Here is a 112896-nt window from a genome sequence, read left to right as displayed (position 1 = left end):
CTGGATCGCGGAGCAGCCCGAGGACCTTTCCGAGCTCACCGCCTCCCGCCGCCTGCACCTGCACTTCCTGCACAGCCCGGTGGAGATTCACGATTCCCCGGAAACCCCGGGCAAGGTGGCCGGCATCAAGTTCGAGCGCACCGAGCTGGACGGCACCGGCAACGCCCGCGGCACCGGCGAGTTCGTGGACTACCCGGTCCAGGCCGTGTACCGCGCCATCGGTTACTTCGGTTCCGCCCTGCCGGAGATCGAATTCGACCACAAGAAGGGCGTTGTACCGAACGACGGCGGCCGCGTCCTGGATGCCTCCGGCACCCACGTGCCGGGCATCTACGCTACCGGCTGGATCAAGCGCGGACCCGTCGGCCTGATCGGCCACACCAAGGGCGACGCCCTCGAGACCGTGACTTACTTGCTGGAAGACCGCGAAAACCTGCCCGTCGCGCAAGCACCCGGGGAAGACGCCGTCGTCGAACTTCTCGACTCCCGCGGCGTAAAGTTCACGAGCTGGGAGGGCTGGCTGGCGCTGGACGCCCACGAACTCGCCCTTGGGGCGGCAGCCACGGAGGCCGGCGGATCGCACGGTGTTGATGTCAAGCGCGAGCGAATCAAGGTGGTGCCGCGCGAGGACATGGTGGCCATCTCCCGTGACGGAGTCACCGCCGCGGTCTAACTGGCCCGGAGTATTAGCGCGGTGTAATTAGCGCGCTCCACCCGGAAACGAACACAGCAACGAAACGAACACAGCAACGCGGGACCATTGGAATGGTCCCGCGTTGTGTGTTTCGGGGCTTGGTTTCAGCCTGGTTCAGGAACCCGCAGGCACCACAACGCCGAAGGAGCCCTCGTTGAGCGCGCTGGCCGTTGCGGAGGGGGCAACCACACCGAAGTCGTAGCCCTTGGCCCGCAGCGCGTCGATGGTGCTCGCCAGGTAGTTCCACTGCGACGCAGGGCAGGACAGGACGTCGTTACCGTCGTGGAGCAGAATGATCGCGCCGGGCGCTGCCTCGTCCGTCACATACTTCTGGACGCCCGCCGCACCGGGGCACTCAAAGTCGCCCGGCTGGCCAACGTGCCAGCGCCATTGAATGCCGCCGCTCATGCCGATGCTCTTGAGGTAGCTCAGGGAGTAAGGGGTGCTGTTCCCGAACGGGAAGCGCATCAACTGCGGCGCCGTACCCGTGATGGTCTTGATCGCGGCGCTGGTGCGGTCAATTTCCTGCTTCTGATTCGCCTGGGTGATGTCGGGGAAGTTGGCATGATCCCACGAGTGGTTGCCGATGACGTGCCCCTCGGCCTCGATCCGGCGGACAAGATCGGGGTACTGCTGGGCGTGGGAGCCCTGAAGGAAGAACGTCGCATGGACGCCTTTCTGCTTCAGGACGTCGAGGACGAATGCGGTTCGCTCGGGCGAAGGGCCGTCGTCGAAGGTCAGGCCGATCAGCGGTTTGTCCGCGGCCTGGGCCGCCACGGCCGGTCCGCCGGCCAGCAAGGCCAGGACCAGGCTCAGGGCAGCCAGGGCCATGATGGCAATCTTGCTCTTTTTCACAGTGCTCATCTTCCCTTCCATGGGGTGTAACCGTGTTAGAAGAGCACCATAAGGCGGCGCCGGGGCACTGTAAACACCTAATCGGTACCCAAGGATCCGCGGTGATTAGGGGGTGATGGACGGCACCCGGACCACAGTGGGGGCGCCGAGCATCAGATCTTCTGGTCTGCCAGGCACCACATGCAAACCTGCGTCTAACGCCCGGCTCCTCCCGCGGCCATCAGCTCGAGCCGTTTGAGCGTCTCCTCATTCCGCGGGCCGATCAGCGCGTCACGTACCGCCTTGGGCACCAGCTTGCCGGGTCCGCGGATGGCGTCCTCGGCCATGGTGACCCGGCATTGTGTGCCCAGGTCCTCGAGGGTGATCACCACCTTTGCTTCGCCGAGGGGCCACCCGCGTGCCACAAGTTCCAGCGAGCGGGAAGGCTCGACGGCGGTCACGTGGCTGGTGTCGTTAATCAACAGCGGCCAAGCGCCGACGGAGTGGTGCAGCGTGGAGCCGGTTTCGGGCCAGTGGGCGTCAACGGCCCGGATCCTTGACGCACCAACCACCCAGCCGGAATAGAGCCACCCGTTGGCGATCACCTTCCAGACATCATCGGCGGGGGAGCCAAATACGCGGGAAATGGTGGACATAGCTTTCCTTCCTTTCGTTGCTGAAGCGCGTTTACATCCGGCCGAACCGGGCACGGACCAGTGCGAACAACCCGTAGCAGATGAAGCCGACACCGATTGCGACGAGCAGGTACGGGCCAAACGGATGGTCCCGGAGCGCCTTCAGGCTCCCGTCCAGCCCGGTGGACTCTTCGGGGCTGTGCTTCGCGGCCGCGATGACGAAGAGCAGCCCGGCGAGGTTAAGGGCAATGCCCTTAGCCACGTGCCCGGCGATGCCCAGAGAATCGATGAGCCTGCCGCGGCGGGTACCGTCAAAGTGAAAGAGCTCCTGCTTGAAGCCCCGCCGCAGTCCCTTCACGATGAAGTAGACGCCCACCCCCATGATGGTCAGGCCGAGGGCCACCATTACGGGCAGCCCGAACGGGGCGTTCAGCAGGGCGGTACTGAAATCGCGTGTGGTGTCGCCGGAATCTCCACGTCGGCCGACGGCAAACCCGGCGAAGCTGAGCCCCACGCTGCCGTACGCAGCGGCCAGGAAGCCGGAGGACGCCAGCTTTCCGAGCCGCTCCTTGCGGGGCAGGTGCCGGGCTCGGACCGTGGCTTCACTCAACTGCCACAGCGCCAGGCCGGTGCAGGCAACCACGCAGGTCCAGAGTATGGCGGGTCCCCACGGGTTGGCGGCCAGCTGCTCGATGGCCCCGGTGGCTTCCGCTTGGCCCGGCTGCCCGAAGGCCAGGGCGATGGCAATGGCACCAACAATGATGTGGAGTAAGGCCATCACGGCGAATCCCGAGCGCGCCACAACGTCAAGCGCCTTGGTGTCGGACGCTTCCTCGACGGCGTCTGCCGCCTCGCTGACGCTCGAATCCCCATCTGCCATGGCTTAGCCGTTCATGGGCCCCTCTGCGTGCAGTTTGCCGGCACCGGGGCCTTCAACGTGCACAGTGCACCGGACCACGAGCTTCCCCGGCGCGTGATCCAACTCCACCAGGCTGTCATGGGCACTCAGCGAGGTAAAGACTTCCGAGCCGGCCACCACGGTGACGCCCCGGGCCTTCGCGGTCGCCGTGGCATTGTCCAGGGCTTCCCGCTCGAGGCCCGACATGTAGCCACCGTCGTTTTCACGTGATGGGTCGCCGAACGCCCAGCCGAACAAAGTCCCTGTTTCCATGGCCTCGATATTACGCGTACCGGCTGCTGGGAACGGGGTTTCGTAATATTACTAAGTGTGCTTACCATGGCGTTGGCTACCCTCAGGGGTTTAGTAAAGGCCGCACAAGCGGCAGCACAGAACCAGTCCAACGTGAGGAATACACATCATGGCAGGAAATCTTTTGGCCCGCTCCGTTCATGACCTGACAGCCGCTGCATGGTTCGGCGGTTCACTCATGGGTGCCGTTGGGTTGAACGGGGCGGCCGCGGAAGCCAAGGACCCGGCCGAACGGACCCGTCTCTCCAGTGCAGGCTGGATGAGGTGGGCCCCGCTCCAGACGGCGGCGTTCGCCTCGCACCTGCTGGCCGATCTCGCCATCGCTTGGGAGAACAAGGGCCGCATCGCCAAGCAGGACGGCGTTGCACGGGACACCGTGATCAAGACGGCGGTGACGGTGGCAGGCGCCGCCGTGACCCTGTACGCGGGCATCCTCGGCAAGAAGGTGGACCGGCTCGCGGACCAGGGCGCCGAGGGTGCCACCGAGCCCAGGGCAGGGGCCTCCGAGGAGCTGAAGTCGTCACAGCAGCAGCTCAAGATGCTGCAGTGGGCCATTCCCGGCTTCGCTGCCGCGGTGATCATCCTCGGTGCCAAGCACGGCGAAATGCAGCGGCCCAAGAATGTCCTCACAGGCCTTCGGTCCTGACGGGAGCCGTGAGCGCCTAAGCGGGACGAGGGCAAAAGCAGGAAACGCGCGACGGCGGCCCGGCACTTGGGTGCCGGGCCGCCGTCGTGCGCGTCCAGGGGGTGCGCGCGGCGACCGAGTTGGGAGGCCGCGCAGGCCACGCAGGTCTAAGCCCGAAGCCATTCCGCGCAGGAGTCCAGGTTCTGGCTGACGCTGGCCACTGCGGCCGCCGCGTCGTGGGCCTCGATGGCATCAACCAGGGCGCCGTGGCCCTCGTTCGTAAGGCCGTCAAGGCGCCCCTTGCGCTGCTGCTTAAGCAGGTCCTGATGGAAGACGTCACCGAAACTGACGTACAGCTCGTGCAGCAGCGGGTTCCCCGAGGCCTGGGCCACGCGGGCATGGAACGCCCAATCCGCCCGGGCCCACCCCTCAAAGTCGGCGGCATGCCAGGCGGCCTCACGGGTGGCGAGCACGGCACGCAGGGCAGCGACGTCGTCGGCCGTTGCATTCTTTGCAGCGAGCCTGGCGGCCTGTGTGTCCAGCCCGAGCCGCACCTCGAGGATGTGTTCGTCCGTATGGTCCTGGTACATGCGCCGGGCGGCGCCCGAGATTTCGCTGACGGCGCGCACATAGGTGCCGTCGCCACGGCGGACCTCCAGCATCCCGCTGTGCGCCAGGGCCTTGACAGCCTCGCGGAGCGTGCCGCGGGAAACGCCGAGACCGGCCATCAGTTCCGTTTCCGACGGGATGCGCTGCTGCAGCTGCCACTCGCCCGAATGGATCATCTCGCGGAGCTTGGCCGTGACTTCGTCGGCGAGGGGCTGGCGGTGCGACGTGCTCAGGGTCATGGGGTCCTACCTTGTCCGGCGGGTGATCGGGGTGCGCGAGATCAGGTGGGCCACCACAACCTGGACCACCGCGAGGCCCAGCAGCAGCGCCACGGGCAGGGTCCAGCTGCCGGTCACGCCGTACAGCAGGCCGGTGCCGAACGGGCCCGCCGTCGCGAGCAGATAGCCGGTCGATTGCGCCAGCGTGGACAGTGCCGTGGTCTCGGCGGTGCTTGTCCCGCTGCGGCTGATCATCACCATGACCAACGGGAAGATGCCCAGCCCGAACCCCAGCAGGACGGCGGAAATGACCATTAGGCCCACCGGCAGGACCAGCAGCGACGCCAGACCCGCCGCCATGACGATGCTGACCAGATACAGCGCGGGCCTGAGCATGCGCGGCCGCGAGCCGATGGCAATGATCAGCATGCCGGCCGGCACGGAGACCAGCTGCAGCAGCCCGTACAGCAGGCCGCTGTCCGCCGCGGCCACGCCCATGGTGATCAGCATTGAGGGGAACCAGCTGATGAGCGAATAGGCCAGCAGCGCCTGCAGCGTGAAGATCGCGGTAAGCAGCTGGCCCTTGCGGGTGCGGAGCAGGGGCCATGGCGAAATGTGGGTGGTTGTGGCGCGGACCCTGTGCCGATGCGTGTGCAGCACGATGGGCAGGAAGCCCAGGAAGGCCGCCACCGCCAGGAACCCGATGGCACCCACCGAGGAGGACGGCGAGCCCAGGGCGTGCGCCATCGGGATGACCGCGACCGCAGTGACAGTGGCGCCGGTGGTCATGGCTACGGTGTAGAGCATGGTCATCAGTGACGTGCGGTGGGCAAAGTGCTCGCGAATGAAGGCGGGCATGGCCACATTGCAGACCGCCAGGCCGGACATCCCGATCACCGTGCCCGCGAGCAGCATGCCTGTTGCGGGGATCCCGCGCAGCAGCAGCCCGCCGGCCAGGAATGCCAGGGCAAGCAGGATGGCCTTCTCCACGCCCAGCCGGCCGGTCAGCCACGACGTTGCCGCTCCGGCCAGCGCAAAGCACAGCGTGGGTATGGACGGAATGACGGCCGCCAGCAGCGGCCCGTAGCCCAGGACCTGCTGAAGATCGTGCAGGAGTGCGGACGCGCCGGAGATCCCCGCCCGCAGGTTCAGCCCGATGAGCACCAGCGCCAGGACACCGAGCACGACGGCGGAGCGCGGCTTGGGCGGGGCGGCGGACGGTGCGGACAGGGCAGGCGGAGCAGTCATCTCTTTAGGTTAGACGTTAGACGTTTGATGTCTGCGCTTCTGTGGTGAATCTCTCCGAGTGTTAACGTTCCGGGCATAGACTCTGCCCTGCAGGGCCATGCGGCCCGAGCGAAGCTGGAAGGACGGCAGATCATGGCTTCCCACGAAGTTGAGGTCGAAAAGAAGTACGACGTCGGCGCTGATGCGGGGGTGCCGGACCTCACCGCAGTCGCCGGAGTCGCCCGGGTGGGGGAGCCGCGCGTCGACCACCTCGAAGCGGTGTATTTCGACACCGAGGATTCGGCGCTCGCCGTCCGCGGGATCACCCTCCGCCGCCGCACCGGCGGCAGCGACGCCGGGTGGCACGCGAAGCTGCCCCTGCGCAAAGGTGACGGGCCCGAAGACGCGGAACCGGGACCTTCAGAACCGGGGTCCTCAGAACCCCGGCGGCGCCGCGAGCTTCGGGCGCCCCTGGGCCAGCCCGGCGTCGTACCTGACAGCCTGCTGGCTCATGTGCTGGCCTACCTCCGCGGCAATGATCCGTTGCCCACTGTCCGGCTGGAAACGCAGCGGACCACCTACCCGCTCTACGGTGACGACGGCGTGCACCTCGCGGACCTGGCCGATGACCGCGTGACCGCACAGATCCTGAAGAGCAGCGGCCCGGTGGACGAGGATGCCGGCACCCAGGAATGGCGCGAATGGGAACTGGAACTGGTGCACGGAACCCCGGACCTGTTTCCTGCCGCCGAGGAAGTCCTCACGGGGGCCGGGGCGCGCCCTGCGGAACACGGATCCAAGCTGGCAAAGGCCCTGCGGGGAGGCGGCGGCACATCCCCGGGCCCCGAGTCCCACGCCGCCAAGGTCCAGCGCCCCGCACCCGGCCCGGCTCCTGAACCGCCGGGCAAAAAAGGGCCGGTCTCGGACCTCCTGCTCAGTTACCTGGCCGCGCAGATCGACGAAATCCTGGGCAACGATCCGGGGGTGCGGCTGGAGGAACCGGAGGCCGTGCATGACCTGCGCTCGGCCACCCGCCGGGCCCGGTCGGCGCTCTCGGCTTATCGGCGGTTCTACAGCGCAGGCACGGTGCGGCGGCTTCGGGACGAGCTGAAGTGGCTCGGCGGGATGCTGGGAGCGCCGCGCGACGCCGACGTGATGCTGGACCGGCTGCGCACACACGTGGCCGAGTTGCCGCCGGGGCCGGCGTCGAAGGCGGCGGCGGACAGGCTGGAGGAAGACCTCGGCAACACCCTGGACACCGCGTACCGGAAACTCCAAAAGACGCTGCTGTCGGAGCGGTATTTCCGGCTCCTGGATGACCTTGAGGACTTCCGGGACCGGCCGCCAACACGGCCGGAGGGGGAAGCGCCGGCCCGGAAGACGGCCGGCAAAGTGGTAGGCAAGGAGGCTAAGAGACTGCGGCGCGCCGCCCGGAACGCCAAGAGCGCCCGCGGCGGAGCCGACCATGAGGAAGCCCTGCACCAGGTCCGCAAGGATGCCAAACGGCTGCGGCACGTGGCGGAATCCATCACGCCCGTCCACGGCAAGCGCGCCGGGAAAGTTGCCAAGGCAGCCCACCTGCAGCAGCAGATCCTGGGCGATTTCCACGACAGCGTGGTGGCCCGTGACTTGCTGTCCATGATGGCCGCCACGCCGGAGCTCCCGGAGGATGTTGTGTCGGTTTACGTCACGCTCCACACCCGGCAGGTCCAGCTGGCGGCCGATGCCGAGGCCAGGTACTGGAAGGCGCGCCGGAAGTCCCGCAAAACCCTCCAACGCGGGGTCACTTAACGTCCTTCCGGGGCGGTTTATTGAGCGTGGGGTGACCCCGCGTTGGGAAAGAGTCAGCCCCGGCGGGCGCCGAGCCGGGCCACGGCCAGTGCGAGCCACAGCTGCACCCGGTCCGCAGTGAGCGCGGGATCGTAGCCGGTCAGTTCGGTGATCTGTCCCAGCCGGTAGCGGACGGTGTTCCGGTGCAGCGTCAGCGACTCGGCGACGGCGGCCACCGAGCCGTTGTGGTTCAGGTAGCTTTCCAGCGTGGTCATGAGTTCCGAACCGTGGGCGGCGTCGAACGCGCGCAGCGGGCTGAGCGATTCGTTGGCCATGTCCGCCAGGGGGACGTCCTCGCTGGCCAACAGGAGCGATGTCAGGCTGAGGCGTTCGGGCTCGTTGACCGGCAGTCCGTGGCTGGCTGCGTCGCGGGCCTCGAAGTAGCTCCAGCGCAGGCCGTTCGGCTTCGTGTACGCGCCCCCGATCCCGATCGTCGCGTGGATCCCCGCCTCGGCCAGGTGGGAGCTGAGCTGCCGGGCCAGCGCTGGTGCCGCGCCGCCGTCGTCGTGCACCACCACTGCCAGGTCCTGACCGACGACGGCGGCCACCGCGTTCTCGAGGACCTGCGGCACCGAGGTGTTCACCAGTGCCTTGTGATGGGCGGCCGACACGGCCAGCAGCACCACGTTCCGGCGGGTGCTGTTCACGCCGACGCCGGCCAGCCGGCGCTGCGCCTCGCTCGTCTCGAGGGCGCCGTGGATGACATCTTCCAGGACCTGGCCGCACAGGGCACGATGGGCCTGGCGCTGCTTGACCATGTTGTTCAGCTCCACGCTGATCAGGTTCTGGGCGTAGCCGATGATGCCTGAATCCTCGAAGGGCAGCCGGACCCACAACGTGCAGGCATCGCGGCGGCCGGTGGGGATCGGGTAGGAGGCCCAGGTCCGTGCGGAGGGAAGTTCGGTGGCACTGTTGTGCAGGAGGGCCGTGAACTGCGTGAGGGCGACGTCGGTGCGGAGCATGCCGCCCAGGTGCTTCAGGAGCTGGGTCAGGCCGCCGCCGGTCAGGAGGGCCCGGGCCAGGATCTGGTGGCCTGCGATGAGGCGCTCCAGCTTGGCGACGTGGTCCGCGGACTGTGCGTCCGCCACTAGTTTTCCGATGGCGATGAAGGGCGTTTCGTACGGGACCCGGACCACCGGAAGCCCCCAGCGGTTGGCCTCGGCGATGAGCGCCGGCGGAACATCCTCGTGCGTCAGCCCGGTGCCGAACCCGATACCCACCGCACCCGCGCGCTGGACCTGCCGAACGAACCGGCGCTGGTCCGGGGCGGAGCGCAGGCGCATCCCCGTGGTCAGGACCAGTTCCCCGCCGTTCAGGAACCGCTGCGGGTCCTCCAGTTCGGTGACCGCCACCCAGTTGATGTCGTGGTGCCAGGTGGTCTCCGCCAGCCCCGCCTTGGACAAATGCAGTGACTGCACACCGAGCAGCATCGCGAGGGAAATGGCCATTCCCCAAGAATAGACGCGCGCTGGGCGGGCGCACTAAACAATGGTCCGAACGGTGTGCAGGTGGCTATTTGCGTCCCCCGGGCGGGGGCATAGGCTCAGAGCAGCCGCAACAGCGCACCGTTCCCCTGAAAGAGGTTGTACATCGTGGTTCAGACCTTGAAGAACTTCATCAACGGCGAGTTTGTCACCCCGGCAGGCACCGCCCTGCTGGACATCGTCAATCCCACCAACGGCGAGGTGGTGGCGAAGGCGCCGGTTTCGGTGCAGTCGGACGTTGACGCCGCCATGACCGCCGCGAAGGATGCCTTCAAGAGCTGGAAGCAGGTCACCCCGAGCCAGCGCCAGCTGATGCTCCTCAGGCTCGCGGACGCCATCGAAGCCAACAGCGACGAACTCGTGGAGGCCCAGCACCGCAACACGGGCCAGGTGCGCTCGCTGATCGCGGCCGAGGAAGTGGCTGCCGGGGCTGACCAGCTGCGCTTCTTCGCCGGCGCTGCCCGCATTCTGGAAGGCAAGTCTGCCGGTGAATATTTCGAAGGCCACACCTCCTTCGTCCGCCGCGAGCCAATTGGGGTGGTGGCGCAGGTGGCGCCGTGGAACTACCCCTTCCTGATGGCCATCTGGAAGATCGGCCCGGCCCTCGCGGCCGGCAACACGGTGGTCCTCAAGCCTTCCGACACCACGCCCGAGTCCACGTTGGTGCTGGCCCGGCTGGCCGGCGGGATCCTGCCCGCCGGCGTCCTCAATGTGGTGCTGGGAACGGGCGCAACCGGCGCGCTGATGGTGGAGCACAGGGTCCCGGGCCTGGTGTCCATCACCGGTTCGGTCCGGGCCGGCATCGCCGTGGCGTCCGGCGCCGCGAAGGGGCTCAAGCGCGCGCACCTGGAGCTTGGCGGCAAGGCCCCGGCCATCGTGTTCAAGGACGCGGACATCAAAAAGAGCGCCGCCGCCATTGCCGAGTTTGCCTTCTTCAACGCCGGCCAGGACTGCACCGCCATCACGCGGGTGCTGGTGGAGGATTCAGTGCATGACGACGTCGTGGCCGCCATGGTGGAGCACACCAAAACCCTGCACACCGGGTCGCAGAACGACGAAGAGAACTACTTCGGCCCGCTGAACAACGTCAACCACTTCAACGCCGTCACCTCCGTGGTGGAGCACCTTCCGGAGAACTGCAGGATTGTCACCGGCGGCCACCGGGCGGGGGAGAAGGGCTTCTTCTTCGAACCGACCATCGTCACCGGCGCCAGGCAGACGGACGACATCGTGCAGAAGGAAACCTTCGGCCCGGTGATTACGGTGCAGAAGTTCACTACCGAGGCTGAGGCGCTCGAGATGGCGAACGACGTCGACTACGCGCTCGCCTCCAGCGTCTGGACCACCGATCACGGCACGGCGATGCGGATGAGCCGCGACCTGGACTTCGGCGCCGTGTGGATCAACACCCACATCCTGCTCACCGCCGAAATGCCCCACGGCGGCTTCAAACAGTCCGGTTACGGCAAGGACCTGTCCATGTACAGCGTGGAGGACTACACGCGCATCAAGCACGTCATGTCCGCTCTCGACTCTTAGGAAAGAAATCCCATGACCACCACCGCACATGACATCGTCTTCCGCCTGGAACAGAAGCGCCGCGTCCAGGCCGACTTCCCGGGCCCCAAGTCCATCGCCCTGACCGAACGCCGCCGGGCCGTGGTGGCCGCAGGCGTCGCCTCGAGCGTCCCCGTCTATGTGGCCGATGCCGACGGCGGGATCATCCACGACGTGGACGGCAACGCCTTCATCGACCTCGGCTCGGGCATCGCCGTGACCAGCGTCGGCGCGTCCGATCCCGCCGTCATCGGCGCCGTGAAGGAAGCCGTGGAGCACTTCACGCACACCTGCTTCATGGTCACCCCGTACGAAAGCTACGTTGCCCTGGCCGAGCAGCTGAACCGGCTGACCCCCGGCGACCACGAAAAGCGCACGGTGCTCTTCAACTCGGGCGCCGAGGCAGTGGAGAACGCTGTGAAGGTGGCCCGCCTCGCCACGGGGCGTGACGCCGTCGTCGCCTTCGACCACGCCTACCACGGCCGCACCAACCTGACCATGGCGCTGACCGCCAAGGCCATGCCGTACAAGTCGGGTCCGGCCGGGAGCTTTGGCCCGTTCGCGCCCGAGGTCTACCGCGTGCCGATGAGTTACCCGTACCGCGAGGAAAACCCGGACCTCACCGGCGCCGAGGCAGCACAGCGGGCCATCACCATGATCGAAAAACAGATCGGTGCCGGCCTGGTGGCTGCGGTCATCATCGAACCGATCCAGGGGGAGGGGGGCTTCATCGTGCCCGCCGAGGGCTTCCTCCCGGCCCTGGCCGCCTGGGCCCGGGACAACGGCATCGTCCTCATCGCCGACGAGGTCCAGTCCGGCTTCTGCCGCACCGGCGAATGGTTCGCCGTGAACCACGAAGGGGTTGTCCCGGACATCATCACCATGGCCAAGGGCATCGCCGGCGGCATGCCGCTTTCAGCCATCACCGGCCGCGCCGACCTGCTCGACGCCGTCCACGCGGGCGGGCTGGGCGGGACGTACGGCGGAAACCCCGTGGCGTGCGCCGCGGCACTGGCCGCGATCGGCTCCATGGAGGAGTACAACCTGGCCGGCCGGGCCCGGCACATCGAGGAACTGGCCACCGGCCGGCTGCACGCACTTCAGAAGGAACTGGCCGGCGCCCGGAAAGCCGTCATGGGCGACGTCCGCGGCCGCGGTGCGATGCTCGCCATTGAACTGGTCCATGCCGGAACCAAGCAACCCAACCCGGAGCTGACCAAGGCTGTGGCGGCCGCCTGCCTCCAGGAAGGCGTCATCATCCTCACCTGCGGCACCTATGGCAACGTCATCCGCCTGCTGCCTCCGCTGGTGATCACGGACGAGTTGCTGAACGACGGCCTGGATGTCCTGGCCGGTGCCATCAGGGCGAACGCGTAGGGCCGCTCCCGGCAGCTTTTCCAGAAAGCTGCTACGCCAGAAGGCCGCTATCCCAGGAAAGCGTCGCTGAACAGCAGCTGAAGTCCCTCGGCCATGGTGGGGTGCGTGATCACGGCGTCGCGCACCTGCTGGTAGCGCATGCCGCCGAGCATCGCCATCTGGACAACGGCGATGACTTCGCTGGCCTCGGCGCTGAGCAGGGCGGCGCCAAGGATCAGATGGGTGTCACGGTCGACGACGGCCCTCCAGACGCCGTCGAGCTGGCCGAGGGTGCGGGCGCGGGGAATGGCGGAGACAGGCATGCGGGCCACGCGGACGTTGTGGCCAGCGGCCCGCGCTTCGGCTTCGCTCAGGCCCACCCGGCCGAGCTCTGGGGTGATGAACACGCAGTAGGGGACCAGGCGGTCCGTCGTGGTGAGGTCACCCCCGGCCAGGTTGGCCTTGAGGATGCGGTAATCGTTCCATGACGCATGGGTGAACTGCGGCGACCCGGCAACGTCCCCGGCCGCCCAGATGCCGCTGGCCGTGGTCCGGAGGTGATCGTCCACCTCCACGAAGCCGCGCGGTGTCAGGTGGACGCCGGTTTTCTCCAGTCCCAGCCCCGCCGTGACCGGCTCGCGGCCCAGTGCCACCAGAATCTGGCCCGCGGAGACGGTGCCGCCGTCGGACAGTTCCACCGTCACGGTGCCGTCGGCGGCACGGGTGACCCGGGTGGCTTCGACGCCCAGACGGACATCCACGCCGTCGCGGCTGAAGACCTCGCCCACCGAGGCGCCCACGTCCGCGTCCTCCCGGCCCAGGAGGTGCGCCCCGCGGTGAATCACCGTGACGCGGACGCCCATGAGATGCAGCATCGACGCATATTCCGCACCGATGTAGCCTCCCCCGAGAACCACGATGCTGGACGGCAGCTCTTCGATCCGGAGGATGCTCTCGCTGGTCAGGACACTGGCGCCGGCAAGTCCGTCGATGGCCGGCAGGGCAGGCACCATGCCGGTGTTGATGACAACATTGGTTCCGCTGATGGTGCGGGTGCCGCCGCCGTCGAGCGCCACTTCCACGGTGCGTTCTGCGACGAACTTGGCTTCGCCGATCACCAGGTCCATCCCGGAACCAAGGAACGACTTCCGCTGCCCGGCCACCATGGTGTCCACAACGTCGTCTTTGCGGTGGCGAAGCCGCACCGCGTCGATGGCGGGAGACTCTGCGCCCGTGATGCCGAATTCAGCGGCCCGGCGCATGGTCTTCAGCAGCCGGGCGCTGTTGACGAGGGTTTTTGTGGGGATACACGCCACATTGATGCAGGTGCCGCCGATCATGCCGCGTTCCACCATTGCAACGCTCTGGCCGGCCGCAGCCAGGTCCATAGCGAGGGACTTCCCCGCTTTGCCTCCTCCGCCACGAGCAGATCCACGTTATGGGGCTTCATTTGCTTGGCCTACTTCCGTGCCGGAGATTTGGTGCCTGCCGCCCTCAGCGTATCTGCAGGACGCCCCGGCGCACCTGGGCGCTGCCCTGCTGGTTGCGTTCCGGCCGGCTTCCAAAGGGGGCTACCTAATATGCCGCTAGGGGCAACTACCTAATACCCTCGGTCCGTGCCTGGTCAACTCCCTAACTCCCGGCCTCTGCCAGGCGCCATTCGTAAGTAGCCCCAAGAATCTTTTAGAGTACCGGCTACTCGTGTTTGGCCCCTCCAAGGATACGTAACTTGGACTTACCAACGGGCCGGGTATGCAGCTCCTGGAAGGCCCACCGCTGAGGAGAATCGGTATGAAACCCCTCCAAAATATTGACACCCGGGAGACGGGAATGGGGAGCGCCGGCGACACGGTCTGCCTCAGCCCCGGCCTGCCTGCCCCGGAAAGCGGACTTCCGTTCCCACCCGTCCCGAACCAGCGGCTGGCCCGGGGCCCTTCGGTCCCACGCCGCCTCATGAGAGTGACTTCAACCAACACAGGCTACTTCGACGCCGGACTGGCTACGCCCCCCGAGCGGGAGCGGTTCCCCGGCGCCAATGACAAGATCTTGCACGAGACAGGGGAAATGCAATGACTCAGCTTTCAGCCGCAAACGAGAGCGTTACCCTGATTGCACAAGCGACCTTTGGCCGCGACAGCGCCATGTTCGAGGGCCTGCTCGGTTTTGTGGCTCAGCTGAGCGTAGTGCTCTGGGCCCTTGTGATCCTCACCGTGATCATGCGTTTCGTAGGCGTCGCGATGTACCGGCGCGGAGCCCGACGCCGCGCTGCGCGCGCGGCCGCTGCCGTGACCCCGGCACCGCTGGCAGCCATTCCGGCCCCTGCGATGCCCGCCAGCGCGGCCGTTATGGCCCTGGTTCCGCCGGCCGCAGTCCAGCTGACCGACGCCGTTGTCCTTCCCGCTGAGTTCGCCGAGGGCGTCCTCGAGGGCGTCCTCGCCGACGCCCTGCCGGCCGACGCCGCTGCGAAGGCGACGTTCGGCGAGGTCCTGCATCCGGCCGCGGCGCCCGCCGTCGCCACGTCCATGAATATCCAGCACCGCGGAACGCATAACTGGCGCTCCGAGCCCAAGTCCGCCTCCCACCTGCCCGCGCTCGCCTCCAACTCCACGGAGGTGTGAGCGTGGACATCCCCCTCGTCATCTTCTGGCTATTCGCCGGGGTCAGCATCCTCTACGTGGTGCACTTCGGCGTCTACCTGGTGGGTGCCAACTTCTATGACGTCTGGCAACAGCGGAGGAGGGGGGGACGGGGCGTTCGGCGCCCCGTCGAGTACGGGCCCGAATGTGCGGCGTCGGCCACGTGGACCCGCCGGGCCATCCCCGAGGTTCCCGGGCTGGTGTCCGTCGTCATCGCGGCCCATAACGAGGAGGCGGTGATCGTCCGGACGCTGGACTCCGTCCGGCGCAGCACCTACCGCCCTTTCCAGGTCATCGTGGCGGACGACGCATCCACTGACCTCACCGGCCGGCTGGTCCGCGACTACCAGGTGCGTCACCCCGAGTTGGACCTGCGCATCGTGCGGATGCGGCAGAACGTCGGCAAGGGCGCGGCGCTCAACGCGGCGCTTCGCCGCCACGTGCGCGGCCAGTTCGTGATGACGCTCGACGCCGACTCGACCATTGAACCTGACGCAATCACGAACGCGCTGACCTACTTCGAGGACCCGTACGTGGCCGGTGTCGCCGCCAACGTGCAGATCCTGGAGGAGGGGACGGTGCTCGGCATCCTGCAGCGGTTCGAGCACATGATCGGCTACCGCTCGAAGAAGCTCTATTCGCTGCTGAACTGCGAGTACGTGGTGGGCGGGGTGGCCTCCACTTATCGGATGCGGGTGCTGCGCAAGGTGGGCTTCTACGACACGGACACCCTCACCGAGGACATTGGCCTCAGCGCCAAGATCACGAACCTGGGCAACCGGCGCTTCCGCATGGTCTACGGCGCGGACGTGGTGGCGCAGACCGAGGGCGTGCTGACCCTCCCGGCCCTGGCGAAGCAGCGCTACCGGTGGAAGTACGGGAGCCTCCAAAACCTCATCAAGTACCGCGGCATGATCTTCAACCCCAGCCGCCGGTACGCCAAGACATTGACCTACTACCGGATGCCCATGGCGCTGCTCAGCGAGTTTACGCTGCTCGTCTCGCCCCTGGCCTGGACGTACGCGCTCTACTGGTCGCTTGTCACGCAGACCCCCGCGCTGGTACTCGGAGCGTACGCGACCATCACCGCCTACACGCTACTGACGGTCTGGTTGGATGAGAATCTGACCACGAAGGAACGTATCCGGCTGTCCATTTATGCGCCAACGGCTTACTTCCTGTACTACATCATGGACCTGGTGCAGCTGACGGCGGCGATCCGGTGCATCGCGCGCTCTCGCGGCCTGTTCCGGCGTCCCAAGGTCAACACGTGGAAGTCGCCGCAGCGGGCCGGCGCCGTGCTGGTGCCAGCCCGTGCGTAAGCGCTCGTGGATTCTCCGTGTGCTGCTGAATCCGCTCGTCGTCATCTCGATGGTGGTCGTCCTGATCACGGCCGGATGGCTGGCGTACACCGGTGGGAAGAGCAGCATCGCCCAGGCACGGCCCGGCGCCAACCTGTTCCCCACGCTGGTTGCCACGGCAACTGCGGCCGGCACTTCGGCGGCACCCGCCGGGACCGTGGGCGGCTGGAATGTCCGCCACAGCGCTGACGCCGCGACCTCGCTGGGACAGGTCAACGGTCAGCTGAGCGGCCAGGCACTGGAGCTCGATATAACCCAATACACGTCGGGCGATGTGACGTTGACCAGCCCGCGGGTCAACGTTGAAGCCGGCAAGACCTACCTGTTCAAGGCGTACGCCACCAGTGACGCGGACTTCATGCTGCTGCGCCGCCAGTACAACTCCGACGGCAGCACCACCCTGGAGCAACTGCGGAACCCCCTCGAGCGGCCTGGCAACAGCCCGTTCACCGTGAGCGACGCCTTCAAGAGCGCAAACCCAACGGCCTCGGTGGAGTATGTCTTCCGGCTTTCCTCGAAGGCCACCTTCCGGGTGGAGGGGGCGTACCTCGAGGCGGCGGACGACGTCCGGCCGCCGGCTGCCGCGGTCACCGGCCCCAACCTCATCCCCAACCCCGCGTTCGCGGGCCCCCAGCCGGGCGCTCCGGACTCCTGGTCCCCGTACTCCTCCGGGGTGTCGACGGTCGAATCCGGGCGCAGCAAGGACGCCGCCGGGAACTTTCTCTGGACCCGCATCTCGAATTACCAGAACGGCGAAGTGAAGTGGCAGTACGAGCCGATCCCGGTGACCAGCGACCGGTATTTTGAGTTTGGCGCGACCTACCAAGCCGACCGCGAACTGGACGTCGTGGCGGAATTCGAGCTCGCAGCGGGTGGCCGCGAGTTCCACAACCTGGAGACGGTGCCGCCCGCCGGGGAGTGGACAGCGATCAGGGAGTCGTTCCAGGTCCCCGAAGGGGCGAAATCCGTCATGGTCACGCTCATCTCGCACGGGGACGGCACCACCAACGTCCGCGACTATTCACTGACTGACGTGACCAAACCTGGCCCGCTCCGCTGGGACAAGCCGCTGGTCTCCATCACGTTCGACGACGGCTGGCAGTCGATGTATGACCGCGCCCTCCCGTTGCTGAACCAGCATGGCTTCAAAACCACCCAGTACGTCAACCCCAGTTCCATCGAGACGCCGAACTTCGTGACAGCCGCCGAGGTGCAGCAGATGCACGACGCCGGACATGAGATCGCTGCACACAGCTACGAACACCTCGACCTCACCTCAATCGGCACCGACCGGTTGGACGAACAGCTGCGCAAGAGCGAGGAAGCCCTGGCAGCAGCCGGACTGTCCACCGACGACCTGGCACCGCCGTACGGACGGTCCGATGCCCAGGTCGACTGGTACGCGAGCAAGTACTTCGACATCATGCGGGGGACGGACGATGGCCTCAACACCCGGCAGAACCTCAACTCGCACGATCTGAAGGTCCTCTACATCACCGATGAGACCACGCCGGAGCAACTGACCCAGGCGCTCGCCGATGCGTCCCGGGCCAACGGCTGGCTCATCCTCGTGTACCACCAGATCGCAACCCCGTCGAACACCGGAACCCAGGAACACACCATCGCCGCGGACCGGAGCACCATCACCAGCGACGTCTTCGCCGCCCAGTTGCAGCTCATCGACCAAAGCGGCATTGACGTCTTGCCGGTCGCGCAGGCGTTCAAGCAGTTGCAGGGCCCGTGACCCTCATTCGGCTGTGTCACCCGGCGCTGTCGGCCCCCCGCAAAGAACGGAGAAACTCATGACCGGAATCAGATCCAGCTTGGCGCGGGGGCGCGCCAGGCTCGTGGCCCTCGGGGCGGTGGGGGCCATGGCCACCGCACTGCTGTCCCCGGCAGCTGCCTACGCCGCCGTGGACAACCCCGCCCCGGCCGCGCTGGTGTCCTTCACCTTCGACGACGGCCAAGCCAGCGCGCTCACCCAGGCGGCGCCCACCCTGCAGAAATACGGGCTGACCGGCACCAACTACGTGATCACGGGCTGCGTCGGTATGACCACCGTGCCAAACACCTGCCGTGCCAACACCGATGTGCCCTACATGACGTGGGCCCAGATCACTCAGCTGCAGAACACCTACGGCTGGGAAATCGGGTCGCATACGGTGGACCATCAGTGCCTTGTAAGTACCGGCAACGACTGCCAGGCCAACAAGCTGACGGCCGCGCAAGTGGACGCCGAGCTGGCCAACAGCAAGGCCACTCTGGTGGCCAACGGCTTCAACCCGACGGCGTTCGCCCCGCCGTACGGGGACTACGACATGTCCGCGGTGGCCCGGGTGGCCAAGTACTACAGCTCGATGCGCGGCTTCGCCGACACCGGCAACAACCCCTGGCCGCTCGGTGACTACCTGCTCCGCGACGTCCCGGTCCAGGAGGTCACCACGCCGGTGGCCAACCTGAAGGCACAGGTTGACGCGGCGATCGCGAACAAGCAGTGGGTCATCTTTACGTTCCACGACATCCGGCCGAATCCGAGCCAGGTCCCGGACGACTACGAATACGGCACCGCCGAGCTCGACCAACTGGCCGCGTACGTCAAGACCAAGGTCACGGCAGGGCAGATCAAGAACGTCAACGTCAGCAAGGGCCTGGTGAACGGCACCCCCAACAAGTTGGCGAACCCCACGTTCAACAACGGACTCGGGGACGGCTGGCGGACCGACGCCCCGGCAACCATCACGGCGGACGCCGCCAACAACGGCAGCTACCCGGACTTCGCCAAGTCGGTGAAGCTGGTCTCAGGCTCCACAGCAGGTCATCTGTTCTCGCCGACGGTCCCGGTAACGCCCACCACGAACTACATGTTCAAGGCCTTCCTCAACGTGGCTTCGATCACCACCGGTGAAGTCGGGTTCTACGTCGACGAGTACAACGCTGCCGGACAGTGGATCTCCGGGCAGTTCCGTAAACGGGAGAACTCACGGTGGGTGGAGTCGATGAACTTCAACTACACGCCAAGTTCCACCAACGTGGCCTCGGCCAGCCTGCAGGTCTGGGTGACCGGAACCGGCATCACGGCCTACCTGGACAACGTGCAGATGCTGGCGCTCGGCGCGGAGACCACCCCGCCGCCCGCGTCCAACCTCGTCGCCAACGGCACGTTCGACGCCGGTATCAGCTCCGGCTGGACAACCGACTCGGCCACCACCATCCTGGCCGACGCCGCCAACCACGGCAGCCCGGCCAACCCGGTGAACTCGGTCAAGCTGACGGCCACCACGGCGAACAAGCACCTGTTCTCCCCGCAGGTCGCGGTGACGGCCGGTTCGTACAAGATCGCCAGCTACCTCAACGTCGCGGCGCGGACCAGCGGTGAGGTGGGCTTCTATATCGACGAGTACAACGCCGCCGGGCAGTGGATCTCCGGGCAGTATAAGCTCGGCGTAACGGCCGCCGGCGTGACCAACGTTGACCTGACATACTCGCCCAGCACCACTGCGGTAGCCAAGGCGAGCCTGCAGGTCATTGTCCAGGGCAACTCGGGGGTCCAGGCGTACTTCGACGACGTCCGCTGGACCAAGCCCTAACGACCAGGAAGAGGGACACAGGATGGCCGGACGCACACACACTCTCATGACGGTGCTGGCGTCCGGCCTCCTCCTTGTCCTGGCGGGCTGCTCCTCACCCACACCGAAGCCGGATGTGAATGTGGACCTGTTGCACGAGAACTGGCAGGACATCCCCGGCGTGACGGCCGGGAGCAACGGCCTGCAGGTCACCGCGACCGACAGGCGCATCGTCGAGCAGAACGGCACGGGAGGCCAGCCGAACCCGCCGCTCAACCTGGCGGGCACACACCTGATGGTCAGCGGAGATTTCACCCTCAGCGCGACGTTCGCCGACGTCACGGGCGATGCGTCCTGGGCGCTGTACGACCGTCCCCCCGTCATCGCGGACGAATTCCGCGTCGAGCCGGCGGGCCTGCGGCTCACCCTCCAGGGCAAGGATCTGGACATCGCCGTGTTCGACGGCACCCAGAAGCGGGACATGACGCAGCCTGTCCCCGTGCATGACGAGCGCGCCACTCTGACCGACCCTGCAGCGACCCTCTCGGTGCACCGGTCCGGGGACAACCTTGAGATCACCAGCGGCGGGGACAAAATCGCCTCGCTTCCCTTCGGCAAGGTGTTTTCCTCCGGAGAGCTGTGGCTCGGACTCTCGAGCGACTCCGGGGCGTTCGACGTCACGTCCCTCAAAGCGGTTGCGCCGGAGAGCGCCGGCCTGCGTACGTCGGGCGTTGCTGTCGCCGACGGCCAGTCCTCCTCGGACGGCCTGCAGGCACTGGCCGCCAAAACCCGGCCGGACTTCAAGATCGGTGCCGCCGTGGCGCTCGGGCCGCTTGCCTCGGACGCCGACTACGCGCGGGAACTCGTGGGCAACTTCGGCTCCATCACGCCGGAAAACGCCATGAAGCCGCAATTCCTCTCGCCGCAGCAGGGCGTCTATACCTTCGAGGAGGCGGACGCGATCGTTGCCATCGCAGAGCGCAAGGGCATGACGGTGCACGGCCACACCATTGCCTTCAGCGAGGCGATGCCGCGCTGGATGCAGGATCTCCCCAGCGGAACGGACTCGGAGCGCAAGTCCAGCGCCACCGCGCTGCTCGACTATGTGAAAACCGTGGTGACGCACTTCAAGGGGCACTTGGCCTCGCTCGACGTCGTCAATGAACCGTTCGACGTCGACCAGGGGACCAGCATGCAGCAGAACATCTGGTACCGCGTCTTCGGGCCCGGCTACCCGGCGGTCGTGTCCAAGGCCGTGTACGACGCCGATCCGGGGGTCAAACAGTTCATCAACGAGAACGGGGCCGACGTGCCAGGGCCGCGCCAGGGCGCCCTTCTCAAGCTGACCCGCGACACGAACGCCCAGGGCGGCCACATCTACGGCGTGGGCCTCCAGGCTCACATTTACGACCTCGACACCGATGCCATTCCGCAGGAACAGCTTTCCAGGACGCTCGCCACTTTCCAGGCGGCCGGCCTCTACGTGCGCATTTCGGAGAATGACGTCACGGATGACCACGGGAAGGATGCCCAGGCCAAGCAGTACGCCTCGGTGCTGGCCACCTGCCTGGGCTCGCGTGCGTGCGTCTCGTACACGACGTGGGGTGTGGACAACCGCTACAACTGGTCCATCGACGACTCCGGCAACCTGCAGCAGGGCCACGATTTCCTGTTCGATGACGGGCAAGCCAGGCCCGCATACGACGCCATGAAGAGCGCGCTGGGCGGCTGACCGTCAGCGGCGGGCAAGCCGCCTGGCGGCCGAGTTCTTCCCCGCCGTCCGCAGCATATCCACCGTCAGGACCAGCAGCGCCAGCCACACCACCCCGAAACCGATCCAGCGGTCCGGCGTCATGGCCTCTTTGAAGACCAGCAGGGCCACGACAAACTGCAGCAGCGGAGCCACATACTGCAGCAGCCCGATGGTGGTCAGCGGCAGCCGGCGGGCCGACGCGCCGAAGAAGAGCAGCGGCACTGCCGTGAGCACGCCGGAAGCCGCCAGCAGCCAGAAATGGCCGGGCCCCTGACTGGCTAGGGTGGCGGAGCCGCTCAGGGCGAGGAAGATCATGGCGGCCCCGGCCAGCGGTGCCAGCACCATGGTTTCGACGCTGAGGCTTGTCACCGCATCCACTTTGCGGCCCACCCGGTTCTTCACGAACCCGTACAGGCCGAAACTAAAGGCCAACGTCAGAGCGATCCACGGCAGTTTGCCGTAGCTCACCGTGAGCACGCCCACCGCGACGAAACCGATTCCGACGGCGGCCCACTGCAGGGCGCGCAGCTTCTCCTTGAGCACAATCACGCCGAGGAGGACGGAGACGAGTGGGTTGATGAAGTAGCCCAGCGAGGCTTCTACGGCCTGGCCGGTGGTCACGCCATAAGTGTAAGTCAGCCAGTTCACGGCGATGAGGGCGCCGGCGATGGCCAGGGCGCCGAAGACGGACCGGTCGCGGAAGGCGTTGGCCAGGGCGCGCCACGACCGTGTGAACGTGATCAGCAGTGCGCAGAAAAGCAGCGACCACACCACCCGGTTGGCCACGATTTCCACCGGCGAGGCGGGCAGGAGCGCAATGAAGTAGAGGGGAAGCAGCCCCCACAGCCCGTAGGCGCCGAAGCCGAACAGGATTCCCGCCGTCGTCTCCTTGTCCACTGCCTTAGGGGCCGGAGCCCCGGCTCCGCCGGCAGGCTTTCCCGCAGGCTGTACAGCGGTGGCTTTGGCGGCGGGGGTGGGACCGTTGGGAGTAGGCACGTCTCCCATAACATCATGCTCCCGGCGGGTATTCCGCCAAATCATCAGTAGGCTTGCCTTTATGGGATGGACGAACGGGCAGGGTGCCTCGTCATGAGGCTCCGCCGCAGTAACGCGAACGGCCGCGGCTACCGGCGGGTGGCCGCGGGGACGGGTTTCAGTTACCGGGACCTGGACGGCTCCACCCTGCCTCCGGGGCCCGTCCGGGACCGGCTGGAGAGCATCGGGATCCCGCCGGCCTGGAAGGACGTGTGGATCGCGCCGTTCGAGAACGGGCACATCCAGGCGACGGGACTGGATGCCGTGGGCCGGCGGCAGTACATCTACCATCCGGAATGGCGTGAGCGGAAAGACCGGCTGAAGTTTGATCGCGCCCTGCAGCTGGCCGAGTCGTTGCCCGCCGCGCGCCGGCTGGTCACCCTTGACCTGCGCAGCGACGGCCTCAGCCGCGAACGTGTCCTGGCGGCCGCGTTCAGGATGCTGGACAGCGGGTCCCTGCGGGTGGGCTCGGAGCGGTACACCAACGAGAACGGCAGCCGCGGCCTGGCCACTCTGCTGTGCGCGCACGTCCGCGTCCGCAAGGAAACACTGGAGCTGAGGTTCCCCGCGAAGAGCGGCAAGGACTGGGAATCCGAAATTCACGACGCCGACCTTGCCGCCCTGGTGCGGACCCTCAAGCGCCGCGGTGGCAACGCCCGTCTGCTGGCGTATAAGGACGGGCGGAGCTGGCACCCCGTGACCAGCGCGGAGATCAACGCCTACGTCAAGGAGCGGACCGGCCTGGACTTCACCGCCAAGGATTTCAGGACCCTGCGCGGGACGGTGGCGGCTGCCCTCAGCCTGGCGCGCAGCGGGCCGCAGGCAAAGGTGGCGGCGCGGAAGCGGGCCATCAGCATGGCGATGGAGGAGGCGGCGGCCGTACTGGGGAACACCCCGTCCATCGCCCGCAAGAGCTACGTTGATCCCCGGCTGCTGGACCATTTTGCCGCGGGGGAGACCATCGATCCCCACCGCGCACAGTCTGCGGAGTCCGAGCTCCGTGCGCTGCTCTACCGGGAAGGGGACGTGGTACCGCTCCCGAGGGGCAGCTGAGCCTGCCGCACGTCCTTGCCGGACCTGGCGCCGCCTAGCCCGTCCGCTCCCTAGCCCGTCCGCTCCGCATAGACGATGTAGTTCTCGGTGGCGCCGGCATCGTTGAGTTGGAAGCAGGTCATCAGGACCAGCCGCCCGGGCACCGCCTGCCACAGCTCCTCCCGGCCGCCCAGGGTGGTCTTCACGTAACCGGCCGTCCCGGTGACAGAATAGGTGGCCACTCCTTCGGGCGTGGTCACCAGCACGGCGTCGCCTTGGTTGACCCGGCCCGCGCCGGCCTTGATGTCCATCAGCCCGTTGAAGGCCGAGTAGCCCAGGTTCCACGAGTGCGCAGCCACGTACGTGGTGTTGGTTGCCTTGGCGCCTGCCGGGCCAAAGTCGCTGATCCAGTACGCGAATCCGTTGGACGGCGGATTGACGCGGCGGTCCGCCGGCAGCGCCATGGGCAGCACCGGAATGTCCATGCCCAGCCGGGGCATCTGCACCCGCACGGGCTGACCGGCGCGTGCCGGAGCGCGCTCCAGTTCCCGGCCCGCCACCACTTCGGCCTCCTCGGGCGTCCCGATCATTAGTGGAGCATCACCGGCCGCCGGTCCGCCGTCCTGCTGCTGCAAGGCGTGTTGTGGCATGCCTTCAGCGGCCTGACCGGGGACGGCCAGCAGCGGCGGGGTGCCGGCCAGCAGCGGAACTCCGTAGAGGAGCACCACGGTCAGGCCTGCCACAGTCATGCCTGCAGCGGCGAGGTTCCGGAATCGACGGCGCCTGCGTTCGGCGGCTGCGGTGGCTCGCCGCACTATCCGAAGCGTCCGTTCACGTAGTCGCTGGTCCGCTGGTCCTGGGGGTAGTGGAACATGGCGTCCGTGGGGCCATGCTCCACGATCGCTCCCGGTGCGTTGTGCGCGGCAAGGAAGAAGGCGCAGGTGTCCGAAACCCGTGCCGCCTGTTGCATGTTGTGCGTCACGATGACTATGGTCACCAGCCCCCGCAGCGAAGCGATGGTTTCCTCGACGCGCCGGGTGGAGGTGGGGTCCAGCGCTGAGCACGGTTCGTCCATCAGCAGCACCCGCGGGGACACTGCCAGGGACCGGGCGATGCACAGCCGCTGCTGCTGTCCGCCCGACAATCCGCCGCCGGGCTGGTGCAGGCGGTCTTTGACCTCATCCCACAGCGAAGCCTTGCGCAGTGAATCCTCCACCAGGAAGTCCTTTTCCGCCTTGCCCGCTTTCATTCCGGCGAGCTTCATGCCGGCAATGGTGTTTTCGTAGATCGACATGGCGGGGAAAGGGTTGGCCTTCTGGAAGACCATGCCGATATTGCGGCGGGCCAGCGTGACGCGGCGTCCCTGGTCGTAGATGTCCGCGCCGTCGAGCAGCACCTGCCCGGCCAGCGAGGCCGTGGGCACCATTTCATGCATCCGGTTGAGGATCCGCAGGAAGGTGGACTTGCCGCAACCCGAGGGCCCGATCAGGGCCGTGACCTGTCCCGCGGCCATGGTCAGGGAGACCCGGTCAAGCACCTTGCGCTCGCCGAACCAGGCGCTGACTGACCGGGCATCGAGCTCAGCCGCTTCGCTCCCGGCGAAGGGGTCCGGGAGGCCATCGCCCTCGGGCGGATCGAACACTGCCAGCGCGTGGCCGGAGGGTGATTGCATGGTCATGAATGTTCTTTCTTTGGCGTTATTCACTAGATCAGGTTGGGCAGCAGGAGACTGATCTGCTGCCCTGTCAGGACGGACAAGACCCCGAGGACCGGCAGGAAGACCAGCCAGGTCTCACGTTGGCCCCAGCGGTACCAGGACCACACGGCGCCCAGGGCGGCGAGAACCAGGAGCTCCAGGCACACCAGGAGCCCCACCAGGTCCGAAGTGTCGGAGCCCAGGGGCAGCTCGGAAGCCTGCAGGGAAGCGGCGTGAAGGACGGGCGCGGCTTTGGGAAGCGCTTTGGATACCAGCTTGGCGTCCAAGCGCAGCACCTCGTCCGGCAGGAAAGCGTGGCCGGCGGCTGTGGTCAGCGTCAGCCGGCCTTCGTATCCGGCAAGCAGGGGCGGTCCGGGATCGCCGGCGCGGCGCTGGCCGGTCACCTCGTATTCGGCCTCGCCCAACCCCGTGGTCACGGTGAAGCGTTCGCCCGTCGCAAGCCGGGACAGCTGGCCAAAGACGCCGCCGTACGCTGCCGCACGGCCCATCAGGACACTGGTGCCGCTCTGGCCCGGAAGCGGGGTGTCCCGCCGGTGCCCCACGCCGTCCATGAGTTCGCGCGAGGTGGTTCCTTCCACCACAGTCTCGTTCAGGCCGAGGGCAGGAATGGCGAGGAATGCCAGCGGCGTGCCGGGGGACACCAACGCACCCTCGTGGTCCGTCTGGCCCAGGGGAGCTGAACCTTCCGCGAGGCTGGTCCGAAACTCTTCAAACAGCCGGGCCTGGGTAGTGGCATGCTGCACCTGGGAGATGATCACCACGTTTATGAGCTGGCCGAAAAGCATTACCGAAATCATCGCCAGCGCCAGCGAAAGCGCTTTCTGGCGGGGCGAGGGCGGAATCCGGACGGGTGTGGCCCGTCGTCGGGCAGTCCGCCGCAGCCAGGCGACCGCGCCGCGGTAGGCGGAGCGGGGATCGGATCCGCGCTCGGGTCGGGGGTCGGTGTGGCGCCGGCCGGTCACTGTGGCGGTCATGCTTTGGTGCCGCGCTTGATGCCCGCACGCCTGGACAGGACTCCGGCCGCCAGCGGCGGGACCAGGACCAGCAGGCCAATGAGTCCGCCGATGATCAGGAGGAGGTTCTGCGGTTGCCCCCAGCCACGGTTGGACGCCAGCGTGGTGGTGACCGGCGTCAGCTGCTGGGCGATGCCACCCCCTCCAGCGGCAGCGGCCACGGCGCAGCTGCCGCTGTCCGGATCGCAGGCTGCAACCGTGGCCGCCGGATCGGCGACGGGAGCGCCGCCGTCGGCCTCCGGCGTGACGTCGGTGGCGGCAGCGGCGGCCGGTCCCGTGCCCGCGGCCGGAGCGCCCGGTCCCTGGTTGACGGCCGCATCGGCGCCGCGCCACGGCACCTGGCAGGCAGCGTCGCAGGCCTTGTCGAACGGTGCCGTCCTGACCAGCTGGTTGGCGGAAGGTGAATCGCCGGGCTTGAAGGTGGGGTTGTTGCAGGCAGGTGCCGACCCGCCGGAGACGCTGTCCCGGGTCTGGTCCATCTTGCGGATGGTTTCCTGGTCCACGCCGGGGATCTTGCGGATCTGTTCCATCCCGGCCAGGACCAGGTTCATGGGCAGCGGCGAATAGCCGAGCTGGCCCATCGGGCGCTGCCCCTCACACAACGCGTAGTTGGCGAAGAATCCGAGGGTGGCGCCCTGGGCCGGGTTCAGCGCATTTGTGGCCTGCGTCGGCACCACCATGTAGGAGTACGCGGACATGGGGTAGGTGCGGGGATCCTTGTAGCCGTATACCTTCGACAGGTCCTGGGAGAGGTAGTTGGCCGACCCCTTGTCCTGGTTGATGCTCGCCTGGGTCAGTGCCACCGCCACCGCATGCTCGGTGGGGAGCGTGTAGAAACCGGCAGCGTTCTTCACCTGCGCCACGGGGAAGCCGATGCCCTGGGCGTAGGAGTATTCGTCATAGTTGATGGTGAACTGGTTGTTCGCCGAGTACGTGGTGACGCCCTGCGAGCCGTTCTGCGCCACGAAGTTCTTCAATCCCTGGGTGGGGAAGAAGGACGTGGCGTGCTGGGGGTCGCAGCCCGTCACGGCGCACAGCTTCGCGTAGTCTGCAGGGTACTGGCGCAGCAGCCACAGCGTGAACTGCGCTGTGGCGCCCGAACCGTCCGATCGGACCACAACGTTAATGGTGGCGTCCGGCAGGGCCACGCCCGGGTTGTCGGCGCCGATGATCGGATCATTCCAGCGGGTGACCTGGCCGGTGAAGATCTTGGCAATGGCCGGCTGGGACAGTTTGAGGCTGGTCATCCGTGAGCTGCCGGCCTTGAGGTTGTACATAAAGGCGGTGCCTCCGGCCACCACGGGCAGCATGCCGTAGGAGAAGCCGGGCATGCTGTTATCCCGCGGGTCCGCGGTGTCGCCGGTGTACGGGATTTCGGAGACGGCGAACTGCTTCATCTGGTCGGCGAATTCCTTGCGGCCCGTGGAGGAGCCCTTGTTTTCGTAATCCACGGTCACGCCCTGGGCGCCCACCCGGGCGATCCAGTCCTGCAGGGCGTTGCCCGCCCACGAAGACCCGGAACCGCCGATGCGCAGGTAGTTGGCGGCCTGGGCCGGGGCCAAGCCGCCGAAAAACATGCCCAGGGACAAGAGGATTCCCAGCACCGCCGGGAGCGTCCGTCGCTTGGAAAGGGGGCCGATCATGGTTTCTCCTGCAGGTTGTCGGTGGGGGCGGCAGTCATGCCGGCCAGCATCCGGGCGTGGTTGTGTTCAATGCGCGGCAGGTCGCGCCTGGACCTGGCGGCCGCGCGGCGCGCCTGGCCCGGCGTCTGCTTGCCGGCGTCCTGTCCGCCGATGATGCGGGCGATGATGAACAGCACCAGCACCACGAACAGGAGGAACGCCGCGGTGGCGAAGCCGCGCGCCACCATCCCGGGGACGGGGGAGCGGACGTAGTCCAGCGCGGCCAACGGCAGTGGCGTCTGCGGCCCGGAAAACGGGTTGACGTTCATGACGCCGGTGAAGCCGGACGTCAGCAGGACCGGGGCAGTCTCCCCGATGCCGTGGGCGGTGGCCAGGATGATTCCGGTGGTCAGGCCCGACCGGACGGTGGGCAGGACGATGTGCCACACGACGCGCCATTGGCCGGCTCCGAGGGCCAGTCCGGCCTCCCGCAGGTTGCCTGGCACCAGGCGGAGGACCACGTCCGACGAGCGGATCATGATGGGCAGCATCAGCACGGTGATGGCCAGGGAGGCGGCAAAACCGTTGGTCTGGTGGGTGACGGACATGACTACGGCGGCGTAGATGAACAGGCCGGCGACGACGGACGGAAGGGCCGTCATCGCCTCCACCACGGTGCGCACAACCCGGGCGAAGCGCCCGCCCACCTCGTTGAGGAATACCGCCGTCGTCATTCCCAGCGGAATGGTGATGGCCAGGGCGATGCCGATCTGTTCGAGCGTCCCTACGAGTGCATGCAGCACGCCGCCCTGGTCCAGCCCGGACAAGGGGCCGGCGCCTGTCATGTCCGTGGTGAAGAAGTTGAGGTGGAACAGCGCCTCCTGGCCGCGGGCAAACGTGAACATCACCACGAGGCCCAGGGTGCCCGCGACGGCGGCGCCCGCCGAGCTGAGCAGTACCGTTACCAGGCCGTTGCGTACCGCCGAAAGTGGTTGCCTGAGGTGCACCAGTGCCGTGTAGAGCAGCAGGAACCACAGGTAGGACACGATGAACAGCCAGCCCGGGGGAATCAGCCCGAGCGCCACGGTCAGCAGCAGTCCCATGCACAAACCGCCGGCGGCAGCTCCTGCCAGACTCAGGACGTGGGTCCGGCCGGCGCCCAGCCGTACCCGGACTTCCTCCGGTGCCGGCGGTTTGGCCAGCAGCGGCAGGTGTGTTGCAGGCGCAAGCCGGCCGGGGTCGCCCGGCAGTGGTGCCACTTCGATGGTGGCCGGGGCGTCGTCAACTGTTGTCATGGTCAGCCCTCGCTTTCTGCGCCGGACCGGGACTTCGCCATGATGGCAGAGGCGGTGATGTTGACCAGCATGGTGATCACGAAGAGCGTCAGGCCGGCGGCCATGAGGGCGCTCATCGCGGATTCGTTGGATTCGGAGTACTTCAGCGCGATCATGGCGGCGATGGAGTTGGCGCCCTTTTCCAGGACATGGAAATTGATGGCGTAGACGGGGCTGATGATCAGGTAGATGGCGATGGTCTCGCCCAGGGCCCGTCCCAGCCCGAGCATGGTGCCGCCGATGATCCCGCCCCGGCCGAAGGGCAGGACCACCGTGCGGATCATGCCCAGCCGGGTGGCGCCCAGGGCGTAGGCGCCTTCGCGTTCGCCCGTGGGTGCCCGCCGGAACGATTCGGTCATGATGGAGGTCTGGATGGGGACGATCATCATGGCCACCACCAGGCCGGCGATGAACGCGGAGGCAGTGAACGGTACGGTGTCCCGCAGCGGGCTGGCGGGGTCCACGCCGTCCACCTGGAGGAACGGGATCCAGCCGAACCAGGTGGACAGCCACTTGCTGAAGTCCACGACGCCGGGCTGGAGCATGTAGGCACCCCATAGGCCGAAGACCACAGACGGGACGGCCGCCAGCAGGTCGATGAGGCTGGTCAGGGCTTTCTGCAGCCACCCCGTGGCGACTTCCGTGATGAACAGTGCGGACCCGAGCGCCAGCGGCATGGCGACGGCCAGCGCCACGGTGGCGATCTGGACGGTGCCCCACAGGACGGCGGCGATGCCGAAGTCGTTTGTCTCCGGCGCCCAGTTCTGGGTGGTCAGGAACGTTCCGAGCCCCACTTCGTTGATGGCGCCGATGCCGTTGCCGGCCAGGAAGAGACCCACCAGGGCCATGATGGCCAGGACAACGCCGCCGCCTGCGCGGGTGATGGTGCGGAAAGCGTAGTCCTGCTGTTCAAGCACCTGGTGCAGCACACGGGGAGTGTCCTGTGCTTCGGTGGCCCGGGTACCGGGCAAGACGGTGCTCATTTGCGCCGTCCCCGGGCGAGGAGTGGAGCAGCGGCCGCGCTGGCGACGGCAGCCGCCAGCCCGATCACGATGGTGTACTGCGGCCAGGCGCTAGTGGTGGCCGCCGTCCGGCCGGGCTCGGCGGCCGCGGCCAGGGGAACAGCAGCCGGGGCGGCCGGCGGCGCGGCGGGGCCTGCTCCCGCTGGGGGCTCCCCTGGAGAAGCCGGGGCAAGACCGGCAGGAATCGCGGCTCCGGCCACGGATTCCATCGGCAGGATCGCACCGGAGGCAGCCTGTTGCGGCCCCTGGACGCCTTGCAGCGCCTGGATGCCGGCAGCGGCCGATTGCAGTAGGGCCGGCGTGAGCGGTGCATAGCCGGGCGGGAGCATGCCGCTGCGGAAACCGGACTTCTGGCCCTCGGTGCTGATGTAGGAGAACAGCTGGGCGAAGGTCGCTGCCTGCGGCTTGCTGACCGAGGCAAGGTTCACCGCACCGTAGATGGGAAGCGTGAGCGGATAGGCCTTGGCGTAGTCCGGGACGCTGGCCGGCTTCAGCACACCGGCGGTTCCGGTGGGTTCGAACTGCCCGGCCGCCGCCTGGAGGCTGCTGGTAGTGGCGCCGATGCATTGTGACCCGGTGGCGTTGCACAGCTGGGCGGTGGGCAGCTGGAACTTCGCGGCCGACGCGGCATCGGTAATGGACAGGATGCTGCGGCTGCCGTAGCCCTGCCGGGCCACCGATTTGTAGGCCGGCGGGCTGCAGTCCGCGCACCAGGACGTGGTGGCCGCCGGCTGGGCGCGCACCGTGTACTGGGCCGCCGTCGCCATGTCGTGGACCCGGGCGTACTGGTCGCCAACGGTCAGGGCCGGCTGGTCGATGCCGCCGTCCCCGTTCCGGATGGCCTGGTTCTGCGCCCAGTAGATCTGGGGGTACGAGGCTCCCTCGGAAGGGTAGGACTGGCGGGCGTAGGTGAAACCCTCGGGTGTTTTTGTTTCGGCGATTTTCTTCGCTGCCTGCCGGTCCAGCTCGGCCGCCTGGTCCTGGCATTCGCTGTACGTGCGGGTCGAGTAGAACGGGTTGATGGTCATGCCGGCAGGATCAGGGCAGCCGTTCAGGAAGGCGCTGGCCTCCTTGTCGCTTAGCAGCCAGTCCCAGACAGCGGAGGCGGCGTCGGAGCGCAGGCCTTCGACGACGGGAGGGTTGAGGTTTCCGGACGAGCCCAGGCCCTTCGGGTTCAGAGACGTGAACTCGGGGTCGTTCTGGATGGAATACGTCATCGCCCGCCCGTACGCCGTGGTGCCGGGTTTGGTGAAGGGGGCGTCCGCTGCGGACGCGGGTGCGGTGTGCTGGACGTAGCTCTGGGTCAGCAGCTTGGCGAGGAGCCGGGCATTGAGCTTCAGATCGCGGACCAGGCCGGCGCTGCGGGCCTTGTCCGCCTCCCACTCGGCCTTGTCCCGGTAGCCGCAGTCGGCCAGCGTGTAGGGCGTAAACCCTGCCGTGCAGGCGTTGTCAATGGTCATGGCCACCACCACGCCGGCCAGTGCCGTGGGCACATACAGCGCTTGGGGATCTGCGGCTGCGGGACGGGTGACAAAGGCCAGGGTGTCCGGCTGCTGCAGCTGGGTGCGGGCCTGCAGGTCCGCCAGCGGGGAGAACCCCAGGGTGAATTTCTTGGTGTCGCAGACGGCGGGGATCCACGACTTCATGGCCGCGCTCAAGGCTTCCGAGCCCACGCTCAGGGTTGCCGCCTGATCGGTGGGACATACTGCGGCGACATCCTGGAAGTGAAGGGGAACCTGCAGGCGCATCGCCCACAGGCTGGGCGCCAGGGGCCCCGCCGGCAGAATGGCGTCCATCGCCGCGGTTCGGGGCACAGCCACCAGCCAGCACTTGGCCACGCTGGGGGCATCCGGACGGTAGCCGCAGCCCAAACCGGAGGCTTCCATGCCGGTCTGCACTTCAAAGGTGCGCGATCCGGCTCCCTGCTCGGATGACATGAACCGGGAGAATTCGTTGGTGCTGGTGCGGCTGAAGAACGGGTTGCGGTACTCGCTGAGGTTAAAGCCGTCCGTGATCCGCGTTTCCTCGCCGATGACGGTCCTAAAGGGAGCCGGGAGGTTCATGGTGGGGGAGGACGGGTCGGCGGACTCCCAGTCTCCCCCGCGGACCAGTGGATCGTTGAGCAGGGAACGCTGGTGGGCCGTGTTGGAGATGTCCCCGTCGAGGCCGGTGGCGCCGAACTGGCAGGTGGCCGGGTCGGGTTCTGTGGCGGCAGGGTCGGGCTTGTTGTCCGCACCCGGTTTGCCCCAGCACTGGAACACCTGAAGGTAGGAGGTGCTGGCGCCGTTGCTGCTGGCTGCCGGGTCCGCGCCGGTAAAGCTGACCGTCACCGACTGGTTCTGCAGGTTCCGGGTCTGGGAAACCTCCAGCGTGAGCCCGCCGCGGCCGTTGTCGGGCCCGAAGGCCTTGGCGGCTGCGTCGCGCAGGCGCTGATCGACGTCGTCGTAGGATTTTCCGGCGGTGTGGGGGAGTTTCTGCTGGCCGCTGCGGGGCACCTTGCTCTCGGCGGCGTTGCTCGTGTTGGTCCAGGTGACGGTCGCGGCGGTGTCGCTGACCATGGAACCCCGTGGCCCCCAATCGGTGCCCGGCACGGTGGTGTCAGCCGTGACGGGTGGCAGGGAAACCAGCAAAAGTGCGCCTGCCGCGGCGATGGCGGCCGCAGGGGTCGTCCACCGCAGGCCGGAGTGCTGGCGGGTCCCGGGGTGGCCCCGTCGGGTATTCCATGGAGGCAGCATGAATTCTTTCTTTCCATTTATTCCGGGTCGGCAGCCACAACCGGAGCGGTTCATCTGCTGCGGGGTGGAATTAATCCGGCCGGCAGTCAGCGGAAGCTGCTGGACTATTATTTCCCGGCACTGCACCGGACCTTCTGTGCCCTGGGAAAGAAAGGATTTCGCGCAGGTGAACAAAAGGAAATTAGGGGGAAAAGGAATTGCCCGGATCCCAAGCAGGATCCGGGCAATTTACCGGTAAAATCAGGCCCTGCTGCCCCTGCGGCGGCGGAGGTAGACGCCTGCGCCCACAATCATGAGCGTCAGGCCGCCAACCACCATGGCAGCCATCCCGGCAGTGCCGGCCGGGCCGGAGGCGGCGAGCCAGTTGGTGTCGGCGAGGAACGGCGCGTTGGACGCGGCGGCCACGGTCAGGCCGGTCACCTCGAAGGTGGCGCCGGCGGCACCGGTCAGGACGAGGGTGTGCGTCCCGGCGGGAAGCCCGGCGGGAACGGTGAACACGTACGTGACCGACCCGTCGGTGTTGGCTACGGCCGTTTCGGTCAGGGCGATCGGATCGGAGTGAATCGCACCGGTGACCGTTTCGCCGGCGACGAACGTCCCGGCAGGTGCGGCCACTGCGTGCACAGTACCTTCCACCAGTGCGGTGCCGGCGGCCAGCGGCACAATGTCAGAACCGCCGGCGGCTGCACCCTTTCCGGTGGTGGCCACCGGTGCGGGCGTGGTGGCGGTGGCCGATGCCGACGGCGTCTCCGTGGCCGTGGCGCTCGGGGACGGCTCGACGGTTTCCGTGGCCGTGGGGGAGGCGCTCGGAGACGGCTCAGCGGTCTCTGTGGGGGAGGCGCTCGGCGACGGCGTGTTCACGACGGGCTGGCTGATGGTCCATTTCTTCGAAGCATCCGTGGTGAGCGTGGCCCAGGAAGCTACGCTCTTGCCGCCGACAGGGTTGATCTTGGCGGTTGTGACACTGTCGTTCACCACAGCGCAGACGTATCCGATGCTGTAGGTGTGGTTTGCCTCGACGACCGCTGCCATGTCGGCGATGGGCGCCTTGCTGCCGTTGACAAAGCCGGATTCCAGGGTGTTGTCGTCGGCAATGGTGCCGTTGGGGTTCAGCGACATCGTGTACTGGGGGTCCTGCGTGAAGGGGTAGACCGTCTGCGCTTCGACCGTGTTGCTGGCCGCCGATTGGATCTCCTGCCCGGGCTCGGACATGAAGATCAGGGCGCCTTCCAGGATGTTGCCCGTGGTGGGGCACACCATGTCGCTGTGCAGCTTCATCACGGACAGGCTCACCGTGCTCCAGTCGCCGCTGGTCGGGTTGGCCGTGACGGTTCCTGCTGAACCGGCGGGCAGCGTGGCGTTTGCCACTGCAATGCCACCGCCCAGCAGGAGCGCGGTACCGGCTACTGCCGCCGTCGCGTTCAGGCCCAGGCGTGATTTCTTTGATGTGGCGTCAGCCATAATCTTTTCTCTTTCTCAGGTGATTGTCTCAGAGCGTTTTTAGGCCGGGAGGCCGCAAGGAAGTGTCCCGGCCGATATCGTGGAATTCCGCCGAGAATTACTGAACAGTCTCGCTCAGCAACGGCATTCTTCCGGCGGGGAAAAGTAAAGCAATCCACTATCCGGGGTAAATTCTTGGTAAACGGGAATTTGGACTTTCCGGAATGCAACGCCTAGTTCGTGTACCCGGATTTTTTGCCCTGCGTCCAGTCACCGACGTAGGAGAGGGTCTTGAACCCGAACTTGTTGATGACCGTCCGGCTGCCAATCGTTTTCAGGTTGGTGGACACGGCATTGCCGAGCATCGTGCTGTAGATCAGCTTGCTGGTCTGCGTGGTGCTTGCGACCACGTTGTAGGTATCCCGGGAAAAGGTGCCCTTGCCGCTTGCAGGGGCCACCGTGGCGTCGCCGTAGAGGTCGCCGGGGGCCAGGGCCGGGGCCGAGGTGGCCGGATCAACGGCCTTCAGCCCGTCGATGTCGGCCAGCAGCTGGCCGGCTGCCGTGGTGTCGGTCATGGCGCCGTTCTTCTGGGCGATCCACTGGGCGGCCGAGAAGGGGATGATGTCGCCGTTGCTGACCAGTGCCGCTCCGCTGTTTTCTGCGTAGGTCTGCTCGGCGTCGGGGATGCAGGTGGTGTTCGGCGTGACGCCGATGGCTTTGAGGAAGAAGCCACGTGTACCGGAGGCGGCCTGGGGCAGCTTGGGCGTGAATGCCATCCCTCCGAACACCGGCTTTCCGGTGGCGCCGTCAATGGTGACGCCGTCGCCGGCGGTGCAGCTGAAGATGTTGGCGATCTGCTGGGTGGTCAGGCTCAGCGGCTTGTTGGCGGAGTCCCTGACAGCCACGGTCACGGCGTCGCGGGCGAACGGCAGGAACGTGAGGTCGGTGCCGGTCACGCTCGGTGAGGAGGAGGAGCGGGCAATGTCGACGTCGTTCCGCTTCAGCGTGAAGGAGTTGTTGGCCGAATCCTTGTAGACGTGGTTGAGCGGGTTCAAGCTGGCGCTGAGGGCCTTGACGCCGGCACCGGAACCGTTCGGCCTGGTGATGGGGGTGGCACCTGACTTTGTCACAATGGCTGCGGGGACGCCAAAAGCATCGTAGGAGGCCACTGACTTGACCGGGCCGCTGTTTGTCAGCCCGTTCCAGACGTCCTGGATGGTGTCGGAGCCTACTGCGGCGAAGGCGCGGTCCGGCGTGTTCGGCTCTGCGGACGCGCTGGAGGTGCTGATCAGGCCGAGTGCCAGGGCCGTGATGCAGACGGCGCCGACTGCCTGGAAGGACTTCAATTTCATGTCAGGATTCCCCATCTTAGGTTCGGGTGGATGTGGTGCGCGTTGGACCGGCGCCGTGGGTGGACTGTGCGGCGCTCTTGGGCTTCCGGGAGTGGTCCGGGCAGGTCCGGCCGGTATGAGTCTGCGGCGGGACGGCCCGGTACCTTGTATTCCTTGGCTAAGAACAAACTGCCGGCAGGTGAACTTATGGTGAAAGCGCCGGCACGGAATCACGGGGCGAGCGTTCCGGGCCTTCGGCCGTTGCGGGCTGCGGGTTGGCGGTCAGCTCAACCGGAAGATGGCGGTGCCCGTGGCGGATAACGGATTCAAGGAGCCGCGCGCCGCCGAGCAGGTCGAGCGCAGCGTGGGCGCTGCGGTCCCGGTCGCGGATGGTGGGGTACCAGGCACTCGCCATTAGGACGGGGCGTTCCCGGAAGGTGGCGTACCACGCGAACCCCCGGGCCGGCTGGCTCTGAACGAAGGTGATCAGCAGTTCTTCGGAGGCACCCTGCGCAGCGGAGGCGTGGGCGGCGGCTGCCGCGTGGCTGGGGAACAGTCCGACTCCGCGCCCGAGTTCCCGGTGGTTGCCGGAGATCAGGCGCCAGACCACGAGCGGCTGGTTGAAGTGGTCCATGCGGCGGACCAGCTGATGGGCGGCCGGCACGCGCGGCGCCTGCGCCGGCAGGCCACCCGGCAGGCCGACGGGTTGGCTGAGCCGTTGCCTGGTGCTGAGCGACGCCAGCGCGGAAACGTGCGACTGTTGCACTGTCCCGCCGAAGATGCCCAATTCGCGTTCCTTCCAGCGGGTCGCCGCGGGATGGGCCTGGCTTACAAAAGACGTGAAGGAAATACGTTCATTGGAAATGGTGGCTCCCCAGAATCCTGTGACTGGACGCCGCGCACGCGGTCGTGATAACGCTCAGGCCGCACCGTTAACGGTCGGGGTGGTGAAGGTTAAGGAAAGCTGGACGAAAGCTGAATGTCTGCTGTGAATTCCTGCCGTGCCGCACGCGCCGGACATTTAGACTGGGGACACTCTGCATTGTGCGCTGTGGCGCATACTCCGTATTTCAGTACTCCGTATTCCAGAAGGGCTCCCGGTGTCCAACCCAGGCGAAACCACCTCCAAGCGTCCACTCCGCGTTGCCATTGTGGGTGCCGGGCCGGCAGGGGTGTATGCGGCGGACATCCTGACCAAGTCCAACGGCGTCAAGGACGGCGACTTCGAGGTGAGCATCGACCTGTTCGAGGCCTACCCGGCGCCGTACGGCCTGATCCGCTACGGCGTGGCGCCTGACCATCCCCGCATCAAGGGCATCGTGAACGCCCTGCACAAGGTCCTGGACCGCGGCGACATCCGCTTCCTGGGCAACGTCACCTATGGCCGGGACCTGACTTTGCATGACTTCCGGGCCTTCTATGACGCCGTGATTTTCTCCACGGGCGCCATCAAGGACGCGGACCTGCCCATCCCCGGGATCGACCTGGCCGGCTCATTCGGCGGTGCTGACTTTGTGTCCTGGTACGACGGTCATCCCGATGTTCCCCGCGAATGGCCCCTGGACGCCAAGGAAATTGCCGTGATCGGCAACGGGAATGTGGCACTGGACGTGGCCCGGATGCTGGTCAAGCACGCCGATGAACTGCTCACCACCGAGATCCCGGACAACGTCTACGCCGGCCTGAAAAACTCGCCCGTCACCGACGTCCACGTCTTCGGCCGCCGCGGTCCGGCGCAGGTGAAGTTCACTCCGCTGGAGTTGCGCGAACTGAGCCACATGAAGGACGTGGACATTGTGCTGTACCCGGAGGACTTCGAATTCGACGAAGCTTCCGATGACGCCATCCGCAGCAACAACCAGATCAAGACCATGGTCAACACCCTCACCAACTGGCTGGTGGAGGAGCACGCCGAGGCGGAAGAACCGTCGTCCCGCCGCCTGCACCTTCACTTCCTGCACAGCCCCATTGAGATATACGGGAGCGAGCGGACCGACGGCGGGTCGGGTCAGGTGGCCGGCATTAAGTTTGAGCGGATGGAGCTTGACGGGACCGGCAACGTCAAGGGGACCAGTGAGTTTGTGGACTACCCGGTCCAGGCCGTGTACCGCGCCATCGGGTACCACGGCTCGCCGCTGGACGAGCTCGAATACGATGCCAAACGCGGTGTGGTCCCCAACGAGGGCGGCCGGGTTCTGGACGCCGACGGCAACCCCGTGCCGGGGATCTACACCACAGGCTGGATCAAGCGCGGACCGGTGGGCCTGATCGGCCACACCAAGGGCGATGCCCTGGAGACCATAGGGTTCCTGCTGGAGGACCGGCTAACCCTGCCCCCGGCCCAGAACCCGGATCCGCAGGCCATCATCGATCTGCTGCACGAGCGCGGCATTGAGTTCACCACGTGGGAGGGCTGGATCAAGCTCGATGCACACGAAGCAGCCCTCGGCGCCGAATGGATCGGCGACGACGGGACTGCCGGCGTCGTACGCGAACGCATCAAAGTAGTCCCGCGCGAGGAAATGGTCAACATTTCCCGCACCTAACCCGAGTTCGAGGGAGTTCAATGAAGAACCTCAACCCGCCGGGCGGCGGCGACGCGTCGGCGCTGGCCCAGCGGTATGCCCTGGCCGGGCACGAGCAGCTCGACGCCCCTGCGGTTCCGGGCGCCCCGGAACTGCCCGGGCTGCGCAACCTCATCCGGGAATCCTGGCAGCGGTCCGCCCGGTTGCAGGCCAACCCGGACAACCCCGAAGCGCCCCTGGCCCTGGACACTGACGAGCTCGAGGATTACCGGCGGCAGCACCCCCTCGCCAGCATCATGCCCGTGATCCACAAGCTCCTGGTCCTGCCCAGCCACGACAGCGGACTGCTCGTTGCGGTGGGGGACGAGGTGGGCCGGCTGCTCTGGGTGGAAGGCGATCCGGCCCTGCAGCGCCGTGCCGAAGGGATGATGTTTGTGCCGGGCGCCGACTGGTCGGAGGCCACAGTGGGCACCAGCGCTCCCGGAACTGCCCTCGCCCTGGGCCGGGGCATCCAGATTTCCGGGGCTGAGCACTACCAGCGGTCCGTGCACGAGTGGAGCTGCACGGCCGTTCCGTTCCATGATCCGGATTCCGGCGCGCTGCTGGGCGTTGTGGACATCACGGGCAAAGCCAGCGCGGTGGCGCCCCATACCCTGTCGCTCGTGGAAGCCACGGTCGCCGCCGCGCAGGCGCAGCTCCGGGTGGAGCGGCTGCAGCTCGCGGCAAACCTCGCCAGCCGGCCTGCACGACGCCGGAACTCCACCACCGCGTCAGGCTCACGGCCGCCGGGGGCAGGTTCGGCGCGGGCCGGGGGAGCGGGCACCGGCGGTGTGAAGGAAGGCAGCCTCTACCGCAACAGCCTCCAGCTGCTGGGCCGCGACCAGGCGTTGCTCAGCATCGAAGGCAAAACGGTGGCGCTGTCCGCCCGGCACAGCGAAATCCTCGCCCTCCTCAGCACCCACCCTGACGGCCTGAGCGCCGAGGAGCTGTGTGTGCTGCTCTACCCGGGCGACGGGTCCGCCATGACACTCCGCGCCGAAATGGTCCGGCTGCGCAAAATCCTGCAGCAGCTCAACCCGGCCGCCGTCCCCGGATCCCGGCCCTACAAACTCAGCATGGACCTGGTCCCGGACAGCGGCCAGGTGTTGAACTGCCTGCAGCGCGGCGCCCACCGCATTGCGCTTGAAATCTACCGGGGCGCAGTGCTGCCGCGCTCCGAGGCGCCGGGCATCATCGACCTGCGCGCCAGGGTCTCGTCACTTATGCGGGAAGCGGTGCTGACCGACGGCAGCGCCGAGACGCTGCTCAAGTATGCGGCGCTTCCGGAGGCAAGGGACGACGTCGACGTCCGGACTGCCGCCCTGAAGCTGCTGCCGCCGCGCTCACCTAAGCGCGCCGCCGTCGTCGCCGATCTTGAGCGGCTGGAAGCTGAGCTTAGCGCCTGACCACGTTCCGCCGGTGGTGGGTGGTTCCCGGTGGTCGGGCTTGTCGAGACGCAGGCCGGGCCCGGCGACAACAAGGCGACGTACAGTTCAGAGCGATATCGTGGAGACGAGCCGACCGAAAGTAGCCACCGCTGTGTTGAACAAACGCCTCGCCATAACCCTGACAGTATCGGCGCTCGTCGCCGGCACCGCCGCCTGCGGGGCGCCTGCCCAAACCCCGCCATCCCAATCGTCATCTTCCCAATCGTCACCTTCCCAATCGTCACCGGCAACGGCCACCGGGGCTGCAGGTTGGGCCCTCGCTCCCGACGCGGGCGGTGCACGGATTAAGGCTGCCGGCCTGGAGATCCTCAACGCTGAAGGCACGGCCGAGCATTATCACGCCCACCTGGACGTGTTTGTTGATGGCAAACCCATCACTGTCCCGGCTGATATCGGCTTCAGTTTTGGCGCGGGCGGGCAGGCCAACGGAATCTCGGCCCTGCACACCCACGACACCACCGGCATCATCCATATCGAAGCACCCACCTCCGGCGCGAAGTACAGCCTCGGCCAGGTTCTTCGAGAATGGGGTGTCCTCGACGGGTCAGACACCTCCGGCGCGCCGCACGGCGGAACCGATGGCTGGAGCGCTTACGTCAACGGCTCAAAGCAGGATGGTCCCGTGACCGACGTGGTGCTCAAAGCGCACGACGAGGTGGTACTTTCCTTCGGTGCGGCGCCCTCACCACTGCCGGGCACTTATACGTTCCCCGCCGGTCTCTAGGCGGTTCCGGGATTTCGAGTGCGCGCTAGTGAGCTGTCTCACATGGTTGCAACCTGACTGCAACCTTCACACTCCTACGCTGAGTCCAACGGCGGCCCCAGTATCAAGGCGCCGCCTCATGCACAGCAAAGGAGCTAGCAATGACTGTTTACGCACAGCCCGGCACCGAGGGTTCGAAGGTCACGTTCAAGGACCGTTACGAGAACTGGATCGGCGGCGAGTGGGTAGCCCCCGTCAAGGGCCAGTACTTCGAGAACATCACCCCGGTCACCGGCAAGGTCTTCTGCGAGGTTGCCCGTGGCACCGCGGAAGACATCGAGCTGGCGCTCGACGCAGCACACAAGGCAGCACCCTCATGGGGCAAGACCTCCGTGGCCGAGCGGGCCGCCATCCTGAACAAGATCGCCGACCGGATCGACGAGAACCTCGAAATGCTGGCCGTTGCCGAGTCCTGGGACAACGGCAAGCCCGTCCGCGAAACCCTGAACGCGGACATGCCGCTCGCCGCGGACCACTTCCGCTACTTCGCCTCCGCCGTCCGCGCCCAGGAAGGCCGGCTGTCCCAGCTCGACGACGACACCACCGCCTACCACTATCACGAACCGCTCGGCGTCGTGGGCCAGATCATCCCGTGGAACTTCCCCATCCTGATGGCCGTCTGGAAGCTGGCCCCCGCGCTCGCCGCCGGCAACGCCGTGGTCCTCAAGCCGGCCGAACAGACGCCGTCGTCCATCCTGGTCCTGATGGAACTCATCGGTGACCTCCTGCCCGCCGGCGTGCTGAACGTGGTCAACGGCTTCGGCGTGGAGGCGGGCAAGCCGCTGGCCTCCAGCCCCCGGATCCGCAAGATCGCCTTCACGGGCGAGACCACCACGGGCCGGCTCATCAGCCAGTACGCCAGCCAGAACCTGATCCCGGTCACCCTGGAACTTGGCGGCAAGAGCCCGAACATCTTCTTCAACGACGTTGCAGCCGACACCAGCGACGCCTTCTACGACAAGGCCCAGGAAGGCTTCGCGCTGTTCGCCTTCAACCAGGGCGAAGTCTGCACCTGCCCGTCCCGCGCCCTGGTCCAGGAGGACATCTACGACTCCTTCATGGCCGACGCCGTGGCCCGGGTGGGGAAGATGATCCAAGGCAACCCGCTCGACACCGAAACCCAGGTGGGCGCCCAGGCCTCCAACGACCAGCTCGAAAAAATCCTCTCCTACATCGACATCGGCAAGCAGGAGGGCGCCAAGGTCCTGATCGGCGGCGGCCGCGCCGAGCTTCCCGGGGACCTGGCCGGCGGCTACTACGTCCAGCCCACCGTCTTCGAAGGCCACAACAAGATGCGGATCTTCCAGGAAGAAATCTTTGGCCCCGTGGTTTCCGTGACAAAGTTCAGCGATTACGACGACGCCATGGGCATCGCCAACGACACCCTCTACGGCCTCGGCGCCGGCGTCTGGTCCCGCAACGGCAACGTGGCCTACCGTGCCGGGCGCGAAATCCAGGCCGGCCGTGTGTGGGTCAACAACTACCACGCCTACCCGGCGGGTGCCGCGTTCGGCGGCTACAAGTCCTCAGGCATCGGGCGTGAAAACCACTCCATGATGCTGGACCACTACCAGCAGACCAAGAACCTCCTGGTCAGCTACAACGAAAACAAGCTCGGCTTCTTCTAGGCCCGGCCGGGGCGGGCAGCCCTCGGGCCGCCCGCCTTCCCCACCCCCACCCTATAAACCGCAAGGATTTCGCCAATGACGAGGACAATGCAGGCTGCAGTAGTAACTGAATTCGGTAAGGACCTCCAAATCAAGGACGTCACCCTTCCCACGCCGGGCCCGGGGGAAGCCTTGGTCAAGGTGCTCACCACCGGGGTCTGCCACACGGACCTCCACGCAGCGGAAGGCGACTGGCCGGTCAAGCCCGTGCCGCCGTTCATTCCCGGCCACGAGGGTGTAGGTGAAGTCGTGGCCCTGGGGGAGGGCGTCACGGACCTCGCCGTCGGCGACCTGGTGGGCAACGCCTGGCTCTGGTCAGCCTGCGGCGACTGCCAGTACTGCCGCACCGGCTGGGAAACCCTGTGTGAAGCGCAGAAGAACGCCGGCTACAGCGTGGACGGCTCCTTCGGCGAATACATGCTGGTGGATTCGCGCTTCGCGGCGCGCATACCGGCGGGATCCGACCCCGTCGAGGTGGCGCCGGTACTCTGTGCCGGCGTCACCGTCTACAAGGGACTCAAAATGACTGAGGCCAGGCCGGGGCAGTGGGTCACCATCTCCGGTATTGGCGGCCTGGGCCACATCGCCGTCCAGTACGCGGTTGCCATGGGCCTGCGGGTGGCCGCGGTGGACATTGCGGACGACAAGCTCGCCCTCGCAAAGGCCCACGGCGCCGAACTGACGGTCAACGCCCTGCACGAAGATCCCGTGGAAGTCATCCAGCGTGATACCGGAGGTTGCCATGGAGTCCTGGTCACCGCAGTGCACCCGTCCGCTTTCGGACAGGCGATCGGCATGACTCGCCGGGGCGGGACGATTGTGTTCAACGGCCTGCCGCCGGGCGACTTTCCGGCACCGATCTTCGAGATTGTGCTCAAGGGCCTGACCGTTCGCGGGTCGATCGTCGGCACGCGGCAGGACCTGGAGGAAGCACTGGATTTCTACGCTCAGGGCAAGATCCGCCCCACCGTTTCGGTGCGGGAGCTCGGGGAGATCAATGCAGTCCTCGACGAAATGAAGCACGCGAAAATCGACGGCCGCGTGGTGTTGAGGTTCTGATGCCCGACAATCGGCTCGACGCCGCGGTGACGCTGCCCGGGGAGGATTTCTCCCGGGTGGCGCTCACCCCGGAGGCGGTGGAACTGCTGCGGAAACTCTGGCGTCGGCACGGGCCGCTGATGTTCCACCAGTCCGGTGGCTGCTGCGACGGCTCCTCACCCATGTGCTTTCCGGCCGGTGAGTTCATCACGGGTGATTCGGACGTGCTGCTGGGGCTCTTCGATATTTCGGAGGGGCTCCAGCCTGAGCCGCTGGAGTTCTGGATGTCCCGGGAGCAGTTCGAATACTGGAGCCATACGCATCTGACGGTGGACGTGGTGGCAGGCCGGGGTAGCGGTTTCTCGGTTGAGTCGCCGGAAGGCAAACGGTTCCTGATCCGGTCCGCCCTGATGGACTGGCCCGTTTAGCCGGTTCGACCAAAATCCCCTCGGGGCCGTCCAATCGGAGGGCCCCGAGGCATTTGCCGCAATTATGTTCGGCACCTAAGCCGTCTCACGATTCGGAACGATTGCGACCGTCCAGTGGATGGACGGTAAAGTTGATAAGTCTGTTTCCTACACTATTCAAGATTGTGGAACCACTTATGAACCTCCTCCGGACCAAATCAATCGAGCAGTCCATCGCTGACGCCGATGAACCCGGACGCAAACTGAAGCGCTCGCTCAGCACCTGGGACCTGATGATCATGGGCGTCGCCGTTGCTGTCGGCGCCGGTATCTTCTCCGTCGGGGCGAAGGCTGCAGCCAACTTCTCCGGACCGGCCGTGACCGTCTCGTTCGCCATCGCCGCTGTCACCTGTGCGCTGGCTATCATGTGCTACGCCGAGTTTGCCACCGCCATTCCCGTTGCCGGCTCGGCGTACGTCTTTACCTACGCCACCATGGGCGAAGTCCTGGCGTGGATCATCGGCTGGAACCTGATTCTGGAACTTTTCACCGCCGCGGCCGTCATCGCCAAATACTGGGGCATCTACCTCAGCAAAGTCTTCGCGCTGATGGGCGCTGACGTCCCGCCCGCCCTCTCGATCGGCGGCGTTGACCTCTACTGGGGCGCCTTCCTGATCGTTGCCATCTTCACGGTGCTGCTGGTGCTGGGCACCAAGCTGTCCGCCCGGGTGGGCAACGTCTTCACGCTGATCAAGATCGCCGTGGTGCTCTTTGTGATCGTGGTGGGCTTCACCTACGTCAAATTCGAGAACTACACCCCGTTCGTCCCGGCCGCCGAGCCCACGGCCGGCGGCAGCGCGGACGTCCTCAAGCAGTCGTTCTTCGGCTTCCTTACCGGCGCTGCCCCGGCACAGTACGGCACGCTGGGCATCTTCGCCGGCGCCGCCCTGGTGTTCTTCGCCTTCATTGGCTTTGACGTCGTGGCCACCTCCGCGGAGGAAGTCAAGAACCCCCAGAAGACCCTGCCGCGCGGCATCTTCGGCGGCCTCGCCGTCGTCACCCTGCTCTACATCCTCGTGTCCCTCGCGCTCACCGGCATGGTGTCCTACACGGACCTCGCCGCTGCCAAGAACCCCACCCTCACAACCGCCTTCGAAGCGGTCGGGGACACCACCGCGGCCAAGGTCATCGCCTTCGGCTCCCTGATCGGCCTCACCACCGTGATCATGGTGCTGCTGATGGGACTGTCCCGCGTGGTGCTGGCCATGAGCCGCGACGGCCTGCTGCCGCGGTCCCTGTCCAAGACCAGCGACAAGCGGTCGACGCCGGTCCGGCTCCAGGTCATCTGCGGGGCTGCCGTGGCGCTGGTCGCCGGGCTGACCAACGTGGACCTGCTCGAAGAAATGATCAACATCGGCACGCTGTCGGCGTTCGTTATGGTCAGCCTGGGTATCCTAGTGCTGCGCAAGAAGCGCCCGGACCTGAAGCCGTCCTTCCGCGTGCCGTTCGGCAAGGTCCTCCCCGTGGTGTCCGCCGTCCTCTGCCTGTACCTGATGACGAACCTTGCCGTGGAGACCTGGATCTTCTTCGCCGGCTGGCTGGTGGTCGGCCTCATCATCTACTTCTCCTACGGGCAGAAGCATTCACGCCTGAATGAGAGGTTCGCCTCAGCCAAGTCCGCCGTGGACGGTACGGACTCCGGTTCGGACACCGCCGCGGACGCCAAGGACGCAGCGCTCTCCCGGTAGTTCGGGCGGCCGCCGGACAGCCGATATCGTTGCTGGCATGAGCCAACTCCAAAGCCCTCCCGTCTCAGCTGTCCTGCAGGCCAACCCGGTGGTGGCGGTCCTACGCGCCCGTCACGCCCGGGAATACGCGCCGGTCATCGAGGCACTGGTCAGTGGCGGCGTGCGGTCCATTGAACTGACGCTCAGCACTGACGGGGTTTTTGATCTCCTGCCGCAGCTTAAGCAGCAGTTCGGAGCGGACGCGGAAATCGGCGTCGGAACCGTCATCTCAGGCGACCAGGCCCGTGAAGCGCTCGACGGCGGCGCGGACTACCTCGTGACGCCCGCCATGGTGACGGACGTCGTGCACGCCGCGGTGGAGGCCGGCGTGCCGGTTTTCCCCGGCGGACTGACGCCCACCGAGCTGTTGACCGGCATGCTGGCGGGGGCAACGGCCGTCAAGCTGTTCCCCGCCTCCACGGTAGGTCCCGGTTACCTCGGCCAGCTTCGCGGGCCCTTCCCGGCGATGCGGGTCATCCCGTCCGGCGGTATCGGCATCGACGATGCCGCGGACTGGATCGCTGCAGGAGCCCTCGCGGTCAGCCTCGGTGGCCCGCTGCTCCGGGACGCGTTCTCCGGTGGGGACCTCGGGGCCCTCACGCGGCGGGCCCGGCAGTTGAGCGGGCTGGTGGCGGAAGCCGTTGAAGCAAGGGGCGTGCGGTGACGTTCACGGACGTGGTCACCCTCGGCGAAACCATGGGCCTGATGAGGGCGGAAACACCGGGTCCGTTGGCGCAGGTTCCCTCGCTCAGCCTCGGCATGGGCGGTTCGGAGAGCAACGTCGCCATTGCCCTCCGCCGGTTGGGTACTTCCGTGACCTGGGTGGGGCGCGTCGGCGACGACAGCCTCGGGGAGCTGGTGCTGCGTGAGCTTGCCGCCGAGGGCATCATGGTTGACCCGCTGCGTGACGGGGCAGCACCCACCGGGCTCATGATCAAAGAACGCCGCACCATGGACCAGATCAAGGTCTGGTATTACCGGGCCGGAAGTGCAGGTTCGCGGCTGTCCCGGGATGACATTCCGGCTGAACGGATTGCCAACGCCAAACTTCTGCACATTACGGGCATCACCCCTGCTTTGTCGCCTTCCGCGGCGGAGGCCGTCCAATATGCGCTCGATGTGGCCCGCGAGGCCGGGGTTATGGTTTCCTTCGATCTCAATTACCGGGCTGCGCTCTGGTCCGCGGAAGAGGCCGGCGGTGTTTTTCGGAGCTTCATCGCCCAGGCGGACGTGGTGTTTGCGGGCGACGATGAAGCCGCCATTGCGGTGGGGCCGTCGGAGGATTCCCTGGAGCTTGCCCGACGCGTTTCGGCCCTGGGACCCGGCCAGGCTGTGATCAAGCGCGGGGCCGCAGGCTGTGCCGCCGTCGTTGATGGTGTGGAATACGTCCAGGATGCCATCCGGGTCAACGCGATAGACACCGTGGGCGCCGGCGACGCGTTTGTGGCCGGCTATATTTCGGACCTGCTGGCCGGAGCCTCCGTGCAGGAGCGGCTGCTCACGGCGGTCCGTACCGGAGCGTTCGCCTGCCTGGTGCCCGGCGACTGGGAAGGAATGCCGCGCCGCCACGAGCTTGCCCTGCTCGACGCCACTGAACCGGTGGCGCGTTAACTGCCGCCGCGGACCCGTCCACAGGTCACGGCGCTGCGGGTCACGGCGCTGCGTGGCGCCCCACCCAGTCCACGAGTGGCCGCAGCTGGTCCCACAACTTGGCGATCTCCTGCGCGGCCCCGGGCGACGAGACCCAGTCCGGCTGGCCCAGTTCGGTGCCGGCCGAGAGTGACTTGTGCTTGAGCAGTTCCGCCCTCGGATGGGCCCGGTCGTAACCGCGGGGGACTGTCTTCAGTTTCTCACCCTCCACCGCAAATCCGGCGGCGGCGATGCTGTCCACGATGTGCCGCAGCGATTCACCGGTGCCTGACGCGTCCACGGAATTGCGGAACCTTGCCAGTTGTGCGGGGGTATGTGAGTGGTAACCCCCTCCCACCAGCAGTCCGTCTGCGCTCACCTGGAGGTAGAACCCAACGCCCTCCTGTGCTGAAGCGAAGGCGCCCTGAGCGGTCTTATAGGGTGACTTGTCCTGGGAGAACCTGACGTCCCTGTTGGGCCGGAAGATCTTCGCGGGACCGAACCGTGGTTCCAGTTCAGCAAGGAGCGTGGTAAGCGGATCCCGGACCAGGTTGGTGTAGCGGTCCTTGTGCGCCAGCCACCACTCCCGGTTGTTGTTGTCCTCAAGCTCGGCGTAGAACTCAAATGCCCCTGCGGGGATCCCCTGAAATGTACTCATGCAGTGATCCTAGGCAGGGGACAGAGCTCCAGCCAGAGCCGGCAGTGCCTATGTGGAAACCGTCATTGTCATCCGCGCTCAACGGAAGATCCGGGACCCTGTCCACCATGCGGTCGCTTACGTATCATGAGGATAACAATGGGCCGATCTGGTTGACCCTTCAACGTCCAGTCACACAGACTTTCCTTGAACGTCTGTTCGGACTGCGAACAGAGTTGGGTTGGGGGCGTCTCACTCCCAATGCACATCACAAAGGAGTGAACATGAAACGTCGTAGCGTTATCGCGGTGCTTGCCGCAGCAACCGTCCTGGGCCTGTCAGCATGCGGGTCCGGTTCACCGAGTTCCCCCGGCGGTGCTGCCTCCTCCGGCGGGGCCGCCGGCGGAACGGATTTAACGAAAGTCAGCGTCGGTGTGATTCCCATCGTCGACTGCGCACCGATCTATCTGGGCGATAAGCAGGGGTTCTTCAAGGACGAGGGCCTGCAACTGGACATCCAGCAGGCCACCGGCGGCGCCGCAATCGTCCCTGGCGTGGTCAGCGGAAGCTTCGACTTTGCGTTTTCGAACCTGATCTCCGTGATGGTGGCCAAGGACAAGGGGCTTGACCTGAAGTTTGTGGCCAACGGCGCGTCCACCACGGGTGAGACCGGCAAGGACGTCGGCGGCGTCGTCGTTCCCGCTGGTTCGAGCATCAAGTCGGCGAAGGACCTTGCCGGCAAGACTGTGTCGGTGAACAACCTGTCCAACATCGGCGACACCACCATTAAGTCGGCCGTCGAAAAGGACGGCGGCGATCCCGCCAGCGTGAAGTTTGTCGAGGTGGCCTTCCCGGATGCACCCGCAGCACTGGCCAACAAGCAGGTGGACGCCGCCTGGATCCTTGAGCCGTTCATGTCCAAGGCGGTGGCCGACGGCGGAACGGTCGTCTCCTGGAACTTCGTGGAGATGAGCCCGAAGCTGGATATCGCCGGGTACTTCACCAAGTCGGACACGGTCAAGAGCAAGCCTGAACTCACGCAGAAGTTCACCCGGGCCATGAACAAGTCCCTCGAGTACGCCCAGGCCCACCCGCAGGAAGTCCGCGACATCGTGGGTACGTACACCAAGATCGATGAGGCTTCCCGGTCCAAGATGACGCTGACGCACTGGACCGTCAACTTCGACAAGGACGCGTTTAAGACCCTCGGCGACGCCGCGGCCAAGTACGGCACGCTGAGCAAGGCACCGAACGCAGGCGACCTCCTCCCGTGAGTGCAGACGCCCTGGCCTCCGGCGGTCCCGTCTCCACCACGGGACGGGACCGCCGGCGGGTCCGCAAGTCACCGGTGAAACAGCTGCTGGGCCTGGCAGGGATCATAGGATTCCTGGGCACATGGGAGCTCATTCCACGGCTGGGCATCATCAATGAACGCTTCCTCCCGCCGGCCAGCGAAGTTATTGCCGCCCTGGTGCGGGACTTCGGCCTGACAGCCTTTTGGATCTCAGTCGGCGAAACCATGACGGCCTGGTTCCTGGGCCTGGTAATCGCCGTCGTCCTGGCGGTGCTGCTGGGCTTTATCATCGGCTCCAGCGACTTCCTGCGAAAGGCCACGAACTCCACGGTGGAGTTCCTCCGTCCCATCCCCTCGGTGGCGCTGATTCCCCTGGCGGTGCTGCTCTTCGGCATAAAGATTGAATCGTCACTGATGCTGATCACGTATGCCGCCTTCTGGCAGGTCCTGATCCAGGTTCTTTACGGCGTGGCCGACATTGACATGGTGGCCAACAACACCGCCAGGACGTACGGACTGGGCCGGATGGCGCGGATCCGCTATGTCGTTTTCCCCACGGCGCTGCCGTACCTCATGACGGGTGTCCGTCTCGCAGCCACGGTGGCGCTGGTCCTGGCCATCACGGCCGAACTGGTGATCGGCTCCCCGGGCCTCGGCCATGAGATCGCCCTCGCCCAGTCCGGCGGCGCCATCTCGGGCATGTACGCCCTGGTGCTCGCCACCGGTCTGATCGGCGTCCTGATTAATTCCCTGATGCGGCTGATCGAGAAGAAGACGCTGTCCTGGCACTCCTCCGTCCGTTCCGAGGTGATCGTATGAAAATCCTGAAGACCCTCGGCTTTGTCCTGGCGCTGCCGGTCCTGCTGGTGCTGCTCTGGTGGGCCTCCACCCTCGGAGCGGTGAACTTCTTTGTTCCCACCCCGGCAGCCCTGTTCGCCAAGTTCGGTGAGGTCTGGTTCGGCCCCCGTTTCGTCACCGACGTGCTGCCCAGCCTGGGACGTCTCCTGGTGGGCGTCGTCGCGGCGATCATCATCGGCGTCGTCGGCGGCGTCCTCATCGGCTCAGTCAAATGGCTGCGCGCACTGTTGGAACCCACCTTGGAGTTCTTCCGTGCCATTCCGCCGCCTGTCCTGGTCCCCGTCCTGATCCTGCTGATGGGCATCACCGACTCCATGAAGGTGGCAGTGATCATTTCCGGCTGTGTCTGGCCGGTCCTGCTGAACACCATCGAAGGGGTCCGGGCTGTGGACGGCGTTCTCTCCGACTCGGCCCATACCTACGGCATCAACGGCTGGGCCCGGGTCCGGTACCTCGTGCTGCCTTCGGCCAGCCCGCAGATCATGGCCGGAGTGCGCCAGTCCCTGTCCCTTGGGCTGATCCTGATGGTCATCTCCGAAATGTTCGCCTCGTCCTCGGGGCTTGGCTTTACCATCGTCCAGTTCCAGCGGTCTTTCGCCATTCCGGAAATGTGGTCCGGCATCGTGGTGCTCGGTCTGCTGGGTGTGGCGATGTCGTTCATCTTCCAGTGGGCCGAGCGGAACATCCTGCGCTGGTACCACGGCCAGAAAGAGGTAGAAAATGCAGCCTGACCCAACCACGGCGATGCTCTCCGTCCGCGGCCTCAAGAAGGTCTACCAGACCGACGGCGGCGACATCGAGGCGGTCCGCAACCTCACCTTCGACCTGCGCGCCGGCGAACTGGCCTGCCTCGTCGGTCCCTCCGGCTCCGGCAAGACGACGCTCCTGAAATGCATCTCCGGCCTGATGGCCCCTACCGCGGGCGAGGTGCTGCTGGACGGCAAACGCGTCTCGGGCCCGCCGAAGAAGATGGCCGTGGTTTTCCAGGAATACGGCCGGTCCCTCTTCCCGTGGATGCGCGTCCGCGAAAACGTGGAACTCCCGCTGAAGAACCAGGGCGTGCCCAAGGGCGAACGGGACAAGCTGGTGGATGAGGCCCTCGAAGCCGTGGGCCTGGCCCACGTTCCGCGCTCCTACCCGTGGCAGCTCTCCGGCGGCATGCAGCAGCGCGTGGCCATTGCCCGGGCCATCGCCTACCAGCCCGAGGTGCTGCTGATGGACGAGCCGTTCGCTGCTGTGGACGCACAGACCCGTGCGGACCTGGAGGACCTCATCCGCACGGTATGGAAGAAGCTCGGGATCACCGTACTGTTCGTGACCCACGACATCGACGAATCCGTATACCTCGGCGAACGTGTCATCATCCTGTCGTCCTCGCCCACCGTGGTGCAGGAGGACATCGTCATTGACCTCCCGGTTGAGCGCGACCAGTTGGAGACCCGCTCCCTGCCCCGCTTCACCGAACTCCGCCACCACGTCTACGAGCAGATCCAGCTCGCCAAGAAGGGCCACCGCCCCGCGGCGGCAGGGACTGGGCCGGAAACGCTCACCCGCTCCTAGCTCCAACCAACGCGGGGTCACCTTACGCCCAATAAACCCGGGCGGAGCAACCGGAAGTGACCCCGGGTTGCTTTAGACAAAACACCCCGCCACGGACAATCCGTGGCGGGGTGTTTTGGTTCTGCAGAAGGCCGTATTAGCCGATCTTGTTGGCAGCCTCAGCATCGGAGTCAACCGCACCGGCGCCCAGGTTGGCGCGCAGCTTGGCGCCGAGTTCGGCGTCAACGTTGGTCCAGTACTGGATGGCGCGTTCCTTGATCTCGGGGGTCTTGACGCCGCCCACTGCACCGGTGATGGTTTCGAGCAGGCGGGCCTTGGCGCCGTCGTCGAACACTTCGCGGTACAGGGTACCGGCCTGGACGAAGTCGCCGTCCTCGGCACGGAGGGAGTGCGCGGAAAGCGTCAGCTCGCCGTCGTTCTCCCAGCCACCGGCGGGGGATGCCGGCTCAACAGCGGCGGGTCCGCCCAGCGAGTTCGGTGCGTACACCGGAACGGAGGGGGCGTTGAAGCTGAAGCGTCCCTGGCCGTCCTGGCTGTAGTTGTTGACCTGGCTCTTGGGCTGGTTCACCGGGATCTGGGCGTGGTTGGTGCCCACGCGGTAGCGGTGTGCGTCGGCGTAGGAGAAGATGCGGGCCTGCAGCATCTTGTCCGGCGAAGCAGCGATGCCCGGGACGAAGTTCGACGGCGCGAAGGTGGCCTGCTCGATCTGCGCGAAGTAGTTCTCCGGGTTCTTGTTCAGCTCCATGGTGCCCACGTGGATCAGCGGGTAGTCAGCGTGAGGCCACACCTTGGTGAGGTCGAACGGGTTGAAGCGGTAGGTCTTGGCGTCCTCGTACGGCATGACCTGGACGTGCAGTTCCCAGGACGGGAAGTTGCCGGCGGAGATGTTCTCCTGCAGGTCGCGGATGTAGAAGTCAGCGTCCGAGCCGGCAAGTTCCTCGGCCTGGTCGCCGGTCATGGCCTTGACGCCCTGGTTGGACTTGAAGTGGTACTTGACCCAGAAACGCTCGCCCTCGGCGTTGATCCACTGGTAGGTGTGCGAGCCGTAGCCCTGCATTTCACGCCAGGAAGCCGGCAGGCCGCGGTCGCCCATGAGCCAGGTGACCTGGTGTGCGGACTCGGGGGACAGGGTCCAGAAGTCCCACTGCATGTCGGCGTCGCGCAGGTGGGTGCCCGGGAGGCGCTTCTGCGAGTGGATGAAGTCCGGGAACTTGATGCCGTCGCGGATGAAGAAGACGGGGGTGTTGTTGCCCACGAGGTCGTAGTTGCCCTCGGAGGTGTAGAACTTGACGGCGAAGCCGCGGGGATCGCGCCAAGTGTCGGGAGAGCCGCTTTCGCCGGCGACGGACGAGAAACGGATCAGCATGTCCGTCTCAACACCCGGCTGCAGGAACGCTGCCTTGGTGTACTTGGAGACGTCCGAGGTGGTCTTGAAGGTACCGAAAGCGCCGCCGCCCTTGGCGTGCACAACGCGCTCCGGCACGCGCTCACGGTTGAACTGAGCGAGCTTTTCGATCAGGTAGTGGTCAGTCAGGATGATGGCACCGTCGGCACCAACTGACTGGGAGTGCGCGTCGGACGTGACGGGGGCACCTGACTGGGTAGTTGAAATGGCAGTCATTGTTCTCCTATTTCTCGGTTACTTCGGTACGTTCGGAAGGAAGTTGTTGGGACTGCTGGCAGTCCTGGCAGATGCCCTGGTACATCACATCGGCGATCTGGATGGTCATGGGCTTGGCGTTCTCGTCCCAATGCGGGGTGAGGCAGGGCGCATGCCCGACGGCGCATTCCACGTCCTCCACGCGGCCGCAGCTGATGCAGATGGCGTGGTGGTGGTTGTCGCCCACGCGGGTCTCATACAGGGCGGGGGAGTGCGGCGGCTCGAAGCGGCGCAGCATGTGCAGGTCGGTGAGGTCGCCCAGAACTACATAAACCGACTGTGCGGTCAGCTCGGGAAGCTCGGCGCGCGCTGCAGCGAGGATGCTCTCCGCCGGCGAATGCGGGTGGTGTTCGACGGCGGCAAGCACGGCCAGCCGCTGCCTGGTCACGCGGCGGCCGTGGGACCGCAGGGCAGCAGCCCATGCATCATGGCCACCAAACTGTTCCGTCATGACTCCAGTATTGCACTTATTATGAGCACGTCATAATAAGGCTTGGTTAACACTTGGCAACGAAAGGAATTTCCGGAGCGGGTTTTCCGACTCACCCGCCGAGCGGCCCAAGGCGTGGACTTCCAAGGGGCCGGTGCCGGGATCCGGGACCACGCAGCTCAGCCCCGTGACCCCCGGGCGCCCGATCAGTTCCTCCACGGCGGCGGCCAGGGCTAGCAGGAGCCGCGGGGTGAGGGGCCCGGCCATGGCGGGGGAAATGACGCTGTGACGGGTGCCCGCCGTCGCCGTTGGGGAATCCTCCACCAGCTCAGGCAGCGGGGCGGCTTCCAACGGGACGGATGCAAGCGCGGGAGCCTCGCCGAGATGGCAGTTCGTGGCAATGCCGGCGTCCAACACTGCCGCGAAGTGCCACCTGGCGGCAGCGGCGCGCTCCTGAGAAGAGTGCTCCACAGCCGAGCGGCGCAGGGCGGCGCGCAGGCCGTCGTCGTACTTCAGGAGATCCTCCGGTGCCACGGGCACCCGGCGCTGGGTGGGACGCAGCAGCTGATCTCCCGGGGTGACCGTCTCGCCGGTCCAGCGTCCAAACAGGTGGAAGGTGGGCGTGGAGGATTCCGCCTCAGGCTCGCCAATGGCCGCACCGATGGGGTGCCACTGGTGCGCGAACATCACTGTGCAGCGCGTGGCCCCGAGTGTGTCCGCAAGCGCCTGCCGGGCGGCGTTGTGGCACACCAGCCAGTCCGCGGCGGAGCGGACATCGAAGGCGGTGGCGGGGTTGGTGAGGCGGATGAGCAGGTGCCCGGCAGTCAGTGCGGTCCGCGGCCGGGCCACCTCCCAGACCTCCGACGCGTAGAGAAGCCGCCTGGACAGATTCATGGCAAACTCCTTCCCCGCCTGAGGATACCAAGCGTGCGACACGTCCGGACGCGGCCGGCCCCGTTAGGGTTGCGGGGTGGGGAAATTACTGGCAGACATCACTCCGCTGCGCGAGAGTCCCGCTTTCCGCCGGCTGTGGCTCGGTTCCGCGGTGGCAGCTGTCGGCAGCCAGCTGACGCTGGTGGCGGTCAGCCTGGAGGTCTACCGCCTCACCCACGACAGCTTCTATGTGGGCCTGCTCAGCGTCTTCGCGCTGGTGCCGCTGGTGTTCGGCGGGCTGCTGGGCGGCTCCATTGCCGATTCCCACAACCGCCGCACCGTGGTCCTGCTGGCCAGCACGGTCCTGTGGCTGACCACCGGCCTGATCGCACTTCAATCATGGCTGCAGCTTGGCAACGTGTGGATCCTCTACCTCCTGGTGGCGCTGCAGAGCGGCGCCCAGGCCATCAACCAGCCCGCCCGCAGTGCCATCATCCCCACGCTCATCCGCAAGGAGCTGCTGCCGGCAGCCAACGCGCTGAACATGATCACGTTCGGGCTGGCCATGACCATCGGGCCCCTGCTGGCCGGCGTGCTGGTGGCATGGGTGGGTTTCGGCTGGACATACACCATCGACCTCATCTGCTTTGTGTTTGTCCTGTGGGCCGTCTTCCGCCTGCCGTCCATCCCGCCCTCCAGGTCTGCCGGGCGGGCCGGGATCCGGTCCGTGGTTGAAGGGTTCCGTTTCCTGGGCACCCGTCCCAACCTGCGGATGACGTTCATCATCGACCTCATCGCCATGATCCTGGCCCAGCCGCGGGCATTGATGCCGGCCATTGGCGCGCTGATGATCGGCGGCGGCGAGTCCACGGTGGGCATCCTGCTCGCATCTACCGCCGTCGGTGCGTTCCTGGCCGGCCTGTTTTCGGGACCGCTGGGCCGCGTCCGGTGGCAGGGGAGTGCGGTGGTGTGGTCCGTGATGGGCTGGGGTGCTTCGATCGCCGGCTTCGGTGTGGTGGTGGTCCTGGCCGGCCGGACGTCCGACGGCGGCGCCACCCTCTGGCTCCTCCCCGCGGCCTTGTGCTGCGCCCTGGCCGGGATCGCAGACTCGATCAGCGCCGTCTTCCGCAGCACGATCCTGCAGGCGGCCGCGCCGGACCACCTGCGGGGACGGCTCCAGGGGGTCTTCATTGTGGTGGTGGCCGGCGGCCCCCGCGTGGGCGACCTGCTGGCCGGCGGCGGGACTAAAATTTTGAGTGAGGGCTGGGTCCTGCTGCTGGGCGGGGCCTTGTGCGTGGGCATGGCCTGGCTGGCCTCTCAGCTGCAGCCGGGTTTCCGGAAGTACGATGCCCATAGTCCGGTGCCATAGGGCCTGCCTCGTCGGGGCGGTCCGTGTGCCGGCCCTGTTGGTGCGGCGGTGGTGACATGGAGGTATGGACGTGCACAAGCATTACAACGGACTGAAGACTGCAGCGCTCTTCGGGGTGCTGTGGGCCGTACTCCTGGGATTGGGCGGCCTGATCGGGCTCAACACCCGCAGTGCGGCGCCCATCTGGATCATGGCCCTGGTGGGTGTGGCCACCACCGCCTACGGCTACTGGAACAGCGACAAGATCGCCATCCGGTCCATGCAGGCCTACCCCGTGACCGAGGCCCAGGCGCCGCAGCTGTACCAGATCGTCCGGGAGCTCTCCGTCCGGGCCAACCAGCCGATGCCCCGCATCTACCTTTCACCCACCATGAATCCCAACGCCTTCGCCACCGGCCGGAATCCCGGGAACGCGGCTGTGTGCTGCACCGAAGGAATCCTCCAGCTGCTGGATGCGCGGGAGCTGCGCGGGGTCCTGGGGCACGAGCTGATGCACGTCTATAACCGGGACATCCTGACCTCCTCGGTGGCGGCCGCCGTCGCGGGCGTCATCACCTCGGTGGGGCAGATGCTGCTGTTCTTCGGCGGCGGTGACCGGCGGAACGCCAACCCGTTGGCCATGATCGCCATGGCCCTGCTGGCGCCCTTCGCGGCGTCGCTGATCCAGATGGCCATCTCCCGGACCAGGGAGTACGACGCCGACGAGGACGGTTCGCAGCTCACCGGCGATCCGCTGGCCCTCGCCTCAGCCCTGAACAAGATCGAGCAGGGTGTCCGGATTGCCCCGCTCCCGCAAGACCAGAAGCTGGTCAACACGTCGCACCTGATGATCGCCAACCCGTTCCGCGGGGGTGCGATGACCAAGCTGTTCGCCACCCACCCGCCCATGCGTGATCGGATCGCACGGCTGGAGCGGATGGCCGGCCGGCCGCTTAACTGACGCGTACCGATTTAACCCAGGCACCGCCGTCGTACTAGCTGCGGAAGTTGACGAACTGCAGGTCTGCCTCGTCGAAGTCCTTCAGCAGGGCCATGGTGGCCTGCAGGTCATCGCGGGACTTGGACGTGACGCGAAGTTCGTCACCCTGGATCTGGGACTTGACCGACTTGGGGGCTTCGTCGCGGATGATCTTGTTGATCTTCTTCGCCAGGTCCTGGGCGATGCCCTCCTTGATGGTGGCCTCCAGCCGGAATTCCTTGCCGGATGCATAGGGCTCGCCGGTGTCCAGGGACTTCAGCGAAATGCCGCGGCGGATCAGCTTGGACTGGAGGACGTCCAGGACGGCCAGCACGCGCTCCTCCGAGTTCGCCTTCATTAGGATCTTCTCGCCGCTGAAATCGACCTCGGCCCCCACGCCCTTGAAGTCGTAGCGCTGCGTCAGTTCCTTCTGTGCCTGGTTCAGCGCGTTGGCCACTTCCTGCTTGTCCACTTTGCTTACGACGTCGAACGTTGACTCGCCTGCCATGACTCTCCTTGGGGTGATGGGTGCCCTCGCATTGGCTCGGAGGGCGGTGATCTCTGCATTCCAGCCTAATACGGATCGGCTCCGGCGCTACTGAGGAACAGGCGCGGCCGGATTCACAGTTCCCTCATAGCGGACGCACGGCGGGAACGAAGCCGGGTTGGGGAGAGTTGAACGAGTTGGAAGAAGTACGAAAGGGAAGCAATGCAAAACAAAGCCGTCCGTTACGTCACCCGGTCAACCGTCGTCGCCGCCGGAGCAGTTGCCACCGCCGCGACCTCCGTAGCGGCAGCCGCCCTGGCAGGTTCCATCATCTTCAGCCCCGTCCCGGATGCGTCCGCCCGCATGGACGGGATCAGCCAGGATCTCCGGCGCGCAGTCCAGCTGAACCAGATCACCGAGGAACAGGCCGTGAAGTTCGAGGCGAAGCTGGCAGGACGCATTCTCGGCGAAGCCTGATTCTCCCGGTTTTCCCGCGGAGACACGCGGTTTTCAGAGCCGGTTTCGACGATGAAACGGCTCGATTCGATTCTTCGGCAGAAGTTCTGTAAAGTTGTCTTGCCCGCGGTTACTGGAAGCGGAACGGACCGGACTGGAAACGGAAACGGAACGTCCTGCAGACTGCATCCCGGGTACTTCTTTTGAAGTTCGGCAGATTACCCGAGCGGCCAAAGGGGGCTGACTGTAAATCAGCTGGCAACGCCTACGGGGGTTCGAATCCCTCATCTGCCACCCAAGGAAAAGCCTCCGGAACCACCAGGTTCCGGAGGCTTTTTCGTGCCCGCGAATTTGTACCACGGAAGGGGCCGGGCGGCCACGGCACTCCCCGCCTCATGGTCTTTTCCCCGCGGCGTTACTGGGGGAAAAGACCATTAGCCGGGGAAAAGCTGCGACGCAACCTTGCTTAAAACCGTCGTCGACAGGCGCTCCGGGCCGGGCGTAATCTGGCACCATCGGCGCATGTGCCCCGATGCCCTGCGTCGATAATCAATCGATGAAGGAGGACCAATGAGTGCAGTACGTGAATTCATGACGACGGATGCCCGGTGTATCAAGGAAGGCCAGTCGCTCGAAGATGCTGCGCGGCTGATGTTGGACCTGGACTGCGGATCGTTGCCGATCTGCGGCGATGACGGCAGGTTGATGGGGATGATCACTGACCGTGACATTGTGCTCAAGTGCGTCGCCGCCGGCCGCAGCCCCCGCGACATGATGGCCCGCGAGCTCGCCTCGGGCAAACCCCACTGGGTAGATGCTGACGCCAGCGTTGACGCTGCAATCGAGATGATGGAAGCCCACCAGATCCGGCGGCTCCCGGTCATCGCCGACCACAAGCTGGTTGGCATCATCAGCCAGGGCGACATTGCCCGCAACTACGCCGAGGACCGCGTGGGCGCCCTGGTGGAGCACATCTCCGAGCGCCACCACATGCCGGCCTAGCAAATACGCCGGATTAACGAATCCCCTTGTTCGCGGCTCCTTGCCTACCGGGTTCGGAACCGCGAACAAGCTTTGGAACTCAGTTCAGGGCGATCAGCAGCATCTGGTTGGTGCCGGGGATGCATGTCTGCAGAATTGCCCTGGGGAATCCGCCGAACACCCGGATGACGTCGTTCGTGGTGCCGGGGTTGGGCACCTGCCCCCGTGCCGTTGCCTTGAACGTGCCGTAACCGGGAATGCTGACGGTTTCGCCCACACCGATGCCGGAGAAGCGCGCCCAGCCGCCACAGAAATCGTGCTCCGTGATGAAGAGCGAATACCCGTCATTCGGCGTGTAATGGATGGGCCCGATGCAGGCATCAACCATTGACTGACCGCCGGCGCCCGCCACATAAATGGTCCGCACAGCCGGTGCCGCCGGAACGGCGGGAGCCGGGGCTTGTACGGGGGCCGGAGCCGGCGCCGCAGCCTGGACCGCAGCGGCCGGCTGTGCCGGTGCGGGAGCTGAAACTGCGACGGGCGGACCCGTCAGCTTCAGCGACTGGCCCGGAACGATGACGCTGTAGACGCCGAGTCCGTTGGCTGCGAGCATCGCGTTCATGTCCACACCATGCGCGGCCGCGATCCCGCCGACGGTGTCGCCCGGGACCACCGTGTAGAGGTTCGTGTCGGCTGCTGGCGGAGGTTCAGGAGCCGGCGGGGCGGGTGCTTCAGCCGGTGCGGCGGCCGCCGCTGGAACCGCAACGGGGTCAACCGCAGCCGGTTTAGCCGCGGCTGCCGGCGGCTCTCCCACAGTTTCCGGGACAACCGGCGCGCTGGCCTGCCCAACCGCCGCGTCCGCCGTCGTGATTGCGACCGCGGCGGACGGTGCCCCGGGAGCCGTTGTGGCGGGCCCTATCAGTGCGGCAATGCTGACTGTGGCGATGATGGCGGCGCCCGCCATGCCTGCCCTCAGCTTGTTGTTGACGGGTTTGCGGACTGCCAGCAGATCGACCCTGGGGGCGTCTGTATCGAAGTTTCGGCGGGGTATCTCGGAATTGTTTACGGTCGGCTGGTTCATAAGTGGCCCATCGAGGGTCGGCCCGGCAACAGGTCGCGCGGCGATGCGGCAACCCGAAGCAGGACGGAGCAAGGGGTGATGCGCTGTGCGGTCCCGGCGACGCAGGAACCCCTCAGTGCATGACGGGAGCCGCCGCAAAAGACACGGATGCTCCACAATGAAGCGGCATCACCCACCCCAGCATTGGAGGATGCGCCGGCAACTTTGTTCGGCCCTAGGAGTTCCGAGTCTAGGAAGGCCCCACCGGCGGGGCACGAGTAGGGGCTACCCTATTATTTCCGCGGCCTACCTAGCCGGGCCGGACTTTCCTACTCAACGCCCTTCCTGCCGCTACCCGGTCCCGGAGCAGGCAGGCACGCCCGCGAGACCCGCGGCAACCTACCCGGGCAGTGAATTTGCCAACATGTTACCCACGGGTAACATTGGGGCATGCACCTGCTCCTGCGCACCCTCCTGATGCTCTTCACGTCCGCCCGCCGCCCGGCCCTGACCATCTGGGACACGTCGTCCCTGCCGCTACGGGTCCTCCCCACCGACATTGACATCGCCATGCACGTCAACAACGGCATGTACTTTTCCCTGATGGACCTGGGCCGTTTTGACCTCATGGTTCGCAGCGGCGTGTGGAAGCGGATGCGCCGCCGCGGCTGGAGCCCGGTCGCGGCGGGGGAGACCATCGCGTTCCGGAAGTCACTGCAGTTGTGGCAGCAGTACACCATCGAAACGAAGATCATCGGGCTGGATGCCAAAGCAATCTATTTTGAGCAGCGCATGGTGGCCGACGGCGAAATTTACGCGCGTGCCTACATCGCCACCCGATTGGTCAGCAAGGGAAAACCCGTCAGCCAGGACGAGATCCTGCGCGAGTTCGGCCAGCCGCCGGCGGACCTGGTGCTGCCGGAATGGATCCACGACTGGCGCGAGACCAATGCACTGCCCGGCAGCCGTACCCCGGCGCCGCACCTGTGGGACGCCACGGTCTGACTACGTGCCGACGTCCTGGCTACGTGCCGACGTCGCGCCTGCTGACGGCGACGGCTGCCACAGCCACCAGCGCCGCGGAGATTCCCCACAGCCAGCCGGCCGCCGCCCAGTCCGCACCGTTGGTCATCGGGGCGTTCCCGTACGCCCAGTGGTAGGGGCTCAGGCCGAGCAGCCACTCGAGGTCCGGGCTCTGCCTGCCGACGGCGTTGAAGACGTAGCCCAGAACGCCGACGGCGGCCCCCGCGGCGAGCCCGTACGTGCGCCTGCCGGACACGGCACCGGCGCACAAGGCGGCCGTTCCGGTCAGCAGCGCCAGCCCGGCAAACAGGACCGCCGCACCGAAGAGGTGCTCCGGCCGGATGTCCAGCCGGGCAGAATCGTTGAGCAAGCGGACGAGTACAAAGACCAGCGCAGCGAGCAGCAGGACCCGAACCAACAGGGCCATGGCGCGCTCCAGTACCACCTGGGCGCGCGTGACGCCGTGGGCGAGGGTCAGTTCCAGCTGGCCGGATTCCTCGTCGCCGCCCACCGCAGCCGCGCCCCACCCCACCGAGGCGATGGTCATCAGCAGGAACCCGATCAACCCGAAGAGGGTCGCCTGGGTGTAGCCGGGACCGGTGGCGATCTGGTCGTAGTTCAGCGCCTTCATCATTTCGGGCGGCAGGGCGTCGATCATGTCCTGCATCTGGGCGCTTCCGCCTATGGACGGGTAGAGCGGCAGGTACAGCAGCGTGGCCCCGGCCAGTCCGGCCGCCCAGGCGAGGGTGGAGCGCCAGGTATCGAAGAACGCGCGGCGGAACAGCGGCAGGGTGGTGCTCACTTGGCCACCTCCGTGTGGGATGAACCCCGGTGTGCTGAATCCCGGCGGGCTGACCCCGTGTGTGCCGAACCCCTGTGGGGCGCGTCCCCGGGGCTCGTTGCTCCGGGACTGGAATACATCTGAAGTACCGATTCCTCCAGGTCCGGCTCCTCCAGGACCAGGTCCTTCAACTGCAGGGTACCCAGGGCCTTGACGAGGGGTTGGATGGCACCCTCCAGCGTTGCGGACAGGGTGACGGCCCCGTTGGACTCCAGGACCTTCACGTGCCTGACGCCGGGCACCGCACCCAGCAGCGCGCCGGCGTCGTGCGCTGTGATTCCGGTTGCCGAAAACCGGAGGTGCCGGACAGCACCTTCCCGCAACCCGCTGACGGACTCGACGGCGATGATCCGGCCGTCGCGCAGGATGGCTACGGTGTCGGCGGTCTGCTGGACCTCGCTGAGCACGTGGGAGCTCAGGAAGATGGTCTGGCCGTTATTCCGGGCTTCGCGGACCATGGCGTGGAACTCCTGCTGCACCAGCGGGTCCAGGCCGCTGGTGGGCTCATCGAGGACCAGCAGTTCGGGGTTGTGCATAAACGCCTGGACCAGCCCCAGCTTCTGCTTGTTGCCCTTGGACAGCTTGCGGGTGTGCCGGTCCAGGTCCAGCCCCAGCCGCTCAGCCAACTCGTCGATGCGGCCCGGCGCCACCGGGCCGCTGATGGCCTCGTAGTGGGACAGCAGCGTGCGGCCGGTGACGCGGCCCTCGAGGAACAGTTCGCCGGGCAGGTAGCCGATCCTGCGCCTGAGCTCCGGACCGCCCAGCCGGGGATCCTTGCCCAGGACGCGGACCTCGCCCGACGTGGGGCGGATGATGTCCAGCAGGCAGCGCATGGTGGTGGTCTTTCCCGCGCCGTTCGGGCCTATGACCCCGAAAACGGAGCCCGTCGCCACGGCGAAATCCACACCGTGCAGCACCTCGCGGCGGCCGAATTTCTTCGTGAGGGACCGGGTAGAGATTGCGTGGGTCATAACCCCTCCTGTGATCGGCTGTTGGCGCCTGCTGCCCCAACGGTAAGCCCCGAACTGCCTTGTGTACACGGCAGCGTTTGCGGCGGCGTTTGCGGCCGGGTTTGCGGCAGGGCCGCGGATATTCCCGATGACGCGGGCAGCGAACAGGGCGCCCCCGGCCGGGACATCCGTCCGCTGCTCGCGTACCGTGGAACCATGGCAACAGTAGACATCACAGGTGAACAGTTCGCATCGACCATCGAAGGCAACGATATTGTCCTGGTGGATTTCTGGGCTGAATGGTGCGGTCCGTGCAAACAATTCGGGCCTACGTACAGCGCCGTGTCGGAGAAGCATTCCGATGTCCTGTTCACCAAGGTGGACACCGAGGCCGAGCAGCAGCTCGCCGCGGAGGCCGGCATCACGTCCATCCCCACGCTGATGGCCTTCCGTGAAAAGGTCCTGGTCTTCTCCCAGCCCGGTGCGTTGAACGCCCAGCAGCTGGAGCAGGTTGTTGACGCCGTCAAGGCCCTGGACATGGACGAGGTCCACGCCCACGTGGCGCGTTCACAGGCGGAAGCCGCGGCGGCCGCCGCCAGCCCGGGCACCGCGAGCTCCGGCCCGCAGGACGGCACCCAGATCCCGGACCTTTAAACCCGGTTCAACCGCCTACGTTTAACCGCCAACGCGGGGTCACTTCGCGCCCGATAACTTCGGTTTTTTGAGCGTAAAGTGACCCCGCGTTGTGCTTGGCGTGTGGTTTGCCGGGTCTAGGGCCGTTCGATTTTCACCGGCTCGGCCAGCAGCGCGCTCAATGATTCGTTCAGGTCCTGCACGGCGATGCCCTTGGAGTGCTTCGCCAGGTCCTCCTCGGACGCCCACTGCTCCGTCAGGACCAGCTTTTCCTCGGTGGCTTCGGTGAGCTCGTAGCGGATGCAGCCGGGCTCGTTCACCACCTCGTCGATGGCGATTTCCAGGGCGAGCTTCACGCGGAAGAACTCGCCGTCGTTGGGGATGAACGTGGCCTGCAGGTCGATGGGTGCACTCATGGATTTCACAATACCGGCCGGCGCGCGGATGCTTCTCCTCGCGTCCCGATGTTGGTAGCGTGCCACCATGCGCGCCTACACAGCCGGGGACACTGACGTTCCGCTTCTCGAGGAAACCATCGGCCGGAACTTCGAGCGGCTGGTGGCACGGTTTCCGTTCCATGACGCGCTGATCGAGGCGGCCGCCGTGCCCGGCGGTGACGCCCGCCGCTGGAGCTACACCAAAATGAACGACGACGTCGATCGCCTCGCGCGTGCGCTTCTCGCCTCCGGCGTTGCCAAGGGGGAGCGGGTGGGCATCTGGAGCCCGAACTGCGCCGAGTGGACCCTCCTGCAGTACGCCACTGCCAAGGCCGGCGCCATCCTGGTCAACGTCAACCCGGCCTACCGCAGCCACGAACTGGAATTCGTGGTGCGGCAGAACGGGATGCGGATGCTTGTCGCTGCGCCATCGGACCGGAACAGCGACTACGTGGCCATGGCCCGCCAGGCGCTCGCCGGATGCCCGGACCTGCAGGAACTGGTGTTCCTACCGGATTCCGGTGCGGACGGGCTCGACGCCGGCGTCCCCCAAGATGAGGCGGAACTGACCTACGCGGAGCTGCTCAAGCGGGCTGACGCCGTCGGCCATTCCATGCTGAGGGAACGGATGGCGGAGCTGGACGCGCACGATCCCATCAACCTGCAGTACACCTCCGGAACCACGGGCTTCCCCAAGGGCGCCACGCTGACGCACCACAACATCCTCAACAACGGCTTCTCCATCGGGGAACTGCTGGGGTACACGGAGCACGACCGGGTGGTGATTCCCGTGCCCTTTTACCACTGCTTCGGCATGGTGATCGGGAACCTGGCCGCGCTCAGCCATGGATCCGCCACCATCATTCCCGGCCGCGGCTTCACCCCGGCCGCCGCGCTGGAGGCGGTCCAGGACTTCGGCGGAACGTCCCTGTACGGCGTGCCCACCATGTTCATCGCCGAGCTCGCCCTGCCGGACTTTGGCACCTACGACCTGTCGACCCTGCGGACCGGAGTCATGGCCGGATCGGTGTGCCCCATCGACGTCATGAACCGGGTGATCTCGGAAATGAACATGAGGGATGTTGCCATTTGCTACGGCATGACCGAGACCTCGCCCGTCTCCACCATGACCCGCGGCGGAGACACCATGCAGCAGCGGACCGAAACGGTGGGCCGCACCATGCCCCGGCTGGAAAGCCAGATCATCGACCCCGGCTCCAGGGAGGTGGTGGAGCGCGGGGAGATCGGCGAGTTATGCACCCGCGGTTACGCCGTGATGGCGGGCTACTGGGCCCAGCCGGACAAGACCGCGGAGACCATCGACGCCGACGGCTGGATGCACACCGGTGACCTCGCCCGGATGGATGAGGACGGCTACGTGGTGATCGAGGGCCGGATCAAGGACATGGTGATCCGCGGCGGGGAGAACATCTACCCGCGCGAGATCGAGGAGTTCCTCTACACCCACCCGGCCATTCAGGACGTCCAGGTGATCGGCGTCCCGGACGCCACGTACGGTGAGGAACTGATGGCCTGCATCATCCTCAAGCCCGGCGCGGACGGGTTGGACGCCGCCGGCCTGGCCGAGTTCTGCCGCGGCAGGCTGGCGCACTACAAAATCCCGCGGTACGTGGATGTCCGCGAAAGCTTTCCCATGACCGTCTCCGGCAAGATCCGCAAAGTGGAGATGCGCGAGGAAGCAGTGGCCCGCCTCGGCCTCTGAGACCGGGCCCCTCCCACCGGTACCAACCAACGCGGGGCCACTTCTCGCCCGATAATTCGCCTTAATTGAGAGAAAAGTGACCCCGCGTTGCAGGGTGAGCCGGGGGTGTGGATAACTTCAGACGCTGTTCCTTCGGACGGTGCACACTTGTGCCATGGTCACTGCGAAGCCGCTCCCCGAGGAACTCGCCAAACTGCCTTTTACGGTCTACCAATCACGGGCCCTTGGGGTTGCGCCGAACCGTTTGCGGGCCAAGGACCTGGTGGGCGGAGGCCGGCTGATCCGGACGCATGCTGGCCGGGAGCCTTCCATGATCGAGCGGGCACGCGTACTTTGCGCTGCCACCCCCGATGCCTGGGTCTCCCACGAGACGGCGGCCGTGTTCTTCGACTTGGGACTTCCACCCTGGCTGGGCGCCGATCCCCGCATGCACCTCAGCAAGCCGAACGGATTGCCCAGAGTCCGGCGTGCCGGCGTCGTCGGTCACCGAGTCCATGTGATTCCGGGTGAAGTGGTGGAGATTGACGGGATCCGGGTCAGCGGGCCCGCCCGGACATGGCTTGACCTGGCTCATCAGCTGCCGCTGCGCTACGTCATCGCGATGGGAGACCAGCTGATCCGCATGCCACGGCCGGATCTGGAGTTCCGGAGCCTGCCTTTTGCCCATAAAGATGGACTTCGCTTGCTGATCCGTCAGCATCCCAACATGAAAGGCGTTGAAAAGGCGCGGCTTGCCTTGGACGAGATGCGGGTGGGGGCGGATTCGTTCCCGGAAACCTTTCTTCGCCTCGCGCTGCTTGATGCGAACCTACCTGAACCTGAGTTACAGCTCCGCCTGGATCCGCACGATCCGAGGTCGCCCGCTGCCGATCTCGGGTACCGGAAGCACCGGATCGCGGTGCAGTACGACGGCGCGCACCACCGGACAAGGGAACAGCAGTCGCGTGATAACCGGCGTGACGAACTTTTCGTCCACGCAGGTTGGTCCTACTTCAAGCCGAACGCGGACGACCTCGCCGATGACTTCCAGCAGCTCGTGGCCAGAATCAAACGGGCTCGCCGCACTGACTGAAACGCGGGGTCACTTATGGTTCGATAACCGCTGTTTATCCGGCCAGAAGTGACCCCGCGTTGCAGGAGAGGGAGGGGTCAGTGGCGGCGGTGGTCCTGGATGGTCATCCGCGGGCCGAACGTGGGTTTCCGGAAACCGCTCAATCCGATCATCCGGACCACCCGCTGACGGTGCCCGGCCCAAGGCGCCAACAGCTCCAGCATCCCGGCATCGTCCGTCCGCCGGCCGGTCAGCGCGGCGCCCACGTAGGCCGCGAGGTGGTAATCGCCCACGGCGATTGAATCCGGGCAGCCGTGGGTACGCTGCACCACCTCGGCAGCAGTCCACACCCCGATGCCGGCAATAACCCGTAGCTTGGCCGCCGCCTCCAAAGCCGGGAGGGCGGCCAGGCGTTCAAGCGCGACGGCGGATCGCAGCGCGCGCATGACCGTTGCGGACCGCTGCGGGCCCACTCCGGCCTGGTGCCATTCCCAGGAGGGGATGCGCAGCCACTGCTCCTGGGTGGGCTGGACGCGCAGGCCCTCCGGGGCGGCGGATCCGGCCGCCGGGGCGGAGGAGCCAAAGCGGTACATCAGGTAGCGGTAGCCTCGGCGGGCCTCGACGACGGTGACCTTTTGCTCCAGGATGGTGGGCACGAGGCAGTCAACCATGCGCCCGGTGGAGGGGAGCCGCAAAGCCGGGTTCCGGCGTCGTGCCTCACGGACCATCCGGGGGAGCGTGGCGTGGAAGGCCGGCTCATCGAAGGCCGTCCAGTCGTCGTGCGCGCCCAGCATGCGCGGCACGCCGGCGAGCCCCGCAGCGGATCCCGGGCCCCATGCCTGGGCATCAACGGCGCCGCCGGACACTGCGCCGCCGGAGACGCCACCATCCGAGACCGCGCCAGCGCCCGAACCAGCGGCAGCGGTGAGGCGCAGCGTGACCGGCCCGTCCGGCGTCGTAAACGCCATCCACAGCCCGTCCGGCCGGAACGAAAATGAAGGATCCCCGGTGCCGCGCAGGAGAGTGCCCAGCGTCTGCTGCAGGCTGTAGGGGCCGTCCGGATGCCACCGGAGGGACGCGTCCGCGGCGGCGGCCAGCCGGGCGGGAGCGTCAGCAATGGTCATGCCTTCATCGTCCCACGGCGGCCTGACAACGCGGGTTCCCACACCCCCTTACGGACCCCGGACACCGGGACTAGACTCCAACTGGCGCGGGGCGTCCGCGCTTTCCCCCTCGCATCCAAAGGAGCATGCAGTGGCTGGAGTTGTGCATTTCGAGATTCCCACCGGTGACAAAGAACGCGCCAACGCCTTCTACCAAAGGGCGTTCGGCTGGACCATGGTCCCCATGCAGGGGATGGACTACACCAGCGCCATCACCACCCCGTCGGACCAGCAGACGGGCATGCCCAGCGCGCCCGGCGCCATCAACGGGGCCCTGTTCCCGCGCACGGACAGCCTCAAATCGCCCATCATCACCATCGACGTGGATGACGTTGACGCCGCGCTGGCGCAGATCGAGTCCGCCGGCGGGGCCGTTGCCCAGGCCAAGGACGCCGTTCCCGGCATGGGCTGGTACGCCTACTTCACGGACACCGAAGGCAACATCATGGGCCTCTGGCAGACGGATTCCTCGGCGGGCAGCTGAGCCGGGCAGCTGACCCGGGCAGGGCCCGGCAGCGGCAGGCGGTAACTTTGTACCTATGAAGTACGCGCAGTCCGTCCTGGACCTCATCGGAAACACGCCGCTCATCAAGCTCAACCACGTGACGGAAGGCATCAAAGCCACTGTCCTGGTCAAGCTGGAATACATCAATCCGGGCGGCTCCATCAAGGACCGCATCGCGGTGAAGATGATCGAGGAAGCCGAACGGACCGGCAAGCTGCTGCCCGGCGGGACCATAGTTGAGCCGACGTCCGGCAACACCGGTGTGGGTCTGGCGCTGGTGGCCCAGCAAAAGGGCTACAAGTGCATCTTTGTGGTGCCGGACAAGGTGGGCGAGGACAAGCGCGCCGTGCTGCAGGCCTACGGCGCGGAGGTTGTGGTCACGCCTACCTCCGTGGCGCCGGACAGCCCGCAGAGCTATTACAGCGTCTCGGACCGGCTCGTCACCGAAATCCCCGGCGCCTACAAACCGGACCAGTTCTCCAACCCCGCCGCCCCCGGCAGCCACTACGAGACCACCGGCCCGGAAATCTGGCGCGACACCGACGGCCGCGTCACCCACTGCGTGATCGGCGCCGGCACCGGCGGCACCATCACCGGCACCGGGCGCTACCTCAAGGACGTCTCCGCAGACCGGGCCGAGGCCGACGGCGGCCGGGTCAGGATCATCGGCGCCGACCCGGCAGGTTCGGTCTACTCCGGCGGCACCGGGCGCCCGTACTTCGTCGAAGGCGTCGGCGAGGACATGTGGCCGGAGAACTACGACAAGTCCGTGCCGGACGAGGTCATTGCCGTCACCGACGCCGACTCGTTCGAGATGACCCGCAGGCTCGCCCGGGAAGAGGGTCTGCTGGTGGGCGGCTCCTCCGGCATGGCCGTGGTGGCGGCACTGCAGGCCGCCCGCGACCTCCCCGAAAGCGCCGTGATGGTGGTCATCCTCCCCGACTCCGGCCGCGGCTACCTGGCCAAGATCTTCAACGATCACTGGATGCGTTCCTACGGGTTCCTCTCCGGCGGCGAGGAAGCCTCCGTGGGCGAGGTCATCAAGACCAAGAACGGCGAACTGCCTGACCTGGTCCACATCCACCCGAACGAGACCGTCCGCGACGTCATCAACATCATGAACGAGTTCGGCGTCAGCCACATCCCGGTCCTCTCGCAGGAACCGCCGGTGGTGATGGGTGAAGTCCTCGGCGCCGTGGACGAGCGCACCCTGACGTCTAAACTCTTCCGCGGCGAAGCCAAGCTCACGGACAAGATCTCCGAACACATGGGGGAGCGGCTGCCGGTGATCGGCTCACTGGAAACCATCTCGGCCGCCCGCGAGCTGCTCTCCGAAGTGGACACCGTGATGGTGACCTTTGTCGGAGCGCCCGTCGGAATCCTGACCCGCCACGACCTGCTCGCCTACCTCAGCAACTAGCCTCGAAGGAGCACCATGACTGCCTCTGAAAACCAGGGTTTCAACACCCGCGCCGTCCACGCCGGCCAGGCCTTCGAACCCCGGACGGGCGCCGTGGTCCCGCCGGTGCACTTCAGTTCCACCTACGCCCAGGACGGAATCGGCAACCTCCGCGACGGCTACGAATACGGCCGCGGCGGAAACCCCACCCGTGACGCGCTGCAGGAGCAGCTCGCGGCGCTGGAAGGCGGAACCCACGCCTACTCCTTCAGCTCGGGCCTGGCTGCGGAGGATTCCCTCATCCGGGCGCTCACCCGCCCCGGCGACCATATTGTCCTCGGCAACGACGCCTACGGCGGCACCTACCGGCTCATCAGCCGCGTCCTGGGCGACTGGGGAATCGGCAACACCCCCGTGGACATGGCGGACCTGGACGCGGTGGCTAAGGCCGTGGCGGCTGGTGGATCAAACGGCGGCAAGACCCGCTTCGTCTGGGTGGAAACCCCCTCCAACCCGCTGATGAAGATCACCGACATCGAGGCGCTCGCCAAAGTGGCGCACGACGCCGGGGCCCTCCTGGTGGTCGACAACACCTTCGCGTCGCCCTACCTGCAGAACCCGCTCGCCCTGGGTGCCGACGTCGTGGTCCACTCCACCACCAAGTACATCGGCGGCCACTCCGACGTGGTGGGCGGCGCCATAGTGGTCAAGGACGCGGACCTCGCCGAGAAGATCGGCTTTGTGCAGTTCGCAGTGGGCGCCGTGTCCGGGCCCATGGACGCGTTCCTCACCACCCGCGGCCTGAAGACACTGGGCGTGCGCATGGACCGGCACAGCGAAAATGGCCAGGCAGTGGCCGAATGGCTGCTTGAGCGTCCCGAGGTGGAGGCCGTCCTGTACCCGGGCCTGCCCTCCCACCCCGGCCATGAGCTGGCGAAGAAGCAGATGAGGAAGTTCGGCGGCATGGTGTCCGTCCAGTTCAAGGGCGGCGAGGCGGCGGCCCGCACCGTCGCGGAAAACACCTCGGTGTTCACCCTGGCCGAATCCCTGGGCGGCATCGAATCGCTGATGAACTACCCGTCCGAGATGACCCACGCCTCAGTCAAGGGCACCGAGCTGGCCGTTCCGGTCAACCTCATCCGGCTTTCCTGCGGTATCGAGGATGTCGAGGACCTCATCGCGGACCTCGAGCACGCCTTCACGTTCCTGAAGTAAGCCCCCCTGCGCGAGATGGCACTTCGCGGCAGTCCCACCCACCCGGACTGCCGCGAAGTGCCATCTCGCTACAGGTCTAGCTTTCTTCAAGAGAGTCAGCTAGGATGCCTTTATGGCACTCCGATCCGACTGGTCCCAACGCACCTGCAGCATGGCCCGCGGCCTTGACATCCTCGGCGACCCCTGGAGCATGCTGGTGCTCCGCGAGGTCTTCTTTGGCAACGGGCGCTTCGACGCCATGAAGTCACGCCTGGCGGTGGCTGACTCGGTCCTCACCAAACGTCTGGCGGGCCTGGTGGAGTCCGGCCTGCTGACCAAGAGGACTTACGACGACGGCGGCCGCCCGCGTCAGGAATATGTGCTGACGCCCATGGGGGAGGATGCCCTTCCCGTGCTCAACGCCGTGGTCATGTGGGCCGAGAAGCACCTGCCCGCGCCCTCCGAGCAGGCGCACATGTTCGTAATCCACTCCGGTTGCGGCCAAAGGACCAGCTCCGCGGACACCTGCACCGGCTGCGGGGAACGGCTCACCGCCGCCAACACGAGCTGGCACAGCCTCACCCGCACGGACGCTCCCGTGGAACTCGCCACGGCCGCGGCATGAGCGCCGCCCAGACCACCCGCCGGCGCATGCACCCCGCCTGGATCGTCGCGGCGGTAGCCTTCCTGGCGTTGGTGGGTGCTGCGGGTTTCCGGGCGGCCCCCGGTGTACTGATGGTGCCGCTGCAGCAGGAGTTCGGCTGGTCCACCACGGTCCTGTCCGCCGCCGTGAGCATCAACCTTGTCCTGTTCGGCCTGACGGCCCCCTTCGCCGCGGCCCTGATGGAGCGGTTCGGCATCCGCGCCGTCACGGCCACCGCCCTGGTGATGATCGGTGCCGGCAGCGCACTCACGGTCCTGGTCAGCCAGTCCTGGCAGATCCTGCTGACGTGGGGGCTGCTGATCGGCCTGGGCACGGGCTCGATGGCCCTGGTCTTCGCCGCCACCATCGCCAACACCTGGTTCGCCAAAAGCCGCGGGCTGGTCATCGGTATCCTCACAGCGGGCAGTGCCGCGGGCCAGCTGGTCTTCCTGCCGTTCATCGCCATGCTGGCCCAGGATCCGGGCTGGCGGCAAGCGTCCCTACTGATCGCCGCCGGCGCGCTCGCCGTGGTTCCGCTGGTGCTGAAGTTCCTCAAGAACTCACCGGCCGACGTCGGCGCCTTGCCTTACGGTGAAACGGCGCCCGAGGAGGACAGGGGTTCGCCCGCTGCCGCTGGGTCCGTGCCCGCGGCTGCCGCCTCTGTCGCCCACGGCGGGCGCAGCAGCAACGCCGCCGTCCGGGCCCTCCAGGTCCTCAAGCGGGCCAGCCGGGAGCGCACGTTCTGGGCCCTTGTGGCGGGCTTCGCGATCTGCGGCGCCACCACGAACGGCCTGATCGGCACCCACTTCATCCCCTCCGCGCACGACCACGGCATGCCGGAAACCACCGCAGCCGGGCTGCTCGCCGTCGTCGGGATTTTCGACATCCTGGGGACCATCGCTTCCGGCTGGCTGACCGACCGCTACAACCCCAAGGTCCTGCTGGCCGTGTACTACCAGTTCCGCGGGATCGGGCTGCTGGTCCTGCCGCTGCTCCTGAGCGCCACCGTCCAGCCGAGCATGCTGGTGTTTGTGGTGATCTACGGCCTGGACTGGGTGGCCACCGTGCCGCCCACCGCGGCCATCTGCCGCAAGACGTTCGGCGCGGACGGCAGTGTGGTCTTCGGCTGGGTCTTCGCCGCCCACCAGCTCGGCGCAGCCGCCGCGGCTCTGGGTGCCGGCGCCATCCGGGACGCCACCGGCGAATACACCTACGCCTGGTTCGGCGCCGCGGCCATGTGCACCATCGCCGCCGTCATCAGCGCCACCATCCGCAAGGACAAGACGGTTAAGGAACCCGTCCCGGTGGCCGCAGCCTGACCCTCCGCCCGCCCGCTTTGGGCCGGGCGGGCGGGCTGGCCTATTGGAACGCGCCGAGGCCCGTGATGTGCCGGCCCAGAACCAGGGTGTGGACCTCGTCGGTCCCCTCGTAGGTGCGGACCGACTCCAGATTGGCGGCGTGCCGAAGAGGCGAATAGTCCAGGGTGATGCCGTTTCCGCCGAGGATCGAGCGGGCTTCACGCGCGATCTTGATGGCCTCGCGCACGTTGTTCAGCTTGCCGAGCGAGATCTGCTCCGGCCGTAACCGGCCCGCGTCCTTCTGCCGGCCGAGATGCAGGGCCAGCATGGTGCCCTTCTGGATTTCCAGCAGCATGTTGACCAGCTTTTCCTGGGTTAGCTGGTACCCGGCGAGCGGCTTGCCGAACTGGAGGCGCTCCAGGGAATAGGCCAGGGCAGCCTCGTAGGAATCACGCGCCGCGCCCATGGCGCCCCAGGCGATGCCGTAACGTGCCTCGTTCAGGCAGGTAAACGGCCCACGGAGACCGAAGGCGCCCGGCAAGAGGGCTTCCGGTCCCAAGCGGACGCCGTCGAACGTGATGTCGCACTGGATGGAGGCACGCATGGACAGCTTCCGGGCAATTGGTGTGGCGGTGACCCCGGGCGTGCCTGCGGGGACCAGGAAGCCCCGGACGCCGTCGTCGGTTTTGGCCCACACCACCATCACCCCGGCAACGGAGGCCAGCCCGATCCAGCGCTTGGCACCGTCCAGCACCCACCCGGCGTCGTCTCCGAAACCATCGCGCCGGGCAACGGTAGTCATCGATGACGGATCAGAACCCGCGGTCGGTTCAGTCAGGGCGAAGCACCCGATGACCTCGCCGGCGGCCATCCGCGGGAGCCACTCCTGCTTCTGATCCTCCGAACCCCACTTGTGGATCGCTGTCATGGCCAGGGACCCCTGGACTGACACGAACGTGCGGATCCCGGAGTCGCCGGCTTCGAGTTCCATGGCGGCGAGACCGTATTCGACGGCGGACCGGCCGGGGCAGCCGTACCCTTCCAGGTGCATCCCCAGGACGCCCAGTTCGCCGAGCTCCGGGGCCAGTTCCAGGGGGAACACGGCATCGTCATACCAGCCGCCGATGTTGGGCCTGATGCGTTGGTCGGTGAAGTCGCGGATCCGTTGCCTGAGCGCCAGCTCTTCGGGGGTCAGCAGGGAATCGAGGGCCAGCACGTCGGAGGGGTCCGGCATGGTGGCCGGGGCGTCATTGCTCATGGACAAATCCTAGGACGCCGGGGTGGGCGCCGCGGCCGGCCTTCCGGTGAAATACCCCCGGGTGGACGGCAGGAACCGGCAGACGACGGCGAGCACCACTCCCAGGGCGAGGAGCACGACGCCGCTGACAAACGCCCCGCCGACACCGAAGATCCGGGTGTCGCCGTAGGCGGGATCCCACATCTGGACGGCCGAGATGAAGAATGCCGCCGTCAGGATCAACGCTCCGATGAGGGGGAGTACGCCCCGGAACCAGAGGTTGCGTGCCGATCCGCGGAGCGTCCCCCGGAAGTACCAGACGCAGGCGAAACCGGTGAGCGCGTAGTAGAAGGCGATGAAGAGGCTGATGGCGCTGATCGAATCGGCCAGCAGGTTTTCGCTGAGGATGCTCATGGCCACGTAGTAGGCCACAGCGGCGGCACCCATGAGCTGCGTCGAGAATCCAGGGGTCTGGTTGCGGGGGTGGACCTCGCCGAACTTTGGCGGGAGCGCGCCGTGCACGCCCATGGACAGGGTGCCGCGGGCGGTGGGCAGGATGGTGGTCTGCGTAGAGGACAGGACCGAGGCCAGGACGGCCACGATGATCAGCCAGCCCCACGGACCGAGGAGCACGTCCTTCATAGCCAGGAACACGTCGCTGTGGTTCGCCTCGTTACCCAGGCCGATGCCCTCGGTGCCCACCGTCGCATACATCATCACCAGGAGCGCCACGGAGACATAGATGGCGACGAGGACGAAGGCTGATATGACGGCGCCGCGGCCGGGCGTGCTGGACGGGTTTTCGGTTTCCTCATTGACGGCCAGGCAGGTGTCCCAGCCCCAGTAAATGAACAAGGCCAGCAGGGCACCGTGCACCACGGCGCCGGGATCGGCGAAGGCGCCGGCCGGGTTGAACCACTCGAAATCGAACGCCTGGATGGCAGGAGCTCCGCCGGGGGCGTTCCCTGCGATCTGGACGATGATGGCCAGTGCAAAGATCCCCAGCGAGACGTACTGCACGTACGTCAGGGCCCGCTGGACATGCTCGCCGAGCCTGATGCCGCGGTAGTTCACCAGGGTCATAAAGACAATGAACAGCACCCCGGTGACCGTGACCACCAGCTTGTTTCCGGCCAGTGAGCCGTCCCCGACCAGAAGCCACAGGTACTGCCCGGCCACCTGCGCCAGGTTGGCCAGGACCACAACGCCGGCCAGGGCAACGCCCCAGCCGCCCAGCCAGCCGGCCCAGGGCCCGAACGCCCGGCGGGACCAGGTGAAGGTGGTGCCGCAGTCAGGCATGGCACTGTTCAGTTCCCGGAACGCGTAGGCGATGAAGAGGACCGGGATGAAGCCCAGGATCAGGATCAGGGGTGTGTAGTTTCCGTTGACCGCCACAATCAGGCCCAAGGTGGCGGCGAGCGAATACACCGGCGCCGTGGAGGCGAGTCCCAGCATGACCGAATCGCCGAGGTCCAGGATTCCTGCCCGGAGCCCCTTCGCCGGGACGGCACCGCCTGAATCGCCGCCGCTGCCGCCGCCCGCCGTCGTCGTCTCCGCGCTCATGGCGCCACCGGTCGCTGGAGGGTCAGGGGGCTCATAGTGCGATACCTGCCTTGCTCGATGTGTTGGCGTGGGCCTGCGCCGAAAGCGGCGCCGGGGCGTCGATGGTGTTGGGCACAAAACGGCAGAAGTAGTCGGTGATGGGGCCATCCGATTCCCGGATCCCGCAGCCCACGGATTCACCGTCCACCACCCACAGGCCCAGGACAGGACGGTTGCCGTCAAAGTCAGGCAGGGCGTGGAACTGCTGGTAGCACCAGCCCTCACGGCCGTAATCGCCGGGCTGTTCCAGATTGACGCCGTTGGCGTGGATCCTGATGTTGTCCCCTTCGCGGCCGTGCAGGGGCTTCGCCACCCATTCCGTCAGCGGGCCAGGCTCGTTCAGGTAGGCAGGCAGCAGGTTGGGGTGGTCCGGGTAGAGATGCCAGAGTGCGGCCAGCAGTGCCTTGTTGGAGAGCAGCATCTTCCAGGCAGGCTCCACCCAGCGGGGACTGTGGGCCCGCTGCAGCAGCCGGGGCCCGAACGGCTCCTTCATCATCAGCTCCCACGGATACAGCTTGAACATGGTGCTGATCATGTAGTTGTCCAGGTCCACGAAGCGGTTGAGGTTGGGATCCCAGCCGATGTCGGACATGTTGATGCCGATGGTGGTCCAGCCCGCCTGGCTTGCGACATCGCGCATGTACGCGGCCGTCATCCAGTCCTCGCCGGATTCCTCGGCCTCGGAGTGGGCCACATGAAGGGTGCTCATGCCTGTGCGGTACTGCATCTTCTTCCACTGCCGGATGAGGGCCTCATGGATCCCGTTCCACTGGTCTTTCGCCGGGAACACGTCCTGCAGCCAGAACCACTGCGCGACGGCGGCCTCGATCAGGCCCGTAGGCGTGTCGGCGTTGTACTCGAGCATCTTGGCCGGTCCGCCCCGGCCGTCATAGATAAAGTCGAAGCGCCCGTAGATGTCCATGTCTCCGGCCTGCAATGATTCGGCGGCGAGTTCCAAAGCCTGCGGGCCGATGCCGATGCTTCCCATGGCGCCGGTGGCGAGGAACTTCGCCGCCTCCAGGCACATCCTGTGCATCTCCTCGGCCTGGAGCTCGAGAGACTCCACCTCGTCCATGGTGAACTCGTAGTAGGCGGACTCGTTCCAGTATTCGATCTTTTTTCCGTCGGGCATGGTGGTGGTGGAGAAGACCAGGCCCTGCTCTTCGATCTTCTGCTTCCAGCCGGGCCGGGGCTCCGACAACAACCGCTTCACGCCTAACCCCCCGTGCTTCCGCCCTTGGAGCTGCCGCCGAAGCCGCCCCTGCTGACCGTGCCGCCCTTGCTGCTGTAGCCGGTGGAGGCCTTGGCCCCGCTTGGAACCGTCCTGGTGAAGTTGGGCGCAGTTGACCTGTTCTGGCCCACCGCTGGCACACTGGCGCCCCGGGAGTAGAAGTACCAGGCATAGAGCGCGCCGCTGCGCCCTGCCGAACTGTTGCACTGGGCATCGTCCACGCGCTCGCCGGTCTCATCGTTGAAGCAAACCTGCGCGTACTCGGGATCATCCGAGTTGCTGGCCACAATGGCGGTGATGGTGCCGGCGAGGAGCGCCGTGACGCCAAGGCCTACCACGACGGTCCGGCGCTGGGAACGCTTCTTGCGGGTGGCCATGTCCCGCGCCTGGCGTTCGCGGTCCTTGGCGAAGGGATCCACGGTGGGGATCGGTTCGTTCAGGAGTTCAGGGCGCAGCTCCGGTTTGGGGACCTGCCACGGCGGGGGCTTTGGCGCGTCTTTGGCTTTGTCCTTGTCCGCGACGCCGTCCGCACCGCCTTCTGCGCTGACTTCCGCACCGTCTTCCGGGCCGTCTTTGGGGCCGTCGGTGTGGCGGTTGCCTGCGTCCATGACATCCCCCTAGATAGTCGATGTTGAATTCGAGCTGAAATCGGGCGCAACGGCGCGCCGCTCAATCTGAAAAGCCGCTCAATCCTGAAATCAGCCTAACCGCTGGCCCTGGGCCCTGCGACCCTGCGGACGCGCACAGGTCCAAACCCGAATGAACGGCTTTCCCTGGGCCGGCACTGCGGCCATCACGGCGGCCCGAACCTAGACTGGTGCCATGGGATCAGCTTCTTTGCTTGCCGTCTGCCGCGTCCATCAGCTCCTGCCCGATGAGGGGAGCGTTGGTGTCACGGCCATCGACAAGCGGCCGGTGGAGGGGCCTGTCAAAGTCCACAAGCTGGGGCTGCACGGGGACATCCAGGCGAGCCGTGTCCACCATGGCGGCGAAGACCAGGCCCTCTATGCCTATTCCCAGGAGGACGCCGACTACTGGGCGGCCGAGCTTGGCCGGGATGTCCCGCCCGGCCTGTTCGGCGAAAACCTGCGCGTGGCAGGGATCGAAACCACCGGCGCGGTGATCGGGGAACGCTGGAAGATCGGTCTCGACGTCGAAGTGGAGGTCACGTCGCCGCGAACACCCTGTGCTACTTTCCAGCGCAGCATGGGCGAGCCGCAGTGGGTGAAGCGCTTCACCGAGGCAGGCCGCGTGGGCGCGTACCTCCGCGTGGTGCGCACCGGCACCATCGCGGCCGGAGACCACATCCACCGCCTGTTCGTTCCCAAGCACGGCATCACCATCGGGAAATGGTTCAGCGAACCGGACCTTGCGTCGATGGACGCGTTACGGGACGCCGACGCCGACGGCGAGATCCGGTTGCAGCCCGAGTACCAGGATGAATTCGAGCGGCTGCAGCGGCAACTGGCCCGCTGACGGCCCCCGGACCGCACCCGAGTGGCACCCGCTGAGGGCATGTGCGCAAGCTCACCGCCGCCGTCGTGCGTTCAATTAGCCTCCGGGCGGATGCGTACCTTATACTTGAAACATCCCCCACTCCGGAAATCCCTTATTCCTGCCCAATTTTTGAGGCAGGACTGGTAAGTGTTGGGGCCCGCACAAGCGATGCGGGCATTTTCATAGGGAGAGCCGGCTAAAGAAAACGCTGTACAGACTGCTGGGATAGCAGCCAAGAGATGCAGCGGGAAGTCCTGCCACGGGATTGCGAAAGCGCCGGACTTCTACGTGACCGGCCGGTCAATGTATGCCCGGCGCCCACGGCACATGTAAAGCGGCTCCGCTCACCTCGGGTAGTGCCGCATGGCCCCCTATGGATGAGGAAATTTCCCTATGCCCGAAAATCAGAACGACGCCGCTGCCGAAACGGTAAGCGCCGAAACCGCCGCCGTCGAGTTCACTGAGGCCGCTGTTCCCGCAGCAGAGCCCGCCGCTGAAGCCCCGGCCGCCGTCGAAACCCCCGCTGAAGCCCCGGCCGCGCCCGCCAAGGCTGAAGCCCCCGCCAAAGCCGCAGATGACGACGACGAAAACGCCATCAAGTTCGCCGACCTCGGCATCGACGGCCGCGTCCTCGCAGCCCTGCAGGACGTCGGCTACGAGAAGCCCTCACCCATTCAGGCAGCCACCATCCCGCTGCTGCTCGAAGGCCGCGACGTCGTGGGCCTTGCCCAGACCGGTACCGGTAAGACTGCAGCATTCGCAGTACCGGCACTGTCCCGCCTGGCCGAACTCCACGACCTCAACGGCCCGTCCCGCAAAACCCAGGCCCTGGTTCTGGCTCCGACCCGCGAGCTCGCGCTCCAGGTTGCCGAGGCCTTCACCTCGTACGCCAAGCACATCGATGACTTCACCGTCCTCCCCGTCTACGGCGGCTCCGCCTACGGCCCCCAGCTCGCCGGCCTGCGCCGCGGTGCCCAGGTTGTCGTCGGTACTCCGGGCCGTGTGATCGACCACATCTCCAAGGGTTCCCTGGACCTGTCCGAACTCCAGTACCTGGTGCTGGACGAAGCGGACGAAATGCTGCGCATGGGCTTCGCCGAAGACGTGGAGCAGATCTTCCAGCAGACCCCGTCGGACCGCCAGGTTGCCCTGTTCTCCGCCACCATGCCGAGCCAGATCCGCCGCATGTCCAAGCAGTACCTGAACAACCCGGCCGAGATCTCGGTAAAGTCCAAGACCACCACCGGCGCCAATACCCGCCAGCGGTACCTGCAGGTCATGGGCCCGCACAAGCTGGACGCGCTGACCCGCATCCTCGAGGTCGAAGAATTCGACGGCGTCATCGCCTTCGTGCGCACCAAGATGGCTACCGAGGACCTGGCTGACAAGCTGAAGTCCCGCGGTTTCCAGGCCGCCGCCATCAACGGCGACATCCCGCAGCAGCAGCGCGAACGCACCGTTGACGCGCTGAAGGAAGGCCGCATCGACATCCTGGTGGCCACCGACGTCGCCGCCCGAGGCCTCGACGTTGAGCGCATCAGCCACGTGGTCAACTACGACATCCCGCACGACACCGAGTCCTACGTGCACCGCATCGGCCGCACCGGCCGTGCAGGCCGCTCGGGTGACGCCATCCTGTTCATGACGCCGCGCGAGAAGTACCTGCTGCGGTCCATCGAGAAGGCCACCCGCCAGCCGGTGGAGCAGATGCACCTGCCCACCGCCGAGACCGTCAACACGCTGCGCCTGGGCAAGTTCGCGGAGAAGATCACCGAGACGCTCGAATCCGAGGACGTCGCGGCGTTCCGCGACCTGATCGCTTCCTACGAGCAGGAGCACAACGTTCCGGCCGCCGAGATCGCTGCCGCACTGGCCGTCATGGCCCAGGGCGGCCAGCCTCTGCTGGTCAAGGAACTTCCCGCGGCTCCCGAGTTCCAGAAGCGTGAGCGCTCCAAGGACGGCTTCGGCTCCCGCGGCCCGACCCGTGCACTCACCGAGGGCAACGCCACCTACCGGATTGCCGTCGGACGCCGTCAGCGCGTCATGCCGGGCTCCATCGTGGGCGCCATTGCCAACGAAGGCGGCATCTCCTCGGCCCAGATCGGCGGCATCGACATCCGCTCGGACCACTCCCTCGTGGAGCTCCCCGCGGACCTGAGCCCCGAGCAGCTGCGTGCCCTGTCCCGCACCCGGATCGGCGGCGAGCTGATCCACCTCGAGCTGGACAACGGCCGCAAGCCCTCCGGTGACCGTGGCGGCTACCAGGGCAGCCGCGGCGGCGACCGCGGCGGCAACTTCAAGGGCAGCGGCGGGTACAAGAAGGACTTCCGCAAGAACGACGGCGAGCGTTCCTCCGCTGACCGTGGTGGCCGCTCGTACAGCGAGCGTTCCGAGCGCTCCTTCGGTGCCGACAGCGGCGCAAGCCGCGGCCAGGCCAGCGACTCCCGCTTCGGCGGCCACGGTGACGGCTCACGCAAGCCGCGCACCGAAGGCGGCCAGGGCGGTTTCAACCGCAAGGGCAAGTGGTAACCGCCTAGTTTGACGCGATTCCCTGATGGGTCGGCTTTCGAGCCGGCCCATCGGCCTTTAACGCCCATCGGCTTCTGGCGCACGGCCGCTTTAACGCCCGACGGCGGCAGCGCGGTGTTCGCTTCGTCACACCTGTTTCCCGAACGGCCATTAATGTCCCCCGGAAGAGGCCCTGACGGGCAGTTTTTATCCGGAAACAGGCACTTTTTGGGGCTCCGGGACGGGTTCGGCCGCCGATTTGTTGGTGGCCAAATCTTCCGGTAGAGTATTTACTCGTTGCCCCCCTAGCTCAGTGGTAGAGCGCGTTCTTGGTAAGAACGAGGTCACCGGATCGATTCCGGTGGGGGGCTCTGAATGAGGGCCTGTGTCAAGGCGGTTTTGACCGGCTTGATGCAGGTTTTTCTCATTCGTGGCGGTGTAGCTCAGTTGGTTAGAGCGCACGACTCATAATCGTGAGGTCGGGAGATCGAGCCTCCCCACCGCTACAGGCTAAGCCCCCGGAATCCCCCGAGATTCCGGGGGTTTTCCTGTATCCACCCGACGTCACACAGAACCTGGCCTCCCGGGGCTCGGCTGGGGGCGGCCGTGACAAGCGCCCCTTTTCGCCGTAGCTTGGCAGCATTCGGCGAGGGGGATAGCGGTGGACGTCTTTGCGGCAATCATGGCTCCGTTCAAGTGGCTTGTCTCCGCCCTCCTGGTCTGGTTCCACGATGTCCTCAGCGGGGCGGGCATGCCCGGTGCGGACGGCTGGACGTGGACGTTCGCCATTATCGGGCTGGTGCTGGTCATCCGGACGGCATTGATTCCGGTATTCCTCAGGCAAGTCAACGCCCAGCGGCGGATGCGGCAGCTGCAGCCGGACCTGACGGCCTTACAGGACAAATACAAGGGGAAGTCCGATCCGCTGTCCCGGCAGGCCATGGCGCAGGAACAGATGGCGCTGTACAAGGAGCACGGGACCAATCCATTGTCGGCATGCCTGCCCGTGCTCAGCCAGGTGCCGTTCTTCTTCGCCCTCTTCCAGGTCCTCTCCGGCATCACCTCCGCAGCCAGCCAGGACCAGGGCGTCGCCGCGATGAGCCACGAACAGGTGCTCCAGTTCGACGAGTCGAGCATTCTCGGCGCCCCGCTGTCAGCGTCCGTGCTGCACGGCACCTCAGGCGACCCGGCGGCGGTCGCTGTGCTCACTGTGGTGATGATTGTGGCCATGACGGCTGCCCAGTTCATGACCCAGCGACGGATCATGGCCAGAAGCATCACGGCGGAGTCCGCGGACAATCCCTTGCTGCGGCAGCAGAGGATGCTCCTGTACGTCCTGCCGCTGATTTTCGGTGTTGGCGGCATCCTCTTCCCGATCGGCGTCCTGATCTACTGGACCACCACCAACCTCTGGACCCTCACGCAACAGTTCTTCGTCAAGTGAGTGGCGCGGCCTATCCAGCGCCGCACGACGGCGGCACAATGGGCGGATGGGCGAGCTCATCTACACAGGCATCACGTCCCTCGACGGGTATGTGGCGGACCGCGACGGCAATTTCAGCTGGAGCGAACCGGACGAGGAGGTCCACAGGTTCGTCAATGATCTCGAACGCGACGTGGGAAGCTACCTCTTCGGCCGCCGCATGTATGAGGTCATGTCGGTGTGGGAGACGTTCGGCAGCGCGCCGGGCGCACCGGACTATATCCAGGATTTCGGCCGGATCTGGCAGGACGCAGACAAGGTTGTCTACTCCTCGTCCCTCGCGGCGGTCCAGACGGCCCGCACCAGGGTCGAGCGGAGGTTCGACGCCGGCGCAGTCCGGAAACTGAAGGACGGCACCGACGGAAAAATCGGCATCGGCGGCCCCACCCTGGCCGCCGCCGCGCTCCGGGCCGGGCTCGTGGACGAATGCCGGCTGTTCGTCAACCCGGTGGCCGTGGGCGGCGGCCTGCGGTTCCTGCCCGACGGCCTGACCCTGAAACTTGACCTCCTCGAGGAACGCAGGTTCGGCAACGGCGTGGTCTATTTGCGCTACCGCACTCTCGCCTGACGGTGCCTGACTGCGTCTGACGGTGTTGAGGGGCAGAATGGGGTCATGACCCGCATCGCTATCATCGGCGGCCACGGCAAAGTGGCCCTCCACCTGTCCACGCTCCTCGCCACAGAGGGCCACACCGTCACCTCGATCATCCGCAACCCGGATCATGCCGCAGACGTCACGGCAACGGGGGCAACGCCGTCGGTCCTGGATGTTGAAAACTCGACGACGGCGGCCATCGCCGATGCGATTAGCGGCCACGACGCCGTGGTCTGGTCAGCCGGCGCCGGGGGCGGCAACCCGGAACGCACCTACGCGGTGGACCGTGACGCGGCCATCCGGTCCATGGACGCAGCTGCGGAGGCCGGCGTCGGGCGCTATGTCATGGTGTCCTACCTGGGCGCCGGTCCGGACCACGGCGTCCCGGCTGACAATCCCTTCTTCGCTTATGCGGATGCCAAGGCGGCGGCGGATAAGTACCTGCGCGGCACACAGCTGGCCTGGACCATCCTGGGGCCGGGCAGCCTGACTGACCAGCCGGCGAGCGGCCTGATCGAGGTCAATCCGCCGCGGGACGGCAACGGTGCAACGTCCCGCAGCAACACCGCCAGCGTGGCCGCGGCTGTGCTGGACCTGCCGGAAACAGCGGGACGGACCATAGAGTTCCGCGACGGCACCCTGCCCATCGCGGCGGCGTTGGAGCCGCTGCCCTGACGGTGTGCCTCGCGCGGGCGGCCGGGGGAATCGCGACGCCGGACCGCCGTCGCACAGGCACAGCTGCCCGTAAAGTACGGGTGCCGTTGAAGCACCGCCACCGATAAAATGAGACCGGCGCCAGGCGCCTCCCGCCGCGCGGCGGATTGGCCGCCCCGCTGGGGAAGCAGGCACATGGACCAGTTGGCACTCATCGTCGGACTTTTGCTGGCCACTGTGGTGGCCGTCGGCGTGGGGGACAGGCTCCGGCTGCCGTATCCGGTGCTGATGCTCCTGCTGGCCATCGGACTCACCTTCATCCCGGGCTTCCCTGACCTGAACATCGCCCCTGAGCTGATTCTGCCCATCTTCCTGCCGCCGCTGCTCTTTGCCACGGCCCAGCGCAGTTCCTGGGCGGTTTTCCGGGTACGGTGGCGCACTCTGATCATGCTGGCGGTGGCGCTGGTGGTCATCAGCACCGCAGCGGTGGCGGGCGCCGCCTGGCTCATGATTCCGGGCATCGGCATCCCGGCTGCCATAGCGCTGGGGGCCATGGTGGCGCCGCCGGACCCGGTTGCCGTGGAGTCAGTGTCGGGCCGCGTGCACATGCCGCGCCGGCTCACCACCGTGCTGCAAAGCGAGGGACTGTTCAACGACGCCGCGGCCATCGTGATCTTTCAGGCGGCTGTCGCCGCCGCAGTGGGGGGCACAGAGATAGGGCCCGACGTCGTTCTTCGGTTTGTGATCGGCGCCGCGCTTGCCCTGGTGGTGGGCATGGTCATGGGCTGGCTGACAGGGCTCATCACCAGGCTGGTCACCTCGCTGGTGGCGCGGAGCGCCGTGACGCTTGTGGTGCCCTTCGCGGCCTACATCCTGGCGGAAGAGGTGCACGCCTCCGGGGTGATTGCCGTGGTGGTCACTGCCCTGGAGATGCAGCGGCACTCGCGGCCGCAGTACGCGGAGGAGCGGGTCACCCGGGGCGCCTTCTGGGACGTGGTGGAATTGCTGGCTACCGGGCTTGCCTTCGGGCTGGTCGGGCTGGAAATCCGTCACGTTATCCGCGATGAGCGCGCGGACATCCCCGACATGCTGGGCGTTGCCGTTGTGGTCTGCGTGCTGGTGTTCGCCGTCCGGTTCCTGTGGATGTCCGTCCTCGCACTGGGGTCCCGCAACCGCAAGAATGTCCTCCAGCCCACGTCGCCCAAGGAAGTCCTGATTCTCACCTGGTGCGGCATGCGCGGGCTCGCTACCCTGGCTCTTGCCCTTGCGCTGCCCCTCACCCTGGGAGACGGCACGCCGTTCCCCGCCCGGGACTACCTGCTGGTGATCGCTTGCGCCGTGCTGGTGGCCACCTTGGTGCTGCCCGGGCTGACCCTGCCGTGGCTGATGCGGATCCTGAACGCGTCCGGGGACGGGTCAGAGGAACGCGACGCCGCGCGCCTGCTGGCCAAACGGGCGTAGGAGGCGGCTGTGGCCGCACTGAAGCAGCATGACCTGATGAAAGATCTTCCGCCCGAGAAAGTGGCCTTGGTCAAGGCAAAGATGGGCCGGCTGCACGCCGAGCTACTGGACGGCAGTCTGAAGAACGAGAGTGTGGCCGAGCTGCGGTCCCGGGGCCGCGGCCTGGCGATTGCGGTCCAGACCATTGCCTTGGATGCGGCGCGCCAGGAAGTGGTGACGGCCCGGAATGAACCCGACATGGACCCCGAAGTGGCGGACAGGGTGCTGCGCCAGCTCGACCTGCGGACCATGATCATGCCGGAGTGAGCCCTGCCGGTGGAAGTCGCCGGCAGGGCGGACACCTCGGGCCCGTCACCTCAGGTCCGGGCACCTCAGTCCGGCCACCTCAGGCCGGCCGGGGCGGCAGTGTCAGGTCCAGCGCATTGGCCTCCACGAAGTCCAGCGCATGCCGGATTGCCCCCATGGTCACCACCGCATCGCCCAGCGGTGACACCGTGACGCGCGGAACGGTCGCCGTGAAGCGCGGCAGCCACGCCTCGATGCCGGGGACCAGTGCGTGGGCTGAGCCGGCCACTGCACCGCCGATCACCACCTGCTCCGGGTTCAGCAGGACAGCCACGGATGCCACCACCCGTGCCAGCCGTTCGGCCAGCCGCTCCAGGACTGCCGCTGCCGCGGGGTCGCCTTCAGCGGCGGCAGCGAAGACCTCCGGCGCCTCCAGCGGGGAACCCGTTGCTGCCTGGTACCACTCCCTGGCCAGCACTGCGATGCCGGCGGAACTGCCCACGCCTTCCACGAGATCCAGGTAGCCCATCTCTCCGGCGGCCCCGGACAGCCCGTGGAGCAGCCGCCCGGACTCGATGATGCCGGCACCGATCCGTTCACTGGCGAGCAGTACCACCAGGTCGTCGACGCCTGCCCCGGTTCCGCGCCACCGCTCACCTAGGGCCGCGAGATTGGCATCGTTCTCCAGCAGCACCGTCCAGCCGTGGAGGTCCTTCAGGGCGGCCCGGAGGCCGACGTCGAACAGGCGCCAGAAGGGCCGGGTCACCAGGACGTTGCCGGCCCGGTCCACCGGTGCCGCCAGGCCGGCGCTCGCCGCCAGGACGTCCGTGGAGGCGGCACCCGCCGCCGCCAGCGCTGCCCGGCAGGCCTGGTCGACAACCTCGATGCGCTCCGCGGCCGGAATCTCGGGGATCCGGAAGCTGCGGCTGGCCCGGCCGATGATTTTTCCGCGCAGGTCGGCAACGGCGGCGGTGGTGGTCGCGGCGCCGATGTCGATGCCCAGGACCACCCCGGCCCGCGGATCAAGCTCAAAGCGGCGGGCGGGCCGTCCCTTCGCCTGGCCGGATTGGCGGTCTGCCTCCAGCTCCCGGATCCAGCCGCGGTGGAGCAGGTCTTCACAGACGGCGATCACCGAGGCCCGGGTCAGTCCTGTCCACGCCATCAGGTCTGACCCGGTGGCCACTTCCGAGGTGCGCAGGAAGGCCAGGACGGCGTCGGCATTGAGGCGCCGCAGCAGTTGCGGACTGGGTGTCCCGGGGTTCTTCATGTGTCCTTGACCTCCAGATTCCGCGGTCCCATAATTGGTGGGGGAATAGATTTAGTAACTATCTAAAGTGTACCCAGCCTTTCCGGAACGATTCCCCCCACGATGAAAAGGATCACTCCCTTGCCCACCACTGCCACGCTGGCAACCCTGTCCGAAGCTGACCGTCAGGCCGACCCCAACTGGTGGCGCCAGGCTGCCGTGTACCAGATCTATCCGCGCAGTTTCGCCGATTCCAACGGTGACGGGCTGGGGGACATCAAGGGCATTACGGCCAAAGTCCCTTACCTTCAGACGCTGGGGATCGATGCCGTGTGGCTCAGCCCGTTCTACCCGTCAGCGCTCGCCGACGGCGGCTACGACGTCGATGACTACCGCGACGTCGACCCCAAGCTGGGCACCCTGGCCGACTTCGATGAAATGGCCAAGGCCCTGCACGAAGCCGGCATCAAGCTGATCGCGGACATCGTCCCCAACCACTCCTCCAACCGCCACAAATGGTTCCTCGAAGCGCTGGCGTCGCCCAAGGGTTCGCCCGCCCGGGAACGCTACATCTTCCGCGACGGGCTCGGAGAAAACGGCGAACTGCCGCCGTCGGACTGGGATTCCGTCTTCGGCGGCCCCGCCTGGGAACGCATCACCGAACCGGACGGCACCCCCGGCCAGTGGTACATGCACATCTTCGCCAAGGAACAGCCGGACCTGAACTGGTCCAACCGCGAGGTCCGGGATGACTTCCTGAAGACGCTGCGCTTCTGGTCCGACCGCGGGGTGGACGGCTTCCGGGTGGACGTGGCCCACGCCCTCACCAAGGACCTGACCGAGCCGCTGCTGTCCAAGCTGGAACTGACCCGCGAAGGCCAGCTGGAGGACGGCTTCGAAGACGGTTCCCACCCGTTCTGGGACCGCGACGACGTCCACGACATCTACGCCGAATGGCGCGAGGTGTTCAACGAGTACGACCCGCCCCGCACCGCCGTCGCCGAAGCGTGGGTGCACGCCACCCGCCGGGCCCGCTACGCCAGCCCGGAGGGCCTGGGCCAGGCGTTCAACTTTGATCTCCTCCAGGCCAACTTTGACGCCGGCGAATTCCGCGAAATCATCACCCGGAACCTGGCTGAGGCCAAGGAAACCGGTGCGTCGTCCACCTGGGTGTTCTCCAACCACGACGTCGTCCGGCACGCCACCCGCTACGGGCTCCCGCAGGGCACCGGCAAGCACCTGGCGAAGCAGGACGGCAAGGCCTGGCTGCTGGCAGGTGCGCCGGCAGCGGAGCTTGACGTTGAGCTGGGCCTCAGGCGTGCCCGTGCCGCCACCCTGCTGATGCTGGCAGTTCCCGGTTCCGCCTACCTGTACCAGGGCGAGGAGCTGGGGCTGCAGGAAGTGGCGGACATTCCGGACTCCGAGCGCCAGGACCCTGCCTTCTTCCGGAACAAGGGTGTGGAAGTGGGGCGCGACGGATGCCGGGTCCCGCTGCCGTGGAAAGTTGAAGGCACGTCCTTCGGCTTCGGCGACGGCGGCGCGCACCTCCCGCAGCCGGACTGGTTCAGCAAGTATGCAGTCGAGGCCCAGGACGGCACCGACAACTCCACCCTGGAGCTGTACTGCAAGGCCCTGAAGCTCCGCCGTGAACTGCAGTCCGGCGAGGAACTGGAATGGCTGGAGACGGGCAGCCCGGACATCCTGCACTTCAGCCGCCCCGGCGGCTGGCAGTCAGTAACCAACTTCGGGGACTCCGCCGTCGACCTCCCCGCCGGAACCGTGCTGCTCAGCAGCTCGCCGCTGCAGGACGGCAAGCTGCCGGCCAACAGCACCGCCTGGCTGCGCTGATGCAGGAGCTCATCTACGGCTGCATGGGCCTGGGCGGCAGCTGGTCCGACGAGCCGCACGGCGCCGGCCACGTGGATGAGGCCGCTGCCGCCGTCGAGGCTGCACTGTCAGCGGGGATCACCCTGTTCGACCACGCCGACATCTACCGCAGCGGCAAGTCGGAGGCCGTCTTCGGTGAAGTGCTTGCGGCAACCTCCGGGCTCCGGGAGCGGATCCGGCTGCAGACCAAGTGCGGGATCCGGCTCAACGAGCGCGGTCTGGCCACGCATTACGACCTGAGCCGGGACGCCATCCTGGAACGGGTCAACGGCAGCCTCAAGCGGCTGCGGACGGACTTCGTGGACGTCCTCCTGCTGCACCGCCCCGATCCCCTGACGGACCTGGCGGAGGTGGCAGCCGCCGTCGGGCAGTTGCTCGACGAGGGCAAGGTGCGGCAGGTGGGGGTGTCCAACATGTCCGGCGCGCAGATCCAGGCGCTGCAGGACCGGCTGGAAGTGCCTGTGGTGGCCAACCAGCTGGAGATGAGCCTGCTGAAGCGCGCGTGGCTGGAGAGCCAGGTCCTGGTGAACCATCCGGACTCGCTGGACTACAGCTTCCCGTACGGCACCCTGGAGTATTGCACCGGCAACGGCGTCACGCTCCAGGCCTACGGAGCGCTGGCACGCGGGCTCTACACGGGCGCAGCATCGGACGACCCGACGTCGGCAGAGACTTCCACGGCGGTCCTCGTCCGGGAGCTCGCCGGCAAATACGGCACCACGGGCGAGTCGGTTCTCCTGGGCTGGCTGATGAAGCATCCGGCCGGCATCGCGCCTGTAATCGGGACCGTGAATCCCGCGCGGATCGCCGCGTGCGCGGACGCAGCCCGGACGGCGTCCGCCATGACCCCGGCCGACTGGTACGGGCTGTGGATCTCAGCCCGGGGAACCAACCTCCCCTAAACCCAACCAGGTAGCAGCAGGTGTCGTTTCGGACCCGCAAAAGGCACCTGCTGCTACCTGCATGGGGGAGGAGGCCGGCTAACAGCGCGTATTGGTGGTATTGGTCTCAGCTCCGGAGGCCCTTCCGCTTAGCGCTCGCAGGGGCCGGCCAGATACGGTAGAAGCATGACTTCTACCATCGCCGCAGAGACCGTACGGCCCGAACGCAATATCCCTGCTGAGATCGCCCGTTCGTGGCTCCTGGTCAATGCCATGAAGCCTGAACTGTTCGACCAGTCAGCCGTTTCCCGCGCTGACTCGATCATCCTGGACATTGAAGACGCCGTGGACCCGTCGCAGAAGGACCAGGCGCGCGGACACGTCATTGATTGGCTGACCGGCGGCGGGAAGGCGTGGGTCCGCATCAACGATGCCACCAGCCCGTTCTGGGCCGACGACCTCGCCGGACTGCGCGGAACCCCGGGCCTGCTCGGCGTGATGCTTGCCAAGACCGAGTCCGCGGACCAGGTCACCGAGTCCTTCCACCGCATGGATGGCAAGACCCCGGTCATCCCGCTGGTGGAGTCCGCCGTGGGCATCGAGGAAGCCAACCACATCGCCAGGGCCCAGGGCGCCTTCCGCCTGGCCTTCGGTTCCGGCGACTTCCGCCGCGACACCGGCATGGCCGCCACCCCCGAGGCCATGGCCTACCCGCGCGCCAAGCTCGTCGTCGCCAGCCGCGTCGGCAACCTGCCCGGCCCCATCGACGGCCCCACCGTCGGCACCAACCACCCCATCCTCCGCGAACAGACCGGCATCACCGTGATGATGGGCATGACCGGCAAACTGTGCCTGGCCATCGACCAGACCCCGGTCATCAACGAGGTCATCAGCCCCACGCCGTCGGACGTGGCCTGGGCTACCGACTTTATGAACGACTTCGAAGCCAACGGCCGCGTGATCCGTGACGGTTCGGACCTGCCCCGCCTGGGCCGCGCCGAGAAGATCATGAAGCTTGCCATAGCGTTTGGCGTTCAGCCCGCGCTGTAGCCAGGTGCCTGAGGCCCGCGCTACGCCGTTCCGCACCAGCGGGGCACGTGGAGCGGGCCTCAAGTCTGTCCCCTAGCTCGGTAGAATGGCACGGTGCTGAACGAATTCTGGAACACCGCGCCCACCGCCTACAAGGTCACCGTCTTCTGTGCCATGGGGCTGATCGGCGTCGGAATCATCCTGAACCTGATCGGCAACACGTCCGGAAACCAGGGGCTGGCCACCGCCTCGCTGCCGGTCATCGGGCTGGGACTGGTCCTGCACATCGTGGGACTCGTGGTCCGGGGCCAGACCATCCGGAAGAACCTTAAGCGGTAGCCGCGGCCGCGTTCCGGCGCACATGGCTGCGGGCGTGTTCCACGGCGGCCGGGAGGTCCTCGAACAGGTGCTTGTGGTGACGCAGCGAACGGATCACGCCCACATTCGTCACCAAGGCAAGATGGTCCGGCCGGACTCCCTTCAGCAGCACCGTGATCCCGCGCAGTTCCAAGGCGGAGATGACCTCCACAAGGGCGTGCGCACCCGTGGCGTCAAGCATCCGCAACTGGGAGAGCCTGATGATGGCCACCTGGACGTCCTTGACCTGGCTGATCTCCTGGAGAATGCGTTCCGCGGCGCCGAAGAACATGGCCCCGTCCAGCCGGAAGACGGCAATATGTTCATCCCCCGGGGACGGCGTCCCGGCAATCCCTTCACGCTGCACACTGCTCAGGGACGCGAACTTCCGCAGCGTGAAGAGGGCCGCCGCGGCCAGGCCGATCTGGATCGCCACGATCAGGTCAAACGCCACGGTGATGATTGCCGTGAGGACAAAAACTGCCGCATCCGAGCGGGTTGAACGCAGGATCGCGGCCACCGTGCGCCGTGACACCATCCGCGCCGCGGTGACCATGAGCACCCCGCCCAGGGCCGCGAGCGGAATGGTGCCCACCAGCCCCGCAGCCAAATACACAATTCCCAGCAGCACCACGGCATGAACGGCGGCGGACAGCCGGGTTTTCGCGCCCGAACGCACGTTCACGGCGGTCCGCGCGATGGCTCCCGTGGCAGGCATGCCGCCGAACAAACCGGCGGCGATGGACGCCAGGCCCTGTCCCGTCAGTTCCCGGTCCGGGCTGTAGGCCCCGCTGGGGGTCCCGTCCGGGCCAACCATCCCGCCTGCCACGCGGGCCGACAGCAGGGATTCGATAGCCGCCAGGGCTGCGATGGCGACGGCGGGCATCGCCAACGCGCCGATGGACGCCGGGTCCATGGCCGGCAGCGAGGGGGAGGGCAGGGAATGTGGCAGCGCCCCGATCCGGGGCACGTCCAGCCGCAGAAGTTCGGCAGCCGCCGTCGCCACGAGCACCGCGAGCAGGCTCGCCGGCAATGCACGGAAGTACTTCTGGACCACCACCATGACGACGGCGACCACCGCCACGAGTGCCAGAGTCAACAGGACCGTGGGAGACTCCGCTCCGGATGCTGCCTCGATGGCCGCCACCAGTGTGTTGTGGCCCGGTGTCCCCGCCGTACCTGTGGCCAGGGGCACCTGCTGGAGGAAGATGATGGCCGCGATGCCCAGGGTGAAGCCTTCCACCACCGGCCACGGAATGAAGGCCACTGCCTTCCCCAGGCCGCTGAAGCCAAGGACGCAGACCATCAGGCCGGCCATCACGGACACCAGTGCGACGCTTCCCGTGCCGTGCACTGCCACCACCGGAGCCAGGACCACCACCATGGCGCCGGTGGGTCCTGAGACCTGGACATGGGAGCCGCCCATGACGGCGGCAACCAGCCCGGCCACGATCGCCGTGATGAGTCCCGCCTCGGCGCCCACCCCGGAGCTGACCCCGAACGCCAGCGCCAGCGGCAACGCCACGATGCCCACCGTGATCCCGGCCAGCACGTCCGTCCGCCACGACTGCCGGAGACCGGCATAGTCCGCGCGGGACGGCAGGAAGCGTGTGAGACCCGTCGAACCCGGGCGCAGTTGGGTGCTCACGAGGCTGACTCCGCGGACAAGTGCCCTGCCGGGAGTTGCTGTGCCAGCCGGAGCTGTTCGTTGGAGTCGGCGAGGCTGTCCAGCAGGAATGTGCGGGCGATGGCCAGCAGTTGCGAAATACCCGGGTGGGCCAGTCGGTAGGTCACCGCATTGGCGCTCCGCACCGACGTCACCACCTTGTGCCGGCGCAGCGTGGCCAGATGCTGGGAAAGATGCGAGGCCTCCAGCCCGGTTTCGGCCAGCAGGTAGCTCACGGCCGCGGCGTTGTCCGGGGCGGCGGCGAGGAGCTCAAGGATCCGGATCCTGGCAGGGTGGGCCAGCGCCTTGAACAGGTTGGCCTTGATCTCGTACAGCGGAGCCTGGGCGGGAGACAACATGGGACCTCTCCTCCATGACCTTGGAACAGGTCACTTGATGGAATGATGAATTCATCATATCACTGCGGCGCACGACCCCTGCGGGTGCTTCCCGGAACGATAGGCTTGAGGCCATGACTATCAATCCGGACCTGCAGGGCCGCAGCTACCCTGCCGCAGAGGTGTACGACGTCGGCCGCGAGAAAATCCGCGAGTTCGCCCGCGCCGTCAAGGCAACGCACCCAGCCCACTTCGACGTCGAGGCCGCCAAGGCCCTGGGCCACACGGACCTCGTTGCGCCGCCCACGTTCGCCATCATCATCGCCCAGCGTGCCGATGCGCAGCTGATCGAGGACCCGGAGGCCGGCATCGACTTCACACGCGTGGTCCACGCCGACCAGCGGTTCATCCACCACCGCCCGATTTTCGCCGGTGACAGGCTCGTGGCGGAACTGCACGTCGACGGCGTACGTGCCATGGGCGGCGGCGCCATGATCACCACACGCGCCGAGATCTTCGCCCTGGCCGACGGCGGAGCCGATTCGCGCGAGGCCGTCGCCACCACCACCTCATCCATCCTCGTCCGCGGAGAGGGACAGTAACCATGAGCCCCAGCTTTCACGAACTCAGCGCCGGCCAGGACATCGGCAGCCGCACCATCGAGGTCACCCGCACCGACCTGGTCAAGTACGCCGGCGCCTCCGGCGACTTCAACCCCATCCACTGGAACGAAGCCTTCGCCACCGGCGTGGAACTCCCCGGCGTCATCGCCCACGGCATGTTCACCATGGGTGCCGCGGTACAGCTGGTGACCGACTGGGCAGGTGACCCTGCCGCCGTCGTCGACTTCCAGACCCGCTTCACCAAGCCGGTCCTGGTGACGGACACCACCGGAACCGACCAGCCCGGGGCCACCATCGAGGTGAGCGGCGCCATTGGAAAGCTCGACGCCGATGCGGGCACCGCGCGCGTGGACCTCACCGTCGTCGCGGCCGGGCAGAAAGTGCTGATGAAGGCGCAGGCCGTCGTCCGGCTCTCCTGACCGGTTCCCGGTTTACCTGGGTTTACCTATGTTGACCTAGGTTTCCCGCTACTGTGGATGGGTGACTTCCACCCTGCTCTCGCACCTGACCACAGCCGCCGTCGGGGGTCCCGCCGGCAAGTATGTTGAAGCCCGGACCGAGGCGGAGATCATCGACGCCGTCCGCTCGGCCGACGCCGCGGGGGAGCCGCTCCTGATCATCGGGGGCGGCTCCAACCTCCTGATTTCCGACGACGGGTTCCCCGGCACGGTGGTCAGGATTGCCTCGGAGGGGTTCGCCGTCAACGCTGAGGACTCCTGCGGCGGCGTGGCCGTGGTGGTCCAGGCCGGCCACAACTGGGACGCCCTGGTGGAACACGCCGTGCTGCACGCCTGGTCGGGCATTGAGGCGCTCTCCGGCATTCCCGGCGCCACCGGTGCCACTCCCGTGCAGAACGTTGGCGCCTACGGCTCGGACGTTTCACAGACCATCGCTGCGGTCCGCACCTGGGACCGGACCCGGAACGCGGTGCAGACGTTCAGCAGCTCTGAACTGAAGTTCGGGTACCGCGACTCCATCCTGAAGCAGGCCACGGTGGACGGCTCGCCGCGCTACGTGGTGCTGACCGTGGAGTTCCAGCTGCCCATCGGCCGGATGAGTGCACCCATCCGCTACGCCGAACTGGCCCGCGCCTTGGGAGTTGAACCCGGCAAGCGTGCCTATGCCAACGATGTCCGGCGTGAAGTGCTCCGCCTGCGGGCGTCCAAAGGCATGGTGCTGGACCCGGCAGACCGGGACACGTATTCCACCGGCTCCTTCTTCACCAACCCGGTGGTGCCCGTGGACGTGGCAGCCGGCCTGCCGGAGTCGGCACCGCAGTATCCTGCCGGCGTTGACGGGATGGTCAAGCTCTCCGCAGCCTGGCTGATCGACCAGGCCGGGTTCGGCAAGGGCTACGGCCTGGAACCGGACAGCGCCTCCGGCGGGCGGGCGTCCCTGTCCACCAAGCACACGCTGGCCATTACCAACCGCGGCGCAGCCAGTGCCAAGGACATCCTGGCGATCGCACGCGAGGTGCGGGACGGCGTCGTCGAACGCTTTGGCATTGAGCTGCACCCGGAACCGTTGCTGATCGGGCTGACACTTTAGGAGACCTGGGCCGGCATCTAGGATGGGGGCATGGCAGCGAACCGGGTAAGCCGCAGGACCATGGGAAGGCTCCGGCTGGCCGCGCAGGGTCTGCTCGGGCCCGGACGGCCGGGTTCAGTTGCCGGGGCGGTCCGCTGGATGACGGCCACCCAGGCGCAGGACCTGCAGGCGGCACTGCATGCCGTCGGCCTCCGGGTTCCCGGGGCCGGGCTGTCGGACGTCCGGGCGGCGCTGGAAACTGGGGAAATAGTCCGCTCCTGGCCGATGCGCGGAACCCTGCACCTGGTGGCGCCGGAGGACCTGTGGTGGATGCTGGGCCTCACAGCGGAACGTCTTCACCGCGTGGTCGCCGGCAGGCACCGGGAACTGGACATCACGTGGGCGGATATCGAGAAGTGCCGCGACGTGGCGTTGGAACATGTGGCCGGCGGCGGTTCAGTCAGCCGCAACGAACTCTTTGCCATCTTTGAGGCCGCGGGGCAGCCCACCACGGGCCAGCGGGGGATGCACATCCTGGGCTCGCTCTGCCGGCATGCGTGGCTGGTCCAGGGTCCGCTCGCGGGAAACCAGCAACTCCTGGTGGCCTTTGACGAATGGATCACGGAGTCGCGGGCCCTTGAGCGGCAGGAGGCCATCGCGGAGTTTGTGCTGCGCTATTTCCGGAGCCACGGGCCGGCCACGGTCCGCGATTTTGCCTGGTGGACGCAGCTTCCCCTGCCGGAGGTACGGGCCGCCCTGAACCAGGTCAGCGTGCACTTGGTGCAGCTTGAGTTTGGCGGGGATACCTACTGGATGTCGCCGGAGATAGCGGCGCTGCTCGACGACGGCGTGCCCGGCCAGCGGTCCGTGCTCCTGCTGCCCGGCTTCGACGAGTTCCTGCTCGGCTACCAGGACCGGAGCCTTGTCCTGGCGCCGGAGAATGCCAACAAGATCGTCCCGGGCGGCAACGGCGTGTTCAAGAAGACCGTCGTGGCCGGGGGAGAAGTGATCGGCACCTGGGCGCGCGCGGGCACCGGCCCGAGCGCCGCCGTCGTGCCTGAACTCTTCGACGAAGCCAGGCCCCTCGGTGCCGGTGCGCAGGCAGCGTTCGCCAAGGCCACCGGGCAGCACCTCGCGTTCCTCAACACCTGACCATTAACAGCAACGCGGGGTCACTTAAGGTGCCTCCGGAGCGCCGGATTGAGCGCTAAGTGACCCCGCGTTGCTGTTGTACGGGGGAGCGGCTGGGAGTTACAGGTTCCCTGTGGCGATGTTGAGCATTCGGCGCAGCGGCTCGGCGGCACCCCAGAGCAGCTGGTCGCCCACGGTGAACGCGCTGATATACTCCGGACCCATTTCCATCTTCCGGATGCGGCCCACAGGAATCTCCAGCGTGCCGGACGCGGCCACGGGCGTCAGGCCGGCCATGGAGTCTTCCTTGGTGTTGGGGATGACCTTGGCCCACTCGTTGTCAGCGGCCAGGAGGCTCTCGACCTCGGCCACGGACAGGTCTTCGCGCAGCTTGAGCGTCAGCGCCTGGGAGTGGGACCGCATGGCGCCGATCCGGATGCAGAGGCCGTCCATGATGATCCGGTTCTCGTCCGAGGTGCCCAGGATCTTGTTGGTCTCCACCCCGGCCTTCCACTCTTCCTTGGACTGGCCGTTGCCCAGGTCCGCGTCGATCCAGGGAATCAGCGAACCGGCCAGCGGCACGCCGAACTGGGTGGCGTCGATGTCGGTGCGCTGGTGCGCCAGGACCTTGCGGTCGATTTCGAGGATGGCCGACGCCGGGTCGTCCAGTTCCGAGCTGACCTCGGCGTTGAGCGTGCCAAACTGGCTGAGCAGCTCACGCATGTGCCGGGCGCCGCCGCCGGAGGCTGCCTGGTAGGTCATGGACGTGCCCCATTCGACGAGGCCGTTCTTGAACAGGCCGCCCAGGCCCATGAGCATGCAGGACACGGTGCAGTTGCCGCCGATGAAGTCCTTGGTGCCGTTGACCAGGCCCTTGTCGATGACGTCGCGGTTGATCGGGTCCAGCACGATGATGGAGTCGTCGTTCATCCGCAGGGTGGACGCGGCGTCGATCCACAGGCCGTCCCAGCCCCGGCCGCGCAGCTCGGTGTGCACCCGCTTGGTGTAATCCCCGCCCTGCGCGGTGACAATAATGGGCAGCTTCGCCAGGGCGTCGACGTCGAACGCGTCCTCGAGCGTGCCTGCGCCTTCAGCAAAGGAGGGCGCGGCACCTCCCGCGTTGGAAGTGGAGAAGAACACCGGGTTGATGTTGGCGAAGTCGCCTTCGTCCTGCATGCGCTGCATGAGGACGGAGCCGACCATGCCGCGCCATCCGACCAGGCCGACGGAGGGGGTAGCTGCTGTAGTCATTCGTACAGTTTAGACTTCGGAACCGGCACTCCGCAGTCGGTTACGTCACGGCCGGAGCGTGCGACGGCGGACCGGGGACGTCAGCTGCGGTTGTTTTCCTCCAGCACGGCAGCCTTCCGGGCCCGGAGCGCAAAAACGGCGCCGAACGCGAAGACCTGGGTCACGATCACCAGCACGATGGCGCCGGCGATTTTGTTGCCGCCCAGGATCATGGTCAGGCCCACAATGGCGGAGAGCAGTGCGAGCAACGGCAGGAGCATGTAGCCCAGCACAAACAGTGTTTCCGGTTTCTTCAACATCTCAGCCCTGCGTCCTAACCCATTTGGTAAACCTGTAGCGTGTCCCGTTCGCGGCCGTCAGCCACCCGTCCGGCGGGACAGCGGCGGCCGCCTCCCACGTTTCGTCGAGTTCGGGAGCGTAGGTGTCGCCGTCGGCCTCCACATCGATGGTGGTGACCACGGCGACGTTGGCCAGGTCCGTGGACTGGCGGAACACTTCGCCGCCGCCCAGGATCCAGACTGTTTCGCCGCCGTCGACGAACTGGGACTCGAGGAGCGCGTCATCCAGGGAGGGAACCACGACGGCGCCCTCCGCCTCGGGCGAATCCGCCCAGGTCTTCTGCCTGGTCACCACAATATTGGTGCGGCCAGGCAGCGGCCGGTACTTCTCCGGAAAGGACAGCCACGTCTTGCGGCCCATGATCACCGGGTGCCCCACGGTCAGCCGGGTGAAGTGCTTCATGTCTTCGGGCAGGTCCCACGGCATGTCGCCGTCCTTGCCGATCACGCCACCGGAAGTCTGCGCCCAGACGAGGCCGACGCCGGTCACGGTATCGGCAAGCTGCTCAGTGAAGGACTGCGGGTCTGCAGTATTCTCGGTGCTCATACGGCAATCGGGGCCTTAATCGTGGGGTGGTGCTGATAGCCCACCACTTCGAAGTCGTCCAGTGTGTAGTCGAAGATCGACGCCGGCTTCCGGGTGATCTTCAGCTGCGGATACTCATACGGTTCACGGTCCAACTGCTTCAAAACCTGGTCCATGTGGTTCTCATAGATGTGGACGTCGCCGCCGGTCCAGACAAACTCTCCCGGTTCCAAGCCGACCTGCTGCGCGATCATCAAGGTCAGCAGGGCGTAGGAGGCGATGTTGAAGGGCACGCCCAGGAACATGTCGGCGGAGCGCTGGTAGAGCTGGCAGGACAGTTTGCCGTCCGCCACGTAGAACTGGAAGAACGCGTGGCACGGCGGCAGCGCCATGTTCTTGAGTTCGGACACGTTCCAGGCGGACACGATGTGCCGGCGGGAATCCGGGTTGGACTTCAGGTTCTCCACCAGTTCGGCGATCTGGTCGATGTGGCCGCCGTCCGGGGTGGGCCAGCTGCGCCACTGGACGCCGTACACGGGCCCGAGCTCGCCCTCGGCGTCAGCCCATTCGTTCCAGATGGTCACGCCCTGGTCCTGCATCCACTTCGCGTTGGATTCGCCGCGCAGGAACCACAGGAGTTCCACCGCTACGGATTTGAAATGCACACGCTTGGTGGTGATCAGCGGGAAGTTTTCGGCCAGGTCGAAGCGGATCTGGCGGCCGAATACGCTGGTGGTTCCGGTGCCTGTGCGGTCGGATTTGTGGGTGCCATGGTCCAGCACATCACGCAGGAGGTCTTCATAGGGCGTCGGGATGCTCACGGCTAAAGTCTACCTTTGGGCGTTGGGGAGGGCCGTAACGGCGGACACGGCGCGGACGCAAATTATCGTGGTGTAAGCCATAAGCGCCAGCATGGGAACCCAAATTGCGGCGGGTCCGGCGAGCCCCAGCCAGCCCTGTATGGTCAGCCAGCTGACCAGAACGGCCAGGGCCGGGGTTATCGCGGCAAGGATCCGGCGGCCGGCATCGGCGTTGGCAGCGGCCAGTTCAGGATCCGGGTTTCCGGACCGACCTCCCTGCCTCGGCAGGAACCGGGGCTGCGCCGAAGGCTGCCGTAACGGCTAACAGAAGCAGCGACAGGGCGAACCAGAACCTGTTCCGGCGATTCGCGGGCATGGAATCCTGCTCCATCTTTAGCCTTTCCGTAACTGGCCGCGGACCAGGTCGAGCAGCAGTTCATCGGTGAGCCGGGCGTCACGCGCGGCTCTGAGTGTGCTGATCTGTGGGATCCGCTCGTACGGTGGAATTACCGCGCGCAGGTCCACTGAGATGCCGCCGTGCGCCGGGCGGGTCAGTCGTCGAACGGCTTGAACTGTTCCACAGCGACGATGCGGTTTTTGTTGCCCGCGGCGACGTGACACACCACCAGTTCCCCGGGGGAAAGGTACGGGTCGGCTGCCGGGAGGAGGGACCGCAAACGGCCCGGCATGTTCTTGCCCAGCTGCGCCAGGACGGTGGGCAGCGCCGGCCGGTGCGTGCAGACGGCCACCGGCTGCTGCTTGTCCAAAAGGGACTCAATGACGGCGGCCGTCTTCTTGGGGGTGCGGGCGTGCCGGTGTTCCGTCAGCGCGTCCACCAGTTTGACCTTAGCCCCCGACGCCCTCAAATAGGGCGCCACCGTTGACACGCAGCGCCGCCAGGGGCTTGTGACCACCCGCGGCGGCTGCCAGGCCTGCAGCAGCCGGCCGACGGCCTGCGCCTGCCGGATGCCGGTGGCCGCCAGCGGGCGCTCACCTTCGGCCTTGGTCCAGGACGAACGGGGCTTGGCTTTTGCATGGCGCACCACAATGAGCGGCCAGGTGTCCAGCTGGCCGTCTTTGTGGGCAGCGCGCAAATGGTCCAGGGGGACGACGTCGGACGGGTTGGACAGCATCCCGGCGGCGGTTTCGGGGGCGCACCAGACTACGCGGTCCACCTCCTTGCCGTCCGGAACCAGCTTGGCCCCGTTAACTTTGACCGCCCAGTAATGAACCACCTTGAGGCCGGAGGCCACGTGGTAGTGGATCGGCGGCAACGGAATGCCCAGCGGGGCTGACAGCCCGATCTCCTCGCGCACTTCACGCGCGGCGCACTCGGGAATGGTCTCGCCGGCGTCGATTTTGCCTTTGGGCCAGGACCAGTCATCGTACTGGGGCCGGTGGATCAGGAGGACCTCAAGGCCCCTCGAGTTGATCCGCCAGGGAATAGCCCCGGCGGCAACCACAGCAACCGCTTCGCCCGGATGGTCGGTCTGGTCTGCTACAAGGATGTCGCTCGACAACGCCCGGCCCTACCGCCGGCTCAGGCTGCGCTGGCGGTCACGCGATGCCAACAGCCAGGACTGGATGTCTTCAAGGGGCGTGCCGTCGTCGGCGATGTGGTGGCGGTTCCACATGCCCTCGTTGTTGAGGTGCCAACTGGCCGTCTCCGGATCCATGTACCGGCGCAGCAGGTCGAGGACGTAGGTGATGTCGTCCGGGTTGGCCAGTTGCACCAGCGCCTCCACCCTGCGGTCCAGGTTACGGTGCATCATGTCGGCCGAGCCGATGTAGACCACGTGGTCCCCGCCGTTGGCGAAGGCGAACACCCGGGAGTGCTCCAGGAAGCGGCCCAGCACGGAACGCACGGTGATGTTCTCGCTGAGGCCGGGGACGCCGGGACGCAGCGAGCAGATGCCGCGAACAATGACGTCCACCATCACCCCTGCCTGGGAAGCCCGGTAGAGGGAATCGATAATGGCCTCGTCCACCATGGAGTTGACCTTGATCTGCACCCGTGCGGCCAGGCCGGCGCGGGCGTTGCGGATTTCGGTTTCGATCCGGTCGATCAGCCCGGAGCGGACGGAGCGGGGAGCCACGAGCAGTCGCTTGAACGTGGACTTGGGGGCGTAGCCGGACAGCTGGTTGAACAGCTTGGACAGATCCTCGCCCACCTGCTCGTTGGCTGTCAGCAGGCCAAGGTCCTCGTAGTAGCGGGCCGTGCGGGGGTGGTAGTTGCCGGTGCCGATGTGGCAGTATCGGCGAAGCCCGTCCACTTCCTGACGGACCACGAGGGACAACTTGCAGTGCGTCTTCAATCCCACAATGCCGTACACCACGTGGACGCCGGCCTGTTCGAGCTTGCGTGCCCAGGAGATGTTGGCCTGTTCATCGAACCTGGCCTTGATCTCCACCAGGGCCAGGACCTGCTTGCCCGCCTCGGCGGCGTCGATGAGGGCGTCCACGATCGGGGAGTCGCCCGACGTCCGGTACAGGGTCTGCTTGATTGCCTGGACCTTGGGGTCCGCCGCGGCCTGCTCCAGGAATGCCTGCACCGATGTGGAGAAGGAGTCGTAAGGGTGGTGGAGCAGGATGTCGCGGCGCCGCATGGCCGAGAAGACGTTCGCGGCCTTGGATGTCTCGGATTCGTTGAGGAACCGCGACGTGTGCGGCATGTGCTTCGGATAGTGGAGGTCTGCACGGTCGATGCCCGCAATGACGGACAACCCGCGGAGGTCCAGCGGCGCGGGAAGCGAGTATACCTCTGACTCTTCCACTCCGAGCTCGCGGATCAGCAGCGCGCGGATGTTCGGGTTGATGTCGTTGCTGACTTCGAGGCGGACGGGCGGGCCGAACCGGCGGCGCAGCAGTTCCTTCTCGAGCGCCTGGAGCAGGTTCTCGGCGTCGTCCTCTTCAACTTCGAGGTCCTCGTTGCGGGTCACACGGAAGATATGGTGCTCCAGCACCTCCATGCCGGCGAACAGCTTGTCCAGGTGGACGGCGATGACTTCTTCCAGGGCGATGAAGCGTGCCACGCGCCCGGCAATGGCGCCGGCGCGCGGACCGTCGATGGAAATCAGCCGGGGGAGCTGGTCCGGAACCTTGAGGCGCGCGAAGAGCTCCTTGTCGCTGACAGGGTTGCGCACCACGACGGCGAGGTTCAGCGACAGTCCCGAAATGTACGGGAAGGGGTGGGCGGGGTCGACGGCGAGCGGCGTCAGGATGGGGAAGACCTTCTCCGCGAACATCGCGCTGAGCTGCTGCTTGGCGGCGTCATCCAGTTCTTCCCAGTGCATCAGGTGGATGTGCTCGTAGGCCAGGGCCGGCCGGATCTGTTCCGCGTAGACCTGGGCGTGGCGCTGCTGGAGGCGGTGGGCCTCATCGCCGATCTTTTCGAGGACCTCCACGGGGCTGAGGCCGGCGGGGGAGGGCACTGCGAGGCCGGTGGCGATTCGCCGCTTGAGGCCGGCCACGCGGACCATGAAGAATTCGTCCAGGTTGGACGCGAAAATGGAGAGGAAAGCGACCCGTTCCAGCAGGTGGAGGGTGGGGTCCTCGGCCAGCTCCAGGACCCGGGAGTTGAAGGCAAGCCAGCTCAGCTCACGGTCCAGGAAACGGTCGGGCCGGATGTCGCCTTCCGGCACGAGGTTGGGCGCAAACTCCGGAATGTCGATCCGGTCCTGGGTGGCGCGCGATGCCGGAACTTCCGATGAACCAAAACGGGCCCGCGCAGGTTTTGAAGCACTCTTGGACGTGGCTGTTCCCGCGGGTTCCGGTTTCATGGTGTCTCCTCTTACCTGGCGCTTGATGCTGGCCCACGGCCGGCGCGGTTCCCTAACAACCTTACAAGCAATCCGGGCCCGCGGACCCTGTACTTTGGGCAGGCGCGGGCCTTTCATCCGGCGAGTGGGATAACTCACCCACGGGCGCTAAACCGTGGCCAACGGCCCGTACTGCACGTCCATGTCCCAGCGCGTGAAACCCAGGCCGCGGTAGAGGGCCACAGCCGGCGCGTTGTCCGCATCCGTGTAGAGCATGACGGCATTGAGCCCCAAACCCTGCAGGTGCCTGATCCCGGCAACGGTGAGCGCCTTGCCCAAGCCCATGCCCTGTGCGGCGGGGGTGACCCCCACCGCGTACACTTCACCGATTGCCGGGTGGGCGCCGTGCCGTGGGTGGACCTTGGTCCAGTGGAAACCCAGCAGCTTGCCGTCCGCGTCCACGGCCAGCAGGAAGCCTGCGGGATCGAACCAGTCCTCGGCCATCCGGGCGTCCAGGTCCGCGCGGGTCAGCGATCCCTGTTCAGGGTGGTGGGCGAAGGCGGCACGGTTCGCGGCAAGCCAGCCGTCCTCGTCCCGGCCAGGCACAAAGGCGCGGAGCGTGACACCGTCCGGGAGTCCGACGTCGGGCAGTTCAGCGGTGGCGGTGGTCAGCCGCATCTTCCAGAGCTCCCGCACGGGGCCGTAGCCGTACCGGGCGGCCAGGTCCGCCGCCGCCTCATGATTGCCGTGCGACCAGGCCTTCAGGCCATCCAGGCCGCGCTCCGACTTCAGCGCCCCCACCAGGCGGTCCGCCACGCCCTGGTTGCGGTAGCTGGGGTGGACCGCAATCTCCACTACCCCGCTGCCGTCAGCTTCCTCCACCACCACGGCGAAGCCGGCCAGATCCTGGCCGGAGGAGGGGTCAGAGTCCTCGTCCGGGGCGTAGAGGGCGAGGGTCAGGAGGGAATGCTCGGCGGAATCCCCGGCGCGGAGCGTCACCACGGTCTGTTCGGAGAGCGACGGGTTGCCGTCGGATTCTTCCGCGGCTGCCAGGAGCCCCAGGCAGTCCTTCAGCAATTGCTCGTCCACACCGCCGTGGACAACAAGGACGGGCCATTTTTCCGGGTGTGCAGGACTCATGAAGCTAGGCTATACGTCCGGACCGGAACGCGCAGACTTGATGGCGCCCCGGCGGTTACGTATAGTCGTTACCTCACCCGGCAGGAAACTGGCGGGAGCGAGGGGGATCCACCAGTGGGGTGGCCTCGATACGTTCGACCCGTATGTCCTCCACGAACAGGCAAACATAGGGCAGCCCCGGACCATTGGTCCGGGGCTGCCCTATGCTATGGGGGATGCTGGCCCTCAGGCCTCGGTCAGTTCGTCTTCCTGCTGCCGCACCAGGGTGAGGCGGTAGCCCACGTTGCGGACCGTGCTGATCAGGTTTTCGTGGTCCGCGCCGAGTTTGGCCCGGAGGCGGCGGACGTGGACGTCAACGGTGCGCGTGCCGCCGTAATAGTCATAGCCCCACACTTCGGTGAGCAGTTGCTGGCGGGTAAAGACGCGGCCGGGGTGCTGGGCCAGGTACTTGAGGAGTTCGAACTCCTTGAACGTCAGGTTCAGGGGTGCACCGTTGACGCGGGCCGTGTAGCTGGCCTCATCGATGACCACGCCTGCTGCCCGGATCTCCGTCGGAGCATCCTCCTGCTCGGGGACAGCCCGCGCCACGGACAGCCTGATGCGCGCTTCCACTTCGGCCGGACCGGCGGAGTCCAGCACGATGTCGTCCACAGCCCATGCCGACGAAACCGCAGCCATGCCGCCTTCGGTCAGGATCAGGACGAGCGGTGCGCTCAGTCCGGTGGCCTTGAGCAGCTGGGTGAGCGAGCGGGCGCCCACCAGGTCTTTGCGGGCATCCAGCAGCACGATGTCGCAAGGATCCGTCTCCAGCAGGGCGGTGGGCTCGGCGGCGAGGATATGCACGCGATGATTCAGTAATTCGAGGGCAGGCAGGATGTCCACCGATGACCCGGTGCTGTTCGTCAATAGCAGGATGTGCGACATTGTTCCTCCAAGGGGCGTCCGCGCATCTTCGGGCGACTGAACCGGGTTCTCACCGGCTGGAACCATCCCCCTGCCACGATTTGGGCCGGCAAAAAACTGTCCGGCCGGCAACCGTTGCAGGAAGCGTAGCTGAACTCTGAGTATACCGAACGGCGTTCCCGCGAACAGGGGTTCCGTTCCTGCGGAGCTTCGTTTTGCGACATATCCGAGTCACATAAGGCAGGATTGAGCCGTGGGGCAGAATGCCCTCCCGCGGAGCTCAGGGCCGCCGGGCGATAGCCAGAATGGGAATGCAATCAATTGAGTGCAGTGTCGAAGCGGCGGACCGGAAGTGCCGGAAACAGCGTGAGCGGGGACGAGCAGGCTGAGGCGCGGTCCTTGGGCTCCTGGGTCATTGGCCTTGTTGGCGTGGCCGGGCTCGCGGCGATCATCACCGGCGTGTACATATCCCGTGAGACCCTCGTAGGCGTCGCCTGCGTCATCGCCTTGGCCGTGGGAATCGGTTGGCCCCACTTCCTCCGCATTCCGGCGAAGAAGACCCTGGCCGCTGTCATCGCGCTCCCCGGCATCGGATCCGCAATCGCGGCCGGCATGGTCCCGGCCCCGGGGTTCCTGGACTGGACGCCCGCGTTCATGGCGCTGGGGATGATGGCCGTCTTTCTGGTGCAGCTCATCCGCGGCACCGGCCAGGCCCAGCGGCTGGAATCCACCCTGGGCTGCTGCGCCGGGGTACTCCTTTCCTGCCTCGGTGCCGGATGGATTGCCGGTGCCCGGTTCAATGGTGTGCGCGAAATGGTGATCGTGGCGGCCATCAGTGCCGCCGTCGCCCTCTTTGCCGGACTGATCCGCTGGCCGGACAGGGTGGTTGCTCCCTTGGGCATCGTCCTGGCGGGACTTGCGGGCCCGCTCGCGGGCCTGGTCTTCTCCGACCTGGCCGTGCTGCCGGCCGCGATCTTCGGGGTGGTGGTGGGGGCCGTCCTGGTCAGCTTCCGCCGGCTCGTCACACTCCGCGGCGCTCCGCTGAATCTCGCCGCGGCCCTTAGCATGGGTCTGGCGCCCGTTTCCGCTGTGGGCTCCCTTGCGTACTTCATAGACAAACTACTCATCTACTAACGGTTAGGATGGCATCATGTCCGTACTTGCATTTGAAATCTTCTTCCTTGTCCTGCTCGGCGTCGCCAGCCTGTCCATGGCCTGGTTCGCCGGCTTTGTGGTTTACCGCCTGTTCAAAGGCCAGAAGTAAACCCTGTCCCAAAGCCAGCTAGCGATTTCCTGAGGTAATTGTTGTGCCGATAGAGATTCCTACAGACCTGACACCGGAACTGGTCCCGCTTTCATGGCTCATTGGTGAGTGGGAGGGCAGCGGCCGTCTCGGCACCGGCGATGAGGATTCGGAGCATTTTGTCCAGCACGTTTCCTTCACGCACAACGGGCTGCCGTACCTGCAGTACCGTGCGGAGAGCTGGTTGGCAGACGACGACGGAACCCGCCTTCGGCCGCTGACCGTTGAGACCGGTTTCTGGGCACTTGAGCGCAAACAGCTGGATGCCGACGGCGGCCCGGGCCTGATTCCGGCGGATATTGTTCCGGCACTCAAGAGCGCCGACGAGGTCGAAGCCCTGCGCAACCAGGACGGCGGCTTCGACATCTCCGTTTCGATTGCGCATCCCGGGGGTATCTCCGAGCTCTACTACGGGCAGATCAAGGGCCCGCAGATCCAGCTCACCACTGACATGGTGATGCGCGGAAGCCACTCCAAGGATTACAGCGCCGCCACACGGATTTTCGGCCTGGTGGACGGGAACCTGCTCTGGCGCTGGGACGTGGCCGCGGGCGGGGCCGAGAAGCCAGGCAGCGGCCTTGAGGCGCACGCTTCGGCGTTCCTGAAGAAAGTCTCCTGACGCAGCCTCCTGTTTCACCGGCCATCAGTAGACTTGGCTTTTACAGCCTCGTCCGCGCGGGCCGGCCCGTGCCGCTGAACCAGGGAGCATCATGGCTGCATCGCAGAACTCCGCCGATTACTCGGACCTGAAGGCGCTGTACTTCAACGGGACGCTGAAGCGGTCCCCGGAGACCAGCAACACCGGCGGCCTCATCGAGGTCAGCCGCCTCATCATGGAAAAGCAGGGCGTCAGCACGCGGGTGATCCGGACAGTGGATCATGACATCGCCAGTGGCGTGTATCCGGACATGACCGAGCGCGGCTGGGCAACCGACGAGTGGCCCCTGCTGTACCCGGCCGTCCAGGAAGCCGACATTGTGGTGGTGGCCGGCCCCATCTGGCTGGGTGACAACTCGTCGCAGACCAAGAAGCTCATTGAACGCCTCTACGCCCACTCCGGCCAGCTCAACAGCAAAGGCCAGTGGGCGTTCTACCCCAAGGTTGGCGGCTGCCTCATCACCGGCAACGAAGACGGCATCAAGCACTGTTCCATGAATGTCCTCTACAGCCTCCAGCACATCGGCTTCACCATCCCGCCCCAGGCCGACGCCGGCTGGATCGGACCCGTGGGTCCCGGCCCGAGCTACCTGGACGAGGGTTCCGGCGGCCCAGAGTCCGATTTCACGAACCGCAACACCACCTTCATGACCTGGAACCTGCTGCATCTTGCGCGGATCCTCAAGGACGCCGGCGGCATCCCCGCCTACGGCAACCTGCCCGAAGAGTGGAAAGCCGGCACGCGCTTCGATTTCGAAAACCTGGAATACCGCTAGTCCCCACCCGCACCCTGACCTCGCAAGCTCGGCCAGGGAACCCGGCGGCCGTGGCCCCAACCCGGAATACCCACCAACCCAAGGACGTTGCCCCCAGTATGACTACCCCCAGCCCACTCCTGTCGCGCCCTGGCGCCGTCGAGGGCGCCGGCGCGGACGCCGGCGTCGCAGCCCACTACGGTGAGCCGCTGCGCGAGCAGCGTGGCCTCGCGGCCGGAACCGCCGTCGTCGACCTTTCCCACCGCGGCGTGGTGACCGTCAGCGGCCCGGACCGGCTCAGCTGGCTGAACACCCTGTCCTCGCAGCAGGTCACCAACCTGCAGCCGGGCGAATCCAGCGAACTGCTGCTGCTCAGCATCCAGGGGAGGATCGAGTTTGATGCGCGGGTAGTGGACGACGGCGGGACCACCTGGCTGATCGTTGAGGCGGCCGAGGCTGCCCCGCTGGCTGAGTGGTTGAACAAGATGAAGTTCATGCTGCGGGTGGAGGTCAACGACGTTTCCGCCGATTGGGCCGTGCTCGGGTCCACTGCCGCTGTGGAGGAGTGGTCCGGGCTGCTGTCATGGACGGACCCGTGGCCGCACGTGGGTGCCGGCGGCTACTCATATGCCGTGGTTCCCGAGGAAGGACACCCCGGCGCGGACCGGCCCTGGATCGAGTACCTGGTGCCCGCGGCCGACCTGGAACAGACAGTGGGGGACCGCCCGCTGGCCGGGATGCTGGCAGCCGAAGCCCTCCGCGTCGCCGCCTGGCGCCCCCGGCTCGGCGCCGAAACCGACGATAAGACCATTCCGCATGAACTGGATCTCCTCCGCACCGCGGTGCACCTGGCCAAGGGCTGCTACAAGGGCCAGGAAACCATTGCCCGGGTGCACAACCTCGGCCACCCGCCGCGGCGCCTGGTGTTCCTGCAGCTGGACGGGTCCCAGCACACCATGCCGGCACCGGGCAGCCAGGTCCTGCTGGGCGAGCGCAAGGTAGGCACGGTCACCTCCGTGGCGCAGCACTACGAAATGGGCCCGATTGCCTTGGCCGTCATCAAGCGTTCCGTGGCGCCGGATGAAATACTGACCGTGCTGGACGGCGAGGAACCCTACACCGCCGCCCAGGAAGTGATCGTTGCGCCCGACGCCGGCCAGGTAGTCGGGCGCCAGACAGGATTCCTCAGGGGGACCCGCTCATGACCGCTAACTCCGCGCCCGACGAAGAAACCCTCGCGCTGGCAGAGAAACTTTTCCAGGCCGCCCGGGACGGGGACACGGCGCTGCTGGGGGCATACATTGACGCCGGCGCCCCGGCTTCCATGACCAACGCCGCCGGTGATTCACTGCTGATGCTTGCCGCGTATCACGGCCACGCCGAGACGGTGCGGCTGATCCTGCAACACGGCGCCGAGGCCAACCAAGCCAATGACCGCGGCCAGACCCCGCTCGCGGGCGCCGCGTTCAAAGGTTACACAGATGTATCCCGGGTCCTGCTCGAGGCGGGTGCCGACCCCGACGCCGGCACGCCTTCAGCCCGGGACGCTGCTCAGATGTTCGCGAGGACAGAGATCCTCAACCTTTTGGAAAGCTGACCTTTGGAAAATGTAGCAAGGCCGTGGCCCGCCCTCTGGTCTCTCGTGATCGGGTTCTTCATGATCCTGATCGACACCACCATCGTCTCCGTGGCCAACCCCAGGATCATGGAAGGCCTCAATGCGGACATCAATTCCGTTATCTGGGTGACCAGCGCGTACCTCTTGGCGTACGCCGTCCCGCTGCTCATCACCGGCAGGCTGGGCGACCGTTTCGGCCCCAAGAGGCTCTACCTTGCAGGGCTGGTGCTCTTCACCCTCGCCTCGCTGTGGTGCGGCCTGTCTGGTGACATCAGTACCCTGATCATGGCCCGCGTCCTGCAGGGCCTCGGTGCGGCCGTGATGACGCCGCAAACCATGGCAGTCATTACCCGGATTTTTCCGCCCGACCGTCGCGGCGCAGCCATGGGCATCTGGGGGGCAACGGCCGGCGTGGCCACCCTCGTGGGGCCCATCCTGGGCGGTGTCCTGGTGGACGGCCTCGGCTGGGAGTGGATCTTCTTCATCAACATTCCGGTGGGCGTGGTCGGCTTCATCCTGGCGTGGCGGTTCGTCCCGTCCCTCAGCACCCACCCGCACAGGTTCGACATTCCTGGTGTGCTGCTCAGCGCCGTCGGCCTCTTTTTGCTGGTTTTCGGCATTCAGGAGGGCGAGACCTACAACTGGGGGACCATCACCGGGCCCATCACGGTGTGGGGACTCATCATTGCCGGCATCGCCGTCCTGGTGGCGTTCGTCCTGTGGCAGCGGTTCAACAAGGGCGAGCCGCTGCTGCCCCTGGGACTCTTCAAGGACCGCAATTTCTCGCTGGCCAATATCGGCATCACCACCGTCGGGTTCACCGTCACGGCCTTTAGCCTGCCCCTGATCTTCTACTACCAGGTGGTCCGCGGCCTGACGCCCACCCAGTCCGCGCTGATGATGGTTCCCATGGCGCTGATCTCCGGCGGTCTTGCGCCGGTGGTGGGAAAGATCATTGACCGGGTCAATCCGAAATACATCACAGCCACCGGGCTGACGCTTATGGCCGTGGCACTCTTTTGGAACTCAGCCCTCATGCATCCGGATACGCCCATCTGGCTGTTCCTGCTGCCGAGCGCCGTGCTGGGGTTCGCCAACGCCGGCATCTGGGCTCCGCTGAGCACAACGGCCACCCGGAACCTCCCGCCGCGCCAGGCCGGTGCCGGGTCAGGCGTCTACAACACCACCCGGCAGATCGGCGCGGTGCTGGGCAGTGCCGCCATCGCCGTGCTGATCCAGGCGCGGCTTGCAGCCGAGCTGCCGCCGGCCCCCGGCGGCGCAGGCGGTGCGAGCCCCATGTCCTTCGGCGGAACCTTGCCTGAGGCACTGCATGAAGGATTTTCGACGGCGATGGGCCAGTCCATCCTCCTGCCCGCCGCAGTGATCCTGTTGGGCACCGCCGTGGCACTGTTCTTCGCCAAGCCGAAGGCTGTTCACGGCTGGGGTGCGTCCCCGGCCGCCGCGACGGCCGGGGAAGCTCCGGAAGGCGCCACCCGGTCCGCATAGCGCGGGCCACGCAACGACGGACCGCGGGCTCTCTGGGCCCGCGGTCCGTCGCCGCTCGTTGCCGGAGGCGTCAGCCCAGCTGAACGCTCGTTTGGATGCCGCCGGCGGTGAGGCCCAATTTCCGGGCCAGCGCGACGGCGCCGGTATTGCTGACTTCCGCACGCCACTGGACGGTCAGGCCGGCTGCAAGGGCTTCATGAACCGCGATTGACGCCGCCAGGGAGCCAAGCCCCCGGCGCCGCCACTCGGGGTCCACCAGCACGCCAAGGTGGGCCAGCAGGCCCTCCCATTCGGCGTAGGCACCGCACGCCACCGGCACCTGCCGGCCATCCACCTCATGCAGGATGGTGTAGCGGTATTCGAGCTCGGACAGGCCCACTTCGTTGACGTCGTCCGGCGGGCACAGCCCTTCCAGCTCAATTGCCTCAGGGTTGCCGTGGGACACGGTCAGCTCCTCCGACGGCTGGCGCAGCGGCAGGTCGTCGGCGAAGAACAACGCGGCAGCACCCAGGCCGTGGCCCCCGTGAGCCCGTGTCAGCGTCAGGAGGGTCACGTGCTGGGCCATCTCGTCATCCGGGATGTCCGCGGCGGCGTCAATCAGCCACTGCGGACCCACCAGCGCAGAGCTGCCGAACAGCCTGACGAACTCCACTGTCCTGGCCGTTTCGTCGGCCCTGACCACGCGCTCCCCGGAAGACAGGGACGTGCCGAAAGCGTCGTCGTCGAGCCCCAGATGCCGGGCCCAAGCGAGCTGGATAATGGCGGCGGATCCGGGGTCAAGAGTCATATCCCCAGCCTAGGGGGAGTGCGCGGCTCAGCCGAACAGGACGGCGGCCTCGTCGTACCGGTTCTGCGGGACGGTCTTGAGCTGGCCCAGGGCCTTCTCAAAGCCGACGTGCTCGATGTCGGTGCCCTTGAGTGCCACCATGGTCCCCCAGTAACCCTCCACCACCGAGTCGATCGCGGCCATGCCCAGGCGGGTGGCCAGGACACGGTCGAAAGCCGACGGTACGCCGCCGCGCTGGATGTGCCCCAGGATCGTTGCCCGGGTTTCAATTCCGGTGCGGGCCTCAAGTTCGGGGGCAAGCTGGTCCGCGATGCCGCCCAAGCGGGGCCGCCCGAAGGTGTCCAGGCCGCGCTCGGAGTGGGGGGATTCCATGTGCTCCGGAACGAAGCCCTCGGCCACCACCACCAGCGGTGCACGCCCGCGGTCATGGGCTTCCTGGACCCACTCGGTGATCTGTTCGATGCTGACCTTCTGCTCCGGGATGAGGATGGCATGGGCGCCGGCTGCCATCCCGGCGTGCAGGGCGATCCAGCCCACGTGACGGCCCATGACCTCGGCGATCATGCAGCGGTGGTGGGACTCGCCGGTGGTGCGGAGGCGGTCGATGGCCTCGGTGGCGATCTGCACGGCGGTGTCGAACCCGAAGGTGTAGTCGGTGGCGTCGAGGTCGTTGTCCACGGTCTTGGGGACGCCCACGATCTTGAGGCCGGCGTCGGTGAGCCGCTTCGCCGCGGCCAGGGTTCCCTCGCCGCCGATGGCGATGATGGCGTCGATGCCGAGCCGGTCCATGTGGGCCTTGATGACCTCGGGGCCGCCGCCGTTTTCGAAGGGGTTGGTGCGCGAGGTGCCCAGGATGGTGCCGCCCTGCTTGGCGATGCCCCGGACCATGGTGCGGGGGATGTCGATGATGTCGCCTTCAACCACACCGCGCCAGCCGTCCAGGAAACCCACGAATTCGTGGCCGTGGATGGCGATGCCCTTGAGGACCGCGCCGCGGATCACGGCGTTCAGTCCGGGGCAGTCCCCGCCGCTGGTGAGGATTCCAATTTTCATGTCTCTGCTCAAATCCTGGTGTTAAGGGGGTTACGGGCAGAGCGCCACGCTGAGCTCACCTAGATTGTAGTCGGCCGTGTGCGTTACGACACAAGCCGGATACAAAAGGTGCCCGGTCCGAAGGGTTTCTTCGGACCGGGCACCTGCGTTTCAACGGATCTGCGCCTAGGGTTCCGCGTCAGCTGACGGACCGGCGGGCCAGGAATTTCTCCAGGATGATGCTGTTGCCCTGGTCCGGAAGGATCAGCCATGCCGCGATATAGAACACCACGGCCGGCCCTGGCAGGAGACAGAAGACCAGGAAAGCGATCCGCACGAACGCCGCGTCCACGTTCAGCTTGGCCGCAAGGCCGCCGCACACACCTCCCAGCCAGCGTTCGGGCCCGCGCTTCAGGCCGAAGCCCCTGACGATGCTGAAGAACTTGTCCATGGTTCAAGACTTCCCTGTTGTGGAGTGGTTGTCACGTTTCCGGGCTGAAAGGAGGCCGCCGATCACCAGTGCCGCCCCGGCCCCGATCATGAGCCCGATGACCACGTAGGTGCCGTTCAGGGCCACGACGCCCAACTGGGCGACGATGATGAGGGCTGCGAGTGCCATCAC

The 112896-nt window shown here is 66.5% G+C and carries 104 protein-coding genes, 3 tRNA genes and 1 pseudogene (2 of these 108 only partly in view); 60 read left to right on the top strand and 48 right to left on the bottom strand.

Annotation, left to right across the window (positions count from 1 at the left end; genetic code table 11):
- On the top strand, window positions 1-673 hold the end of the coding sequence (locus NQJ30_RS02660) for an FAD-dependent oxidoreductase (RefSeq protein WP_255768177.1). Its footprint begins 794 nt before the window's first position; 673 of the gene's 1467 nt are visible here — the last part of the coding sequence; its start codon lies off the left edge, out of view; its stop codon occupies window positions 671-673.
- A gap of 135 nt (window positions 674-808) precedes the next feature.
- Here the strand turns inward: NQJ30_RS02660 and NQJ30_RS02655 are convergent, their stop codons facing one another.
- The 4 genes from NQJ30_RS02655 to NQJ30_RS02640 form a co-directional block, all read right to left on the bottom strand.
- Window positions 809-1558: a polysaccharide deacetylase family protein gene (locus tag NQJ30_RS02655; protein ID WP_255768176.1), complete on the bottom strand. Its 750-nt coding sequence runs from the start codon at window positions 1556-1558 to the stop codon at window positions 809-811.
- Between the two features lie 185 nt (window positions 1559-1743).
- On the bottom strand, window positions 1744-2184 hold the full coding sequence (locus NQJ30_RS02650; RefSeq protein ID WP_255768175.1) for an SRPBCC family protein: 441 nt from the start codon (window positions 2182-2184) through the stop codon (window positions 1744-1746).
- 31 nt (window positions 2185-2215) lie between these two features.
- Window positions 2216-3043, bottom strand: a complete 828-nt coding sequence (locus tag NQJ30_RS02645; RefSeq protein ID WP_255768174.1) for a DUF1206 domain-containing protein — start codon at window positions 3041-3043, stop codon at window positions 2216-2218.
- A gap of 3 nt (window positions 3044-3046) precedes the next feature.
- Window positions 3047-3334, bottom strand: a complete 288-nt coding sequence (locus NQJ30_RS02640; protein ID WP_255768173.1) for a hypothetical protein — start codon at window positions 3332-3334, stop codon at window positions 3047-3049.
- Window positions 3335-3482: 148 nt separating this feature from the next.
- Here NQJ30_RS02640 and NQJ30_RS02635 point away from each other — a divergent pair, with 148 nt between their 5' ends.
- Window positions 3483-4019, top strand: a complete 537-nt coding sequence (locus NQJ30_RS02635) for a hypothetical protein (protein WP_255768172.1) — start codon at window positions 3483-3485, stop codon at window positions 4017-4019.
- A gap of 146 nt (window positions 4020-4165) precedes the next feature.
- On the opposite strand, the gene NQJ30_RS02630 is transcribed toward NQJ30_RS02635, so the two are convergent.
- Together NQJ30_RS02630 and NQJ30_RS02625 are read right to left on the bottom strand one after the other, a co-directional pair.
- A complete protein-coding gene (locus NQJ30_RS02630) occupies window positions 4166-4846 on the bottom strand; it encodes a FadR/GntR family transcriptional regulator (RefSeq protein ID WP_255768171.1) in 681 nt (226 codons plus the stop codon).
- 6 nt (window positions 4847-4852) lie between these two features.
- The gene (locus tag NQJ30_RS02625; RefSeq protein WP_255768170.1) at window positions 4853-6073 is read right to left on the bottom strand and encodes an MFS transporter; all 1221 of its coding nucleotides are present in this window, start codon (window positions 6071-6073) and stop codon (window positions 4853-4855) included.
- Between the two features lie 132 nt (window positions 6074-6205).
- Between NQJ30_RS02625 and NQJ30_RS02620 the strand changes: the two genes are divergently transcribed.
- Window positions 6206-7843 (top strand): CYTH and CHAD domain-containing protein, encoded by a 1638-nt coding sequence (locus tag NQJ30_RS02620; RefSeq protein WP_255768169.1) that lies wholly within the window; start codon window positions 6206-6208, stop codon window positions 7841-7843.
- 53 nt (window positions 7844-7896) lie between these two features.
- On the opposite strand, the gene NQJ30_RS02615 is transcribed toward NQJ30_RS02620, so the two are convergent.
- On the bottom strand, window positions 7897-9330 hold the full coding sequence (locus NQJ30_RS02615) for a PucR family transcriptional regulator (RefSeq protein WP_255768168.1): 1434 nt from the start codon (window positions 9328-9330) through the stop codon (window positions 7897-7899).
- A 144-nt stretch (window positions 9331-9474) separates the two neighbouring features.
- On the opposite strand from NQJ30_RS02615, the gene NQJ30_RS02610 reads away from it, so the two are divergent.
- Entirely contained in the window at window positions 9475-10905 is a 1431-nt protein-coding gene (locus NQJ30_RS02610) for a gamma-aminobutyraldehyde dehydrogenase (protein WP_255768167.1), read from the top strand.
- 12 nt (window positions 10906-10917) lie between these two features.
- Window positions 10918-12300 carry a 4-aminobutyrate--2-oxoglutarate transaminase gene (gene gabT, locus NQJ30_RS02605; RefSeq protein WP_255768166.1) on the top strand — a complete coding sequence of 461 codons (1383 nt, stop codon included), beginning with the start codon at window positions 10918-10920 and terminating at the stop codon, window positions 12298-12300.
- Window positions 12301-12347: 47 nt separating this feature from the next.
- Here the strand turns inward: gabT and NQJ30_RS02600 are convergent, their stop codons facing one another.
- On the bottom strand, window positions 12348-13667 hold the full coding sequence (locus tag NQJ30_RS02600; RefSeq protein ID WP_255768165.1) for a dihydrolipoyl dehydrogenase family protein: 1320 nt from the start codon (window positions 13665-13667) through the stop codon (window positions 12348-12350).
- A gap of 681 nt (window positions 13668-14348) precedes the next feature.
- Here NQJ30_RS02600 and NQJ30_RS02595 point away from each other — a divergent pair.
- Genes NQJ30_RS02595 through NQJ30_RS02575 form a run of 5 tightly spaced genes read left to right on the top strand, consistent with a single transcriptional unit; the run spans window position 14349 to window position 21574 of the window.
- Entirely contained in the window at window positions 14349-14897 is a 549-nt protein-coding gene (locus NQJ30_RS02595; RefSeq protein ID WP_255768164.1) for a hypothetical protein, read from the top strand.
- 2 nt (window positions 14898-14899) lie between these two features.
- On the top strand, window positions 14900-16237 hold the full coding sequence (locus NQJ30_RS02590) for a glycosyltransferase family 2 protein (RefSeq protein WP_255768163.1): 1338 nt from the start codon (window positions 14900-14902) through the stop codon (window positions 16235-16237).
- Window positions 16238-16256: 19 nt separating this feature from the next.
- Window positions 16257-18020 (top strand): polysaccharide deacetylase family protein, encoded by a 1764-nt coding sequence (locus NQJ30_RS02585; RefSeq protein ID WP_255768162.1) that lies wholly within the window; start codon window positions 16257-16259, stop codon window positions 18018-18020.
- A 58-nt stretch (window positions 18021-18078) separates the two neighbouring features.
- Window positions 18079-19863 carry a polysaccharide deacetylase family protein gene (locus tag NQJ30_RS02580; RefSeq protein ID WP_255768161.1) on the top strand — a complete coding sequence of 595 codons (1785 nt, stop codon included), beginning with the start codon at window positions 18079-18081 and terminating at the stop codon, window positions 19861-19863.
- Between the two features lie 22 nt (window positions 19864-19885).
- Window positions 19886-21574, top strand: a complete 1689-nt coding sequence (locus tag NQJ30_RS02575; RefSeq protein ID WP_255768159.1) for an endo-1,4-beta-xylanase — start codon at window positions 19886-19888, stop codon at window positions 21572-21574.
- A gap of 3 nt (window positions 21575-21577) precedes the next feature.
- Here the strand turns inward: NQJ30_RS02575 and rarD are convergent, their stop codons facing one another.
- Window positions 21578-22600: an EamA family transporter RarD gene (gene rarD, locus NQJ30_RS02570; RefSeq protein WP_255768158.1), complete on the bottom strand. Its 1023-nt coding sequence runs from the start codon at window positions 22598-22600 to the stop codon at window positions 21578-21580.
- 84 nt (window positions 22601-22684) lie between these two features.
- Here rarD and NQJ30_RS02565 point away from each other — a divergent pair, with 84 nt between their 5' ends.
- A complete protein-coding gene (locus NQJ30_RS02565) occupies window positions 22685-23683 on the top strand; it encodes a DNA topoisomerase IB (protein WP_255768198.1) in 999 nt (332 codons plus the stop codon).
- Between the two features lie 50 nt (window positions 23684-23733).
- Here NQJ30_RS02565 and NQJ30_RS02560 read toward each other — a convergent pair whose 3' ends face one another.
- The 10 genes from NQJ30_RS02560 to NQJ30_RS02515 all read right to left on the bottom strand — a co-directional run bounded on the left by NQJ30_RS02560 (window position 23734) and on the right by NQJ30_RS02515 (window position 36663).
- Window positions 23734-24477, bottom strand: a complete 744-nt coding sequence (locus tag NQJ30_RS02560; RefSeq protein ID WP_255768157.1) for a class F sortase — start codon at window positions 24475-24477, stop codon at window positions 23734-23736.
- Complete coding sequence (locus tag NQJ30_RS02555; RefSeq protein ID WP_255768156.1) at window positions 24477-25340, bottom strand: phosphate ABC transporter ATP-binding protein; 864 nt, start codon at window positions 25338-25340, stop codon at window positions 24477-24479. The genes NQJ30_RS02560 and NQJ30_RS02555 overlap by 1 nt, the downstream gene beginning before the upstream one ends.
- A 26-nt stretch (window positions 25341-25366) precedes the next feature.
- On the bottom strand, window positions 25367-26353 hold the full coding sequence (locus tag NQJ30_RS02550; protein WP_255768155.1) for a sortase: 987 nt from the start codon (window positions 26351-26353) through the stop codon (window positions 25367-25369).
- Window positions 26350-28035, bottom strand: a complete 1686-nt coding sequence (locus tag NQJ30_RS02545) for a substrate-binding domain-containing protein (protein WP_255768154.1) — start codon at window positions 28033-28035, stop codon at window positions 26350-26352. Before NQJ30_RS02545 ends, NQJ30_RS02550 begins: the two co-directional genes overlap by 4 nt.
- The gene (locus NQJ30_RS02540) at window positions 28032-29309 is read right to left on the bottom strand and encodes a PstA family ABC transporter permease (protein WP_255768153.1); all 1278 of its coding nucleotides are present in this window, start codon (window positions 29307-29309) and stop codon (window positions 28032-28034) included. The genes NQJ30_RS02545 and NQJ30_RS02540 overlap by 4 nt, the downstream gene beginning before the upstream one ends.
- A 2-nt stretch (window positions 29310-29311) precedes the next feature.
- Window positions 29312-30331, bottom strand: a complete 1020-nt coding sequence (pstC, locus tag NQJ30_RS02535; RefSeq protein WP_255768152.1) for a phosphate ABC transporter permease subunit PstC — start codon at window positions 30329-30331, stop codon at window positions 29312-29314.
- The gene (locus NQJ30_RS02530; RefSeq protein ID WP_255768151.1) at window positions 30328-33105 is read right to left on the bottom strand and encodes a hypothetical protein; all 2778 of its coding nucleotides are present in this window, start codon (window positions 33103-33105) and stop codon (window positions 30328-30330) included. Before NQJ30_RS02530 ends, pstC begins: the two co-directional genes overlap by 4 nt.
- 240 nt (window positions 33106-33345) lie before the next feature.
- Window positions 33346-34566, bottom strand: coding sequence for a hypothetical protein (locus NQJ30_RS02525; protein ID WP_255768150.1), 1221 nt, complete (start codon window positions 34564-34566; stop codon window positions 33346-33348).
- A gap of 212 nt (window positions 34567-34778) precedes the next feature.
- The gene (locus NQJ30_RS02520) at window positions 34779-35897 is read right to left on the bottom strand and encodes a hypothetical protein (RefSeq protein WP_255768149.1); all 1119 of its coding nucleotides are present in this window, start codon (window positions 35895-35897) and stop codon (window positions 34779-34781) included.
- Between the two features lie 184 nt (window positions 35898-36081).
- On the bottom strand, window positions 36082-36663 hold the full coding sequence (locus NQJ30_RS02515) for a hypothetical protein (RefSeq protein WP_255768148.1): 582 nt from the start codon (window positions 36661-36663) through the stop codon (window positions 36082-36084).
- A gap of 313 nt (window positions 36664-36976) precedes the next feature.
- Here NQJ30_RS02515 and NQJ30_RS02510 point away from each other — a divergent pair, with 313 nt between their 5' ends.
- From NQJ30_RS02510 to NQJ30_RS02470, 9 genes are all read left to right on the top strand, one after another.
- The gene (locus NQJ30_RS02510) at window positions 36977-38422 is read left to right on the top strand and encodes an FAD-dependent oxidoreductase (RefSeq protein WP_255768147.1); all 1446 of its coding nucleotides are present in this window, start codon (window positions 36977-36979) and stop codon (window positions 38420-38422) included.
- Window positions 38423-38442: 20 nt separating this feature from the next.
- Window positions 38443-39846 carry a helix-turn-helix domain-containing protein gene (locus tag NQJ30_RS02505; protein WP_255768146.1) on the top strand — a complete coding sequence of 468 codons (1404 nt, stop codon included), beginning with the start codon at window positions 38443-38445 and terminating at the stop codon, window positions 39844-39846.
- Window positions 39847-39979: 133 nt separating this feature from the next.
- Window positions 39980-40612 (top strand): hypothetical protein, encoded by a 633-nt coding sequence (locus NQJ30_RS02500; RefSeq protein ID WP_255768145.1) that lies wholly within the window; start codon window positions 39980-39982, stop codon window positions 40610-40612.
- Window positions 40613-40752: 140 nt separating this feature from the next.
- Window positions 40753-42279 (top strand): acetaldehyde dehydrogenase ExaC, encoded by a 1527-nt coding sequence (gene exaC, locus NQJ30_RS02495; RefSeq protein ID WP_255768144.1) that lies wholly within the window; start codon window positions 40753-40755, stop codon window positions 42277-42279.
- Between the two features lie 75 nt (window positions 42280-42354).
- Window positions 42355-43377, top strand: a complete 1023-nt coding sequence (adhP, locus tag NQJ30_RS02490; RefSeq protein ID WP_255768143.1) for an alcohol dehydrogenase AdhP — start codon at window positions 42355-42357, stop codon at window positions 43375-43377.
- Window positions 43377-43784, top strand: coding sequence for a DUF779 domain-containing protein (locus tag NQJ30_RS02485; RefSeq protein WP_255768141.1), 408 nt, complete (start codon window positions 43377-43379; stop codon window positions 43782-43784). The genes adhP and NQJ30_RS02485 overlap by 1 nt, the downstream gene beginning before the upstream one ends.
- 176 nt (window positions 43785-43960) lie before the next feature.
- Window positions 43961-45511, top strand: coding sequence for an amino acid permease (locus NQJ30_RS02480; protein ID WP_255768140.1), 1551 nt, complete (start codon window positions 43961-43963; stop codon window positions 45509-45511).
- A 37-nt stretch (window positions 45512-45548) separates the two neighbouring features.
- Window positions 45549-46214 (top strand): bifunctional 4-hydroxy-2-oxoglutarate aldolase/2-dehydro-3-deoxy-phosphogluconate aldolase, encoded by a 666-nt coding sequence (locus tag NQJ30_RS02475; protein WP_255768139.1) that lies wholly within the window; start codon window positions 45549-45551, stop codon window positions 46212-46214.
- Window positions 46211-47161: a sugar kinase gene (locus NQJ30_RS02470; RefSeq protein WP_255768138.1), complete on the top strand. Its 951-nt coding sequence runs from the start codon at window positions 46211-46213 to the stop codon at window positions 47159-47161. Before NQJ30_RS02475 ends, NQJ30_RS02470 begins: the two co-directional genes overlap by 4 nt.
- Before the next feature lie 40 nt (window positions 47162-47201).
- On the opposite strand, the gene NQJ30_RS02465 is transcribed toward NQJ30_RS02470, so the two are convergent.
- Complete coding sequence (locus NQJ30_RS02465; protein ID WP_255768137.1) at window positions 47202-47837, bottom strand: DUF2461 domain-containing protein; 636 nt, start codon at window positions 47835-47837, stop codon at window positions 47202-47204.
- A 263-nt stretch (window positions 47838-48100) separates the two neighbouring features.
- On the opposite strand from NQJ30_RS02465, the gene NQJ30_RS02460 reads away from it, so the two are divergent.
- From NQJ30_RS02460 to NQJ30_RS02445, 4 genes are read left to right on the top strand one after another with little or no spacing between them, the layout of a single operon-like run.
- On the top strand, window positions 48101-49090 hold the full coding sequence (locus tag NQJ30_RS02460; protein ID WP_255768136.1) for an ABC transporter substrate-binding protein: 990 nt from the start codon (window positions 48101-48103) through the stop codon (window positions 49088-49090).
- Window positions 49087-49929 carry an ABC transporter permease gene (locus NQJ30_RS02455; protein ID WP_374113206.1) on the top strand — a complete coding sequence of 281 codons (843 nt, stop codon included), beginning with the start codon at window positions 49087-49089 and terminating at the stop codon, window positions 49927-49929. Before NQJ30_RS02460 ends, NQJ30_RS02455 begins: the two co-directional genes overlap by 4 nt.
- A complete protein-coding gene (locus NQJ30_RS02450) occupies window positions 49926-50699 on the top strand; it encodes an ABC transporter permease (RefSeq protein WP_255768135.1) in 774 nt (257 codons plus the stop codon). Before NQJ30_RS02455 ends, NQJ30_RS02450 begins: the two co-directional genes overlap by 4 nt.
- The gene (locus NQJ30_RS02445) at window positions 50689-51528 is read left to right on the top strand and encodes an ABC transporter ATP-binding protein (RefSeq protein ID WP_255768134.1); all 840 of its coding nucleotides are present in this window, start codon (window positions 50689-50691) and stop codon (window positions 51526-51528) included. The genes NQJ30_RS02450 and NQJ30_RS02445 overlap by 11 nt, the downstream gene beginning before the upstream one ends.
- Before the next feature lie 136 nt (window positions 51529-51664).
- On the opposite strand, the gene NQJ30_RS02440 is transcribed toward NQJ30_RS02445, so the two are convergent.
- Genes NQJ30_RS02440 through NQJ30_RS02430 form a run of 3 tightly spaced genes read right to left on the bottom strand, consistent with a single transcriptional unit; the run spans window position 51665 to window position 54512 of the window.
- Window positions 51665-53149 carry a catalase gene (locus tag NQJ30_RS02440; protein WP_255768133.1) on the bottom strand — a complete coding sequence of 495 codons (1485 nt, stop codon included), beginning with the start codon at window positions 53147-53149 and terminating at the stop codon, window positions 51665-51667.
- 7 nt (window positions 53150-53156) lie between these two features.
- A complete protein-coding gene (locus NQJ30_RS02435; RefSeq protein WP_255768132.1) occupies window positions 53157-53639 on the bottom strand; it encodes a Fur family transcriptional regulator in 483 nt (160 codons plus the stop codon).
- A gap of 30 nt (window positions 53640-53669) precedes the next feature.
- The gene (locus NQJ30_RS02430; protein ID WP_255768130.1) at window positions 53670-54512 is read right to left on the bottom strand and encodes a hypothetical protein; all 843 of its coding nucleotides are present in this window, start codon (window positions 54510-54512) and stop codon (window positions 53670-53672) included.
- A gap of 76 nt (window positions 54513-54588) precedes the next feature.
- On the opposite strand from NQJ30_RS02430, the gene NQJ30_RS02425 reads away from it, so the two are divergent.
- Window positions 54589-55860 (top strand): MFS transporter, encoded by a 1272-nt coding sequence (locus tag NQJ30_RS02425; RefSeq protein WP_255768129.1) that lies wholly within the window; start codon window positions 54589-54591, stop codon window positions 55858-55860.
- A 70-nt stretch (window positions 55861-55930) separates the two neighbouring features.
- Window positions 55931-56800: a zinc metalloprotease HtpX gene (gene htpX, locus NQJ30_RS02420; RefSeq protein WP_255768128.1), complete on the top strand. Its 870-nt coding sequence runs from the start codon at window positions 55931-55933 to the stop codon at window positions 56798-56800.
- 34 nt (window positions 56801-56834) lie between these two features.
- On the opposite strand, the gene NQJ30_RS02415 is transcribed toward htpX, so the two are convergent.
- Window positions 56835-57326: a YajQ family cyclic di-GMP-binding protein gene (locus NQJ30_RS02415; RefSeq protein WP_255768127.1), complete on the bottom strand. Its 492-nt coding sequence runs from the start codon at window positions 57324-57326 to the stop codon at window positions 56835-56837.
- Window positions 57327-57527: 201 nt separating this feature from the next.
- On the opposite strand from NQJ30_RS02415, the gene NQJ30_RS02410 reads away from it, so the two are divergent.
- The 3 genes from NQJ30_RS02410 (at window position 57528) to NQJ30_RS02400 (ending at window position 58763) form a co-directional block, all read left to right on the top strand.
- Window positions 57528-57782, top strand: a complete 255-nt coding sequence (locus NQJ30_RS02410) for a hypothetical protein (protein WP_255768126.1) — start codon at window positions 57528-57530, stop codon at window positions 57780-57782.
- A gap of 191 nt (window positions 57783-57973) precedes the next feature.
- Window positions 57974-58055: transfer RNA gene (locus NQJ30_RS02405), tRNA-Tyr, on the top strand.
- Between the two features lie 276 nt (window positions 58056-58331).
- On the top strand, window positions 58332-58763 hold the full coding sequence (locus NQJ30_RS02400) for a CBS domain-containing protein (RefSeq protein ID WP_255768125.1): 432 nt from the start codon (window positions 58332-58334) through the stop codon (window positions 58761-58763).
- A 79-nt stretch (window positions 58764-58842) separates the two neighbouring features.
- Here NQJ30_RS02400 and NQJ30_RS02395 read toward each other — a convergent pair whose 3' ends face one another.
- On the bottom strand, window positions 58843-59823 hold the full coding sequence (locus NQJ30_RS02395; protein ID WP_255768124.1) for a LysM peptidoglycan-binding domain-containing protein: 981 nt from the start codon (window positions 59821-59823) through the stop codon (window positions 58843-58845).
- A gap of 429 nt (window positions 59824-60252) precedes the next feature.
- Between NQJ30_RS02395 and NQJ30_RS02390 the strand changes: the two genes are divergently transcribed.
- On the top strand, window positions 60253-60807 hold the full coding sequence (locus tag NQJ30_RS02390) for an acyl-CoA thioesterase (RefSeq protein WP_255768123.1): 555 nt from the start codon (window positions 60253-60255) through the stop codon (window positions 60805-60807).
- A 19-nt stretch (window positions 60808-60826) separates the two neighbouring features.
- On the opposite strand, the gene NQJ30_RS02385 is transcribed toward NQJ30_RS02390, so the two are convergent.
- Together NQJ30_RS02385 and NQJ30_RS02380 are read right to left on the bottom strand one after the other, a co-directional pair.
- Window positions 60827-61627, bottom strand: coding sequence for an ABC transporter permease subunit (locus NQJ30_RS02385; protein ID WP_255768122.1), 801 nt, complete (start codon window positions 61625-61627; stop codon window positions 60827-60829).
- Window positions 61624-62637 carry an ABC transporter ATP-binding protein gene (locus NQJ30_RS02380; RefSeq protein ID WP_255768121.1) on the bottom strand — a complete coding sequence of 338 codons (1014 nt, stop codon included), beginning with the start codon at window positions 62635-62637 and terminating at the stop codon, window positions 61624-61626. Before NQJ30_RS02380 ends, NQJ30_RS02385 begins: the two co-directional genes overlap by 4 nt.
- A 195-nt stretch (window positions 62638-62832) precedes the next feature.
- Between NQJ30_RS02380 and NQJ30_RS02375 the strand changes: the two genes are divergently transcribed.
- Window positions 62833-63270 carry a thioredoxin family protein gene (locus NQJ30_RS02375; RefSeq protein ID WP_255768120.1) on the top strand — a complete coding sequence of 146 codons (438 nt, stop codon included), beginning with the start codon at window positions 62833-62835 and terminating at the stop codon, window positions 63268-63270.
- Between the two features lie 116 nt (window positions 63271-63386).
- Here NQJ30_RS02375 and NQJ30_RS02370 read toward each other — a convergent pair whose 3' ends face one another.
- The gene (locus NQJ30_RS02370; RefSeq protein ID WP_255768119.1) at window positions 63387-63665 is read right to left on the bottom strand and encodes a putative quinol monooxygenase; all 279 of its coding nucleotides are present in this window, start codon (window positions 63663-63665) and stop codon (window positions 63387-63389) included.
- 67 nt (window positions 63666-63732) lie between these two features.
- On the opposite strand from NQJ30_RS02370, the gene NQJ30_RS02365 reads away from it, so the two are divergent.
- A complete protein-coding gene (locus NQJ30_RS02365) occupies window positions 63733-65409 on the top strand; it encodes an AMP-binding protein (protein ID WP_255768118.1) in 1677 nt (558 codons plus the stop codon).
- Window positions 65410-65563: 154 nt separating this feature from the next.
- Window positions 65564-66481, top strand: coding sequence for a hypothetical protein (locus NQJ30_RS02360; RefSeq protein WP_255768117.1), 918 nt, complete (start codon window positions 65564-65566; stop codon window positions 66479-66481).
- 77 nt (window positions 66482-66558) lie between these two features.
- Here the strand turns inward: NQJ30_RS02360 and NQJ30_RS02355 are convergent, their stop codons facing one another.
- A complete protein-coding gene (locus NQJ30_RS02355) occupies window positions 66559-67584 on the bottom strand; it encodes a DNA-3-methyladenine glycosylase family protein (protein WP_255768116.1) in 1026 nt (341 codons plus the stop codon).
- A gap of 130 nt (window positions 67585-67714) precedes the next feature.
- Here NQJ30_RS02355 and NQJ30_RS02350 point away from each other — a divergent pair, with 130 nt between their 5' ends.
- From NQJ30_RS02350 to NQJ30_RS02330, 5 genes are all read left to right on the top strand, one after another.
- Window positions 67715-68107, top strand: a complete 393-nt coding sequence (locus NQJ30_RS02350; RefSeq protein ID WP_255768115.1) for a VOC family protein — start codon at window positions 67715-67717, stop codon at window positions 68105-68107.
- 55 nt (window positions 68108-68162) lie between these two features.
- Window positions 68163-69548 (top strand): cystathionine beta-synthase, encoded by a 1386-nt coding sequence (locus NQJ30_RS02345; RefSeq protein WP_255768113.1) that lies wholly within the window; start codon window positions 68163-68165, stop codon window positions 69546-69548.
- A gap of 15 nt (window positions 69549-69563) precedes the next feature.
- Window positions 69564-70742: a cystathionine gamma-synthase gene (locus NQJ30_RS02340; protein ID WP_255768112.1), complete on the top strand. Its 1179-nt coding sequence runs from the start codon at window positions 69564-69566 to the stop codon at window positions 70740-70742.
- 112 nt (window positions 70743-70854) lie between these two features.
- A complete protein-coding gene (locus NQJ30_RS02335) occupies window positions 70855-71346 on the top strand; it encodes a winged helix-turn-helix transcriptional regulator (RefSeq protein ID WP_255768111.1) in 492 nt (163 codons plus the stop codon).
- Window positions 71343-72683 (top strand): MFS transporter, encoded by a 1341-nt coding sequence (locus tag NQJ30_RS02330; RefSeq protein ID WP_255768110.1) that lies wholly within the window; start codon window positions 71343-71345, stop codon window positions 72681-72683. The genes NQJ30_RS02335 and NQJ30_RS02330 overlap by 4 nt, the downstream gene beginning before the upstream one ends.
- A gap of 40 nt (window positions 72684-72723) precedes the next feature.
- Here the strand turns inward: NQJ30_RS02330 and NQJ30_RS02325 are convergent, their stop codons facing one another.
- The 4 genes from NQJ30_RS02325 to NQJ30_RS02310 are packed head-to-tail and all read right to left on the bottom strand — an operon-like array spanning window position 72724 to window position 77340.
- A complete protein-coding gene (locus NQJ30_RS02325) occupies window positions 72724-73920 on the bottom strand; it encodes an acyl-CoA dehydrogenase family protein (protein WP_255768109.1) in 1197 nt (398 codons plus the stop codon).
- Between the two features lie 9 nt (window positions 73921-73929).
- The gene (locus NQJ30_RS02320; RefSeq protein ID WP_255768108.1) at window positions 73930-75462 is read right to left on the bottom strand and encodes an APC family permease; all 1533 of its coding nucleotides are present in this window, start codon (window positions 75460-75462) and stop codon (window positions 73930-73932) included.
- Between the two features lie 31 nt (window positions 75463-75493).
- Window positions 75494-76714, bottom strand: coding sequence for a glutathionylspermidine synthase family protein (locus NQJ30_RS02315; protein WP_255768107.1), 1221 nt, complete (start codon window positions 76712-76714; stop codon window positions 75494-75496).
- 2 nt (window positions 76715-76716) lie between these two features.
- Window positions 76717-77340: a Tat pathway signal protein gene (locus tag NQJ30_RS02310; protein ID WP_255768106.1), complete on the bottom strand. Its 624-nt coding sequence runs from the start codon at window positions 77338-77340 to the stop codon at window positions 76717-76719.
- Between the two features lie 214 nt (window positions 77341-77554).
- On the opposite strand from NQJ30_RS02310, the gene NQJ30_RS02305 reads away from it, so the two are divergent.
- The 8 genes and pseudogenes from NQJ30_RS02305 to NQJ30_RS02270 all read left to right on the top strand — a co-directional run bounded on the left by NQJ30_RS02305 (window position 77555) and on the right by NQJ30_RS02270 (window position 85236).
- Window positions 77555-78208 carry an MOSC domain-containing protein gene (locus tag NQJ30_RS02305; protein WP_255768105.1) on the top strand — a complete coding sequence of 218 codons (654 nt, stop codon included), beginning with the start codon at window positions 77555-77557 and terminating at the stop codon, window positions 78206-78208.
- Window positions 78209-78622: 414 nt separating this feature from the next.
- Window positions 78623-80758, top strand: coding sequence for a DEAD/DEAH box helicase (locus NQJ30_RS02300; protein WP_255768104.1), 2136 nt, complete (start codon window positions 78623-78625; stop codon window positions 80756-80758).
- A 278-nt stretch (window positions 80759-81036) separates the two neighbouring features.
- Window positions 81037-81108, top strand: a tRNA-Thr gene (locus NQJ30_RS02295).
- Window positions 81109-81169: 61 nt separating this feature from the next.
- Window positions 81170-81243: transfer RNA gene (locus tag NQJ30_RS02290), tRNA-Met, on the top strand.
- Between the two features lie 155 nt (window positions 81244-81398).
- The gene (gene yidC, locus NQJ30_RS02285; protein WP_255768103.1) at window positions 81399-82181 is read left to right on the top strand and encodes a membrane protein insertase YidC; all 783 of its coding nucleotides are present in this window, start codon (window positions 81399-81401) and stop codon (window positions 82179-82181) included.
- A gap of 46 nt (window positions 82182-82227) precedes the next feature.
- Window positions 82228-82788, top strand: coding sequence for a dihydrofolate reductase family protein (locus tag NQJ30_RS02280; RefSeq protein WP_255768102.1), 561 nt, complete (start codon window positions 82228-82230; stop codon window positions 82786-82788).
- A 45-nt stretch (window positions 82789-82833) separates the two neighbouring features.
- Window positions 82834-83490, top strand: a complete 657-nt coding sequence (locus NQJ30_RS02275; protein ID WP_255768101.1) for an NAD(P)H-binding protein — start codon at window positions 82834-82836, stop codon at window positions 83488-83490.
- A gap of 174 nt (window positions 83491-83664) precedes the next feature.
- Window positions 83665-85236 (top strand): annotated as a pseudogene (locus tag NQJ30_RS02270) (Na+/H+ antiporter).
- 79 nt (window positions 85237-85315) lie between these two features.
- Here the strand turns inward: NQJ30_RS02270 and NQJ30_RS02265 are convergent.
- A complete protein-coding gene (locus tag NQJ30_RS02265) occupies window positions 85316-86482 on the bottom strand; it encodes an ROK family protein (protein WP_255768100.1) in 1167 nt (388 codons plus the stop codon).
- 120 nt (window positions 86483-86602) lie between these two features.
- Here NQJ30_RS02265 and NQJ30_RS02260 point away from each other — a divergent pair, with 120 nt between their 5' ends.
- The 4 genes from NQJ30_RS02260 (at window position 86603) to NQJ30_RS02245 (ending at window position 90597) form a co-directional block, all read left to right on the top strand.
- Window positions 86603-88309: a glycoside hydrolase family 13 protein gene (locus NQJ30_RS02260; protein ID WP_255768099.1), complete on the top strand. Its 1707-nt coding sequence runs from the start codon at window positions 86603-86605 to the stop codon at window positions 88307-88309.
- On the top strand, window positions 88309-89250 hold the full coding sequence (locus tag NQJ30_RS02255) for an aldo/keto reductase (protein WP_255768098.1): 942 nt from the start codon (window positions 88309-88311) through the stop codon (window positions 89248-89250). Before NQJ30_RS02260 ends, NQJ30_RS02255 begins: the two co-directional genes overlap by 1 nt.
- A gap of 165 nt (window positions 89251-89415) precedes the next feature.
- A complete protein-coding gene (locus tag NQJ30_RS02250) occupies window positions 89416-90279 on the top strand; it encodes an HpcH/HpaI aldolase/citrate lyase family protein (protein WP_255768096.1) in 864 nt (287 codons plus the stop codon).
- A 93-nt stretch (window positions 90280-90372) separates the two neighbouring features.
- Window positions 90373-90597 (top strand): DUF3188 domain-containing protein, encoded by a 225-nt coding sequence (locus tag NQJ30_RS02245; protein WP_255768095.1) that lies wholly within the window; start codon window positions 90373-90375, stop codon window positions 90595-90597.
- Here the strand turns inward: NQJ30_RS02245 and NQJ30_RS02240 are convergent.
- Both NQJ30_RS02240 and NQJ30_RS02235 read right to left on the bottom strand, forming a co-directional pair.
- Window positions 90587-92263, bottom strand: a complete 1677-nt coding sequence (locus NQJ30_RS02240; RefSeq protein WP_255768094.1) for a SulP family inorganic anion transporter — start codon at window positions 92261-92263, stop codon at window positions 90587-90589. The genes NQJ30_RS02245 and NQJ30_RS02240 overlap by 11 nt on opposite strands.
- The gene (locus NQJ30_RS02235; RefSeq protein ID WP_255768093.1) at window positions 92260-92640 is read right to left on the bottom strand and encodes an ArsR/SmtB family transcription factor; all 381 of its coding nucleotides are present in this window, start codon (window positions 92638-92640) and stop codon (window positions 92260-92262) included. The genes NQJ30_RS02240 and NQJ30_RS02235 overlap by 4 nt, the downstream gene beginning before the upstream one ends.
- A 113-nt stretch (window positions 92641-92753) precedes the next feature.
- Between NQJ30_RS02235 and NQJ30_RS02230 the strand changes: the two genes are divergently transcribed.
- The 4 genes from NQJ30_RS02230 to NQJ30_RS02215 all read left to right on the top strand — a co-directional run bounded on the left by NQJ30_RS02230 (window position 92754) and on the right by NQJ30_RS02215 (window position 95921).
- Window positions 92754-93221: an FAS1-like dehydratase domain-containing protein gene (locus NQJ30_RS02230; RefSeq protein WP_255768092.1), complete on the top strand. Its 468-nt coding sequence runs from the start codon at window positions 92754-92756 to the stop codon at window positions 93219-93221.
- 2 nt (window positions 93222-93223) lie between these two features.
- Window positions 93224-93661 (top strand): MaoC family dehydratase, encoded by a 438-nt coding sequence (locus NQJ30_RS02225; RefSeq protein ID WP_255768091.1) that lies wholly within the window; start codon window positions 93224-93226, stop codon window positions 93659-93661.
- Window positions 93662-93722: 61 nt separating this feature from the next.
- The gene (locus tag NQJ30_RS02220) at window positions 93723-94790 is read left to right on the top strand and encodes a UDP-N-acetylmuramate dehydrogenase (protein WP_255768090.1); all 1068 of its coding nucleotides are present in this window, start codon (window positions 93723-93725) and stop codon (window positions 94788-94790) included.
- 30 nt (window positions 94791-94820) lie between these two features.
- A complete protein-coding gene (locus NQJ30_RS02215) occupies window positions 94821-95921 on the top strand; it encodes a winged helix DNA-binding domain-containing protein (RefSeq protein WP_255768089.1) in 1101 nt (366 codons plus the stop codon).
- A gap of 99 nt (window positions 95922-96020) precedes the next feature.
- Here NQJ30_RS02215 and asd read toward each other — a convergent pair whose 3' ends face one another.
- From asd to NQJ30_RS02175, 8 genes are all read right to left on the bottom strand, one after another.
- A complete protein-coding gene (asd, locus tag NQJ30_RS02210) occupies window positions 96021-97151 on the bottom strand; it encodes an aspartate-semialdehyde dehydrogenase (protein WP_255768088.1) in 1131 nt (376 codons plus the stop codon).
- 80 nt (window positions 97152-97231) lie between these two features.
- Window positions 97232-97450 (bottom strand): NF038396 family protein, encoded by a 219-nt coding sequence (locus tag NQJ30_RS02205; protein ID WP_255768087.1) that lies wholly within the window; start codon window positions 97448-97450, stop codon window positions 97232-97234.
- Between the two features lies 1 nt (window position 97451).
- Window positions 97452-98036 (bottom strand): dihydrofolate reductase, encoded by a 585-nt coding sequence (locus tag NQJ30_RS02200; RefSeq protein WP_255768086.1) that lies wholly within the window; start codon window positions 98034-98036, stop codon window positions 97452-97454.
- Window positions 98033-98836 (bottom strand): thymidylate synthase, encoded by an 804-nt coding sequence (locus NQJ30_RS02195; RefSeq protein WP_255768085.1) that lies wholly within the window; start codon window positions 98834-98836, stop codon window positions 98033-98035. The genes NQJ30_RS02200 and NQJ30_RS02195 overlap by 4 nt, the downstream gene beginning before the upstream one ends.
- A 530-nt stretch (window positions 98837-99366) precedes the next feature.
- Window positions 99367-100335: an NUDIX hydrolase gene (locus tag NQJ30_RS02190; RefSeq protein ID WP_255768084.1), complete on the bottom strand. Its 969-nt coding sequence runs from the start codon at window positions 100333-100335 to the stop codon at window positions 99367-99369.
- A gap of 9 nt (window positions 100336-100344) precedes the next feature.
- The gene (locus NQJ30_RS02185) at window positions 100345-102594 is read right to left on the bottom strand and encodes an RNA degradosome polyphosphate kinase (RefSeq protein ID WP_255768083.1); all 2250 of its coding nucleotides are present in this window, start codon (window positions 102592-102594) and stop codon (window positions 100345-100347) included.
- A gap of 147 nt (window positions 102595-102741) precedes the next feature.
- Window positions 102742-103713 carry a mycothiol synthase gene (mshD, locus tag NQJ30_RS02180; protein ID WP_255768082.1) on the bottom strand — a complete coding sequence of 324 codons (972 nt, stop codon included), beginning with the start codon at window positions 103711-103713 and terminating at the stop codon, window positions 102742-102744.
- 225 nt (window positions 103714-103938) lie between these two features.
- Window positions 103939-104637 (bottom strand): winged helix-turn-helix transcriptional regulator, encoded by a 699-nt coding sequence (locus tag NQJ30_RS02175; protein ID WP_255768081.1) that lies wholly within the window; start codon window positions 104635-104637, stop codon window positions 103939-103941.
- A 345-nt stretch (window positions 104638-104982) separates the two neighbouring features.
- Here NQJ30_RS02175 and NQJ30_RS02170 point away from each other — a divergent pair, with 345 nt between their 5' ends.
- The 6 genes from NQJ30_RS02170 to NQJ30_RS02145 all read left to right on the top strand — a co-directional run bounded on the left by NQJ30_RS02170 (window position 104983) and on the right by NQJ30_RS02145 (window position 110455).
- Complete coding sequence (locus NQJ30_RS02170) at window positions 104983-105750, top strand: permease (protein WP_255768080.1); 768 nt, start codon at window positions 104983-104985, stop codon at window positions 105748-105750.
- A 173-nt stretch (window positions 105751-105923) separates the two neighbouring features.
- On the top strand, window positions 105924-106538 hold the full coding sequence (locus tag NQJ30_RS02165) for an FABP family protein (RefSeq protein ID WP_255768079.1): 615 nt from the start codon (window positions 105924-105926) through the stop codon (window positions 106536-106538).
- 91 nt (window positions 106539-106629) lie between these two features.
- On the top strand, window positions 106630-107352 hold the full coding sequence (locus NQJ30_RS02160) for a flavodoxin family protein (RefSeq protein ID WP_255768077.1): 723 nt from the start codon (window positions 106630-106632) through the stop codon (window positions 107350-107352).
- A gap of 98 nt (window positions 107353-107450) precedes the next feature.
- Entirely contained in the window at window positions 107451-108536 is a 1086-nt protein-coding gene (gene ygfZ, locus NQJ30_RS02155; protein ID WP_255768076.1) for a CAF17-like 4Fe-4S cluster assembly/insertion protein YgfZ, read from the top strand.
- Entirely contained in the window at window positions 108533-108928 is a 396-nt protein-coding gene (locus NQJ30_RS02150; RefSeq protein ID WP_255768075.1) for an ankyrin repeat domain-containing protein, read from the top strand. Before ygfZ ends, NQJ30_RS02150 begins: the two co-directional genes overlap by 4 nt.
- Before the next feature lie 3 nt (window positions 108929-108931).
- Window positions 108932-110455, top strand: coding sequence for a DHA2 family efflux MFS transporter permease subunit (locus NQJ30_RS02145; RefSeq protein ID WP_255768074.1), 1524 nt, complete (start codon window positions 108932-108934; stop codon window positions 110453-110455).
- Window positions 110456-110525: 70 nt separating this feature from the next.
- Here the strand turns inward: NQJ30_RS02145 and NQJ30_RS02140 are convergent, their stop codons facing one another.
- The 4 genes from NQJ30_RS02140 to NQJ30_RS02125 all read right to left on the bottom strand — a co-directional run.
- A complete protein-coding gene (locus tag NQJ30_RS02140; protein ID WP_255768073.1) occupies window positions 110526-111242 on the bottom strand; it encodes a GNAT family N-acetyltransferase in 717 nt (238 codons plus the stop codon).
- Window positions 111243-111269: 27 nt separating this feature from the next.
- The gene (locus NQJ30_RS02135; RefSeq protein ID WP_255768072.1) at window positions 111270-112295 is read right to left on the bottom strand and encodes an ATP-dependent 6-phosphofructokinase; all 1026 of its coding nucleotides are present in this window, start codon (window positions 112293-112295) and stop codon (window positions 111270-111272) included.
- A 178-nt stretch (window positions 112296-112473) separates the two neighbouring features.
- Complete coding sequence (locus NQJ30_RS02130; RefSeq protein WP_255768071.1) at window positions 112474-112725, bottom strand: PspC domain-containing protein; 252 nt, start codon at window positions 112723-112725, stop codon at window positions 112474-112476.
- Between the two features lie 3 nt (window positions 112726-112728).
- Window positions 112729-112896, bottom strand: partial view of a hypothetical protein gene (locus tag NQJ30_RS02125; RefSeq protein ID WP_255768070.1) — the 3' portion only. Its footprint extends 126 nt past the window's final position; the window shows 168 of its 294 coding nt (coding positions 127-294); its start codon lies beyond the right edge, outside the window — the gene reads right to left on this strand; the stop codon is at window positions 112729-112731.

Origin of the sequence: Pseudarthrobacter sulfonivorans, from assembly GCF_024391045.1 — a bacterium.
Taxonomy (GTDB): Bacteria; Actinomycetota; Actinomycetes; order Actinomycetales; family Micrococcaceae; genus Arthrobacter; species Arthrobacter sulfonivorans_B.
Note: the sequence above shows the minus strand (reverse complement) of the source record. Positions and strands in the feature narration are given on the sequence as shown.

What these genes read in the sequence shown, in the direction of transcription:
- NQJ30_RS02655 (WP_255768176.1), bottom strand. Translation starts at nt 1,558, where the DNA reads ATGAGCACTGTGAAAAAGAGCAAGATTGCCATCATGGCCCTGGCTGCC.
- NQJ30_RS02650 (WP_255768175.1), bottom strand. Translation starts at nt 2,184, where the DNA reads ATGTCCACCATTTCCCGCGTATTTGGCTCCCCCGCCGATGATGTCTGG.
- NQJ30_RS02645 (WP_255768174.1), bottom strand. Translation starts at nt 3,043, where the DNA reads ATGGCAGATGGGGATTCGAGCGTCAGCGAGGCGGCAGACGCCGTCGAG.
- NQJ30_RS02640 (WP_255768173.1), bottom strand. Translation starts at nt 3,334, where the DNA reads ATGGAAACAGGGACTTTGTTCGGCTGGGCGTTCGGCGACCCATCACGT.
- NQJ30_RS02635 (WP_255768172.1), top strand. Translation starts at nt 3,483, where the DNA reads ATGGCAGGAAATCTTTTGGCCCGCTCCGTTCATGACCTGACAGCCGCT.
- NQJ30_RS02630 (WP_255768171.1), bottom strand. Translation starts at nt 4,846, where the DNA reads ATGACCCTGAGCACGTCGCACCGCCAGCCCCTCGCCGACGAAGTCACG.
- NQJ30_RS02625 (WP_255768170.1), bottom strand. Translation starts at nt 6,073, where the DNA reads ATGACTGCTCCGCCTGCCCTGTCCGCACCGTCCGCCGCCCCGCCCAAG.
- NQJ30_RS02620 (WP_255768169.1), top strand. Translation starts at nt 6,206, where the DNA reads ATGGCTTCCCACGAAGTTGAGGTCGAAAAGAAGTACGACGTCGGCGCT.
- NQJ30_RS02615 (WP_255768168.1), bottom strand. Translation starts at nt 9,330, where the DNA reads ATGGCCATTTCCCTCGCGATGCTGCTCGGTGTGCAGTCACTGCATTTG.
- gabT (WP_255768166.1), top strand. Translation starts at nt 10,918, where the DNA reads ATGACCACCACCGCACATGACATCGTCTTCCGCCTGGAACAGAAGCGC.
- NQJ30_RS02600 (WP_255768165.1), bottom strand. Translation starts at nt 13,667, where the DNA reads ATGGACCTGGCTGCGGCCGGCCAGAGCGTTGCAATGGTGGAACGCGGC.
- NQJ30_RS02595 (WP_255768164.1), top strand. Translation starts at nt 14,349, where the DNA reads ATGACTCAGCTTTCAGCCGCAAACGAGAGCGTTACCCTGATTGCACAA.
- NQJ30_RS02580 (WP_255768161.1), top strand. Translation starts at nt 18,079, where the DNA reads ATGACCGGAATCAGATCCAGCTTGGCGCGGGGGCGCGCCAGGCTCGTG.
- NQJ30_RS02575 (WP_255768159.1), top strand. Translation starts at nt 19,886, where the DNA reads ATGGCCGGACGCACACACACTCTCATGACGGTGCTGGCGTCCGGCCTC.
- rarD (WP_255768158.1), bottom strand. Translation starts at nt 22,600, where the DNA reads ATGGGAGACGTGCCTACTCCCAACGGTCCCACCCCCGCCGCCAAAGCC.
- NQJ30_RS02565 (WP_255768198.1), top strand. Translation starts at nt 22,685, where the DNA reads ATGAGGCTCCGCCGCAGTAACGCGAACGGCCGCGGCTACCGGCGGGTG.
- NQJ30_RS02555 (WP_255768156.1), bottom strand. Translation starts at nt 25,340, where the DNA reads ATGACCATGCAATCACCCTCCGGCCACGCGCTGGCAGTGTTCGATCCG.
- NQJ30_RS02550 (WP_255768155.1), bottom strand. Translation starts at nt 26,353, where the DNA reads ATGACCGCCACAGTGACCGGCCGGCGCCACACCGACCCCCGACCCGAG.
- NQJ30_RS02545 (WP_255768154.1), bottom strand. Translation starts at nt 28,035, where the DNA reads ATGATCGGCCCCCTTTCCAAGCGACGGACGCTCCCGGCGGTGCTGGGA.
- NQJ30_RS02540 (WP_255768153.1), bottom strand. Translation starts at nt 29,309, where the DNA reads ATGACAACAGTTGACGACGCCCCGGCCACCATCGAAGTGGCACCACTG.
- pstC (WP_255768152.1), bottom strand. Translation starts at nt 30,331, where the DNA reads ATGAGCACCGTCTTGCCCGGTACCCGGGCCACCGAAGCACAGGACACT.
- NQJ30_RS02530 (WP_255768151.1), bottom strand. Translation starts at nt 33,105, where the DNA reads ATGCTGCCTCCATGGAATACCCGACGGGGCCACCCCGGGACCCGCCAG.
- NQJ30_RS02525 (WP_255768150.1), bottom strand. Translation starts at nt 34,566, where the DNA reads ATGGCTGACGCCACATCAAAGAAATCACGCCTGGGCCTGAACGCGACG.
- NQJ30_RS02520 (WP_255768149.1), bottom strand. Translation starts at nt 35,897, where the DNA reads ATGAAATTGAAGTCCTTCCAGGCAGTCGGCGCCGTCTGCATCACGGCC.
- NQJ30_RS02505 (WP_255768146.1), top strand. Translation starts at nt 38,443, where the DNA reads ATGAAGAACCTCAACCCGCCGGGCGGCGGCGACGCGTCGGCGCTGGCC.
- exaC (WP_255768144.1), top strand. Translation starts at nt 40,753, where the DNA reads ATGACTGTTTACGCACAGCCCGGCACCGAGGGTTCGAAGGTCACGTTC.
- adhP (WP_255768143.1), top strand. Translation starts at nt 42,355, where the DNA reads ATGACGAGGACAATGCAGGCTGCAGTAGTAACTGAATTCGGTAAGGAC.
- NQJ30_RS02485 (WP_255768141.1), top strand. Translation starts at nt 43,377, where the DNA reads ATGCCCGACAATCGGCTCGACGCCGCGGTGACGCTGCCCGGGGAGGAT.
- NQJ30_RS02480 (WP_255768140.1), top strand. Translation starts at nt 43,961, where the DNA reads ATGAACCTCCTCCGGACCAAATCAATCGAGCAGTCCATCGCTGACGCC.
- NQJ30_RS02475 (WP_255768139.1), top strand. Translation starts at nt 45,549, where the DNA reads ATGAGCCAACTCCAAAGCCCTCCCGTCTCAGCTGTCCTGCAGGCCAAC.
- NQJ30_RS02465 (WP_255768137.1), bottom strand. Translation starts at nt 47,837, where the DNA reads ATGAGTACATTTCAGGGGATCCCCGCAGGGGCATTTGAGTTCTACGCC.
- NQJ30_RS02460 (WP_255768136.1), top strand. Translation starts at nt 48,101, where the DNA reads ATGAAACGTCGTAGCGTTATCGCGGTGCTTGCCGCAGCAACCGTCCTG.
- NQJ30_RS02450 (WP_255768135.1), top strand. Translation starts at nt 49,926, where the DNA reads ATGAAAATCCTGAAGACCCTCGGCTTTGTCCTGGCGCTGCCGGTCCTG.
- NQJ30_RS02445 (WP_255768134.1), top strand. Translation starts at nt 50,689, where the DNA reads ATGCAGCCTGACCCAACCACGGCGATGCTCTCCGTCCGCGGCCTCAAG.
- NQJ30_RS02440 (WP_255768133.1), bottom strand. Translation starts at nt 53,149, where the DNA reads ATGACTGCCATTTCAACTACCCAGTCAGGTGCCCCCGTCACGTCCGAC.
- NQJ30_RS02435 (WP_255768132.1), bottom strand. Translation starts at nt 53,639, where the DNA reads ATGACGGAACAGTTTGGTGGCCATGATGCATGGGCTGCTGCCCTGCGG.
- NQJ30_RS02430 (WP_255768130.1), bottom strand. Translation starts at nt 54,512, where the DNA reads ATGAATCTGTCCAGGCGGCTTCTCTACGCGTCGGAGGTCTGGGAGGTG.
- NQJ30_RS02415 (WP_255768127.1), bottom strand. Translation starts at nt 57,326, where the DNA reads ATGGCAGGCGAGTCAACGTTCGACGTCGTAAGCAAAGTGGACAAGCAG.
- NQJ30_RS02410 (WP_255768126.1), top strand. Translation starts at nt 57,528, where the DNA reads ATGCAAAACAAAGCCGTCCGTTACGTCACCCGGTCAACCGTCGTCGCC.
- NQJ30_RS02400 (WP_255768125.1), top strand. Translation starts at nt 58,332, where the DNA reads ATGAGTGCAGTACGTGAATTCATGACGACGGATGCCCGGTGTATCAAG.
- NQJ30_RS02395 (WP_255768124.1), bottom strand. Translation starts at nt 59,823, where the DNA reads ATGAACCAGCCGACCGTAAACAATTCCGAGATACCCCGCCGAAACTTC.
- NQJ30_RS02390 (WP_255768123.1), top strand. Translation starts at nt 60,253, where the DNA reads ATGCACCTGCTCCTGCGCACCCTCCTGATGCTCTTCACGTCCGCCCGC.
- NQJ30_RS02380 (WP_255768121.1), bottom strand. Translation starts at nt 62,637, where the DNA reads ATGACCCACGCAATCTCTACCCGGTCCCTCACGAAGAAATTCGGCCGC.
- NQJ30_RS02375 (WP_255768120.1), top strand. Translation starts at nt 62,833, where the DNA reads ATGGCAACAGTAGACATCACAGGTGAACAGTTCGCATCGACCATCGAA.
- NQJ30_RS02370 (WP_255768119.1), bottom strand. Translation starts at nt 63,665, where the DNA reads ATGAGTGCACCCATCGACCTGCAGGCCACGTTCATCCCCAACGACGGC.
- NQJ30_RS02365 (WP_255768118.1), top strand. Translation starts at nt 63,733, where the DNA reads ATGCGCGCCTACACAGCCGGGGACACTGACGTTCCGCTTCTCGAGGAA.
- NQJ30_RS02360 (WP_255768117.1), top strand. Translation starts at nt 65,564, where the DNA reads ATGGTCACTGCGAAGCCGCTCCCCGAGGAACTCGCCAAACTGCCTTTT.
- NQJ30_RS02355 (WP_255768116.1), bottom strand. Translation starts at nt 67,584, where the DNA reads ATGACCATTGCTGACGCTCCCGCCCGGCTGGCCGCCGCCGCGGACGCG.
- NQJ30_RS02345 (WP_255768113.1), top strand. Translation starts at nt 68,163, where the DNA reads ATGAAGTACGCGCAGTCCGTCCTGGACCTCATCGGAAACACGCCGCTC.
- NQJ30_RS02340 (WP_255768112.1), top strand. Translation starts at nt 69,564, where the DNA reads ATGACTGCCTCTGAAAACCAGGGTTTCAACACCCGCGCCGTCCACGCC.
- NQJ30_RS02335 (WP_255768111.1), top strand. Translation starts at nt 70,855, where the DNA reads ATGGCACTCCGATCCGACTGGTCCCAACGCACCTGCAGCATGGCCCGC.
- NQJ30_RS02330 (WP_255768110.1), top strand. Translation starts at nt 71,343, where the DNA reads ATGAGCGCCGCCCAGACCACCCGCCGGCGCATGCACCCCGCCTGGATC.
- NQJ30_RS02325 (WP_255768109.1), bottom strand. Translation starts at nt 73,920, where the DNA reads ATGAGCAATGACGCCCCGGCCACCATGCCGGACCCCTCCGACGTGCTG.
- NQJ30_RS02320 (WP_255768108.1), bottom strand. Translation starts at nt 75,462, where the DNA reads ATGAGCGCGGAGACGACGACGGCGGGCGGCGGCAGCGGCGGCGATTCA.
- NQJ30_RS02310 (WP_255768106.1), bottom strand. Translation starts at nt 77,340, where the DNA reads ATGGACGCAGGCAACCGCCACACCGACGGCCCCAAAGACGGCCCGGAA.
- NQJ30_RS02305 (WP_255768105.1), top strand. Translation starts at nt 77,555, where the DNA reads ATGGGATCAGCTTCTTTGCTTGCCGTCTGCCGCGTCCATCAGCTCCTG.
- NQJ30_RS02300 (WP_255768104.1), top strand. Translation starts at nt 78,623, where the DNA reads ATGCCCGAAAATCAGAACGACGCCGCTGCCGAAACGGTAAGCGCCGAA.
- NQJ30_RS02280 (WP_255768102.1), top strand. Translation starts at nt 82,228, where the DNA reads ATGGGCGAGCTCATCTACACAGGCATCACGTCCCTCGACGGGTATGTG.
- NQJ30_RS02275 (WP_255768101.1), top strand. Translation starts at nt 82,834, where the DNA reads ATGACCCGCATCGCTATCATCGGCGGCCACGGCAAAGTGGCCCTCCAC.
- NQJ30_RS02265 (WP_255768100.1), bottom strand. Translation starts at nt 86,482, where the DNA reads ATGAAGAACCCCGGGACACCCAGTCCGCAACTGCTGCGGCGCCTCAAT.
- NQJ30_RS02255 (WP_255768098.1), top strand. Translation starts at nt 88,309, where the DNA reads ATGCAGGAGCTCATCTACGGCTGCATGGGCCTGGGCGGCAGCTGGTCC.
- NQJ30_RS02250 (WP_255768096.1), top strand. Translation starts at nt 89,416, where the DNA reads ATGACTTCTACCATCGCCGCAGAGACCGTACGGCCCGAACGCAATATC.
- NQJ30_RS02235 (WP_255768093.1), bottom strand. Translation starts at nt 92,640, where the DNA reads ATGTTGTCTCCCGCCCAGGCTCCGCTGTACGAGATCAAGGCCAACCTG.
- NQJ30_RS02230 (WP_255768092.1), top strand. Translation starts at nt 92,754, where the DNA reads ATGACTATCAATCCGGACCTGCAGGGCCGCAGCTACCCTGCCGCAGAG.
- NQJ30_RS02225 (WP_255768091.1), top strand. Translation starts at nt 93,224, where the DNA reads ATGAGCCCCAGCTTTCACGAACTCAGCGCCGGCCAGGACATCGGCAGC.
- NQJ30_RS02215 (WP_255768089.1), top strand. Translation starts at nt 94,821, where the DNA reads ATGGCAGCGAACCGGGTAAGCCGCAGGACCATGGGAAGGCTCCGGCTG.
- asd (WP_255768088.1), bottom strand. Translation starts at nt 97,151, where the DNA reads ATGACTACAGCAGCTACCCCCTCCGTCGGCCTGGTCGGATGGCGCGGC.
- NQJ30_RS02205 (WP_255768087.1), bottom strand. Translation starts at nt 97,450, where the DNA reads ATGTTGAAGAAACCGGAAACACTGTTTGTGCTGGGCTACATGCTCCTG.
- NQJ30_RS02200 (WP_255768086.1), bottom strand. Translation starts at nt 98,036, where the DNA reads ATGAGCACCGAGAATACTGCAGACCCGCAGTCCTTCACTGAGCAGCTT.
- NQJ30_RS02185 (WP_255768083.1), bottom strand. Translation starts at nt 102,594, where the DNA reads ATGAAACCGGAACCCGCGGGAACAGCCACGTCCAAGAGTGCTTCAAAA.
- mshD (WP_255768082.1), bottom strand. Translation starts at nt 103,713, where the DNA reads ATGAGTCCTGCACACCCGGAAAAATGGCCCGTCCTTGTTGTCCACGGC.
- NQJ30_RS02175 (WP_255768081.1), bottom strand. Translation starts at nt 104,637, where the DNA reads ATGTCGCACATCCTGCTATTGACGAACAGCACCGGGTCATCGGTGGAC.
- NQJ30_RS02160 (WP_255768077.1), top strand. Translation starts at nt 106,630, where the DNA reads ATGGCTGCATCGCAGAACTCCGCCGATTACTCGGACCTGAAGGCGCTG.
- ygfZ (WP_255768076.1), top strand. Translation starts at nt 107,451, where the DNA reads ATGACTACCCCCAGCCCACTCCTGTCGCGCCCTGGCGCCGTCGAGGGC.
- NQJ30_RS02150 (WP_255768075.1), top strand. Translation starts at nt 108,533, where the DNA reads ATGACCGCTAACTCCGCGCCCGACGAAGAAACCCTCGCGCTGGCAGAG.
- NQJ30_RS02140 (WP_255768073.1), bottom strand. Translation starts at nt 111,242, where the DNA reads ATGACTCTTGACCCCGGATCCGCCGCCATTATCCAGCTCGCTTGGGCC.
- NQJ30_RS02135 (WP_255768072.1), bottom strand. Translation starts at nt 112,295, where the DNA reads ATGAAAATTGGAATCCTCACCAGCGGCGGGGACTGCCCCGGACTGAAC.
- NQJ30_RS02130 (WP_255768071.1), bottom strand. Translation starts at nt 112,725, where the DNA reads ATGGACAAGTTCTTCAGCATCGTCAGGGGCTTCGGCCTGAAGCGCGGG.